The sequence below is a fragment of the uncultured Shewanella sp. genome (genome assembly GCF_947501665.1).
Taxonomy (GTDB): domain Bacteria; phylum Pseudomonadota; class Gammaproteobacteria; order Enterobacterales; family Shewanellaceae; genus Shewanella.
The window spans coordinates 57,672-144,385 of the sequence record NZ_CANMWS010000015.1 but is presented as its reverse complement, the minus strand read 5'-3'; the positions used below and the strand labels follow the sequence as shown (position 1 = coordinate 144,385).

Genomic DNA, 86,714 nt, shown 5'->3' with positions numbered 1-86,714 from the left:
GTAATACGACCTAATTTTTGTTTGCCGCCACTTGAATGCTCTCGTGGCACAAGACCTAAATTGGCAGCGAAATGACGACCATTGTGGTACTGCGCACCGTTACCAGCAAAGGAGACTGCGGCTGTTGCTGTTATCTCAGCGACCCCTTTTATGCTCATTAACCTGCTCACTTGTTCATTCGATTTAGCTTGGTTTTTAATGTTGTTCTCTAATTTTTTAATTGCTGAATCAATTTGTTGCCACTCTTCTAGAAGCGCTTGAAAGTATTGTCTAGCTAATGCTGTTAGACCGCTGTTAGGAGCTTCTAAAAGCTCAGGTATTGCGACTTTCAGTCGTGCTTTTCCTTGAGCAATAACAATGCCATATTCATTTAATAATCCTCTAATTTGATTAATTAAAGCAGTGCGTTGCTCTACATTTCTTTCGCGGATCCGATGAGCCAAGCTCATATCAGTTTGTTCAAGGGTTCTAGGTTGCACAAAAGTAAGATTAGGTCTTAATGCAGCTTCACAAATCGCAAAGGCATCATTTCGGTCATTTTTATTTCCTTTAACAAAGGGTTTTACATGTTGTGGCGGTATTAGTCGAACTTCAAACCCTTTTGATAATAACTCCCGGCCCCAATAGTTTGAACCACTACAAGCTTCCATAGCAATAATGGTATCTGGGTAGTTAAGTAAAAAAGCCATAAGTTGTGAACGTCTTAACGCACGATTAAAAATAGATTTCCCAACTTGGTTAATGCCACAAACTTGAAAAACATTTTTTGCTAAATCAATTCCGATTAGTGTAACGTTCATATTGGACACCTTTTGTTGATTATTGAACATGCAAACTCAATATGGCGCAAATGACGCCGGTTTAACAAGAGGTGTCCATCCCATCATCCCTGTTTTGGAAGCTCAAAATTGTATCTACACGGCGGTTTGAAAGCAAAAAGCAGTGTGTCTCTTCGCGTTGAATATTTGGTAGTTTTAACCTTATTAATATTAATCAGTTCCAGCGGGGTAACGTCATGAATACCCACTCCTTCTTGTCATTAAAGAGTGGAATTAGGAGGACTGCTCGTCCTTAATGATATCCCTATCTAAAGGCCAGTTCAGAGAGACCACTATCGTGGTCTTTACCCTCCTAATGACCTCCATAACGCCCCCCACGGAGTGAAATGCATTGGTTACACTTCTCGCTCTTATAAAATAAATAACTAACTTTTCCGATGCAACATCTGATGTAAATGGCCTTTGTTGTTCCAGACAACAATTATGGTATTTCCTATATCCATACAGGTCAGCTTACAAATGCCGTGCCCCTTGATGTGTTAAAAGAGGGATATCAAGAAACGGCCTTGTAGCACGAAAACTAATCTGACATCCATGTCAGCCTTACGTTATTTATTCCAACGAACATCGGACACTCCGAAGGGGGAATGAAAAACAAACCAGTGTATCTCTTCGAATAAGTCTCATGATCTGTCAGCAGGGATAAGATAGTGAGTCCCAAATTACCCAACTTCTCACTTCAAAAGTGGACTGTATACATTCGGTTGATGTAACTCCATAAATGTATCTGGCGATTTTAATGAATGAAAACCAAATTGCTTGTATAAACCGTGAGCATCACGCGTCGCTAAGGCCATGCGGCGTAACCCTTGCAGTTGAGGGTGGTCTAAAATATGTTGCATTAACCATTTACTTAATCCCTTGCCACGATGATTTTCTAAAATAAAAACATCCGCTAAGTATGCGAATGTGGCACGATCAGTCACCATTCTAGCAAAGCCTATTTGCTCTCCTAGCACAGTGAACACACCAAAACATAGTGAATTTTCCATTGCCTTTTGCATGGTTGCTTGAGGAATATTTTCAGCCCAATATGAACTTGCAATATATTCATGAATAACCGATAAATCCATTTCAGAAAACTGGGTACTTATTCTGTAACCTTCCACAACTCAACTCCTTTGATAAATCTTTTTCATATGCCTGACTCGCGTCAGAGCCAAACGCCATTAAACCAGTCTCTATTAAACCAGCGCCCTCGGTAAAATAAACGATAAACTTACATTAAACAAGTCAATAAGTTAGCTATCAAAGACTGCGTTATTTGTTATTAGCGCGTCTTGTGATACGCCGCCTCTGATACCCTCAATCTCTGGCTAACATATTAATTTAAAATACATGATTGATAATCGTCGGCTTACTTATCTAAGCAATCATGTAACTTTAGATCCATTTCATCGTAGTCATGGCTCAGTAATACCTTTGGCTCATCGGCAAAAAGCTCGGTTATTGTGTCGCTAAGATCCTCATGGTCAATTAACAGTGCAACAGTACCGCCTGCAGCATTTAAGCTAAGGCACTCACACAGGGCTGGAAGATTAAGCCCCGCTTAATGGAAGGTCGTGAATTCCCATTCACACAGGGGAAAGTTATAAGCTGGCGTTTGGCTTTATTGCTCATAATGATATTGTCTATTCTCCATCATTCATGTGTATTCATTGCTGCCGCAAGCTTTTGTATGAATACAGAAAACAACACGCCGTGAATATCTGACCTGCATGGATAGCAGGAAATGCCTTAAATTGTGGGAACAGTTTTGGCCTTGGGCGCTCTACGACTTCAAATAGCATCCTTGCCTAAGTGCCAGCCAAATGTCCTTATTTGTCGCTCATAGAAGCCATGTTATGACTTTCACCTTGAAGTCGAAGGCATACAGATGCATTCACACTTGTTTTAAAAGCGAGAATCAAGAGAAAAAAACAAACAGTAAGTAATGTCTAATGGTATTGAAATTAATTCTACTGCAGGCTTTGTGCATATACCTCTGTGACACACTGCAAGTACCTCTGTGTAAGTTCGACGATGGCCAATAACTTCCATATTTAACTGCCTTCTCGACGTCCATATCTCGAGCTCAAAGCGATGACTGCCGTAATCTTCGCCCTGCCATCAACGGTCACAGTTGCATCTACACGGGACTTTAAAAAGCCAAGAAAAGCAAGAGTAATGTTTCAATTTGATGCCACAGATATATATCATACCACTCAACCTTAGTCTTGATAACAAAACAGGTAAACTACTAAAAATAAATATATTTAACCAATAATTGACACTTTTTATAAAAATTTTTGAATTTGTACAATTAAGGAGAAGTTTCAACCTAATATGAAAACCTTAAATAGCATCTTTGTTTTCTGTATATTTTTCGTCGGAATGATGTTTATGTTATTTAGCATCAATATTTTACCCAACACTCAAAGTATTTATTACCTAGTCGGAATATCAATCACCATAGGCACAACATTGTCTCTTATTCTCTATCGAACAAAGAGTCTTCTCTTTTACTATATTCCTAAGAATGAAAAGTGGGCAGCAAAATCATTATCTTTTGTCGGCACGATTGCGTTCACTACAGCTCTATTAGGCTTTATCAATATAACTTACGCAAAAAATGAATCTCTCCATACCTATAAAATAGTGGACAAAAAATATCATAAAGGTGACACTAAATCGCCAAAATCTTGGCAATTTGTGGTTCAACGAAAGGATGAATTCATCAATATCAAAGTTAGTAATGATGAATATAACAAATACCATATCGCTGATGACTATATAGTGCGAGAAATTCAGGGGCTATTTAATTGGACAGTATTATTATCAAAATAATCAATACCCAATAAAAAGATAAAAAACCAAGAGTTGATTGCGGCGATACTCGATCTTACATTCGTTTTGCCGCAATTTTATAAACCTTATGACTCTCTCGCTTTCCAACCTTAACCACAGACACCACCACTTCGGTATATCTCACTTCATAAACCAATCGATAACCCACACTGCCTAACTTAATTTTATAGCAATCTTTCAATCAATACCGCCCATAACCTTGACATAGCTCAGTCAACAAAAAGTTGAATAAAACCCAATTACAGCCCCTAATCAATCCAAGTATCAAAGTGGTAAAATACGCTAACTATTGGCATACCACTTTTTCAGCTTTTTTGCTAAGATAACTACTCATTTCGAGGTATTTCAACCTCAATTTTTTCGAATCCCAAAGTCGCGTTACGTACTTTTATTATGGGAAATAGACGGTTTTGAAGGGAATTATCTACTCTGTTAATTGGCTCACTTAAGTAGAGATTGTTAAGTCAACTCATCTCAATTAGGCTAAAAGACGTTTTAATGATTTTTAGATTTTATTATGGGCTTGGATGATAGGGATGCCGAGGTAACTGAAATCATAGTGTATAAAAAGTATCACGAAACAACTGAATTGAACCCCTTTCTTCTTTCCTTTTTAGTCCAGTTTTTAGTCCAGTGCGGTATGAAGTCAAGATTTGCCCCCCTTTCGTTTATGGAGATACATTCTCATTGAACCGCTAAAGTGGCTATTGACCAATTAGGGTCAACATTTCCAGGGCTACTCATCCTGCCTCCCATCAGGATTTGTTCTCTTCCCTTTTTGGGTTTTTCTAATCCAATCAACTCCTGTTTATGGTCTAACAATTGTTCAAATTCCTTCGTTCCCAATGCCGCTCCAGTAGTCTCAGATATGGATGATTCGATAATCTTCCTTAAATGGAAAATAATTTCTGTCATTGGTCTTGCTGAGCTACCAGCGCCATGTGTCAAATTTTCTTCGATGCTTTGAGTATTCAAATAACCTTGGAAAAGAATTCCCCTATCACCATGTTGTAAAATAGTAAACCAATGACCTGCTAATTTATCTAAGTTTACTTTATAAATGAGTTTTATATCTGTCCCCATATTCCTCTCAAGTGTGTCCGTCAATGAGCGAACGCCCACATGATGTTTCTCATCACCTACTTTCAAAAAGTCATAAATTTCTTGAGCTGCCGTTGAACAAGTATTTGTCTCCAATTGTTCTCTACTCATACCATTTAATACCTTGGTTCGGGCATCATTCGCAAACTGATCGGGGTTTTGATCCATTCTAATGGCAGTATGAGGAGTAATTCGATTTCGAACACCTTCTAGCCTACCATCTTCCATATCGCCCAATTCACGTAAAGGTTGCTCATCTTCGTTTTTAGCTTTTTTCTTTCCAAATATTGCTGTCCATAAATTTTGAGCTCCTTGCGCAATTCCATTGAAACACTTACCAAAAAACATCTGTATAATATTTTCTCGCCTTTGTACGGTTTGTAAGGCGGATTTTCCTTGTTTTAGAGGTGATTCATTAAAACTAGAAGCTTTTGCTCCCATCATATCGGCTTCTTTCTCCAGTCCAGCATCATTATTTACATTGACTTTCCCCTTCATCTGCACTGTAGGTTTGACGCGTCCTTGTTTTTGCTGCACTACGTGCCAAGCCTCATGAGGGAGGTGTCTTTCTTGGCCTGATGCCAAATGAATATCGCTACCCTGTGCATATGCATGAGCTTGAAGTTGATCTGGTTTGTTTGAGTTGTAATGAACCTTTACATCATCCATTGAGTAGCCAGAGAGGTTTTCAATGCCAGTTTTCAAATTGTCAGGTAAACCCGTGTTATTTTCTTTCTTTTGGATAGGCTCCGATTGTTTAGCTTTTGAGATATTGTTCATGGCTGTTTGCAATTTTTTAATGGAAATATCATCTCGATCACCCACAAACTCAACACCCTGATTTAAATCACTTTTGTTCTTATTAACAAAATTGGCAACCGCTCTACTTTCATGCACTTTAGGTTGCATTTGCAGTGCTTTAGCACCTAATACATCGGCCTCCTTTTCCAGTCCGGCATTATCATTAATTGCTATACCGTTAACTGTGTTGGTGGGTTTGACTCGCCCCTGAGCTTGCTGCACAACATGAGCCAGTTCATGAGGTAAATTTGTATTTTTCGGCTTCATTTGTAAATTAGCAATATTGTGACTAGGTCCTTTAGAGACCTTTTGTCTTATCATTTTTGAAGATTTTTGTTTTGTTAATGGGTGTATGCCTGAGTCTTGGTAAACTTGTGTATCCTTAGCTTTCGCTTGATAGAATGGCATTACTTCTCCTTTCTTTTTATTTGTTATGTTCTTTTTTATTAAAATTAAGCATAGTTGTTTCAAATAAAAATAAAGAATAATTAATAGGTGAGTTTAAGTATTAATAGAAAATGATTAAGAATATCCTCATATCCATGAATTAATATCATTTTGAGTTTTATTTGATATCTAAGGGAGGGGCAGACCCTATCTGTGACAAGGCTCATTATCACTGGTTTATCGCAAGCATCATGCCGACATGGTCAACCCAATTCGGTTAACAGAATCTACTTCGGTTATCCAAGGAATTAAATACCCAAATAATGATCCCAGCTTGAAGAGTATATAGTCGTATAAACGCCCTTTTTCGTCATTTTCACAATCAGTCAGTAGAAAAGATACCTTTTTTGATACTGGTTTTACTGTAACTCCAGATTCTATTTCTTATCAAAAAGAAGATAGAAACTTCTCTATGACGTTAACGGGCAAAATAACGTACAATAAATACCTTATATGGGTTGTAGATGAAATTTTGAATGGGACTTATCGCTCATATTATCCAGCAATAGCCGAAATAAGCGATGACGATTATATTAACATAACGCCTTATTATAAAAGCGGATATTAAATACATTAAGATAAACTCCCTAGCAATGATAATTCCTGTTTATCACTGCTAGGGGATATTATCGGCCTAATTTTAAAGTGACAAAGATAAATATTGATGGTTAATGCCTTACTGGCATCTTAGCAATATAAAATCGATAATAACCAATTAAGTTACTGCTAAGAAATAGGGCTTCCATCAATACCGCTGTAGGAGACTGTGCTAATGCATTATGAGTGAGCCAAAAACTGGTACCTATTATCATCCATAGACGTAATGCTTTGTCTTGTCGACAGAAAGCCGCTTTAGTTTGTAAACAAGACCCGATGCAACTCAATATGCTTAATGGACCAGTAAAGGTGATACCAGAGACCAATACAGCCATTGCCATGAAAACATGCTGTAACTTTTTGGCTTGAGTAAAAATGCTGATCAGATAACGACTCACAGCCAACAGCATTAAGCAGGCCGCCGTCCATTGCGACAATAAAAAAAAAGTGCGCAGAGATAAATAATCCTGCGATCACTAAACAACTTAAAATATGCTTTCGTAATTTACATTGAAATGAAATCAGATCAAAGATAATAGCGACAGCAACTAGACTCTGTGACAGCATAAAAGTGGATATATCGAACATCTTTATCAACCCTCACTTCTTAAAGCACATAATTAATGTATCAAGCTGATTTATCTGCTTTTTTACTCTGTTTTTGAGCTTGGGTTTTATCGACGATACATCTGATCTTGGCGATTGCTATACCAGACACAATATCACTTGCCATGGTGTAATGATGTTCTTGTTCAAAAGCAAAATCATCACCAAACCAGTTTTTCACTATCTTATATTCATTAGGCGCGCATATTGTGACGGCTTTGCCTCTAACTTTATTTTTTAAACTGTCCAGATTATCAAATGGGCTGCCTTTCACTCTTATTCTGTATTCATTATCCGCAATCTTTTTTACCGATGTACAGCCTACACACAAGATCAATCCCGTTAACATTAAAACAACAATTCTCATCACTACCTTCCTTGTACTCGTCTATAAATAGACAAATTCCATCCTAAATAACACCGCTACACTTTTCACAAAAGCTATAAAGGCATCTTAATGAAGTCCTGCCCTTTAAACCAATCTTATAACAAACAACACCTTAACATATTGATACAATTTAAGGAAAGGGAGATCTTTGCGCTAACAGTTTTAAAAGCTCAGCTCAATGCCAGAAATGTGATCCGTGTTCTCATAACAGTATTTTTAGGCGCTAACAAACATGCATAAACACTCATAGGCTGGAGAACAAACGACTCTTTAATGACTCTGTAACAAAACACCTCAAATCGAAGAAACACCCTGCTTGTGTCTTTGTTCCCCATCGGAATGGCTGAAGTTCATTGAAATAAATAACGTAAAACAGATATGGATATCTGTTTAATTTTCGGGCTATAGGGATGTAGCATCGAAAAAGTTAGTTATTTACTTCATAAGAACAAGGCACTAACCAATGCATTTCACTCTGCTAGGGGCGGCACAGGGTTCCAAGGGGGATTGCTGTTGATCCCCTTTGGCCCAGTGTGGATGGGAATCCACGACCTTAGCCCGCTGCAAGCGATATATAATAATTGAAGACTCCACTCAATAAACACATTTAACCAATACATGCATGGCTAAACACATGATCATAACTCACTCTGAATAGTGGGCACTCACGATCTTAGCCTCACCGCAGGTGATAAATATAAAAACACTTTGGGCATAAGTGACTATTAAGCCATTCATAATTAATTTCTGCCGTATAACCCATGCTTAAAACAACACATCAACACTAAACTGGCTTTAAACACCCCAAATCGAAGACCCCCCCTGCTTTTGATTTGTCTTGTGCTTTTCATTCCCCCATCGGAGCAGTTTCTAAGATTCGACAAAAAATAGCGTGATTGAGACAGGCGGCTCCTTAACATCCATGTTCTTGCCGCATTTGTATATCCGTTTACATCAGCGTCGAAAATAGCCTTAGTTGAGCCACGGATGGCAAATATGAGGCGATAGCGATTTTTGTTAATCGAATATAGAAATGAATTGCTCCGTCGGGCGTTAGGGTGAAGACCACGCAAGTGGTCTCTATGAACGAGAAGCACTGACGCTGAACTGGCCTTTAGATAGGGATATCATTAAGGACGCGCAGTCCTCCTAACTCCATTCTTTAATGACAAGAAGGAGTGGGTAGTCATGACTTTCCTCCGCTAAAGCTGATTAAAGCAGAAACCATCGAAGGTAAAGATGCCTTCTTTGAGTCGATAAGGCCAAATATATTCTCGACATATTTTGGCATTTCCTGCTATCCATGCCGTTCAAATATTACGGAGCGTTATTTTTGTATTAACGCAAAGCTCGATTCTGTTTGTTAAATAATCAAAATGCTGTTAGGTTATGGGGGCATTTTGTCGTCAGTTTCCCCATACAATAATACAGCTTTAACCATTCAATTTTGGACAATGGCAGTGACTCCATTAAAGTTGAAAAGGAATACTGGAAACAAAATACTGGAAAAGGAAATCCCCTAATAGGGGATCATATTCAATCAGGAGGCCATTTGTCTAACGCACCTTTTCGCCTAACACAAGCCCCAGCACTGGATGCATTATTGGATGCCGATCATTACATCAGCTTTACTGAACTTATTCAGCAAGTGTCGCTTTTCAATAAGCCACTCTCTTTAGCCGCCATTCGCTTTATGCTAGAAAATGTGATGCTCGATGATAGAGAAGTGCAAGCTCTTTCTTCTTTTGAATGCAATAATTACTGCCGTAAGCGTTTGTTTCATAATAGTCATTGTGAAATTTTAATATTAAGTTGGCTCAATGGCCAACGAAGTAAAATTCATGATCACTTGCATAGCGCCTGTGGCGTCAAAGTGTTACTGGGTCAAGCAACCGAAACACAATTTGAGCAAGCTGAAAATGGGCACGTTTATGCGACTCAGTCCATTCTTTATGACACCGCACAGATCAGTGTCAGTCAGGATAATGACATTCATCAGATCTCTAATTTACAAGCACAGAATAAACCCCTTATCACGCTTCATCTTTACTCTCCTCCTTTACAACAGTTTCATCTTTACTCTCTTGAAGAAAGTAAACCGATATTATTTAATGCTCAACAAAACCCTTGGTATTACGAAATCTAGCTTTTTTAAGCGATTATACCAACGTAAAATAAAGATGAGAGCCAAGATTTATGTCACCTTATGTCAGTCAACATAACGTTCAACGTTAATTTGACTCTGTTGATCATTAAGGATGGATTAGAGCCAAGCACATATTGTTCTCAATCACACACCTTTTCACTCCTTTATTCATCATTCAAAACCCAGTAAACATGAGACAATCAATATAAATCCCAGAGTCCATGCCGTACCCATTTTCAATCCTTTTTTAAGCTGTTGTTTGCTAAAGCCTTTCTGTTTATTTCGCTCATCTAATGATAATAAATAAGCGCAATGAGGACATGTCTCATCTTTTACATACATGAGTAAGTGACAACGCGGGCAATAAGCTGCGCCATCAAATGCACTGTCCATAATGGTGGGCATATCAGGTTTTTTTAAGGTTATTCATACTGTCACTCAACAATCCCTGATTGCTTCAATCTGTCATTAGATTGACTGCGTGCATAATCCAATAATTTTTGAGCATTGTCCCCCCGCAGTTGTAGTGACATACAACGAACGCCGCCCCCCATATGACACACTTGTGATGATGACACTGGGATCACGGTTTTTGACGTAACATCGCGAACTTGTGCTAAGGCAAGCTTATCTTGAGGTATGCCAAATTGGGGCAAATAAATTCGATTTGGGGTAACTAGCATATTGGTATAAAGGCCACAAGCCGAACCAAAGCGTTTATCATAAATATCATTGCCGTCATAAGGGGTGGTGATTTCGACAATCTTGATCTTGGGCAGCTGCTGCTTTAAATCCATTATTAACTGCTTTGCATAATCAGGATCGTCAGGGTAACTGTTGACAAGCAATGTATTGGGCTCCACAAAGCTCACCACACCATCGGCATGCTCCAGCCCTCCTTGTTCATCGGCTTCTATAAAGGCAATATTTTGAATACGTAATAATTGACGTAATGTTTGACGTGCCTTTTGTTCGGTTAATTGATTATCGTGCAAAAATTTGGTACTGAGCACCACACTATCAGCATAGTCACTGACAAAATTTCCACCATCATCCAACCAATCTGAGCTGGTAAAATCAAGCCCTGCTTGTTTAACTAACTGATAAAAAACATCCTGTACCTCATCAGCTTGAACTTGCCCTTCCTTGCCACCGCCTTGCCCTACTGCCGTATAACGAAACATGACCGGTTTATTCGGATTAACAAGGGTAAAATCACGCATCCAAATATCCAGCATGGGGGCTATCATCACATTTTGTTTTCCAAGCGCCTCTACATATTCTTGATATAAAGATGGACTACTTAATACAAGCACTTGATCTCCATGTTTGATGATTTTCTTAGCGTAATCAATTTGAAAATCCATTATGCCATCTTGCATGTCAGCATAATAAGTATCCTGCTCTGATGGAGAAGCCAGTACGATTAACTCTGCAGCAACAGGACCCATCATCATCCCCATTATCCCCATTATCCCTTTCAAGCATCGTTTCATTTTAATATTGCTCCATTAATATAAAGCTGCCCCTCACTAGGTCATGTAAGCCCGCCAGCCAATGGTAAAACATTCCAGCTTTACACTACGAAGATGTATTATTAGCCAGCATACATGAATATCAATCCTCATCATGGCAGAAAAGTCGTCACTTGACACTGAAACTCAATGACACTCCAACTAAAAAAGAATATCGATAATAAAAGACAGCACAGAAAAAATACAAAAAAATAGCCGAAGCTATTTTTTATCTACCCTATTTTCTGACGTATATAGAAAAAGGTCGATTAATAATCAAAAAGGTCTCGGATGAGGCCCAAAACCCGGCCCTGGAAAGGGTAATATCACACAGGCACTGAGTGAAAATACTGTCACCAAGACCACTGAAATATAAAAAATTCGTTTCATAGAAATAGCCTCCTATTGATCTTCATCATTTCATCATTTCATCATTTCATCATTAAGCATGCTATTGTTCGAAATACTCACTTTCACCGATATTAGTGGAAATGGTGAGGTCCCCCCCAAGGTGCCATACATGCGCTCAATGAAACCGTTGTCACCATGGCCACTAAAATATTAACAATCGCTTTCATAGGACTTACCCCTTAATCTATTTTATACCTTAATACCATTCACTTTTGTTCGACCCTAGACTGCTTTTCTTATGTACCAGTAAAGCAGTAAAAAGCTGTATATTTGCTGAATATTAAAGGTAAGCATATGTAAAATAAGTACTCGTTATCTTTACATATCGCTAAATCAATCCGTGACTGAGAGGCACAATCACGGAACACATTAATGATGTGGGCGGGGCATATGAATAGGGACAATGCATGCTGTTAACATAACACAGGTGAATATGACGACTGCGGTATAAAAAATGCTTTTCATAACAATACTCTTTATTGATAAAACACGGCTTAATTTCAATTAAAGCTAAAGTAAAGCAACCTATACCTGTATTCTCGCTGAACTCTTAGTCTTTCTCCTTCATTTTTCCTCAAGCCCTTCACACATCAAATAAATTTACTCACTTGATTCCAACAAATAATAAAAAAGCCAACGATAACGTTACCCTTGGCTTTTTTATACTAATCGCTGCAACTAGTTTGATTGTGCTGGTCTAACATAAAATTCAAACCAGAGCGCATTGGTACCGGGGGCCACTGAACGCACTTGCTTGCTTTCCTTGCCATGAATTGTCAGTGGTTGCCAACCTCGTGTTTCATCGTCCACGGTAAAACCTGTTCCATCGTACCAAGTAAACTTATATTGTAAATGTTGATCGGTTGAAATTTTATTAACAACAGTCGCAACACCTTCCAAAGAGCCACCTTTGCCCCGCATCTTTAATTGATCAACTTTCACTTTTTGACCGAAAGCGGGACTATCGACCTTTAAATCCCCTGTTGAGCTTGCTAAAATTCCAGCTGTGTTAGTTGAACAACCTCCCAACATCAAGCCCACTAATAAAATAAAAAATAATTTTTTCATTTGTTTGCATTCCTTGTTATTGATGTGCTTTAACACTCACGACTCTTTTCAGGTTAGCCTACTTTTACTTTACCCTCCTGTTTTTTATCTAAATAAATAAAATTAAATGCCAGGATTTTATGTTGAAACGCTACTCTGCGACAGCAGATCTTAGTTTTGAAGGTGCCCATTGAGGATCGGACCAAGTGGTTCACCGCCAACAAGATGCATATGTATATGGTATACCTCTTGACCACCATGTTGATTGCAATTCATGATCAAGCGGTAGCCATTTTCAGCAATACCCGCCTCAGCGGCCAATTTGGCCGCGACCGTGATCATTCGACCTAAGGCTTTTTCGTCAGACGCTTTTACCTCATTACAAGTCGGGATCAGGTGATTTGGAATAATCAGTATATGCGTCGGTGCTTGAGGATGAATATCATTAAAAGCAGTGACTAAATCATCTTGATACAGAATATCTGTGGGGATTTCACGTCGAATTATTTTACTAAAAATGGTTTCTTCGGCCATCTCATCGTCCTCAAAATAAAAAATAAACGGGGTTTTTGGCTAGTATCCCATTTTTTACCAAAGATAAAAGTCATTTTTATTCATCAATCCATTTATCATCTAGAAACAAACATGGCTTGTTCATTTTTTGTGATTATTCATGTGACTAATTAATTTCAGAACGGGCCATAAAGATTAATGCTCTAATAAGCATCATGATAAACAATAGTGCAATTTCACTGATTCATTGTTTCACATCATGTAAGTTCGCTTGTGCCCAAGCGATCGCTTCTCCTCGGCTTGATACCCCTATTTTTCGAAAAGAATGATATAAATGTGTTTTCACCGTACTTTCACTTACAAATAGTTGCTCTGCAATATCAATATTTGTTAACCCTAAGCGTAATGCTTTTAATACTTCACGCTCTCTGATAGTTAATTCTTCAGATACATTAAATAAGGTTTTTATTGGCTTTTTCTGTTGTTCTAATTCCAAAGGCAAAATGGTTTTTCCTGCCACAATTTCATTTAACCCAGAACCTATTTTCTCTAAAGAAGCGTCGTTATAAAACACCCCAGCTGTAATGGATTTTTGAATAAGAAAACGGGCATCGACTTGTAATGGGAAATGAATAAAAACCACCCTGATGGATCGCTGAGAGCGGTCAATCTGCTGCTGTAATTTATAGGCATCTTGCACATCAATGCTCGACAAATCGATAACAACAATTGATAACTTACTGTCATCAAAATGATAATCCTTATTTTCAGGGGACAAAGACTCTAAGGTAATGATAAACTCTTGTGGCCAACGAGTTTTTAATAAATCAATCAATAATGTTGACCGTGATATTATCATCCAGTGTTTGACTTTAAACATGTTAATACTCCTTTTTTTAAATTAAGCTGGACTACTCAAAACTGTACCATTGCCATAAAGTCCTTCTCTAACACTTTCTTTAACAATAGACTTTAGATCCACTTTTACCACTGTGTCATCAATAGCGCACCTTGGGCCAACCCCATTTAATATGATTATTTTACACCTTGTATTAATATGTCGCCTAATCACTCTTTTTATTATTATTATCAATACAGAGAAAAATCATGATATAAATAAGCAATAAATAAACAGCTAAATAAACAGCTAAATAAACAGCTAAATAAAGTCTCTTTTATTAAGAATAACAATAGTCAACGACAACCCTAACACTGACTGAGTAAATCATGTTGTATCAATTAGATACCAATAAAACTTAATGATTATCAGCTAATAACCCGATAATAACATCAAACTCAAATATTAAAGGTGACCTATCCAAAGCAATATATATACAAAAATAATACTATCATACTATTTTATGTATTAAATTTAAGCTCTTAAAAAATACCTAATCAAGGAGGAAGTCACTCACTTTATATAAATATTAAGTCTATTTGACTCTCATTATTCTTATTTCAGTGTGAGTCAAGTTGATTAGCTGGCATGTAAGAAGATCACAGGTACTCAATAAAACCCAACAGGACATAGATTCACACTGTTCTTTTATTCGAATGAATATGAAGTGATAGTAACGAATTAATCACCAAAATAAATAAGGTTCACACTATGGTTCAGCGCCTTCCTCTTAATAAATAACAAACAATAAATAACGAATAAAAACAATAATTTAATCATATCACTTTGTCTACTGTGCTATCTAAAGTTTCAGTCAAAATACACTCCCTCACCTACACAGTGATCTCATTTTCCCCAATGTGTCGAGATTATTAAGCAATGGCCTATTTTAAACATCAATCTCAAGCATAAAGCCAAGTTAGATTAAAATCTATCATGTCGATTTAACTCACACTTTGATGCTATATAAACCATAAAAAAACACCGATAAACCGGTGTTTTTTTATCAAAGTGATACTGTCCAATAGTCAATTAAGAACGTGCTTTTAACGCTTCAATTCTTTTCTCTAAAGGCGGATGACTCATCAATAACTCAGAAATTGAACGCTTTCCATTAATACCAAAAGCGGCCATCTGAGCGGGCATCTCCCCAGTTTCAGGGCCTTGACGTAAGCGTTCTAATGCCGCGATCATTTTATGCTTACCTGCCAGCGCAGCTCCCCCTTCATCCGCTTTAAACTCACGGATCCGAGAGAAATAAGCCACAACAAAGGAAGCTAAAATACCAAATAACATATCAAGGACAAAAACCACGGCCATATAGGCAAACATACCGAGCCCTTCCCCTTCATCATTACTGACAAAGTTATTAATAATCCCAGCAACTACCCTCGCAGCAAAAATAACAAATGTATTCATGACGCCTTGGATCAAAGTTAGAGTCACCATATCACCATTGGCCACATGACTCACTTCGTGTGCTAATACCCCTTCAATTTCATCTTGAGTCATGCCATAAAGCAGCCCGCTACTCACAGCAACTAATGCATTATCTTTACTTGGCCCAGTGGCAAATGCATTTAATTCTTGAGATTGATAAATAGCGACTTCAGGCATTTTTATACCCACGGTTTGAGCTTGACGAGCAACGGTTTGTAATAACCAGCGTTCAGTCTCATCTCGAGGCTCAGTGATCACTTCACAGCCCATTGCACGTTTAGCCATCCATTTAGAAATGGCTAAACTAATGAACGCACCACCAAAACCAAAAATAGCAGCAAAAACTAATAGCCCTCCCATACTAGAGGTATTGACTCCTAATATTGACATCACAATTGATGCCACCAGTAAGATAGCCATATTGGTAGCTATCAGTAAAAATATGCGCTTCATACTTGCTCCTTAAAAAATCGCTCTATCGGCTTTATTAAGATTGCTTACAACATGACTTTTATTCCCTAAATTTTATTTTCTAAATTAGAGACATCATACTTTCTCACATTCCTATATGACATAATATGTCCTAATTATGAAAATTCAAGGGGAGAAGACATCAAAAGGCTAAATTGACAGCAAATCGCAAGCTATCATAATTGGAGTCTTATGTCTTAAACACATAAAGTATTTATTTATCAGGTAACTAAATACAGCATACTTAATGATAATAGCGGTATTAATATTGGTTAACACTAGGGCCTGTTGATCTTTGGTGAATATTTCTGCAGCAGTTTATCGCTTCTTTATACAAGGCAGAGCTTAAGCGGTGTAGTTGTTCTCCATAAATAAGCGATAACGCCGTAGAAAGGAGCGACAAGCGCTATCCGTAGGCTCCATTAAACGTGTTTTACTCTTTGTTGAGAGCCCCATCTGTTGAAAGAAAAGGGGCTTAGAATGACTCGGCATCACACCTCTCACCGTGATTAAAACACGTTTATCTAAACATAATTTAATCACCGAAGATCAACAGGCCCTAGGATAAAGGAGCCCACAGTGAATACAAAAACGGTGTCATTCAGGCAGATTGAGGTAAGGTCAGGTATGTGGCTGCTGTAACAGCTGTAGCCTCACTTAAATAAGGCAACACTCCTAAGCAAGTACCTAGCATCATATTAGAAAGTGTTTGTAAGTTTTCTTCTAAATGAGGCATATTAGGATCAATACAATTGGCCACCCATCCCGCAACTTGTACTCCCTGTTTAACTAATGCTTCTTGGGTTAATAAAGCATGATTTAAGCAGCCTAATTTTACCCCCACAACCAAAATAACTGAAAGCTTTGCTTCTTTAACCACATGGGATAATAAATGCTCCCCTCCCAAGGGCAAATGCCATCCACCAGCCCCTTCAATGAGGCAAAAATCAAGGGGCAAAGACGTCGCAAATGCAATATGTTTCAGTAATTTGGTCGGCTCGATTGTCATATCAATTTGCTGCGCAGCAATATGAGGAGCGATAGCAGGTTCAAATGCATAAGGATTAATATGCTGATATTCCAATTGCATCGGCTTACCATTATGCTTGAGTGTCTCTCCCAACTTCACACTTGAAGCTGCTAACAAAGACAAGGCATCTGAATTTCTTAACCCCAGTTCGCTTTTTTCACAGCCCGATGCAATAGGTTTAAAGCCTAAAGTACGTCCCTTAGCTTTGTATAATAAGGCACTGGATACTAACGTTTTCCCGCAATCTGTATCTGTACCAGTGACGAAATACATGTATTAACTCCTTTGTGAACCATCATTCTTATTATTGAAAAATACTTTATTGAAAAGTGCTTTACACTCTGCTTAGCTTTCGTTTCGCGCGGATCACCACCACATTATACGTTAAGGGGATCCCTTTACTCTGCTTCAATCTATTTGCTTTTTCATTCAATGATAGCCAATCTTGTCGCCCTCGAAGTCTAAGCGAAGGCTGCATCTGTTCATTGGTTGTAGCTGAGGCTCCAACACCTTTAATGGAATACAGTAACGCTTTTAAATCATCAAAATATACAGTCACAGGCTCTAATCTTGCTTCAATGAGCTGCCAATGTTGCTTATCAAAGCAAGACACTAATGTTTCAAAAGACTGAAAACGATTCACTTTAAATCCAAGAGAGGTCAATTCAGGCAAACTATTTTCTGCCACGACACTGATCTCACAGCTCCCCGATGGCATCAATACCCTCGCCGCTTCCAAAATAGCTTGTCTAATATCACGACACCATTGCAAAGCCAAATTAGAATAAATCGCGTTAACACTATTGCTCAGTAAAGGTAAAGACTCTGCATCACCTTGAATGGCCTTATATTCAGGAAAGTTCTCAGTTAACTTATTGAGCATACCGCCTGCAATATCTAAACTAATAACAGAATTTACCTTTGGAAAAAGCGAAAAATCCGTCCCCGGTCCAGCACCAATATCTAATAGTATTCCTTGAGCCGATAATTGATGGCATAACATAGAAGATGTATGTTTTTGCACAATATTGTGCTCATGGTAACCCGTTGCCGCTGCCGAAAAATCATTTGCAATCAACTGACTCCAATCAAACTTTTCCTTTCTAACGGTCGAAATTTGACTATTGGATTTCACCTTCACAGGCCGATATCCTGCTCGTGTAGGGGGATCTTGTATCATAGTCATATTCATTATTTTGCTCATTATTATATTGTTTTTCTATTTTTACTATTGATATACATCGTTGGCTGATATTGCAGAAGACAAGCTCTCCACTAAACGTTGAATAGCATCGGATTGATGACTAGCCGTTAGGGTTATTCGTAATCGTGCTTGTCCTTTTGGAACTGTGGGTGGCCGAATGGCCCCAACCCAAAAACCATCTTGTTTTAACGCTTCAGCCACTTCTAACATGCGTTGCTGGCAGCCAATAATCACAGGTTGTATTGCGGTTAAAGAATCCGTTAGTTCTATGCCTGCTTGCTGACACAAATCTCGAAACAATAAGATATTATGATGTAAATGTTGACGTTTATTATCTGCTAGCACTATGCATTCCAGCGATGCTAAAGCTGCTTGTGCATTAGCAGGAGACAGTGCCGTTGAATAAATATAGTGTCTTGAATTGGCTACAAGGAAATCAATAAACACTTGACTACCAAGGAGCGCAGCTCCTTGACATCCCATCGCTTTGCCAAATGTGATCACTTGTGCATCTATGGGTAATTTTGTCTCTAGTTTCACTTGAGTCGACCCGAGTCCTTGTTGACCCAGTAACCCAAAATGTTGACTCGCTGGCACATCTTCCTGAGGGTCTTGCACTTGGCTGGCGCCTAGACCACGGCGACCAATCACGCCAAAGCCATGTGCATCATCAACAATTAACCAGCTGCCATGTTCTCGACATAACTTGGATAATTCAATTAGTGGAGCCTGTGTCCCATCCATACTAAAAATACTTTCAGTCAATAATGCACTTGGGGAGAATTCTGTGAGGTGCGTTTTGACATGCTCAAGATCGTTATGATGAAACCGTTTAAATTGCACACCACTATCACGTAATCCATCGATTATCGATGCATGAATAAGCTTATCAGCAATAACGCGACTCGACTTATCAAATAACGTTTTCACCAGCGCATTATTCGCTGCAAATCCCGAACATAGTAATATTGCCGCTTCATGACCTGTTAACTCACATAGCCGTTGCTCAAGCCGAGAGTGAGCAGGGCTATAACCCGTCACTAAGGGGGAAGCGGTACTGCCAACACCATATTTTAACGCACCTTGGTATAACGCTTGAACAACCGCAGGCTCACGGGATAAACCAAGATAATCATTACTTGAAAAATTGACATAATGCTGTTTATTTTGAAGCAGTTTTGCCTGATCTTGCAAATGAACTGAGCTCCTTTTTCTCAACAAATCACTTTGTTGCAACTTTGCTTGTCGAGCAATGATTTTTTGGGTCAGTTCATTATCTTTCATTTTCTCAGCGCCTTTGATTACTATCAAAAAAAGAAATACGTCACGCCTATAATGCTGCTGCGTCATAAAAAGCAGATGACTTTTTATCTTGCTTAGCTGCCGCCTTCGCTAACATGGCTTCATCTAGTTCTTTGGTAGCCGCAATACCTTGTTCAGGGTGTAACCCTAAACGTTTAAACAAAGCCATATCATCATTTTCTTCTGGATTTGGGGTCGTCAATAATTTACATCCATAAAAAATAGAATTCGCCCCAGCAAAGAAGCACATTGATTGCAGCTCATCACTCATATTTTCACGACCCGCAGACAAGCGTATTCGAGATTTAGGCATAGTAATACGAGCAACAGCAATGGTACGGACAAATTCAAGTGGATCCAGATCATCGATATTTTCAAAAGGGGTACCAGATACTTTCACCAACATATTAATGGGAACAGAATCAGGATGCTGTTCTAAATTTGCCAGCTGCTGCAATAGTCCAGCCCTATCTTGTGCTTTCTCCCCCATTCCCACAATGCCACCTGAGCACACTTTCATACCCGATGCCCGCACGTTCGATAAGGTATCTAATCGATTTTGATAAGTCCGAGTCGTGATCACATCACCATAGTACTCAGGAGAAGTATCAAGATTATGGTTATAGTAATCCAATCCCGCCTCAGCTAATTCCCCTGCTTGATCAGCAGATAACATGCCTAAAGTCATGCAGGTTTCCATTCCTAGTGCTTTAACTTCTTCAACCATAGTTTTAAGGTAAGGCATATCACGCGCTTTAGGGTTTCTCCAGGCTGCTCCCATGCAAAAACGAGAAGCGCCAGCAGCTTTTGCACTGCGCGCCTCGGTTAATACCGTCTCCATTGCCAATAACCGCTCTTTTTCAAGCCCAGTATCATATCGAGCACTTTGAGGACAATACTTACAATCTTCAGGACAAGCACCGGTTTTGATTGACAATAAACGACTAATTTGAACTTCATTAGGATCAAATGTTTGACGATGAATACTGTGAGCTTGAAAAAGAAGATCGTTCATGGGTAAGGCAAACAATGCCTCTATTTCATTACGTGTCCAATCATTGCGCACATCTAACTTTGACATAAAACTCACCTTTCTCAAGCATTCATTTTGGCATTACACCGCTTTTATCTTGCCTATGATACCCACAGCCCTTAAGCTGTCAATGCTAACTCTTGCAACTGGTTTACTAATGGTTAATTTATGAGCACAAAAAACACACAACCTACACCGACAATCGATTATGACTTTGATGCGAAACACATCTGGCACCCTTATACGTCAATGACACATGCGCTGCCCACTTTTGGGGTTGTCGCCGCACAAGATAGGCAATTAACCTTAGAAGATGGACGCACTCTGATTGATGGTACCAGCTCTTGGTGGGCTTGTGTTCACGGCTACGGGCACCCCTACATTCTACAAGCTATGGAGAAACAATTACATCAACTCAGCCATGTCATGTTTGGTGGAATAACTCATTCACCTGCAATTGAGTTATCTAAAAAACTCATTAATATGACCAGTGATAGGCTCACAAAAGTATTTTTAGCCGACTCTGGCTCTATAGCGGTCGAAGTTGCATTAAAAATGGCATTACAATATTGGCAAGGCCAAGAGCAAGATCAAAAACAACAGATCCTCACCGTCAAAAATGGCTACCACGGAGACACATTTGCTGCCATGAGCGTATGTGACCCCCAAGGTGGTATGCATACAATGTTTGGTGATTCGGTCACTAAGCAGCTGTTTGCTCCCGCTCCTCAAACCCCTTTTAATGCCCCACTCATGGATAATGATCTCTCTCTTATCAGGCAAATAATTGAGCAAAAACATCACACCATTGCAGCATTGATTATTGAACCTATCATGCAAGGTGCTGGCGGAATGCGCTTTTACAGCGCCGAATATTTAAGTGGACTACGTGCTTTATGTGATGAATTTAATATTTTGCTCATCTTAGATGAAATTGCGACGGGTTTTGGACGTACCGGAAAGTTATTCGCCTACGAACATGCCAATATCGAAGCCGACATACTGTGTTTAGGCAAAGCCCTAACTGGCGGCTATGTCTCATTGGCAGCCACCCTTTGTTCTGATAAAGTTGCACAAGGGATCAGTGACTCTCCTGCTGGTGTATTTATGCACGGCCCAACCTTCATGGCTAATCCTCTCGCCTGCGCTGCAGCAAATGCAAGTTTAGACTTAATTGCAAATAATCAATGGCAAACACAAGTCAGTGCAATCGAAACGCAACTCAAATTAGAGCTCAGTGAAGCGATTCATTATCCTCACGTTCGAGATGTACGCATATTAGGCGCCGTTGGGGTACTGGAAATGGACTCAAGCCGCAATACGGCTCAATTACAACAAGAGTTTGTGGATTTAGGTGTCTGGATCCGCCCTTTTGCCAATGTTATTTATATTATGCCAGCCTATAACATTACCCCTGTTGAACTGACTCAATTAACCACAGCAATGAAACAAGTCGCAGCAAATATCAAGCTTTCAGCTAGTGAACAATCATTTATTAGTCACGGTTAATGTATCGCCGCAATGCTCACATATCGCTCACCCTCTCACACAAAAGGTGAGCAACACCTTTAAAACAATCAAGGCATCCAAAGTAATTTCTTGCGCTTTAACATGGGTATTCTAGTCATTTGCGATACGCTCACACCGAGCAGCGCTAACCCTCCCCCCACATAATGAAAAATGGTCAACTGCTCACCTAACCATTGACTCGCGGCCGTTGCCGTCATGACAGGCAATAAATTCATAAATATCGCAGTACGCTCTGCACCTAGTAAACCTATTCCTTTTATCCAAGCCCAAGGCGCAATGATTGAGGCCGCCACTGCCGCAAAACTCACTAACGGCAACGCTGAGGGACTTATTGCGATACTAGGTGCCAACAAGAATCCAGGTAATAACCAGATGATGGCCAATACACCTTGCATATAAAGCGATACCCACACGGATAAGCCCATATTCCAACGCTTTATCAGCACGTTGTATAAACCATAGGAAAAAGCAGCAATAAGTAACAATCCATCTCCTTGATTAATACCTTGTTGAATAAATTGATGGATATCGCCTTGACTCAACATAATAAACAAGCCAACTAAAGAGATACTGGCTCCACATAACGCCCATTTGGATAAACGCTTATTCAACACAAGAGGCGCGAGGAAAAGACTCATCAAAGGAACCAAAGAAGTAATAAGGCCGATATTGGTTGCTGTTGTCGTTGCCGCTGCAAAATACGCAAGTGACTGATATAACACCATACCGAGTAAAGACAAAAAAGCCAGTTTACCAAGATGCGCTTTAATTTTGATTCTTTGTTGCCATACAGGCTTCAATAAAAAAGGACTTAATATCAATATGGCAAAAAACCAACGATAAAATGCAATGGTCTCTGCTGGGATCACACCAAATGATAATTTATTCACTAAAGCATTTATTGACCAGACTAACACCGCCAACATAGGAAAAAAATAGTACATACCACCTCAAAAAATAATCAACTTCAGCTTGAAGATTTTATTTTCGCATGTCCTATTATTAGGTTATATTGCTATTCAGACAGTTAAACTTGCTGATCAGACAGTTTCTTTTTATCAATTTATTTAAGACATCATACATGGCCAATATCTACCCGACAAAATTTAGCCTTGACCCCATAAGTGATATCTTTTTCAGTTATGAGCATTTTCTGCCTGATGCCATTACACCTATGCACAGTCATCAATGGGGGCAACTTCAAATCGTGCATACAGGCGTCATTGAAATTTATACTCAAGAAAAACAATTCGTCGCACCATCTCAATATGGTATTTGGGTTCCCGATCATATTGCCCACGAAAGTTATATGCGCAAACAAATGCAATATTATTCTATTAATATTATGCCGCATGTCATGGACATGCCTAACCATGTCTGCTTACTTGAGTTGAGCCCTATTCTGCTCAGTATTATGGATAATTTGCATCTTCGTAAAATAGTCACCGCAACGTCAGCAATCGATAAACGTTTAGTGCAAGTGTTACTTGATCAACTCTCTCAAGCCAGTTGTACATCTGCTTTTTTACCCACCACAGACGATCGTTTGCTTTCTCCCATTTTAATGACACTAGAGCATCAACCTCATGACCTCACCTCTTTATCCCAATGGGCTAAAAAAATTCATACCACAGAACGTACACTCGCAAGACACTTTCAAGACAAATTAGGGCTCAGTTTCACTGAATGGCGACAAAGACGAAAATTTATTGAGGCCATTTATTTACTCAAAAAAGGGTTATCGATTAAAGATATTGCACTGACCTTAGGTTATAGCCAAACCACCCCCTTTATTATTTTATTTAAACAATATGCTGGCTGTACCCCTAAACAATACAGCCAACGGTTATCCATTAAGTAACCTGAACTTGGAATAAGTATAACTTTTTTATTCTACCCAAAACTCACTAGAATGACCTGAATAAGCCTTTATCTCACCAGTTATTGGCTTCTTTTCATCCCCAAAATGCACTAAACGATAATAACCTGTCGCGACACTCTTTGGCATATTCCACGTCAATGTTGCCTGAGAAGTGCCCCATAGACTGTCGACACGCTGCCATTCATATAAGGTTTCCCAATCATTATCTGTGGCGATAACTTGCCAATGATCTTGATCCCAAAACTGCACTTGCATAAACGTATTTTGAGTTCGCAAATTATTCTTAGGGTGCCCAGACCAAAAACGAGCGACGACTTGCTCCCCTTTGTGGTAAATTTGCCGAGTATCATCCACGATATCGCCAATCTGCTTAAAGATAGGCGCTTGATCATGCACAACTCCGGTTTGAAAATTAATGGTTTTACCTGTTAAATTTCGAGCTATAGGCATTTCATTTGGAAATGGAATCGGTCTCTTTACCTTTTTAGGCGTTTCTCCCAAAGGTAACATACGCTCTGCTAATTGATAAAATGACTGTTGGTATGCCGCCAATGTCCAAGGGCCAAAATGTGTCGATCCGCCCTCATAATGCTGAAGATCATATTCCTCTTTCGTCGCTACATAACCACTGTAAGCATTAGCAAGTCCAGCAATAACCGTATATTGCAAATGATCTGCTAACACATTTTCAACGGTTTTCATTAATCGTCTCCCCGCCATGACAGTCAATTCAGCAGGAACAGCAACGATGGCAAGTTGACCTAATTTTTGAAGCGATAAAGGCAATACTTCAGGAGACCATGGGTATGGCGTTGTTTTACCTACAGCCAGCAATAATGCTTTTTTGTCATGACAAGCAATATCTTCTTCAGTTGGCTCAACAATCATACTACTAATGAATTGAAAAAAAGGATTGGCTTCTGTGCTACCTTCCTCAAAAAAGCTCGGACCACGACCGTCTTCTGTACCCGCTGCAAAAGATTCACCTAAAGCGGCAATACAGGTTTGCTCTACATTCGTCCCCGTAAAATCTGCCGAAATCCATGTTTGAGATAAATCAACAAATTGTTGCTGAACATCAATAGAACCGATTAATTGTTCAGTGGCATTATTATATAGCATCAATGCCATTTGATATTGACGCTCCCCGATAATTTCAACATTTTTAAATCTATCTGTCGTCGGTCCTCTTCCTTCATCATCCGAATTAAGGTTAGGCGACATATCACCCGCATTATTGATTGCAAAAGCTGCCACATAACTTTCTTTACTTTGATAATCACTCTGTTTCAATTTTTTCTCAAACAAATAAGCTGCATAGCCTTTATTATCTGAACTCAACACAGTCAGCTCTCGCCCCATCGCATTAGGATGAGTTGCAAACCAGTTAATCATCCCTATTTCTTGCGGCTCTTTATTGGCATCTTGATGCATTAACTTCAACACCGTCATTTCAGGTTGAATTGGAGCAGCATAATATAATCGTTCAGACAAAGGGTTATTTTGATATGCTTCTATTGAGCGGTTATAACTCGCATTAGATAAGTTCCCTTTATTTATTAAAATGTATCCAGGCTTTAAGTCCTCATGTGCTTTTTCTATCGCTGCCACGATCCCTTCCACATGCGCCCAATGTGCTTGCTCAATAAAACCTAAAATTGTAATGTCATAAAGGCCGTAATGAGATTGCCCTCCTACTGCCGAATGAGTATGTGTTGCACTCAAAATCACATTCTTATCAGTATATAAATCGCCAAATTTAGTGCCTAATACTCTCATTACATCTTGTGTTACTGCCTGAAAAACAGCCCCAGCATCTACATTGACAAACACCATCCTCTGACCGTTATTTTCATCTACGACAATAAAAGCACGTGCCCATTGTCGATTGTGTATGCCACTGCTTTTTTGTTCAATATTCGCATAGCCCATTAATCCCACTTCAGCTGCTGGTCCTGTTATATCGTGGATCCCACGACCGATTAAATAATTACTTTCATAAGCCCAACTCAAAGGTTGAAATAACATAACAAAAAAATAAAAAAAGAATACGGTTCCAAGAGGTCTATATCTCACTTTATCTCTCCTTATGATGTCTATTGCAGATATCCATCTTTAAATAATACTTTCAGTCACATTCAAGCTATGATCGTGACATAAAGCAAAACAATAACATTAGGAAAAGCTAATATTTTATATAAACGTCTCTTAAACTCATAAAAAATTTAATATAATAAATTGATAAATAATAAAAATAAATTTTTTCGAGAAAATTGTATTCCTATCACCATTTCATTAGTATTTACTAATGAAATGGTCTAAGGATTGTTGATCTTTGACAGGTGATTTCTACAGCAGTTTAAAAAGAGATGAATAAAAAGTTACTCTCAAGTCATGTCGCTATTCTCAACTCAAATTTAAAGGTCATAATATTTTCTCTATCTGGTATTTAATTACGAACAAATATCATGTCTCTCAACAACCTAAACTCAGGATAAGCAGCGCCACTGAATAGCGCTATTTTTGTGAAATCAATACCAGGTACTAACCCCCACAGCATTTTTTAAATTTTTTGCCGCTGCCGCAAGGACAAGGTTGATTTCGTTCTGGCTTCTTTTCACAGACTGCTGGCAATGTTGTGTCTAAAAGGAATGTCAATGCACTCACATCCTCTGACGCATCAGCATCAATCAGGATCTCTGCCACTAATTGGTTATCTTTTAATTGCTGCTTGATTTCATTTTCTCTTTCTAGCGTATTCACCGTCAATTTCAATGGATTGGTTATCGTTCCCAATTTCGCCACTCGTTTTGTGTTATAACCAAAACTCTCATGTTTAGGTTTAGGGGTTTTACGCCCTTTAAAAAAAAATTTATCTGACATCAACAGTACTCACTAGACAATAATCACAGGGCTTATACATGATTCTCACCACTAAATACATATAAATCGTCATCATTTAAATAAAATACTGCAATATTCTCTGATATTCCCTTCTGTATTTTAATAATCAACTATACTGCAATTTTAACCAGTAGGTACCCATATAAGGACGCAGTCTACAGACACTATTGATTAATGGAATATGATGAATAAATTCAATACGACGCTAACACACTCATTATTTACGCTTTTCACTATCCTTCCAATACTATTTCTAAACGCCTGCACTCATAAAGATGATGATGACTATAATTATAAAACAGAAACATTTTCCAATATTGTTATCTTTGGAGACAGCCAAAGTGATACAGGAAATTATCCACAAAGCTTATATTATCAATATGATCCTTATTCTTCCTCATTAAATGAAATTGCCACAAACCTCTATAATGCTGTTACAGAGCCCATCGACAGTGATATTTTTACGCCACTGGATTTAGGCTCACTTCAATTTCCTGAAACGGGGAATGGCTATAATGTTATTACGCTAACAACCGACACTCAATCCATTTGTACAGGTAGATTCATTGAAACTGCGGTTTGTAGCACCAGGCAAAGTACTTCAACCGGGTGGGTCAATTATTTTGCTTATAATGGCGTAGTTAACACCACACTTTTTGATGAAGTACTTCTGTCATCATGGGTGGCCAATACTACTGAAGATATTATTAACACAGAAATGGTATCAGTTAATTATGCTTGGTATGGTGCCTTATCTCCCCAAACAGGCTGCTATAATGGCAATCAGGTCTTACTTAATCAAAATAGTGAGTGCCCTACCGATGATATTTATACCTTACAAGAGACCTACCGCACTTCCCAAATTCTTGAAAATGGTCAACCGCCTCTATCAGCCGAAGATGGTTATACTCTTGAAGGCTTAATGCCTGTACCGACTCTACATCAACAAGTCACTCAACTCTTTCTTCCTGATATTGAAAATACCGCTATAGAAGTGGATAAAGATAGCCTGTATATTTTTTACAGTGGCGCTAATGATCTCTCCGATATCTTTTTTGATTGGGTGGGAGGAAGCGTAAGTACTCAAGTGTTTATGGAGGCCATTTGGACCACTATCCCTGAATATATGATTGGTACTTCAAGCTCCAGTGTAGAGGCAATGATTAGCGATGTCGGTCAAAATAGAGGCAATATTTTTATGTTTCCTCAATATAATTTAGGCATTACGCCTGATATCAATTACTATTTAATGGAATCAGGTATTGATTTAAACCCAATAGAACTCCAAGCCTTTGCTATTGTATTAGGTGAACTAGTCAAGATTTATAACGAAAGATTAAAATTACTCACTTATAGCACGGCGTCAGCTTACGCATTGGTTGAACCCAATAATTATCCAAAATGGCATTTCTATTTCTTAGATAACCTATATGACAACATGAATGTTGTCGCTTACGGTGATGGCTATACTGAAACCTTTGGCAGCACTTGTAATGACAATGAGTATGTCTATGATGATGGTGGCGTCGCCACAGGTAATGTCACTCCTTGCTTAAGTCGACTTAGTTTTCCCTTTTTATTTTGGAATACAGTTCACCTAGCATCACCGGGTCAACAAGTGATTGCACAATCTGCTTTAGACTGGTTAGAGGCGGGAGAAACAATTTTAGATACTGGTGTTTCTCAAAATTATACATGGGCAGATCTTGTCAATGCAGTAGAAGCGGTTATCGCAGCACTAGGAGAAATGGGATACGAGACTGACGTCATCATTGATTAATTGACTTTAAGGCCATGCTAAACTTAAAACAATAGTAATGTTAATTGGCCACTGAACAAAACCTAAAAACGCTCACCTGACCGTGAGCGTTTACATAATACTGCCTTGTTTACAAACCTAATTAATCCACAGATCCATTCTGTGATTGTTTAAGTTGTACTTTTTTCTGCCTACGTTGCTCTATAACTTGCTTTACATCACTGCCAATATGGGCCTCACCACGTTGCTGAGCAAGTTGCATTTGACGCTCACGTTCGATAAAACGTTGACGCTGCTTGTCTGAAATCTGATCAATACAATGTGGGCAACTTACACCTTGCACAAAGTCAGGGGATGCTTTCTCTTCAGCTGTAACAGGCATACGACAAGCATTGCATTGATCATACTGACCTTTTTCTAGATCATGATTGACAGCAACGCGATTATCAAACACAAAGCATTCCCCTTCCCATAGACTCTCTTCTTGTTTGACTTCCTCAAGGTATTTTAAAATCCCGCCTTCAAGATGATAAACTTCATCAAAGCCTTGTTCTTTTAAGTAAGCAGTCGATTTTTCACAACGGATCCCACCGGTACAAAACATGGCAACTTTCTTGTGTTTTTCAGGGTCTAGATTTTCTTGAACATATTCAGGAAATTCCCTAAACGTGGTCGTTTTAGGATCAACTGCATGCTTAAACGTTCCAATTTGAACTTCATAATCATTGCGGGTATCCACTAAAAGCACATCAGGATCTGAAATCAATTGATTCCAATCTTTTGGTTTTACGTAAGTACCGACCACTTTATTGGGATCAATACCTTCAACCCCCATAGTGACAATTTCTTTTTTTAATTTTACTTTTGTACGATAAAAGGGCATTTCATCATCAAATGACAATTTATAGACAATATTATCAAGTCCAGGTTGAGTATTCAGCCAAGTCAGTAATGTATCAATAGCGGCTTGACTACCCGCAACCGTACCATTAATCCCTTCACTTGCTAATAATAATGTCCCTTTAATGTCAGCTTTTTCCATCACATCCAATAACGGTTTTTGAATAGCTTCAAAATTAGGTAATGCGACAAATTTATACATTGCACAAACAACAAACATATCAACCTCTTTAACAGCTCGCTGGAACTTCATTTCCAGTGCGTAAACTAAAATAACCACATAAAAAACACGGCGAATACTACCTCAATCACGTCGTAATAGACAGCCCAATTCCGTTAAAAGATATAGAAAATAACAGTAACTGAATACCCAATAGCGCCATTTAACAGTAAACTAGCACTTATCAAGTCTCAATAACCCTATTACTATGCCTTTACCCATTTTGTATTCTTTTAGACGTTGCCCTTATGCTATGCGTGCACGATTAGGGATATTATTAAGCGGACAGTCGGTTTATCTCAAAGAAATTATCCTTAAAAATAAACCCAAATCTATGCTTGAAGTATCGCCAAAGGGCACGGTTCCAGTGTTAGTTTTACCAAATGAAGAGGTCATTGATGAAAGCTTAGATATTATGCTCTGGGCATTAGACCAATCCGATCCTCATCACTTATTACCCATCACCCAACAAGATAAACAATTAACATTTGAACTTATCCAGCAAAACGATGCGCAATTTAAATCTTGGCTTGATAAATATAAATATGCCGATCGATATCCTGAACAATCAATGACCTATTATCGACAACAGGCTGAAACTTTTATTTTGAGATTGGAAGAAAACCTCAATCAAAATACTCAGTTGATAAGTGATACTCCTTCTCTTGCTGATTATGCTATTTTTCCTTTCATTCGCCAATTTGCTCATGTAGATATTAATTGGTTCAATCAAGCCCCATACCCAAATACTCGACATTGGTTGAACCAACATATAAAAAGTGAATTATTTCTTAGTATTATGCAAAAATACCCATTGTGGCTTGAATCAAAACAAATGTTTAAATTTGGGCTCCTCCCCTTGAAAGAATAAACGAAAAACTTGGTAAACAGAGTATTGCTGTCCATACTTTTTATAAAACACATTCATTGGGCAGTATCTCTATGCATATCGATGGCCACCAGCATTTTCTCGATTATCCTTCATTTCCTGATGATTACCCATGGATGGTTGATCAATATGTCGTTTTAAAAAATCAATACGGCCCTGAGCAACTTTATCCCGACTTATCTGCTTGTCACATTGACGGCACTATTGCTGTGCAAGCAAGACAAAATACTCAAGAAACAGATTGGCTATTATCCTTGGCTGAAAAATATCAATGGATTTTAGGCGTCATTGGTTGGGTCGATTTATGCAGCAAGCAACTTGATAAGCAACTTGCTTATTACAGTCAATACAATAAATTGAAAGGTTTTCGCCATTTACTACAAGATGAAAGTGATCCACATTTTATGTTGAGAGATAATTTTCAAAAAGGCATCGCTCAACTCCACCCTTTTCAATATACTTATGATTTACTTATTCAGCCTTATCATTTAGCGCCCACCATTGAGCTGGTTTCAAATTTCCCCAATCAAGCCTTCATCATTAATCACATGGCACAGCCCATGGTTAAAAATCAAACTCTTTCAGGCTGGAAAGAAGATATAGAGAAACTTGCTGAACATGACAATGTATACTGTAAAATGACCTTTATTACTTCTCAATTAGCAAAAGAATGGCATGAAACCGATTTCTATATTTATTTTGACACCATTTTAAAGGCATTTGGTCAAAATAGACTTGTTTACGGTTCCGATTGGCCTGTTAGCACAATAAAAGCCTCGTACCAAAGACAATATAATATCGTTAGTCGATACTTATTATCACAGCCTCAAAGTACACGGGATAATATTTTGGGACAAAATGCCAAGCACTTTTACCGCCTCTAACCTTTAACACTATTTTTTTCATATTCTATCATTGCTTTTAAATCAGGAATATCCGCTTGAAGACCTGACGTTAAGCTAGGTGAATAATGGAATAATATCTCTTCTCTATTAGCAAAAAAATCAACGCCCCCATCCCCAATTTGCACACCATCAGGAAAACGCTTAATCCAATCCGATACCACTCCATTAACCTGATTAAAATACTGTGTTTTTGCCTTCTCGGAGCGAAATTTAACCCCTCTAACTAAGGTGATATGAAAAGGATTACCATAATCGCCGCAGGGACAGGCCAACAATTGGCTAAGACAAGAAAATAACAACCCAATATGAGAGGTAGGATCATAGTTAAATAATAATTCTAATTCATTTGTATCCGTTAGGTTCACTCTTATTGGAGTTAACCTTATAGGTGCAAATTTAATCGCTGATATCACCTTATTAATTAATGAATAAGGTAGCCCTCCTTCTTGAAAATTATCAGGCCCAGTTCTCCATATCTCTGCATGAGCCGTATCTGCTCTTTGCAATTTAGTGCGATCTCCTCCTCCGACTAGCCAACCATCATCACTTGTTTCAGCAATAAATTCATACTGACGATCTGTTAATAAATTCAGGTCTAAAGGGTTTAGTCTATGTTTTCTAGCATCAATACCAATATTAGCAAGTCGATTACGTAAACACATCGGATGAAGGCTACCACTTGGGTGAGCATGATCGTATTGCTCCATGAAAGCGGCTGTTGGACTTAAAACACTCGGTAATTGATTTTTCATTTTATACTCTATGGTTTAGTGTAAATAGAGTATAGCTAGGAAAATACCATGAATTGACAAATTCGCTCACATATTATCAAAACACTAAAAAGGGATAGCTCAGGCTAATCAATTAAACCTATAGCACGAGCAACATCTTCAACAGGTTGATAATCGTGATTTTCAACAGGCACATAGAGTAACCTTGATTGAGGCTCACCACCGCGCATATTAAATAATGCCTGTTGCAATTTTTGCTTAAAGCCTTGACCAAATTGTTGGTCAATATCCGCTCTTACTGTCCACTGTGTATCAGGAAAAGAAGGGCTCTCCCATATCACCGATACTTTTTGAAAATCAACTAACCCCTCGGAGACTGCGCGTTCCCAAATTTTATAATCAACCGCCCCAACTTGAAAAAAACCGGATTGAACTTGTTCGATAGTTTCCAAATGATTTTGAGTAAAACCCACTTTACGAAAAACATCATGAGGTGCCTTACCTAAATTACGCTCAATAAAAAACTGCGGCATTAAGCGACCAGATGTTGAATCAGGCGAGCCAAAGGTAAAAGTATAGCCGTTCAAATTAGGGAAGCTTTTTGAAGGTAAAATATCTGCCGAAGCATTAGCAATAAAATAGCTGCGAAAAAATTGATCTTCAAAACCTTGGGCTATAGCCTCAGAATCTGGCACAGCGCGACGAGCCTGCACACCTGATAATCCACCAAACCATGCCAATTGCACTTGATTTTCTTTAAATAATGTAACGGCCTCAGCATAAGAACTGACTGGAATGTATCTCACATCCATTTCTAGCACTTGCGTCAAATAAGTCGCTACATTGTTAAACTTATGATCAACAATATTTTTTTCATCATTGGGGATTGCAGTCAGTAGTAATTCTGCTGCAATCACTTTTGGTATCATCAAAAACAATAACAAGATGTTGAATTTTTTAAAAAAAACCATCTAAAACTCAAAGTGGATACATTTTAATTTACTAGATTTTAACTAAAAAGTTACTATAAACCTAGTAATAAGTCATTTTTTCCTCTTTATGCCTTCAGCAATCTCACTTTACCAGCATTTTGTCTTTCTATATCGCTATAGGGTTTCGCATCTTTTTATGGCTTAGGTATAATAAAGCATTAACGATTCGTTTAAATTCAGCCACGGTTAAGTTTATACTCATAGAACTTGGTTTATACTGAGTGATAAACATGAATAAAAATCAAATCACAAATATGTAGAAACTTATTTTTACTTATTTGTTGATATCAAAGCCCTTAAGGACGCAAATTATGAGGATTTTGGTTGTTGAGGATGATCCTATCCTATCCCACCATTTACAAGTACAACTTAGTGAATTGGGAAATCAAGTACAAACCGCCCCCACAGCCAAAGAAGGCTTCTATCAAGCCACTAATTATCCCATTGATGTGGCTATCATAGATTTAGGCTTGCCCGATGAAGATGGGATCAGTTTAATCCAAAAATTGCGTGACAATGATTTAAAAGCACCAATTCTTATTTTAACCGCACGAGTAAATTGGCAAGATAAGGTTGAAGGATTAAATGCAGGTGCAGACGATTATTTAGTTAAGCCCTTTCAAAAAGAAGAACTTGTTGCAAGGTTAGATGCTCTCGTACGTCGCAGTGCAGGGTTTGTTAAACCCGTCATTAACAGTGGCCCTTTAGCATTAGACTTAGCCGCTAAGCAACTGAGTCTACATGACGTCCCAATGGAAGTGACTGCTTTTGAATATCAAATTCTAGAATATTTAATGCGACATTGCCATGAAGTTGTTGCCAAACAACGCCTTTTAGATGTGATCTATGCTGATAAAGAAGGGGATCCTAATACCATCGAAGTCATGGTCAGTCGATTACGAAAAAAACTCTCTAAAGAAGGAATTGAAAACCCCATTGCCACCATTCGAGGTCAAGGCTACAAATTTAACTTGCCATGCAGTTAAATACGCTTTTCAAGAAACGTCTGTTAACACGGATGTTTCTCACCTCATTGTCCATTATTGCTTTAGTTGGCTTTGCATTAGCTTGGCTTACCAATATTTTACATGCACAAAATAACTACAATGAAGAAACAGCCAAACTCATTTCAGAAATTCCAAAAGTGGCAGCAGAATTAAGAGAACATAACTTAATTCCAGATACCACCGAATGGCGAAATAATAACGCCACGCCTGAAAAATACATCATTGCCAGTTGCGATGATAATTTTAAACAAGTTTGGACCTCTTCACTTGCTGTCGATCGAGGCCTATTTGATACTTGCGAACGCTTTAATAGTATTCGATACGAGTCTCCTCCCTATTATCTGACATTGGCAGATTCAAAAGGCTACTTTGTTTATTTATTGACCTTTAATTTAGCCGGTGGGCATTATAACCTCCTTGTCATGAAAGATGCCCAAAAGTTGGAGCAAGAATATGACCAATTTAGTCGCCGCACTTATTTGCGTTTAGGCATGGTCCTCGCCCTCGCATTAGTCTTATTGATCAGTGCCGCGTATTGGGGAATGAGTCCCCTTGTAAGATTAAGGAATGAATTGCATTCCATCAATAGTGGTAAATCTAAATCTCTCTCTGATGGCTACCCTGTTGAGCTTGAAGGCGTCACTCAAGCACTTAACCAACTATTACAACAATCCAGTGCTCAGCAAGAAAGATACCAAAATGCTATGAATGATCTTGCCCATAGCCTTAAAACACGTTTAGCTGCGGTCCATGCTATTACCGATGATAAAACATTAGACCGAAATCATGTCGGTGAAAAAATCATGGAACAAGTCAGCCAAATGGATCAACTGGTCAAATACCAATTAAGACGCGCAATGCTTGGGCGCAAAGGACTCAAACAAGAACAGACACATATTGCGCCTCTGGTTGAACAATTGTCACAGATGCTATTTAAGGTTTACAAAGATAAACGAGTACAGTTTGAAGCAAGCATCAATAGCGATCATGTTTTTCCTGGTGACAAAGGTGATTTAATGGAATTATGCGGAAACTTAATGGAAAATGCGTTTAAATTATGTATTAGTCGAGTATCCGTATCCTCATATTTCAATGATGAAGGACAATTTGAACTCGTCGTCGAAGATGATGGTCCAGGTGTAGATGAAAATATCCGCAAAAAAATAATTCAACGTGGAGTCAGGGCCGACACACAGCAAGCAGGCCAAGGTATTGGACTTGCAGTGTGTCATGAAATTATCACCAGCTACGGCGGCAGCCTTTCTATTGAAACATCGACACTAGAAGGCGCTTGTTTTAGAATTTCTATTCCAGTATGAATAACCTATTCTAAAAAACCATAAAACAAGATGTTAAATAGTAATGGACTGAGCCCTGAACAATATCCACTTTACTTAATTTGAGCATATAACTGTTCAGCACGATTAAACATCACCCAAGAAGTCGCAATGTATTTATCATCACTAATCGGTGTGAGCCCGCGATGGCTATGTGTAAAAGCCGCAGGAGCAATAACCATAGTGCCTTTTTTCGGTTTGAGCTTTTTATTCTGATAAAAAAACTCAGTTTCTCCCCCCTCTTCAATATCATTTAAATACAGCATATAAAGTACCACACGATGTAAAGCTTCATTATGATTTAATTGAGGAAACTGTTCAGAATGCCAATGAGGGTAACCTCCTTTATTTTGTTGATATTTTTGAATATTAATCGAACCGCTACGGTAGAGGTATTTCACTAATGCTTGGGCTCTTGGTCTACCCAATTCATCATAATTATCAGGTGTTAGAGTAACAGGGTCTCCTTTTTCATCAGCGACATTCACTGAAACGGCTCCCATTAGAGCCAGCGAATATTTATCGAAATATTGTGTAATAGGCTTTAATGCATGAGTCAACAATGTATTTCTTAATTCATTCAAATCAGCAAAACTGTCTAATGTTAAATCTAAGCTGTCTTTTTTATCTAAGTCAACACCATGGCCGGTTCTCCCTCTTACCGTTCCTTTATGTTTATTCAAAGTCAGCATCAACTCATCGCACAAGCTTTCAGGGATAGCATTCTCATATACTTCAATAAAATCCATATACGTCCTACATCTAAACAATTGAAATTATCTCATTGTAAAAGGTATGTATTTATAAAGTAAATATAAAGCGCTCAGCTAGCTCGATAAAAATGAAAAAATAGACTAACGTTAACTGATTATAAGAATAAATAAGGAAAGAAAATGGAGCCATTACCCCCTTTTGATGAATTAAAATGGTTAGCCAAACACGATCCTGAAGCATTAGATAAACTTCAAGAACAATACACTCAAGCAATCATAACAGCGACTCACGAATGCCACCGACATCAACTCACCTGTATACAGCACAACCTGATGCTTCGATTGAGTCGTTGCCACAGTGCCAATGAAAGAAGCTATGTAGCAATGACCATTCTAACAGAAAAACTTAATCATTTATCTTCTGTGATAGAGCAAGCAGACACAGGGAACATACCGGCTTGCATACTCACATTTGAACCAGTGTAGTCTTGGTAAGCGAAATTAAAGCCAACCTTTACGTTTAAAGAAAAAGTACGTTCCAGCAGCACTGCCAATCATCATCATCACTGCCATTGGATAACCCAAATACCATTCCAATTCAGGCATATTGACAAAGTTCATTCCATAACTGCTCGCGATAACGGTTGGAGGAAGGAACACGACAGCTGCAACAGAGAAAATTTTAATAATTTTATTTTGTTGTAAACCACTAAAGCCCATTGCCGCATCTAATAAAAAGTTTAATTTATCAAAAATAAATTGGCTATGAGGCATTAGAGACTCAATATCAGACAACATTTCGCGTAAATCTTTTAGATCATGATCAGATAACTGACCTCGATAGTACCTCTGCATATACCGCAATGAACGTTGAGTATCTAACAAACTTAAACGGATTTTCCCATTAGAATCTTCTTGACGAGTAATCAGTTTAAACACATCATCCAATTCTTCATTTTTAAAGACTTCTTCACTGACGTTTTCTAATACTGTATAAACATCTTCGATTAAATCAGAAAGATAATCGACTTTTAAATTAAACAGCTCTAAAAAAAGCCCTTGAGGCGTCGCCACTTCAATCCGACCTAAGCGTAGATAGTTACGTAACAAGCGTATTAAACCAACTTCTTCCTCGCGTATGGTTAATAAAAAGTTATCTCTCAAATTAAATGATACGTTAACTCCTCTCACATCTTGCCCTGCTCTTTGTGGAAAAAGTGAGTTAATGTGTAGCCCATCTTTATTCTGATAGAAGCGTGCAGAAGCTTCAATTTCATTAATATCCTCTTCATCTGGTACCTCTTCAACCGAAAAGCCACTGAGCCAAATGCGCTCTTCCTCATCAGGTTTATAAAGATCTAACCAAATGGTACCAGGAGGAATAGTATCCAGTATGTTTAATTCACTGATCGTAAGGTGACGATCTTCATAGACATAGGCTGTTATCATATTTCCCCCCAAAGACACTTTTTTATAAAAATGCAAATACTAAAAAACTTCAGGCATTTTACCCTATTAGCAAGTCCCGCATAAGGCTAATATACTCAAATGAACAAATATTATGTCTATTGTAGTTTAATCATAGCGTCAAAGCCTTGTTTATCAGCACAACCATGACAACCTCAAGTCTATAATCCATTAAGCTCAATATAAATGAGCACCGTTTCATTCACACATCTTATTAGTAGCAAATTTTCAGCCCATAAATTCAACAAAAAAAACTTAAGGAAAACAAGTTACTAACCATTCTGGTACAATTGTGTTTTATCGTCTCTTTCCAAAGTAAAAAAGCAGGTAAAGTAGACATTTTTCCGTATTCAGGCTTGTTGACCGATGCTATGATAAATATTAACTTTTATTAAACTTTATAATCATCAATTGGATAAATTATGAAAAAAGTCCCTTTGTTTGCAGCTCTTATAACACTCAGTGTTGGTTTTCCAGTTTTAGCCAATATCTCTCTTAAAATGCCTTATAATTCAGATCTCATTTTAGTCAATGGAAAAGAAGCTTCAGGCAATGAAGAGTTAACATTACCCAATGGTGCCAATCAAATTGCTTTTCGATATCAAGGCAATTTTTATCAGCAAGATCAAGAAAGCTCATTTGACTCTGATATCATTATTATGAGCTTTAAAGGTTTCGATACCTCATATTCGCTTACCTTACCCAATTTACGCACCATGAATGCAGCGCAGCAATTTAATCATAAGCCTCAATTGACATTAACGGATAAAAAAGGCAATGCCGTTCCTTTTGAGCAAGGTAAGTTGATGAAAAAAGGCTTACAATTTGGCCGTGATTATGAAACTGAAATAGCCACTTATAATAACACTAATCAGCCTGCAGCACTGGGAGCACTCGCCATTGATACCCCGACAAACATGCCAGCTCAATCAAGGGGAACCAACGCTTCAACACCTACAAATAGCCAAGTCAATGTAGGACAAATGCTCGATTTTTGGTACAGTCAAGCCGATGAAGCGACTAAAGCCAGCTTTAAAAAGCGTATAGAAAACAAGTAAATACATCTACATCTTACCTAAAAGCCCCAGCTCCTCAACTGATTAGAAAACGCCCTTCTATAATGTTGAGGTCAAACAGTCGCGACCACCATGGATGGTACAAGTGTCTGTCAAAACTGAAGTCATTAACGATCTTGTTTACCGTATTTTTCATTCCCGCTAAATGATCACATATTGACTTAGGTTGATTTAAAACGACTGGAAAAATATGGCTGAATAAATTGCTCTTAGACGCGATGAAAATTGACATCATCTGCGATTAAAGAGAGTAATAGTATGAAAGAGGAAAAAACATAAAATGAGAAAAGAAAAAAGAGCCGTGTTAAACACAGCTCTTAGGAATCTTTGTCTACTTAGCTAAGAAAATTAGCTAGGTAAAATTTTCAAACTTAAACGACAGTAACGTTTTCAGCTTGAGGGCCTTTTTGGCCTTGAGTAACGGTGAAAGAAACTTTTTGACCTTCGTCAAGAGTTTTGAAACCGTCTGAGTTGATTGCACGGAAGTGTACAAAAACATCTGGGCCTGATTCTTGCTCGATGAATCCGAAACCTTTATCAGAGTTGAACCACTTAACGATACCAGTAGTTTGTGACATGGTATTAAATCCTGTATATATAAATTAAAGCCTTAACGGCGGTAACGCTGGAAAATGCCGGTTTACTTAATGTTGACAGGACGAACAGGTCGTATTGAAACACACATAAATAAGCCCAACTTTCAAGCTGAATTAACTATAACCTATTCACAGGATAAGTCAACAAACAATAAAACCATAAGAACAGATATTTTCACTTACATTTCGGTCAGTTGCTTCAAATTTCAACACAATTCTGTATAAAATAAAGTTCGCATACCGAGAGACTTATTAAAACAAAGAATACAAACAATGAGTTAAACTATTCAGTACCTATATGGATAGACTAGAATAAAATATTCAGTTTTTGATATAAAAAATAATACTACCTCAACCCCAGCAAAAAGTTCGCCTTTAACAGCGTTTAAATAGCTTTAAAAATCTCTATTTTAAAATCAAGTTGGCACATTAGCCCTTGATTGGCTAACCCCTGTTTTTGCTCATCCGTTAATTTCCACGCATAAGGTGTCATATTAAGGAAATGAGTAATATCCTGCTCATTATCCATTTCTAGTACCCACTCTAGTTGCTCATGATGAAGCAATTCAAAGCCTTGTATAGTACTTTTCTCCTGCGTGTGTAATGCTGGTTCATCGTATATTAATTGTTTAAGGGCGAAGTGATGCATAGGCCCGGCTGAAACCGTCAATAAAATCCCATCTTGCTTCATGGTTCGTCGTAACTCTTTATCGAGAGAAGGGGCATAGATCCGCAACATGAAATCAAAACTCTCATCAAAAAAAGGCATTTCAAAAGCACTTGCAACACAAAAATTAATATGAGAATAACGCTTTGAAGCAGATTTAAGTGCCGATTTAGAAATATCTAATCCATTTAATGAAAAAGGTGTATTTTTTGCTACTGATGTTTGCATCGCTTCAAACAAACGATGACTGTAATACCCCTCACCACAACCGATATCTAAACCCGATGTCTTATCAAGCGCAAACCTCTGTGCCAACTCGTTAACACGATCACTTAATCGTTGATAATAACCTTTATTGAGAAACTCTCTACGGGCAACAATCATAGGTTTATTATCCCCAGGATCTTTGGAGTTCTTTTTCTGTACAGGTAATAAGTTAACATAGCCCTCTTTCGCACAATCAAATACATGATTGTTTTGGCAGCGCCAACTCTTATCTTGCAGTACTAATGATTGACTGCATAAGGGACAACGGTATCTCATTTTGAGTCCTAGTTATTAGCAATAAGAAAATTCGCTGCATTTTATACTTAAGAAACCTGAGAATACAGCATCAATTCAAAATGGCGTTCTTTATACTCAGCCCCATAAAAACAAAGATAGCTATTTTCTATTAAGTCCATTTTTCCCATGCGATTCCCCTCCCTTAAAGCTGGCTTACCACAAAAACTAAGCCCGTTTACCAGCATCTAAACTCACATCGACTATTGTCTGCTGTCAATAGGAATTAATCTTGAGATTACCGCATCAATCTAATGTTTAATGTTATCATTACATTCATCAACTTATTACTGCAGCGACACATCCATGTCATCCACTATACAGCCCACTTTTTTCTGGCACGACTATGAAACTTTTGGTGCCAATCCCGCTAAAGATCGCCCTTCACAGTTTGCTGGTATTCGAACCGATATGGATTTGAATATTATCGGTGAACCCATTAATGTGTATTGCCAACAAGCCAAAGATTACCTTCCTTCACCCGAAGCCATCCTAATTACTGGGATCACACCTCAGCTTGCAAACTTAAAAGGTAAGCCTGAAGCAGAATTTATGGCACAAATTAATCAATTGTTTAGTCAATCACAGACTTGTGTCGTCGGGTATAACTCCTTGCGATTTGATGACGAAGTGACCCGTTATGGTTTATATCGCAATTTTTTTGATCCCTATGCACGAGAATGGCAGAACGGTAATTCGCGCTGGGATCTCATTGACTTAGTTCGTGCATGCTATGCATTCAGGCCCGAAGGGATTATTTGGCCTGAAAAAGAAGATGGCTCTCCCAGTTTTAAACTGGAAGCCCTGACACAAGCAAACAATTTAAGTCATGAGAAAGCACATGATGCCATGTCCGATGTGTACGCCACGATTGCCATCGCCAAATTAATCAAACAAGTCCAACCTAAACTCTTTGAATATTATTTTGGTCTAAGACGAAAACAAACAGTCAATCAATATATTGACGTACTAGAAATGAAACCACTTATTCATGTGAGTTCAAAAATTAGTGCTATTCATGGTTGCACCGCAATTATTGCTCCAGTTGCCTATCACAGCACCAATAAAAATGCCGTTATTTGTATTAACCTTAATATGGATATCAGTCCACTCATTGAGCTATCGATTGAAGAAATTAAAACCCGTATGTATACCAAACGGAGTGATTTAGCAGAAAATGAGCTACCGATAAGTGTCAAACAATTGCACATCAATAAATGCCCTTTTGTTGCGCCAGCAAAAACACTTACCGATGACAATGCGCAACGTTTGGCCATCGATAAAGCCTTTGCCAGAGAGCAATATAAGCGCCTGAAACAACATCCAGAGATCAGAGAGAAACTCGTTGCTTTATTTGAGTTACCCCATGAACACACCATCACAGATCCTGATCTTCAGCTATATAGTGGCGGTTTTTTCAGTAAAGCTGATAAAGAGAAAATGGATATCATCAGACATACTCAACCTAATAATCTTGCCGCATTAACATTAGATTTTGATGATGAAAGACTCGAAGAAATGCTATTTCGTTACCGTGGACGTAATTATCCAGAAACTCTTAGCCAAGACGAACAAGATAAGTGGCGCACATTTTGCCAAGATAGACTCAATGATCCTGCTTACATGATTAATTTAGAAAACCTCATTGAAGAAAGCACGAGTGATGAGCACAAACAAAAGCTACTCGCAGCCCTATGTCAATATCTTCAATCATTATGAAAGATGCTTAATATCGCCTAGAACCACTGCCCACTTTCTATTTTTCTGTGGTAGTATTAGCTGCCAATAAGAAAAATAGCAGTAGGAGTGGTTCATGCAAGATCGATTTATTGAACCCATTAACACATTACAACGTTCATTGGCTCAAGCTTTATCACCGTTATTAACCAATGATTTTTCAGGGCACATTAATGCTCAACAGCTGCAAGCGCTTGTTGATGCAACTCAATTAGATGAAGAAACATTACTCCTTCAATTGCTGCCTATTGCTGCAGCATTGTCAAAACCTACAATAAGTGAATTCTATGTTGGTGCCATTGCTAAAGGTGCCAGTGGTGATATTTATATGGGGGCCAATATTGAGCTTCAAGGTAAGGCTTTATTTCACTCTGTTCATGCAGAACAAAGTGCCATTAGTCATGCTTGGCTAAAAGGTGAAAAGCATATTACTGATATTATAGTCAATGCTTCCCCTTGTGGGCACTGCCGACAATTTATGAATGAACTGGTAAAAGGAGATGAAATCATCATTCACCTTCCCAAGCAAGCACCAAAGCCATTAACTCATTATTTGCCGTACGCATTTGGTCCCAGTGACCTCAATGTTAAACAGCCACTATTATCAGTACAAGAAAGCCCACATTCACTTGAGTCTGACGATCCCTTCGTACAAAGCGCACTTGAACATACCAATCAGAGCTACGCCCCGTATACTCATAATCATGCGGCCGTTATATTAGAAACCCTCGATGGCAAGCAATACAGCAGTCGATATGCTGAGAATGCAGCCTTTAATCCATCAATGCTGCCTATGCAAATGGCGCTGTCAGCAATGGTTCGTCACGGACAAGATTTCACTGATATCACACGGGCGATATTAGTTGAGTCATCCAAAGGTAAAGTGTCATTAATTGGCGCGACAACGGATGCCCTCAATGCAGTCAGCCATGTGCAATTGGAACATGTATTAGCCACACCCGCTTAAAAAGGCAGAATAGAAAAGGGTTATTATGCTAAATAATAACCCTTCTAATGATATCAATTAAAGCGCCGTATGTGATTCCATATGCTCCGTTAACTGCTTTCGTAATTCCATCAACTTTAATGCCGATTCTCTATCTCTGATTTCTTGTTTTGTTTTTGGCACCCATTCCGGTACGGGAGTCGGTAAACCAACATCATCAACAGCCACCATAATCAAAATACAATTCGTTGTTAAATGGCGCTCAGCACCTTTTGGATCGCCCGCTTGGACTTCAATGCTCAAATGCATAGATGTGCGTCCGGTATAACTTACCCTTGCACTGACTTCAACAATATTACCAACATAAATAGGCTTTAAAAAACGGATCCCCCCCGCGTAAGCAGTAATACAATATTTACCACTCCAACCCGCAGCGCAAGCATAACCCGCTAAATCAATCCATTTCATGACAGCCCCGCCATGCACTTTACCGCCAAAATTGACATCTGCAGGCTCAGCTAAAAACCGCAATGTTATCGCATTTTCTTGACCGGACATATTTCCCCTTTACAACCCTCACGTGGGTTTACTCAACCACATTCAACAAGTGTATGTCAAAACCTCCTGTTCCCCAAATTTAGCAGTGTTCCATTACATAAAAAAAGCGCTTCAAAGAGCGCTTTTAAAAACCATCAACTTCATTTCAATGGAAAAGGAAGGAAATGAATAACTAGATCTTTTTAAACAATAGTGAGCCATTGGTGCCACCAAAACCAAATGAATTACACAGGGCAAAATCAAACTGATGGTCCCTTGCTGTATGAGGCACAAAATCCAAATCACAGCCATCATCAGGATTGTCTAAATTGATTGTGGGTGGAATAACTTGATCTTTCAACGCTAATAGCGTCACAATCGCTTCTACTGCACCAGCCGCACCCAATAAATGCCCTGTCATTGATTTAGTCGAGCTCACCATCAAACGATAAGCATGATCCCCAAAAGTCGACTTCACCGCTGCCGCCTCGGCTTTATCACCTGCTGGAGTAGATGTACCATGAGCATTAATATAGCCAATTTGCTCTCGAGTCACTTTTGCATCATTCATGGCATTTACCATTGCAGCTGCCGCACCTTCACCGTCACTTGGGGGGGATGTCATATGAAACGCATCACCACTCATACCAAAACCGACAAGCTCACCATAAATGGTCGCCCCTCTTGCTTTAGCATGCTCATATTCTTCCATGACCATCACACCTGCGCCATCACCTATCACAAACCCATCTCTGTCTTTATCCCAGGGACGACTCGCTGCTTGTGGATCATCATTACGGGTTGATAATGCTTTTGCTGAGCCAAATCCACCGACGCCCAATGGGCAGGTGACATCTTCAGCTCCGCCCGCAAGCATAATATCAGCATCACCATAAGCAATGGTTCGCGCTGCAAAACCAATGTTATGTACGCCTGTAGTACAAGCAGTCGTAACAGCAAAGTTAGGGCCTTTCATACCATATTTGATCGATAAATGCCCTGCTATCATATTGATAATGGTACTAGGAACAAAAAAGGGAGAAATTTTTCTCGGACCACCTTTAGATAAAGCGGCAAAGTTTTGCTCTATTAATGGCATTCCCCCCATACCGGCACCAATAGCAGTGCCAACACGGCGAGGATCGAGTTTATCCATTTCAAGACCGGCATCCGTTACCGCTTGTATACCTGCGGCCATACCGTATTGAATAAATAAATCCATCTTACGTGCGTCTTTACGCGATAGATATTCCTCAACATCAAAGTCTTTTACAGAGCCACTAAAACGGGTTGAGTATTCACTCGCATCAAATTTAGTGATTGGCGCAATTCCACTTTTACCTGAAACTAACGCTTTCCAAGAAGAATCTACAGTATTACCTACAGGGCTAACTAAGCCTAAGCCAGTTATGACTACACGACGTTTAGACACGCTGTCACCTTCATCATTTTGTGGGAAAATTACAATAGTATAACGAATACATACTATTAATCTATATTGCCTAGAATGGCGGAAGCATTAAGAAATGGAAATGAGAATAAAATTGACTTGATGACCCATCACCATCATAGACAGAAACAAAAACAGGCGGCAAAAATGCCGCCTGTTTCCTAAGAATTCTAATTACTGATTCTTAGAAACATAGTCGATCGCTGCTTGTACAGTAGTGATCTTTTCAGCTTCCTCATCAGGGATCTCGGTATCAAACTCTTCTTCTAGCGCCATAACCAACTCAACAGTGTCTAGAGAATCTGCGCCCAAATCGTCAACGAAAGATGCTGCTGATTTAACTTCTTCTTCTTTAACGCCTAGTTGCTCAATGATGATTTTCTTTACACGTTCTTCGATGTTGCTCATTAGTTTTCTTTCCTATTCAAATTACGCTCGTGCGTAAGATTATGAGTATTTTATTGAAATTCGCTGACAATGCAAGCTTAACTTGTGTGGTCTAACCACAAATTTAGCCTAAAATGGATATAAAATACCACCAAAATTTTCAATAATTGTCTACTACTTGTTTTTATACCATGTACATGCCGCCATTCACATGGAGTGTTTCCCCTGTAATATAGGCTGCCGAATCCGACGCTAAAAAGAGAACAGCATCAGCAATTTCCTGTGGCTTTCCTAACCTCTCCATTGGCACTTGTGACATAATAGCTTGTTGTTGCTCTTCCGTCAGCTCATCCGTCATGTCAGTCTGAATAAAGCCAGGCGCAATAGCATTCACTGTTATGTGACGAGATGCAACCTCTCTTGCAAGTGATTTAGTAAATCCAATTAATCCAGCTTTAGCAGCCGCATAATTGGTTTGACCTGCATTCCCCATTGTACCAACAACAGAACCAATATTGATAATACGACCCGAACGTTTTTTCATCATCGGACGCATAACGGCTTTAGATGTTCTAAATAAAGACGTTAAGTTAGTATCAACAATATCTTGCCACTCATCATCCTTCATTCTCATTAACAAATTATCACGAGTGATACCCGCATTATTAACAAGAATATTAACTTCACCCACTTTGTCTTTGATAGTAGCAAAAAGTTCCGTGACAGACTGTGCATCCGTCACATTTAAGACTAAACCATGGCCTTTATCGCCTAAATACGCTTGAATAGCCTCAGCACCTCGTTCACTTGTGGCGGTGCCTATCACAACAGCGCCTGCTGAAACCAATGTTTCAGCTACTGCACGTCCAATACCACGACTGGCGCCTGTCACTAATGCAACTTGCCCCGATAAATCAAAATGAATACTCATTTAAATTCCTTATTCAGTCAATGCTGAGAAAGAAGCGACATCATTTATCGCTTGTGCTGAAATCGAACGATCAATACGTTTTGTTAATCCCGTAAGCACCTTGCCTGGTCCTATTTCAAACAAACGCTCAATCCCATCTTTTGCAAAGTGCTCAACAGTTTCAGTCCAACGAACAGGACAATAAAGCTGACGTACTAAGGCATCTTTGATCTCATCACTGTTACTCGATACCGTCACATCAACATTATTAATCACATCAATTGACGGCGTTTTAAACTCAATACTTGCTAATGCTTGTGCTAACTTATCAGCAGCTGGCTTCATTAATGCGCAATGCGAAGGTACACTGACAGCTAGCGGCATGGCTTTTTTAGCGCCTTTTTCTTTACATAATAATGCAGCGCGATCAACGGCGTCTTTTTCGCCAGCGATCACGACTTGCCCAGGACTATTAAAATTAACCGGACTGACAATTGCACCTTGTGAAGCTTCATCACATGCCTCACTGATCTTGTCATTATCTAACCCGATAATGGCATACATCGCGCCAGCACCCGCAGGCACCGCTTCTAACATTAATTGACCTCTAAGCTGTACTAACTTCACCGCATCGATAAAATCAATCACACCAGCACAAACTAAAGCAGAATACTCGCCCAAACTGTGTCCAGCTAAAATAGTGGGTCGCGAAATCTGAGCATGTGTATAAGCACGCCAAATAGCCACACTTGCTGTTAATAATGCAGGTTGCGTTTTATCTGTTTCATTCAAGGTTTCACTCGGACCTTGCTGAACAAGTGCCCATAAGTCATAACCTAAAACATCACTTGCTTCGCTGAAGGTTTGTTCAATAATCTGATGCTCTGTTGCCAGCTCAGCTAACATACCTACAGATTGAGAACCTTGGCCAGGAAACACAAAAGCCGTCTTTTCCATTATCTCTTCCTATATTAATTTGTGCTTTTTGGTTAAAAGCGGATTAACGCACTGCCCCAGGCAAAACCGCCACCAAATGCCTCAAGTAATAACATTTGACCACGTTGAATGCGTCCATCCCTGACCGCTTCATCTAATGCAATAGGCACTGAAGCCGCCGAAGTATTACCGTGTTTAGCTAACGTTAACACCACTTTATCAAGACTCATATCTAATTTTTTTGCTGTCGCCTTGATAATACGAAAGTTGGCCTGATGAGGCACAAGCCAATCAATATCCGACTTTTCAATATTATTTTGCTTCAGTGCTTCAATCACCACATGAGACAATTTTGTCACAGCCACTTTAAAGACATCATTGCCTTTCATTTGCATGTAATCACTGACATCATCAACAGACTGACCACGGGTTGGAATGGTCGACTTCAATAAATCACCTTGACGTCCATCCGCATAAATACTGGTCGATAAAATACCTGGGGTTTCTGATGCGCCTACAACTACAGCGCCTGCACCATCACCAAACAAAATAATGGTCGAACGATCATCGGGATCACACAAACGCGATAATACATCCGCACCAATGACTAATACTTTTTTTGCAGCACCAGATTTGACATATTGATCCGCCACAGAAAGTGCGTAAACAAAACCAGAACAGGCAGCGGCAATGTCAAAAGCAGGGATCGTATGCAAGCCTAATTTAGCTTGGATCTCACAGGCTGCAGCAGGAAATGCATGAGTCGCACTGGTTGTACCGCAAACGATCATGTCTAATTCGCTCGCCTCTATACCCGCCATTTCAATAGCTTTTAATGCGGCTTGATAACCCATCGTCGTCACTGATTCATCGACTGCGGCAATTCTTCTTTCAGAAATGCCAGTACGCTCAACAATCCACTGATCTGAAGTTTCAACCATATTTTCAAGATCTTGATTACTGCGTACTTGTACGGGCAAATAACTACCGGTACCGAGAATTTTTGTATGCATAAGGATTTTTTCAGCTTTTAGTGTCTAAAAGGATCGACTCGAGACGTTGTTCTATCATCTGAGGGAGTCGGCGTTGTGCTTCTGTCACAGCTAAATTAATCGCTCTAAGATGAGCTGCTTCATCTGCACTTCCATGACTTTTTATTACAATTGCGCGCAATCCTAACAGAGTTGCCCCATTATAGTGGTCGGGGTTCATTTTATTTAACACAGAACGGATCCGTGGTGCGATGAGTTTGGCGAGTAAGCGAACAAAAAAGCCTTGGGTTAATCCTTTTTTAAGCTGTTGAACTAATAAACGGGCAATACCTTCGGATGTTTTAAGGGTAATGTTGCCCACAAAACCATCACAAACAATCACATCCACGTCACCAGAATATAAATCATTACCTTCGATAAAGCCCACATAATTAATATGGGGTATTTTTTGTAGTAACTGAGCAGCCTTTTGTACTTGCTCATTTCCCTTTATTTCTTCAACCCCGACATTTAATAATGCCACTTTTGGCGATGATGTCTCATCAACCACTTCACTCAATACTGTGCCCATTAATGCAAACTGAACAAGCCCTTGTGCATCACAAGTCACATTGGCGCCCAAGTCTAATAGATACACGGGAGTTTGATTCACTGCGGGTAAACAGCTAACCAGTGCAGGCCTATGAATACCGGATAGGGTTTTCAATAACACTTTGGACATAGCCATTAACGCGCCAGTGTTTCCCGCACTTACGCAAGCGTCTGCCTCCCCTTCTCTAACCGCCTCCAACGCTAAACGCATGGAACTTTGTTTACGATGCCTTAAAGCAAACACAGGTTGATCAGACATAGCAACCGTTTCGGTAGTATGGCGAACAATAATCCGATTTAAAATGGAAGACGATATGTCTTGTAGCAGAGGGGTAATTTGCGCTTTATCACCGACGAGGATGACATTAAGAAAGGGATGAAGACGAAGTGCCTGCAAAGTAGCAGGCACTGTAATGCGAGGACCAAAATCGCCTCCCATTGCATCTAACGCAAGCGTCAGACTCGTCATAGGTTAATCAACAAATTACTTATTGATAACCTTTTGACCGCGGTAAAAACCATCCGCAGTCACGTTGTGACGACGGTGAAGTTCACCGCTGGTCGCATCGACTGATAATTGAGCTGTGCTCAAAGAATCATGTGAACGACGCATTCCACGCTTTGAACGTGACTTTTTATTCTGTTGTACTGCCATTGGCCCTGTCTCCTAGATTACTTGCTCTTCAGTTTTTCTAACACTGCAAACGGATTTGGACGCTCCTCTTGAGCGGGTTCTATCTCGCCTACCACAATATCTTTGCCACCAAGATGACAATTTTCATCATCATGCATTGCAATGAGGGGCATAGATACTATCAATTCATCTTCTATCAATTGATGCAGACGAACTTCGCCAATTTCATTGCACTCAATAGGCTCATACGCATCCGGGAGCTCATCGATTTCAGTTTCAGTCTTACAAAGGCCAAAACTAAATTCGACCGTAACCTCTGTAGTAAAAGGTGTCATGCAACGTTGACAATGCAGAGTGAGCTCCGTCACAGCCTTCCCTTTCAGGTAGACTATCCCCTGTATATCTTCACCACATTCAATCGACACTGCTACATCGGAACAGTCGCCGGCACATAATTCATTTAATCGCTTTAACTGCTTACCAGAAACAATGCCTTCATATGAAAGCTGGCTTGTGGCAGCGCGAACGGGATCAATTGAAACCGGTATCTTTACTGTTTGCATAAGGCGCGCATATTATAGTTTGAAATCCATAGAGTCAAAAGAAAAATAACATTCACTCATTAATTGAGTGCTTTTTACCTTTCATTCCACCCTAAAATTAAAATTGACTGATTATAAATTTTACCCAAGACTCCCCCTTTACTCAAGCTATTACGCTTAAAATAACTGCGGTTGGCGCTTTTTTCATTAAATTAAAGCAAAATTTAGTCTTTATTTGTATTCCACATCCATTAGGCACAATACAATGCCATTAAATATTGCCCTACTTCCCCCTTAAAGTAGTCTGATCAAAAAAGATAAAGTACATCTTACTTTATTAGCTTCTTCGATCCCTTGCACCATGAGTCATTTTTTAGCGACAATAGTCCACAATATTATTTTTGATGAGCGCTTATCATGCAACCGCCTTTAATTCTCGCTTCTACCTCTCAATATCGGCAGTCCTTATTGAATAAACTCAACCTGCCTTTCACCACTTTTCATCCCAATATTGATGAAAGTGCTTTACCAAGTGAAACAGCCGAGCAACTTGTCAGGCGATTAGCCGAGCAAAAAGCACGCAGCGCAAAAGATGACTATCAAGAAGGAATTGTTATCGGCTCAGATCAAGTGGCAGTCATTAATGGCAAAATTATCGGTAAGCCACTCAATGCCAATAATGCCATTGAACAACTCAAACAAGCATCGGGGAAAATCATCACATTTTACACAGGGCTAGCCGTATATAACATTGCAACACAAACCAGTCATTCGCTCGTTGAACCCTTTAACGTGCATTTTCGCTCGCTCAGTCAACAACAAATAGAGCATTATGTAGAGCAAGAACGACCACTAAATTGTGCCGGTAGTTTTAAAAGTGAAGGATTAGGTATTGCGTTATTTAAGCGCTTGGAAGGTAAAGATCCCAATACACTTGTGGGTTTACCTTTGATTAGTTTGATTGATTTACTGGCAAAGCAAGGGGTTCACTGCCTGTAAAATATATCGAGTGAGTGTATTCCACTCACTCAATCACACTGACTTACACTTTCTTCAATTTCTTTAATGTACTCTCTAACACCGCATCAAGTGGCGCCTTAACTTCCATTACCTCTGCACTATCAGGATGAGTAAACTTCAGTTTGGCTGCATGCAAAAATAAACGGTTAAGCCCTTGCTCACGCATAGAATCATCAAATTTTTGTTCGCTGTATTTATCATCACATGCAATTGGATGTCCTGTGTATTGACAATGCACGCGTATTTGATGAGTGCGCCCAGTCACAGGGCTTGCTTGCACTAATGTGCTATCACTGTAGCGCTGCATGATCTTAAACCGGGTTTCCGATGCTTTACCTTCTTTATTCACTCTAACAATGCGTTCACCTGATTTTAGGGTTAATTTCAATAAAGGCGCTTTAACGGCTTTATCGTGCACTTGCCAAGCACCACGGACTAAAGCAAGATAATCTTTTTGCATCTTTTTATAGCGCAATTGATCGTGCAAATGCTTTAATGCACTACGTTTTTTTGCAATCAACAGCACACCGGACGTATCTTTATCTAAACGATGCACTAATTCTAAAAATTTCTGCTGTGGACGCAAAGAGCGCATGGCTTCAATCACGCCAAAATCCACACCGCTCCCCCCGTGCACCGCAATACCGGCAGGCTTATTGAGCACAATAATAAATTTATCTTCGTAAATAATACGTGATTCTAATTGTGACACTTTGGTCAATTTAGCACTGGGGCCTGGGCGGGTATCCGTTTTAGACACTCTCACTGGGGGAACTCTTACAATATCTCCGTCTTGAAGTTTATACTCAGGCTTAATACGCTTTTTATTGACACGCACTTCACCTTTACGGACGATACGATAAATCATACTTTTGGGGACACCCTTTAAGTGAGTTAACAAAAAGTTATCAATTCTTTGCCCTGCATGATCTTCATCTATTGTTATTAACTTTACCGTTACTTTTGGAGCGGGATCGGATACTGAATGAGGAGTTGAATTAGTCATGATACGCCATAGTGTCTATCTATGGGGCCTATTGTACAACATCCACAAAAGAATTTGTCTTTCCATTTGATGAATTTCTCTAATATTGCTATATTTACCCCACAAATATGGAAGAAAGTTTGATAAAAACTTACCCTTTCTTCCATATTGCTAGCCTAGGTAAAGAGACTAAAACACTTTTTACACCTGTAGCAAACCATTGATTTGCAAGTCGTTGTATCAATACAAAGCCATTTAAGTGCGCTTTCACGACTAAACGGGGTAAAAAACCACTGTTTATATGTGGTTTTTCTTTATTCTAGCTCCAAATTCGAACATTAATTTTAAACTTGTTATTAAGCGCAAGTACGTCGATTTGGCATTACCGGACAGATATTAAAGAATTTATGGGGTTGGTTGACGTTTTACAACGAATTCCTTGTTTTTGTAACCATTGAAAATGAGCCATAAATAGGATGCGACACGCAGAGATTGCGTCTAACGGTATGCGCACCTTTGCCTAGTACCTTGCCGTGAGGCACGAGAAACATAAACTAGGCCCGTAATGCAGTAAATGTACTTGCGTTTCATGACCTTAATATAGAAGAATTACGTCATCATGAAACGGATGTTAATCAATGCAACTCAATCTGAAGAGTTGCGCGTCGCCCTCGTTGATGGGCAACAGCTTTACGATCTTGATATTGAAAGCCCTGGCCATGAACAAAAAAAGGCCAATATATACAAAGGTACCATCACTCGAGTTGAACCCTCCTTAGAGGCTGCTTTTGTTGATTATGGTGCAGAGCGTCATGGCTTCCTTCCCCTTAAAGAAATTGCACGGGAATATTTCCCCAAAGGGTACTCCTTTCAAGGCCGTCCCAATATTAAAGAGGTGGTGAAAGAAGGCCAAGAAGTCATTATTCAAATTGATAAAGAAGAGCGAGGAAATAAAGGCGCAGCCCTGACCACTTTTATTAGTTTAGCCGGTTCTTATCTCGTCTTAATGCCCAATAATCCCCGTGCAGGCGGTATTTCTCGTCGAATCGAAGGGGATGAGCGCACAGAATTAAAAGCCGCCCTGGCTGAACTGGATGTCCCTCAAGGTATGGGACTCATTGTCCGCACAGCTGGTGTAGGAAAAGACCCATCAGAATTAAAATGGGACTTAAAAGTGCTATTGGATTTTTGGGGCGCTATCAAAGATGAAGCCGACAATGCCAAAGCACCGGTATTAATTCATCAAGAAAGTAATGTGATTGTTCGAGCGATTCGAGACTATTTACGTCGGGATGTTGGTGAAATTCTTATCGATCACCCTCGTATTTTTGAACAGGCGAAAGAACATGTCGCCCTGGTTCGTCCTGACTTTGTCGAGCGCATTAAACGTTATGAAGCCGAAGTCCCTTTATTCACACATTTTCAAATTGAAACACAAATTGAATCTGCCTTTCAACGTGAAGTGAGACTGCCTTCTGGCGGGTCAATCGTTATCGATCCAACCGAAGCTCTCACCTCTATTGATATCAACTCTGCACGTGCAACAAAAGGGGGAGATATTGAAGAAACGGCACTCAATACAAACTTAGAGGCTGCTGATGAAGTCGCTCGACAACTTCGCTTACGTGATTTAGGTGGATTGGTTGTCATTGACTTTATTGATATGACTCCAGTACGTCATCAACGTGAAGTTGAAAAACGTATGCAAGATGCCGTACATCACGATAGAGCAAGAGTGCAATTAGGCCGTATTTCACGTTTTGGTTTAATGGAAATGTCACGTCAGCGTCTGCGCCCTTCTCTTGAAGAATCTGCGGCACATTTATGCCCACGTTGTCATGGTCAAGGCACTATACGCGGAACTGAATCGCTGGCTTTATCCATTTTACGCTTAATGGAAGAAGAGGCCATCAAAGAAAACACCTCTCAAATTGAAGCTGTTGTCCCCGTCGATGTGGCCGCCTTTTTATTGAATGAAAAAAGAAAAGCCATTCGCATTACTGAACAACGCCATAATGTCGAAGTGTATGTGATCCCCGATCCTAATATGACAACACCCGATTATCGTGTATCACGTCACCGTAAAGACGACCAAATCAGCGAGTCAAGTTATAAATTGCTTGAAAAGCCTGAGGCAGCACTGTACGAACCACGCAAACTTGAGCGAGCTGCGCCTCAAGAGCCCGCTTTAAAAGGCTTCTCTTCTCAGAAGAAGACGAATAACACCACTCAAAAAACGAAAGTCAAAGCGACGAAAAAAGCCAGTCAACCAGGTTTAATTGCACGCATGCTATCGGCATTAAGTGGATTATTTAGCAGTGAAACGCCTAAAGAAAGCCAAACTGACAATAATAAAAAACGTCAAGGCCAAAACAAAACGCAACGTAATAACCAAAACAGAAATAGTCGTCGCAATGAAAACCGTCGTGCAGATAGCAAAGACAAAGATAAGTCAGCTAATCGCCAAAGTGACAATCGCAATAATAAAGATAAAAGCGAACTTAACAAAACCGCCCGCGGCAACAATAAAAACCGTAAGCAACGTAATGAGGACACAAACACACCTCAAGAGGCGAATGCTCAGCAGCCTAAGCAAGAAGTCGCTAGAGAACGTCGCCAACGCCGCAATATGCGACGTAAAGTGCGCGTCAATAATGAACAACCATCAATCAATGACAATACCAAGGCTGAAACACAAATTGCAGCTGTTGCTAATACATCTCAAGAGGATAAAAATTCTAAGCCAAAACGCCAAACACGTAAAGCAAAACCAAAAGCACAACAAAATACAGCCACTGACACTCAGTCTGTTATTGCAGATGGCAACGTTGAAAAAGCAGTGAGCAAAGCCACTAAACAAGACCGTACGCCAGTTAAGCAACCAGTGACTCAAGACGCAACGCAAAATAAGCGCAAAATTACTGACACTCCTGAAAAGGCAGCACCGGCTGTGAAATCCCCAGCTGTTCAAGCATCATCAGCTGATAGCACACTAGTACCTGTTGATGTCAATACAACGACGGAGTCAAAGGTTTCAGAAGCACCGATGAGCACTGACACCAATACACAAGTAGTGAAAGAAGTAAAAGAAGGCCAACGGAGAAGTCGCCGCAGTCCTCGTCATTTAAGAGCTGCAGGACAACGCCGCCGTCGTGATGAGAGCGCAACGCCAACGGAGTCAACTCACCAATCCCATGATGAAGCACCTGTCACACATTTTATTGACACAACAGCGCCTCAACAAGAGCCAGTCGCGACGGGGATTTCCAGTTCTGGCGCGTTTTCACCACAAGTGACCTTTCCGACTCAGCGCCCTGAGCAGACAGCAAGGCACCACTCGTCAACAGAGAAACACAACGCTTCTCCACAACAAGTGGTTAATAAGGAAGTTCAGGCGCAAGAAACGATTGCTTCTAGCGATATTGACATATCAAGCGCCTCTGAAAACATGATTGAACCATCAACATCAAGCATTGTTAATGCAGAGCAGGTGCCATTAAGCACAAACAGCCAACAAACGACAAAAGCGCCCAGTCGCCGTCGAGGCAATAGTGCAAGTACCAGTGCGGCTGTCGCCACATCGCCTAGCACATTAGCAGCAACAATGACAAAAGCACCTGAAGCTAAGTCAACGCCACAGTCCAAAAGCCAGCAAGGCTCGTCTGCTGTTAACGTCACGAAGCCGAAAAAAGTAACTCGAACTTCAAAAGTGAGCAGTCATTCCGCGCCTGTTTCGCCGACAAAGGCAATGTCAACGTCTGCGACTATTAGCCCTACTGAACAGCTGGTTAAAGAGACTGAAACGGTCTCAACGCTTGACAAAGCCATTGAAGTTTCAGAAAGCTTATTACCCGATGCTCAAACTGACTTAAGCATAAATGTAGTAACAAGTCATGATACGCCTGTCGTATCAACAGTGGCTACAGAAACTAATGACGTTTTGATGCAAACAGAAACTGCAGTGGCAGACACACCTGTCCCTTCACAGAGTGACACTGTCACCATCAAACCTGAGATGATACCCAACCTGCCTGAGCAAAAAGAAAGCAAAAAGGTTGAAGAGGCCAAAGCCGCTCAAGCACAGCCTGCTTATGATGCTCATATAAGCCCAGCGGCAAGCCAGCACAGTGCCATGCAACCCAAAATTGAAACTGCAACCACTGATAACACAACGAGCAGCATTGATGCCAATGCCTCTGTGGCAGTTGAAAACCAGCAAGGTTCACATGCTACTGAAGCACCAATGGCAAAACCTGCAATACCAATGGCGGCGGAAGTCAATCTCACTGACAGTGTTATCATGGCTGAAAGTAAAGTGATTATTAATGCGGAACGCACAGATAATCAAGCGCAAACCAAGCCTGAAAACACTGTTAAAGTAAAACCAAGTCGCTTTGGCACTATGGTGTCATCTGATACCACAAAACCGATAGTCGAAACGAGAGAGCATGTTGCCACTCCAGAAGGAAAGCAATATGCTAACAGTGAAACAAATACTGTCGCTCCACAAGCCAAAACGGCCAACAGTATCACTGCAGGTATTGCCAAACCTTAATCCATCAACACGATAAAATAGAAAAGCCATGCAAACCTGCATGGCTTTTTCATATCCTTATTGATTATTATTTGTTAATATTCGCGACCAAAATAATTCATCCAACAAATTTACAACAGAGGTTAAATGTTCGAACTCATTCGTCACAAAACGACCAGCCATAAAGCCGATATTCTGTCAGGATTAACCGTTGCACTTGCATTGGTACCTGAAGCCGTCGCTTTTGCATTTGTTGCTGGCGTGGAACCTATGGTTGGCTTATATGCCGCTTTTATCATGGGACTGATCACTGCCCTTATCGGTGGACGACCAGGTATGATCTCGGGAGCAACAGGTGCTATGGCTGTCGTCATGGTTGCATTGGTTGCCGAACACGGGATCCAATATTTATTTGCCGCCGTCGTATTAGCCGGCTTAATACAAGTTTGCGCAGGGTTATTCAAACTCGGTAAATTTATTCGTATAGTCCCCTATCCCGTTATGATGGGGTTTGTGAATGGATTGGCCATTGTCATTTTTCTTGCTCAATTGGGTCAATTTAAAATCCCAGATGCCAATGGCATCATGACTTGGCTTCCCCAAAATCAATTAATGATCATGTTAGCCCTTGTTGCGCTCACCATGTTTATCATTCATTTTCTTCCCAAGTTAACAACGGCCATCCCATCATCACTGGCCGCTATATTAACAGTTACGCTGATCGTTGTTTGGATGGATTTAGACACACGTAATGTACTGGACTTTCTTCGCTCAATGAGCGGAGATATCAATGCTACCATTGCAGGTAACTTACCCACATTCTCAATCCCATCTGTGCCTTTTAATATAGAAACCTTCTCCATTATTTTGCCGTATTCAATCATACTCGCTGCCGTAGGCTTAATTGAGTCTTTGCTAACATTGACTGTGATTGATGAGATGACAGGCACCCGTGGACAAGGTAATAAAGAGTGTATGGGTCAAGGTGTCGCCAATATCACCAGTGGTTTTTTTGGTGCAATGGGCGGCTGCGCAATGATTGGGCAGTCTATGATCAATATTAATTCTGGAGGACGCGGTCGTTTATCGGGAATAACAGCAGCCCTAGCACTTTTAGCCTTCATTTTATTTGGTTCAGCCTTCATCGAAATGATCCCACTGGCCGCCTTAGTCGGTGTTATGTTCATGGTTGTATTAGGCACATTTGAATGGGCAAGCTTTAAAACAATGCGTAAGGTCCCTAAACATGATGCCTTTGTCATTGTTCTTGTCACCGTTGTGACTGTCTTTACTGATCTAGCCGTCGCGGTCTTTGTGGGCGTCATTGTCTCTGCACTGGTTTTTGCTTGGGAACATGCTAAGCATATCAGCATTAAAGTAAAAGAAGATCAAAATGGTTGGAAAGTCTATCAACTTAATGGTCCTCTCTTTTTCGGTTCTGCGGCTGAATTTTTAGAATTCTTTGATGCCCAGTCTGATCCTGAAGATGTCATCGTAGACTTTCAACAATCTAGAGTCTGCGATCATTCAGCACTTGATGCTATTGACACCTTAGCTGAACGTTATGGTAATGCAGGTAAGCGTTTACACTTACGTCACTTAAGCAACGACTGTAAAAAATTACTGGCTAAAGCGGGTGATTTAGTGGAAGTCAATTCCATTGAAGATCCCAACTATAAAGTCGCCGTTGACAAAGTCGCACCTTAACTTATCTTAATTCAATGATCTAAAAATAAAATAAAAAAATAGCGAGTCAATGACTCGCTATTTTTTATTGGCAAGTCATCTCGCTCAATTCGTTTTTAAATGTTCTGCAAATGCCTTTTGCATTTTCTCAACTTTTGGTTTAATCACCATAGCACAATACGGCGCTTCACCATGGCGAGCAAAATAATCATTATGGTAATCTTCTGCTGGGTAGAAATCTGTGACCTTCTCAACTTGAGTGACAATCGGCTCTGACCAAACGCCTTGCTGAGTTAACGCAGTAATCGCAGATAAGGCAGCAGTCTCTTGAGCTTGACTATGAGTAAAAATAACAGAACGATATTGTGTCCCTACATCATTTCCCTGACGATTCAATGTCGTTGGATTATGACTATGAAAAAAAATACCCAACAACTCATCATAACGGATCAGCGTTTTATCAAAGGTTATTTGCAGCACTTCTACATGTTCTGTCTCGCCAGAGCATACCTTTTGGTAGTTAGCGTCTTCCTTTTTACCACCACAATATCCTGATTGTACCGTTATCACCCCCTTAATGGATGAAAAAATCGCTTCTACACACCAAAAACAACCTGCACCTAAAGTGGCAACTTCCAAGTTCACATCACTATTATCAGTGATTATTTCATCATTCATTTAATCCGTACCTTTAAATACCATCGAGATAGAATTGACACAATGACGAGTATTTTTGCTCGTCAAGCCTTCTCCTTCAAACACATGCCCTAAATGCCCACTACAGTGCTGACATAAAATCTCAATACGTTGACCATCAAGATCAGGCATACGCTTTATCGCTCCAGCAATTTCATCATCAAATGCGGGCCAGCCACAATGGGCATTAAATTTATCCGTTGAGCGGAATAAGGGACTATCACATTTTTTGCAGCTATAAATACCGGGTGCATCATGTAAATAATACTCCCCACTGAAAGGCGCCTCAGTGCCTTTCAGTTCAATGACATTCTTTTCAGCATTCGTTAACTCTCTCATGCTTTCATTCTCCAATAATGCCTCATTTTGTCACAACATGATTGACAAAAAATGAGTATTAGCTGCTTTAACAAAAGACCCTTAACATCAATATATTCTTTCATATTTACTCAAAAATAATAAAAGATCTTAGAATGTTTAACAAGCGTATACGCTTCAGGGACTACCCATCAATTCATAAACAGCGTAATATAGTGAAGACCTTGCTTAATTTAAGGTTATATTCAAATTAATCTGACAATATTGCACAGATAAATAAGCAAAGTTAAACTATACCTGTATTACAATAAAATAAGAACGCGGCATTATGAAACTAGAAACAATAGACTACCGTGCGCCCGATAGCGCTGAGCAATTTGTCAAATCATTACGAGAAACGGGGTTTGGAGTACTTTCTAACCACCCAATAAGCCAAGAGCTTGTTGAAACTATCTACAAAGAATGGCAAGTATTTTTCGATAGTGATGAAAAGAACGACTTTTTATTTAAACCCGAAACCCAAGATGGTTTTTTCCCAGCCAGTGTCTCTGAAACGGCTAAAGGTCATAAGGTTAAAGACATAAAAGAATACTACCATGTTTATCCAAATGGCAGGATCCCTGAGTCGTTAAGAAATAATATCACGACATACTACCAACATGCCAATGCATTAGCCTCAGAGTTATTGACCTGGGTCGAGAAATACTCACCTGAATTTGTGTCTGAAAAATACTCAATGGCACTAGAAAAAATGATTGAAAATAGTCATCAAACGCTTCTTCGAATATTACATTATCCTCCCATGTCTGGTGATGAGGAAGTCGGTGCTATTCGTGCTGCCGCCCATGAAGACATCAACTTATTAACCGTATTACCTGCAGCGAATGAGCCAGGGTTACAAGTACAAACACAAGACGGTAATTGGTTAGATGTTCCCAGTGATTTTGGTAATATCATCATCAACATTGGTGATATGCTACAAGAAGCATCCGGTGGATACTTTCCGTCCACGACCCATAGGGTAATCAATCCAGAAGGCAGCGATATGAGCAAGTCTCGTATTTCACTTCCTCTATTTTTACACCCGAACCCTGAAGTTGTCCTTTCAGACAAATACACAGCCGACGAGTATTTAAAAGAGCGATTACGAGAATTAGGCGTAATCTAACGCTATTGAAAACGTAAAAAGCGCCTAAGGGCGCTTTTTATTTGTGTTCACTCACTTGAACAAGGTAAAATCCCGCCATAAGTTTATAACAAACAGAGCAACTCACAATGGCAATTCAGTGGTATCCAGGACATATGCACAAAGCGCGCAAAGAAATCGAAGAGGTTATGCCTCAGGTCGATTTAGTGATTGAAGTGCTCGATGCGCGTATCCCTTATAGCAGTGAAAATCCAATGGTACAAACACTTCGTGGCGATCGCCCTTGTATAAAATTACTCAACAAATCAGATTTAGCCGATCCTGAAGTCACTCAAGCATGGATTGAATATTTGGAGCAAGAACAAGGTGTCAAAGCGATGGCCATTACCACCTTGCAAGCAAGCCAAGTCAAGAAGATCCCTGATCTGTGTCGTAAATTTGTGCCAAGCCGAGATAAACTAGAAAAAGACATTCGCACTATGATTATGGGGATCCCCAATGTTGGGAAGTCCACCATCATAAATACCCTTGCCGGAAGAACCATTGCTAAAACAGGTAATGAACCCGCTGTCACCAAAACCCAGCAACGTATTAATCTGAGAAACGGTATTGTGTTATCTGATACACCTGGGATCCTATGGCCTAAGGTCGACAATGAATCCAGCAGTTATCGACTCGCTGTCACAGGTGCCATTAAAGATACCGCGATGGAATATGAAGACGTTGCGATGTTTGCAGCTGAATATTTCCTAGAGGCCTATCCAAAAGCAATCAGTGAACGTTATAAGTTAGTAACTCTCCCCAATACCGACATAGAACTGCTTGAAGCTATCGGCCGTAAACGAGGTGCGTTAAGACCTGGTGGGCGAATAGATTTACATAAAGTATCAGAATTACTGTTACATGAATTCCGCTCTGGAAAAATTGGCTTATTATCCCTTGAAACACCTGATATGGCAGAAAAAGAAAAAGCCGAAGTCGCCAGAATTCAAGCCGAAAAAGCAGAAAAAGAAGCCTTAAAACGAGAACAAGAAAAACTCAAACGCTCAGGTAAGCGCCACAATTCCTAATAACCTATCCCACTTTAACAAACCAGCGGCAGACTTTATCTCGCTCAATATGCTCTGCTGCTGACTTATCAAGAACGATTTTGCTCGGCAACAATATAAGCAAGCCATTGCTCTGCGCTTTGCTCAAGTAAGCCAATAACAATTTCAAAGCCATCTCCAGGTCCGTAATAAGGATCCGGTACGTTTTTATCATCATATGAAGATAATGCCATCATCAGCTGTAATTTACTTTGGTACTCTGCTGGGCATATTGCCTGTAAATCAATGAGATTATTCTCATCAGCTGCCAATATTAAATCAAATTGATGAAAATCTTGTGCCGTAACCTGCCTGGCAATCATATTATCAAATTGATAACCATGACGATTACCCGCTATCACACTGCGATGATCTGGCATGGAGCCTTGGTGATAGGCCAATGTTCCAGCAGAGTCAATGGTTACATTTAAGTCAGCCGCAGCAATTTTGGTTTTAAAAATCGCTTCAGCTGTCGGCGAGCGGCAAATATTGCCCATACAAACCAACAAAATGGATTGGATCATTTTTTTTCCTTTATATTCATTTCAGCCCTTTCTGATTGAACAAAAGTGGCAAAACGAGGAATACCTTTATGTGTTAGGCCTCTGTATTCATAAATGACTTGAGTCCCTATCTTCGGAGGATAGCTTCTTTGTTTATCATTAAACCCACTGCCTAATTTAAATGTTTGACCATCGGGCATTTGTACCACTAATGCCCCCATCATACCTTGAAAGCGGCCTTTGCCTTCCTGATAACCAATCACCTTTGCGCTGGCGGTATAAAGCGGTTTAAGTTTTAATATTTGCGAACTTCTGCCTACTTTATATAACGCTTTTTTATGATGCAACATCAAGCCTTCTCCCCCCTTATTGAGGGTATCTTCTAATAATGCATTTAACTCAGCTTGAGAATTGACATTTATCTGGGGGATCACATCTAAATAAATAGAGCGCCCCTTCAGCGATGAGCGCATTAACTCGTAGCGCGCCTCAAAAGTAACCTCCGATGCAGGTAAATCAAATACCATAAAACGAACTGACTGCCATTGTTGGGGCTCAGCTTGGGTCTGCTTGATCACACTCAATATTTTATGAAACCGTCCCCGCCCTAGCCAAAATTCACCATCTAACGGGTAACGAGGGAAACCTTGAGTAAACCAAGTCGGAACCGAAATGGGTTTACCTGAACGGGTATAAAAGTCAGTTCCACTCCAATAACCCCGGATCCCATCTAGCTTTTCACTCACAAGATAATCGGTAACAATAAGATCGTCTTTTAACTCTGTAGCCAATTGGATCGGTGGGCGCCAAGCCAGTTCATCTGCAAAAAGAGCGCCTAGATAAAGTAATCCTATCGACAAACATAATATTTTAAACATATTTGCATCTCTTTCCTTGATCCAGCGATATAGCCCAGTCCAATTAACAAGAATAGTACGCACATCAAGATTATTCTGACTATCTGTTAATGACTCCACTCAAAAAATGTAAAGTTCAACAATATCCTCCCGCGCCAAGTCGATTAAATTAGCATTATTACGGCCTTTAGGTTTATACTCTGGCCGCTTCAATGCAGATGATGGCGTTAACCGCATTTATTATTCTTTCTATCGAGTATAAAATATTCGTATTCTTAATATTATTAAAGGGCGTTATGAAACCAGAAAATAATCACGGTATAAAACGTGTCATTAAAGCAACGGGGTTTTCTATGAAAGGGCTGGCTGCAGCTTGGAAACATGAAGCCGCCTTTAGACAAGAGTTAATCTTAGCCATTATTCTGTTACCTACGGCATTACTCATTAATGTTTCACTCGTCGAAAAACTCATTCTTGTTATGACACTTTTCATTGTACTTATCACAGAATTACTTAATTCGGCCGTCGAAGCCGTTGTTGATAGAGTCGGTAGTGAACACCACGCCTTAAGTGGCCAAGCCAAAGATATTGCCTCTGCCGCTGTTTTTGTCAGCTTAGTCTTATGTGGGCTCACATGGCTAATGGTGTTAGGTGCTTGGCTGCTTTAATATTAGTCGCTAAATCAGATAAAAATATTAGCGACCATCTTGCGCGCGGCGCTTTTTAAAATCAGACTCTTCTAGCCACTTAGGCCAATCATTATTATTGGCTAGCTTAGCCAAAATATCGCCAATTAAGCCTAAATCTTGCTTCACTCCACCTAAGGACCAACTTGGCGAATAATCATCTTTATCGGTATGGTATTTATGAGCAATATAGTCTGGATCAGTATCCCCTAAACTCATAAATAATAATCCTGGAATACCTTGCTGAGCGAGAGCAAAATGATCTGAGCGGTATAATAATCCATTTTCAGGGCGAGGATCCCCTTTCACCTTTCGTCCCTGCGCTTTGGCGGCCGCAGCTAAATCCGTTTCTAATGTCGATACTCCCTCACCATAACGTAAAATATAACTGACTTCATCGTTCACATTCATGCCATCAATATTAAGAAACGCCACCAACTCTTTTGAAGGTACAGGGGAATTTAACGAAAAGTGTTGCGCTCCAATCAAGCCTGTCTCTTCGGCAGTAAAAGAGGCAAATAAAATAGAGCGCTCAAAAGGTTTATCATTAGACTGAGTTTTAAAAATCTGCGCTAGCTCTAATACTCCCGCAACACCACTGGCGTTATCAACAGCCCCGTTATAAATATGCTGTTTACCGTTATCATCAATCACTGTCCCTAAATGATCCCAATGTGCTTGCAATACCACCATTTCATTGGCACGTTGACTGCCGGGTAATAAAGCCAATACGTTATAAGATTGGGCTTTTTCAATGGTGTTATTTAAGGTCAAACTGGCTGACATTTTTAATGGCACCGGCCGGAAATCTTTTTTCTCTGCTCGCTGTTTTTGGTTATTATAATCAAATCCCGCCTTAGCAAAAATTTGTATTGCCACATTTTTTTGTATCCAGCCCATAATGGCTAATTTATCTTGATTATTGTTATCATCCACCAAAGTAAATTTACTGCCAGTATTAGAGTTTTCTACTACTCCCCAGCCGTAAGCAGCAGGCTTTGTTTCATGAACAATAAGCGCCGCTTTCGCCCCTTGACGAGCCGCTTCCTCATACTTATAGGTCCAGCGTCCATAATAGGTCATGGCATTACCTTTAAATAATCTTGGATTTTGGGTCGCAAAACCAGGATCATTAACAAGAATAATTACTGTTTTTCCTTTAACGTCAAGTCCTTGATAATCATTCCAGCCATATTCAGGTGCATTAATCCCATAACCCACAAAAACCAGTTCACTTTTTTCCAGATTAATCTGTTTATCCATACGCTCAGAGCGTACAGTAAAATCAGTTCCATTCTTAAAATCAAGCGCTCCCACCTTTAGCAATATGCCTTTTTCTGGGGTAATTTTAGCCAGTGGCACCGGCTGTAAATAGCTGTCACCCCACCCAGGTTTTAATCCCATTTCCTTAAACCGCTTGACTAAGTAATTGAGCGTTAACGTTTCCCCTTCTGATAAGGGTCCTCTACCGCCAAATTGATCGCTTGCCAGTCGACTCACATCTTGCTTATATCGGGTCAAATTAACTTGTTTTTCAATTGCATTCTCCGACGCAAATGCCCCATTCGCTAACAAACCGATACCACTTAATAGGATCGTCACCATTTTTCGATTCACGCTCACCTCTACACCTTAAATAACAATTCCAATACGGTAACACATAAATAACGACACAATTAAATCCTATTTATTGACATTTAAAAAATAAACTGAAAAACACCCCCTCTATAAAAATCAAATACTTCCCCAAATAATACCCATTTAACAACACCAAATGTTCGAAAAAGTTCGAAAAAGATTGAAAGAATCACTTTTAAACGCTAAATTGTCAAAATAAGACACACAAACGAACATACAGTATTATACTTATGGCAATAAGTAATTTGTTATAGCTGTAACCTAAAACGTTTATGTCGACATTTTTATTTCAATACACTGATTTAAAGCTACTCATTTAAACACACTGAACGACATCGCCATTTAAGGGGCCATAAATGACCAAGAAACAAGAGGTAGTTGATTTATTCATCGTTGGCGGCGGGATCAACGGTGTGGGTATCGCTGCCGATGCTGCAGGACGCGGTTTATCAGTCTTTCTGTGTGAACAAAGTGATTTAGCACAAGCGACTTCTTCTGCAAGCAGTAAGCTTATTCATGGAGGATTACGTTATTTAGAACATTATGAATTTCGTTTAGTGCGAGAAGCCTTAGAAGAAAGAGAAGTCATGCTAAAAAAAGCGCCCCATATTGTCTCTCCTTTACGTTTTCGCCTTCCGCACCAGCCACATCTTCGTCCAGCATGGATGATTCGAGCGGGATTATTTCTTTATGACTTTTTAGGAAAAAGAGAAACTCTAAAAGGTTCAAAGAGCATTAAATTTAATAACCAAAGTCCCTTAAGAGCAAATATTAAAAAAGGATTTGAATACGCAGATTGTTACGTTGATGATGCTCGACTTGTCGTCCTTAATGCGATTGCCGCTAGAAATAATGGCGCCAACATTGTCACTCAAACCCGCTGTGTCAGTGCGAAACGAAAAAATGGCTTATGGGAGATCCACCTCGAAAATCAACTCACTCATAAAAAACAATGTGTCTATGCCAAAGGATTAGTCAATGCAGCTGGCCCATGGGTCGCCTCGTTCATTGAAGAAGGACTCAAGCTTGACGCAGCTCATGGTATACGCCTTATCAAAGGCAGTCATATTATTGTGCCTAAAATCCATGATGAAAAAGAAGCCTATATTTTACAAAATGAAGATCAACGTATTGTCTTTGTGATCCCCTATCATGATGATTTTTCACTCATCGGAACAACGGATGTCGAATACCAAGGCGATCCCAGTAAGGTCAGCATTTCAAATGAAGAGAAAAACTACTTAATCACCTTGGTCAATCTGCATTTTAAAAAGCAAATAAGCACAAATGACATCGTTTCAAGCTTCGCTGGAGTGAGACCTTTATGTGATGATGAGTCGGATAAAGCCTCCACCATCACTCGAGATTACACCGTTGAAATTGAAGATGACAACGCAATCGCCCCGTTGCTTTCTGTCTTTGGTGGCAAAATCACCACCTATCGAAAATTAGCCGAAACGGCAATGAAAAAGCTCAAACCATACTATGACAAAATGGGTGAGCAATGGACTGCTGAGACACCTTTACCCGGCGCCGAACATGTCACGATTAATCATCATCCAGATAAGAGTTCGAGTCACGATAGTCTTAGTACCAGTCCTCAAGATTTTAAGTCAATGTTTGAAGCGCAGCTTCTCAGTCACTTCCCTTGGTTAACACCATCGATGGCCGCACGCTTCGCTCGCAGCTACGGCACTCTTTGTCTTGAGTTTTTAGTTGAAGCCACAGCACTTGAGGATCTCGGTAAACACTTTGGCGCCGATCTCTACGCGGCAGAAATTGATTATTTGACAGACAATGAATGGGCAATACATGCAGAAGACATTCTTTGGCGCCGCAGTAAACTAGGCTTATACCTCAATGAGGCACAACAACAGCAACTTGAAGATTACTTAGCAAAAAAGTCACAGACAATTGTGCCTGAAGCAGTGTTGAAATTTGGCTAAATAAAGCGATACACATACCCTAGATACACACTCACATTTTGCTTAAGCAAAGTAGTCTCTCTTGAAATGGCTTGAAGGTGCGGTTCTTCAAGCCGATTTACATATAAGACATATAGTTATTAAGAAAAAATGCATGTCAACTTTGAAGGCTGTGAGTTGGAAATAAGATAAATCGCCACAAAGAAAATATTTGCGCTATCCTCAGTTATCCCTGTTTCAAAAACTCAGCATAAATTTCTAATTCAACCTCATCCCCAACAATCGGAATATAACTGTCCATACCAAAGTCAGACCGTTTGATTTGACCGACAGCACTAAATCCAATGGTGTATTTCCCTGTCAGCCAATTATCTGCTCCACCATGAAAAGTCGCTGTAAATATCACAGGTTTAGTCACTCCCCTCAGAGTGAGATCGCCGGAGAAATTAAAACGGTTATTCGATTGTAATGTAGACAGTGGTGTCACAGTATGGCACATAAATGTGGCTTGTGGAAAGCGTTCACTATCAAACCAAGTGGTATCTTGTAAGGTCCCAGCCAAATCAGCATTATTAATATCAATAGAGCGAATATTCACTGTCGCTTTTAGTGATGCAGACGCCATGTTATTGGGATCAAAATTAAGCTCTGCATCAAATTGATTAAAACGCCCAACATACGTTGATAACCCTAAGTGCTGAATTTTGAACAATAATGCCGCATGTGACTTATCGAGTGTATATTCACCTGCTTGTAACGAGATTAATTCCTTTTCCACATTCGGCGCGAACCAACTCACGCAACTGGATAACGATAACACCACCATCATGACGAACAGCCATTGATTAATCATTCGTTTTGTCATTATTAAAACCTAAGTCCTTTAGGCATTGAGCCGTACTGGCGAGCCTGTTAATTATCATGTTGAATAGTATAATGAAATAAAAATAAACCACGAGAAAAGTGTAGAAAGTAGCACTAGTTATGTATGTTGTCGTTAAATTTCTTAAAATAATGACCCTATAATAGCATCCGTTGACAATGTATTTTCATTTTAAATACCAGCACTCATGGCCTTATTAATCTCAATGAAGACATTATAAAAGTCATTAAAGCTCAATTCTCCATGTTCAGTATAAAATTGATGTATATTTTTAACAACATGATGCTATCAATAACTGACAAACTCACCTATTCCTCATTTGTATTAACATACTGCGCTAGTTCACAATTTTGATTGCCTCTTTCTTCTAATTATTCACTGTTTATTTAAATAAAGCTCGCTACGCTAAGTAACCTAAATTGAAAAACAAGCTACTTTTGCTTTTTAAGTCCCTATCGGAATAACTTTAACATTCCAATAAAAAATATCCTGAATGAAACAGGGTAAAGAAAACTGAAGTAATTTGATTTGATTTGATTTGATTTGATTTGATTTGATTTGATTTGATTTGCTTTGCTTTGCTTTGCTTTGCTTAGGGTAGCAAGGCATTCGAGCGGAGACAAAGATGGCATAATCACCTCTTTAAGCGAAAAATAGGGAGCCATAACTTTTAATTATTTGCTGTTTATTCAACAGTGTGAATGCATCTGTATGCCTTCGACTTCAAAGTGAAAGTCATAACATGGCTTCTATGAGTGACAAATAGGGAGATTTGGCTGGCACTTAAGCAAGGATGCCATTTGAAGTCGTAGAACGCCCAAGACCAAAATTGTTCTCAATAATTTAAGGCATTTCCCACTATCCATGCAGTCCAGATAGGTTGACAGCGTGCTACAGAGGCTCTCACACACAAAACCACTACAAGCGATATATCACCATTGGAGGCTGGATTCAATAAACACTCTTATCCGTATATAAATGGCTAACAACCCGATTATGGGCTACTTTGAATAATTCAAGAACGAATGGAACAAAACATTTAAAGATGCTCCCTCACTTCTAAAGTAAGTAGATACGCACTTCCTTTTATTGATATGCTTCTTTAAAATAAGGTAACGTAGATTCAACTTGGAAAAACTTTTTCAAGTTCGCCACACTTTTAAAATTTGTAATATCATAAGCTGCATATGTTTTTTGCTGCTGTTGCCAGCTCAGCCCTTCATCACTGTAGTCAATCTCATGCCACTGCCGGCCAATAATATGAGACGTATTTTCATCAAAAAAAGCAATATTGTGAATGGAATAGAGCTCAGGCACATTCACTAAGTACTTAGCCATATCTTCCGCATCACTTAAAGACACACCTCTTAACTCAACACTGCGTAATAACTCTAAAGTGGTTTTAGGTAATACCTTACTCAAAGCAAACAGTTCAGGTACTGGAATGTCGACACTCCATAAAAACCCCACAAAATGATTCACTTGGTTTTTTGTTAATTTCATTTTTTGTTGAGGTTGAGTCAGTCTTGTGCATAAAATCGGGTCAAACTGTATCCACTGTGCAGGGAGCTGTATTGCCAAGCTATGATAACAAACAGAATCAACACCATACTGCTTACTCTGCCAATACTGTGTACAACCCTGATTAAAGAGGCTGATTAATAATAATCCACTCAATAAGCCTATCTTGTCACGGCTTTCCTTTAATGCCCTCAGCAATCACTGCTCCTTATCTATTTAGCATGACATTCGTAATAAAAATAGCATAAAAAAACATCCATTTTAACGAATGTTTTCAAGAAAAAGAGAATGAGCAATCGCTAATGTCAGCTTTATATTTTCAGTTATAGGCTTTAACGAGTCTCCTAGCAGTAAAGCAAAGCTGAATAGCAACAACACTTAGCAGAAAGCCTGATTACTCAGATGCAATCACTAACTTAATATCATGTTGATTCAATAACGTTTGAATAGGCCTTGGAGGTTCTTGATCGGTAAACAACACATTGGCTTGATCAATATTGCCGAGTCTGACCATGGCATTGCGGCCAAACTTAGAATGATCAGCCGCTAACAATACCGTACGAGAGTTTTTAATAATCGCTTGTGCGATACGCACTTCTTGATAATCAAAATCCAATAATGAGCCGTCATTATCGATACCACTGATCCCTATTATTCCAAAATCCATTTTAAACTGATCAATAATATCTTGAGTGGCCTCTCCAATTACCCCACCATCACGGCTTCTGACTATTCCACCAGCAATAATCACATTAAAATCTTCCTTCACTCGTAATATCGAGGCGACATTAATATTATTAGTCACAACCTGTAACCCTTTATGATTTAGTAAGGCTTTTGCAATGGTTTCGGTGGTGGTGCCAATATTAATAAATAATGATGCATTATCGGGAATTTGCTCAGCAACAGCATCTGCAATTCTCTGTTTTTCAGATAATTGTAAAATTTTTCGTGTACTGTAGGCAGTATTTTCTGTACTAGACTCAGAGCCTGCGCCACCGTGATGGCGCCTAATAAGTTGTTGTTCCGCCAGTTGATTTAAATCTCGTCTGATCGTTTGTGGTGTCACTTCAAAATAGGCGACTAAATCTTCTATTGTAATAAAACCTTGGGCCTTTACTAGCTCTATGATTTTCATTTGCCGTAGCTTTTGACTCATGATTTTACTCTCTCCACATCCCATCATTCAACGCGTTCATCAATGTTAGGGCTAAATGCTAACATATCCCTAAAGTACTTTAAAACCTCACCAGTAACCCTTTCCTTACTTTGCCCTGTAAGCTTACCAAAACCATGGAACTAACCTCTGCAAGGCTGAGGTGTAACTTTACAAAACAGTGAATAATATACCTATATACGGCTCAAATGAATCATAAATGTATACAGCTTGTTACAATTAGACGACTTTGGTACTATCGGACAACTCGTTATAAAGCGTATATAAAATTAGCAAATCGAAAAATAAACAACATTTAGCTTCACTTTTGTTCTTTTATTTTGCTTTTTTTATGTTTAGTATCGAGCATTCTGGCTCAATGGACAACTTAAACCTTAAAAACAACATTAATAAGAACAAGAGGCCCTCATGTCAACCTACATCCTCACTATCGATCAAGGTACCACCAGCTCTCGTGCCATTATTTTTAATGAAAAAGGGCTTGCTGTAAGTTCAGCTCAAAAAGAATTCAAACAAATTTATCCTAGTAATGGTTGGGTTGAACACGATCCAGAAGAAATTTGGAGTACAACCCTATCGACCTGTCATCAAGCATTAGCAAATAAAGGATTAAGTGGCGCTGATATTGCCTGTATCGGTATAACCAATCAAAGAGAAACCACCATCATTTGGGATAAAAAAACCGGTAAGCCCATTTATAACGCCATTGTCTGGCAAGATAGACGGACCGCCGATTACTGCCAAGACTTGATTGATAATGGCTTTGAAGACATTGTCATGGATAAAACTGGACTATTAGTCGATCCCTATTTTTCTGGTACCAAAATAAAATGGATTTTAGATAATGTCCCAGGCGCTCGAACTCGCGCCGAAAAAGGGGAACTGGCATTTGGAACTGTGGATACATTCTTATTATGGCGCTTAACTGCTGGAAAAAGCCACATGACAGATGCAACCAATGCATCTCGCACACTCTTATTTAATATCCATCAACAAGAATGGGATCAAGAGTTGATGGATAGACTTGAAATTCCAGCTAAAATCTTACCTGAAGTCAAAGATTGTAGCGCAAATTTTGGACAAACCGAAAAAAGCATTTTTGGAGAAGAGGTCTTGATTTCAGCCATGGCAGGCGATCAACATGCCGCTCTCATCGGTCAAGCTTGTTTTGAGAAAGGCATGGTCAAAAGCACCTATGGAACAGGATGCTTCATGATGCTCAATACGGGTGATGAAGCCCTACGCTCAAAAAATCGTTTATTAACCACAGTTGGCTATCGATTAAATGGTAAGGTAACTTATGCGATAGAAGGCAGTATTTTTGTGGCCGGCGCTGCAGTACAGTGGTTAAGAGATGGTATACAGCTTATTGAACATGCACATGAAACCGAATCTCTTGCTGAAAAAACACCCCTTGATCATGGTGTATATATGGTGCCTGCGTTTACAGGACTGGGGGCCCCTTATTGGGATCCGCAAGCAAGAGGCGCTATTTTAGGCATCACTCGCGATACAGGTATTGGTGAAATAGTCAGCGCAGGTCTGCAATCTGTTTGCTATCAAACGAAAGATCTTAAGCGCGCCATGGAAAGCGATGGCGCCGTCCGCCCCAATACTCTTCGGGTCGATGGTGGCATGGTCGCCAATAATTGGGTTGTTCAATTTCTATCAGATATACTCGGCGCAACCGTTGATCGCCCTGTCGTTCAAGAAACAACGGCTTTAGGCGCAGCATACCTTGCAGGACTTTATACAGGCACCTTCAAGTCTCTAGAACAAATAAGCCAACTTTGGCATTGTGAACAAAGCTTCACACCCACAATGGAGAAAGCGCTTCAAACGACACTTTATGATGGCTGGTTAGATGCCGTATCTCGAATACGCTCTAAGTAAGATGAATATGCCTTTATTGATTAATCCAATAGAGGCTAACAATATCAATTATAAGGGAGATAATAGTTGTGGAATATTTACTGGGTGAATTTTTAGGCAGTTTATTTTTAATTTTATTTGGCGGCGGCGTCGTCGCCAATGTTGTACTGTCAAAATCAAAAGGAAATAACGGTGGCTGGATAACCATCACAGCGGGTTGGGCATTTGCAGTTATGATTGGTGTCTTCGTGGCAAGCTCAAGTGGCTCACCGCAAGCGGATATTAATCCAGCGGTGACGTTAGCAAAATACTTTCTTGGAGTATATGACTCGCTCTATTATGTCATCACCGCCAGCCTCGCTCAAATAGCAGGCTGCTTTATCGGTGCCAGTTTAGTTTGGCTGACTTATTTACCTCACTGGAAAGAAACCGAAGACAAAGAGGCTAAACTGGCCGTTTTTTGTACCTCTCCAGCCATCGCACATTCACCCAGTAACCTGATCACTGAGGTTATCGGGACTGTCGCGCTGATTTTTGGCATTGGCGCCATTGTTTCCTCGGGGGAAATAGCCGCAGCCGCCGTCCCTTATTTGGTGGCTATGCTCGTTTGGGGAATAGGCCTCTCTTTAGGCGGACCAACAGGTTATGCAATCAATCCCGCTCGAGATTTAGGTCCCCGTATTGCCCATGCCATTTTACCTATCGCTAATAAAGGCACGTCACAATGGCATTATGCTTGGGTACCCGTTATCGGTCCGCTCCTTGGGGCAATTTTAGCGGCATCATTATGGAATAACATTCTATAATTGTATCCTTTCTTGATCAATAATAAGAGTTATTGAAGCCTCAATATCAATAACTCTTATTTCATCAATTGTTTACTAATATAGACTCCAGTTGTAACGTCACTCTTCTATCAAAAAAATTATTTTCCAATGACGCTTTTTCTGCAACAGGAAAACGATCGCCAAGTGCAACGGCCACTAACCGATTATCTTCTACACCTTGTCGTTTTAAATATTGCATAACTTCAGCCACCCTTTGCTGCGATAATGCCTGATTAAAATCATTGTGACCTTGACGATCAGCATAACCCGTTAAAGTGATCACCCATTGAGGAGATAACTGCATCACAGTGGCAACATCTTGCAGTTGCTTTTTAAAGTGTGCTTCAATCTCTGATGATCCCGTTTTAAATTGAATGGTTAAGCCTAACGACAAAGCCGTTAACACTTGCTCCATTTTTTCATATTCCGCTTGTTTTTCTATCGACACTTGTTGCCATTGTTTAAGCCTGTTGATCTCAGTTTGACTCTGAGTTAATTGCCGCTGATTCTTCTCTAATGCTATTTGTTTATCTGTTGATTTACCAATCAGCCCACCGGTAAATGCACCAATAATTGCCCCTAATGGCCCACCAACAGCCGCCCCAATCACAATTCCAGAGCCTAACCCAATCCAAGTGCCATCTTGACTTATTTCTGTTACTGGCGCCTGATGCTCCCATTTTTCCTGCGCCATACTCATATTGATTTGGGAAAAATTAATTACCCCCACTAAAAACCACGTTATGACATTTTTTTTCATTTCACTCTCTCATGTCTCGATACCTTGTGACTGTTACATCAACAAACACATAAAAAAGACTGTTATCACAGCCCCAAGCATCCTAACTTGCTGTCGGTATATCAAAACAAAAATAAATAACATTAAAGAGTAAAGCTTGTGTTCAATTAAAGATGAAATATGTCATAAAAGTGTCATTTTCTTTCTATATTTCTCTTTATTCTCTTTATTCAATGAAAAAAGTGTCCAGTAGATATTAATTCATAAACGAATATATTCACTTTTTATGATTATTTTGTTATTAACATTGAGGTAAATATTATTACGTTTTAATTTTAATATTAAAACACTAAAAACTTTAAGGGCATAGTTCCGTCTTTTACCTTGTAGCCAATCACTATCCATAAAAAAATAATATGCAAAAACATTATAAAACAACAACTAAAAACCAAGTAAAACAATATTGCTTTTTATAAAAAACTTAGACTTTAAGTTTTATCTTTCCTAAGCTTTATAAATTAATTTATTAATAATTTCGTTATACACCTTAAATCAATATTTCTTACCCCGTTTATATAACAAGGAGTCTGTTATGTCGGTTAAATTGGGTTTTAGATCAACAGTAATTCATTTATTTCTATTAGGTTTAATGTTTATTTTATTATTTTTATATCAGAGCATGAGTTATGCCAATATAAAAATAGAAACTGATGTCAATCAATGGCAAGCAATGAATATCGGCAATGCCAATCACCCTGGTTCACACGTCATTGACAGTGAACAACTTATCACCATTCAAGGCTCAGGTAATGATATTTGGGGAGACCAAGATAATTTTTATTTTCTATATAAAAACATCACAGGTAATGCCACAATTATCACCAAAGTCCACAGTATTGAACATACCCATCCATGGGCTAAAGCCGCGGTCATGTTTAGAGAAACGCTCTCCACTGGTTCTAAAAATGTGGCACTTGATTATTCAGCCCATCAACACGTCGCTTTGCAGTGGCGAGCCAATACCGATACCTATTCGAATTATTGGGGCAAAAATGTTGGTCAAGGCCCTGTCTGGTTAAAACTACAAAGAGAGGGAGACTTATTCACAGGCTACTATTCGCTTGATGGTGAAAACTGGCAACTCACCACCAGTAAAACCATCTCTATGGGAGAAAATTACTATGTAGGGTTAGCCGCCAGCCCCCATGTCACCACGAGCACTGCTGAAGCTGTCTTCTCAAACCTTGATGTTATTCAAGATTATAATGATAAAGCTAAAGTCTACCTCATGGCAGGACAGTCCAATATGGAAGGATACGGCTCCAACAGTGGTTTAGCTGCAACATCAGGCGCTGACCTAACAGGTACACGAGACGATGTATTGATTAAAAATATCATTTCAAATACTCGAGGATTAAGTGGACTTCAACCTGGTTTTGGCTCCCGTAGCAGTCATTTCGGCGTCGAGTTAAAAATGGGGCATATTCTTGGTAGTGTATTGCCTGAAAATATCTACTTATTTAAAGGTGCAAAAGGGGGGACAACCTTAGATAATACCGCCCACTGGCGTCCGCAAGCCTTTGGTGGAGACGATGGCAATTTATATGATCAGCTTATCACTGGTTTTAATGATTTCCTTCAAAATGAACTTATTGCTAACAATATTGATTATGAATTAGCGGGCTTTATTTGGTTCCAAGGCTACAATGACACCTTTGGTAGCGAACTGCTTTATGAAACACACCTAACCAACCTCATCACCTCAGTCAGACAAGATCTTAATCAAGCAGATTTACCCGTAATTATTACGCAAATCAACGACAACCGTGGTCAAGCTGGCGATATTGTCATGGCCGCACAAGCCAATGTCGCCAACAACGATCCTTTAGCTGCATTAGTTTACACAGGCGATCAACGTCCATATTATCATTATGGTAGTGACAGCTATATCGTCATTGGCGAGCGAATTGCTCAGGCTTGCTTGCCTTTTCTCAATTATGCAACCGCAATTAACGATCACTATACCCTTCCCCCGAATACCGTTCTCAATGTGAGTGCTCTACAAGGCGTATTGACTAACGATACCCATGCCAGCATAGCAACATTAACACAGGATGTTGAAAATGGGAGCTTAACCCTTAACCTCGATGGTAGCTTTGAATATACTCCTAATGTAAATTTTGTTGGCCGAGAGCGTTTCAGCTATGCCACTACACACAATGGCCGTTTAGGGAACAGTGTCAATGTTGACCTATGGGTGAGGGAGTCAAGCGATCCACTCGTGCTGCATTACTCATTTGATAATGATAACAATAGCCCTATTATTGACAGTGCCTCAGGCATTCCAGCCTATATTGCCAAAACGGGGATCACCTTTGAACATGCTGGAGCGATTAATACCGCAGCCTATTTTGATGGCAATACTGTTCTGCATTATTTGAGCGAATACCCTGTGTATGACTTTTTAGATCTAAATACTGATAATGATTTTAGTCTCTCCGCTTGGGTGAAACCCGATCCTGGGGTCAGCAGTGAACAGATTATTATCAGTAATAAGTATTATTACAATAGTCGCTCAGGTTTTGCACTCACCTTAGCCAATAACGGCACAGGGATCAAAGCCTATGTGGGCAGCTATGATCACACCAGCCACAGCAATAAAAATAAAAACTTTATTGCCGGTAATACCAACCTCACCGATGGACAATGGCATCATATTGCCGCCACATTTGGCTTCGCCAATAACGAACTCAATCTTTATATTGATGGCCTACTGGTTGGACAAACAAACTTAACCGGATTATTAGGAGATATTAATAAATATGAGTCCGCCATTGGTGATGGCTCTGGCGGAGGAGATGGGAACTCCAACGCTTTTAAAGGCTATATGGATGATCTACGTCTCTATCAAAAAGCCCTATCGGATGCTGAAGTTGCCTTGATTTATGCCAGATAACATTACTTATCTTATGTCATCGCATCCAAGGTGCGATGACATAATTCAGTCACATTGCTCTATTGTAAGGCGCATTATCTCATGCTTCAGATAAAGCCATCACATTGCAGCATTTAAATGGAAAACCGTGCAAGGAGGCTTATTACTCCCTCTAAAACATAACAACACAATACTAATATGAAATCAGATAGTGTTAGGACACTCTATTTGCATTCACGTTAGGAATACGATCAATAATGAAAGATTAAGGAAAATAAAATGAACACTTATCATTGTCGTTTTATTAAGCGGGCCTATGTCTTTGTTAGTATTATGATCTTAATACTTTATAGTAGCATAAGCTTTGCTTCTAGTATTGCATCTTGGCAACAAAAGGATATAGGACAAGTCAATTACCCCGGTAATGCCGTAGAATTATTAGATGTCATTACGTTAACTGGCTCAGGTAATGATATTTGGGGAGAGCAAGATGATTTTTATTATGTTTATATCCCCGTCACAGGAAATGCCAGTATTACCGTTCGCGTGTTAAGCGTGGAAAATACCCATCCATGGGCTAAAGGCGCGGTCATGTTTAGAGAAACGCTCGCCACTGGTGCTAAAAATGTGGCGCTGGATTATTCTGCCCATGAATATGTTGCCCTTCAATGGAGAGCTGACACGAATGCCCGCTCTAATTATTGGGGCAAAAATGTTGGTCAAGGCCCTGTATGGCTAAAATTAACCCGTGATGGCGATATCTTCACAGGTCATTACTCTTTTGACGGAACAAACTGGCAACTCACCACTCAAAAAACAATCCCCATGACAGAAGACATTTATTTAGGCTTAGCTGCCAGTCCTCATGTCACCACGCAAAACAACATTGTACAATTTGATGGACTGTTAGTTGAGTCTTCAAATGCAACGAATGCTTGTCAAATTCAGGGCGCCCAATGTGGTGCTATAAGCGATGGTAATGGCGGCACACTTGAATGTGGGGTTTGTTCAACCAATGAGGCTTGCGATCTCAACCTTTGTCAGCCCATTGATAATACACAAATCGTTGCTGCTTGTAATGCTTTTGGGGCTCAGTGTGGGGTCATTCGTGATGGTTTAGGCAACACACTTGGTTGTGGTACCTGCGACACAGGCTCAACCTGTTCCAGTAATCGATGTGAAGCTAGCTGCGCTTTGACTCAAATTGATAATGGAACATTTGATCATTTATTTAGCTACACTCCCTTGCAATTTACTTACACCGACCTTTCTGACAATCAACACCCTGTCACCACTAGTTTAAGGGAGCATAACAGTGAAGGCCTCTTTCCCTTTGAGAGTCGTGTAGACATGAATGATAAAAGTGTCACTATCGATTTTACCGATAAATCGGTCTCGACGCCCATGACACTGTCTTTTAAACTCACGCCGACCACCGATAATCAAAGTGGCACAGTGTTAAGCAGTGATAGTCTCGTGATTGAAGAAGTATTAGGTAAGATAAACAGTACACTATCGACTCAAACCAATCCGATTACAGTCAATAATGATAATGGTATGCTGAAACATCGAAGCTGCAATCATTATGCTCTTCAACTCAGTAATGACAAAATCACCACCTTTTTAAATGGTCATCAACAAGAAACCTTAGTTGATACCTCACAATTACACGCTCTGGCTGGGCAAGTCACCGTTGGCCCTTATGCGGGTAAAGTGTGGGATTTAAGGGTCTTTAATGACAGTTTAAGTTCAGATCAAATTCAAGCATTAGGAGAAGAGTGCAGTGATACAACGGTTATGAATCCCCCAGATCCAGAATATCCTCTGTATCTCTGTGGCGCCTATTATTGTATCTTCTGGCCTGAAGGCATAACAGATACGACTCAAGAAAGCTTTGAGTATCAACTGAGTGGTCATGATATGACCTGGGAACATAATGTCATGACAACGGGTATGTATAAACACGAAGCCTTTTGTGCCGAGTTTGCAAAACCCAGACAGTTACTCTTAACTGAGGGGTATCGCAAATCTTGGGTGAGTAAATTCAATTTCGACAGTCCATGGAATCAATATGTGTTACATGAAAACTTCCATGCTTATCAATCTAGAACGGGTGGCTCAACCAAATTCTTAGCAGAATCGAGTGCTTCATGGGGAGCATTTTCTCAAAAGCCAACGGCAAAGGATACCTTACTTGGTTATTATACCCTTCAGCCTCAGCTCTCACTTTGGACAACTCAAAGTTCAGTGTTTGAAGACGGGATCATTGATTACTACAAAGGGGGACATCAATACGGTGCCAGTATCTTTGAACATTATGTGACCCATAATATTCTCAGTGATAACTTTATTGGTTATGTATTTAATCGAAATGTCCATAATCTCGCCCCTTTAAGCGGAAAACCAACCGAAGCCATGTATACCATACTTGAAAATTCCGGGTTTGACATGAGAGAAGTTTTCTCAGATTTTACAGCCCGAATTATGACATGGGATATGCCTTTTGGAGACACCTTTCTTGCTTCTGAGATTGCTTCTTATAATCGCATGGTTAGCGTGAACAATCGGCAAGAAGAGCCTTACCCTGAAGAAGAGATCGATAATAAAGTCACTGAATTTTACGATGTGAACGGTACAGGTGATGCATGGCATACTGTTCCCAGTCGCTACAAAATCGCTTCTTGGGCCTATAATGCGTATGAAGTTGATGTTACAGAAGATACTTTATATGAAATAGGTATTAATCCAGCAATAACCAATCCTAATTATGCAGAATTTAGAGTGCAAATTGTTGTTTATAACCCTGTCACAGGAGAACGTATTTACCATAAATTACCCGAAACCAGTGCCGGTAACCCTGAAGTTATGGATGTAAATGCATCTGCAGGAGATATATTATATTTAGTCGTGGCCAGCACACCTTCAACGCGGTTCATTAATTTTGAAAGTTATAATTATGATTATATAATCCGCCCTAAATAAAACCCATTACATTATTCACTATGGGTACTTAATCGGTATTGATGCGACTCCCCTTATTTGAGGCATAGCATCAATACCTTCATGAACTTAAAAATTCCACGAATATAAAGCCAACTTAATGATCAATTGTGGCTACAATATGGCAATCGTATTTGAGGGCTACTCATTCCGGTAATTTACTGTATAGTCTGGCGCTACATACTAACTGCTGTCGATGAGTCTGTTACCCTAAATGAAACGAATTGCCATCGTTGAAGATGAACCCGCGATCAGAGAAAATTACACCGAAGTATTAGAACAGCAAGGCTATCAAGTACAGGCTTATGCTAACCGTCTCAGTGCCATGCAAGCTTTTCAAATCAGATTACCCGATTTGGCAATTATTGATATTGGTTTAGAAAATGAAATTGATGGTGGCTTTACGTTATGTCAGGCCCTTAGAAGTTTATCGACCCGCTTACCGATTATCTTTCTCACCGCCAGAGACAGTGATTTTGATACCGTTTGTGGCTTGCGTCTCGGTGCCGATGATTATTTAAGCAAAGACGTCAGCTTTCCGCATTTATTAGCGAGGCTAGCAGCGCTCTTTAGGCGTTCCGCTTTACAAGATAGCCAACCCCCCCAAGAAGATTTAATAGAACATGGTCATTTACGTATCGATCTCAATAGGATGTTAGTTCACTGGAAAACCCTCGCAATTGAACTCACCGTCACTGAGTTTTGGATGGTCCATGCATTAGCAAAACGTCCAGGCCATGTTCGTCATCGCCAAGCCCTGATGACTGACGCGAAGATTTTTGTCGATGACAGTACTATCACTTCACATATTAAACGGATCCGTAAGAAATTCTTAGAACAAGACACACATTTTAATTGTATTGATACGGTTTATGGCATGGGATATCGCTGGGATCCACAATCTTAAAACATGTTTAATCTTCCCATGGGGTTACGCTCAAAAGTGGCCATTTTATCCCTGTTTTTACTTTGCCTTCCTTGGCTTGGGTATCAGTATGTCTGGGAAATGGAAAAGTATTTACGCCATGGTCAAGAAAAAACGTTAGAAGGCACCACCCAAGCCTTAGCAACAGCTTTACATGAAAGACCTAAACTGTTTAATAGCCAAGCCAGCTTTTTAACACAAGTCAAAAAAGGACGAGATTTATACGCCTATCCTTTTTCGAGCCCCATACAGCTGGACGGCAAACGAAACGACTGGCAAGCTTATTGGCATAAAGCCATTGACTATGGTGACAATAATATCATTTATCAACGTGATACGAATCAAACCTTGGGGATCCATTTTACTCATATGGTCGGTAAATATGCCGGTTACTTATATGCATTTTTTGAAGTTTTCGACCCCCATGTGGTTTATCGTGGGGAAAACTCACTGAGCATAGATAAAAATGATCATTTAGCCATTGCAACCTTGGCTCCTGATGGACACTTTAAGCGTTACATTGTCTCCACGATAAAAGATGGCTGGATCAGTGCGTTCCAGCTGCCAATGGATCCAACTCAATCAACCCCAGTCACACCCGAAATTAAAATTCAAGGGCAATGGCGTAAAACACAGCAAGGCTATAATATTGAACTGAGAATGCCGTTAAACATGCTCGGCAGTAAATTAGGCTTTGCATTATATGATGTTAACGATAGCAATACACGTCAGTTAGACGCCATTGTCGGCACTTCCGCCATTGATGATGTCAATAAACTGGGAACAGTACTGGTGCCTTCACCAGAAATAGAACAAATCATTAAAGGAATGGGGCATAATCACTCTCGCATTTGGGTACTGGATAATCATGGTAGAGTATTAGCCCGCTCCGGCGATTTACATGACAATCAAAACAACTGGGCTGGAACATTCAAGGAGTCTCAATCTAAAAGTATCTGGCAAACAATTAAACAAAGGTATTTACATCCTCTGTATGCAAAGGTCTTAACCACACCACCTAAAGATTTTGTTGATACACTTGAAGATTCCACTTTATTAGAAGGCAGCTACATCAGTGCAGCCTTATGTGGCCAACAAGGTTCAGGTTGGCGCTTAACACCCGACAAAAAAGCCGTTGTCCTCGCAGCTGCAAGCCCCATCTGGATTGATGATAATGTCATGGGCGTAGTGGTGGCGGAAGAAACAACCCACGGGATAAGAACCCTGCGCAACAAAGCCCTTGAAAAACTGTTTGATATGATTATTACTGTCATGGGTATGGGAACCTTAGCTCTTTTTTTCTTTGCATCTAATATCTCGAACCGGATCAGGCGATTAAGAGATGATGCAGAGCAAGCAATTGATGCCCAAGGGCGAATAACACAGCCTATCATTCCCTCCACGAATAGGGATGAGATCGGTGATTTATCGCGTAGTTTCGCCAATATTGTCACTCGATTAAGCCAATATAATCACTATCTAGAGAATATGTCTTCTCGATTATCTCACGAGTTACGTACCCCAGTTGCCGTCGTTCGCTCATCACTTGAACACTTAAGTTTACAATTATTGCCCCCTAACGCCGATAAATACGTCATTCGTGCACAAGAAGGGATTAATCGACTGAGTATGATTTTAAACTACATGAGTGAAGCCACTCGATTAGAACAAAGTATCACGCAAGCCGACACAGAGGTTTTTCCTCTGACAGATGTGATAAACGGCTGTATTCAAGGCTATCAACTAACCTACCCTGATCAAAAATTTACCTTAAGCTTACCCTCACAGTCCATTTTTATCAGCGGTGTGCCTGAATATATTGCTCAACTCATGGACAAACTTATTGCTAATGCACTTGAATTTAATGAAGCAAGTCACCCCATTGATATTGCATTAAACTTACTTCCATACCGTAGATCAGACAATACGGACAAAACAAAAGCCAGTAAGCATCAGCAAATACAAATAAGAGTATTTAATCAAGGTCCACTTTTACCCGACGATATGTCAGAACATATTTTTGAGTCTATGATCTCTATTCGTCCCCCCTTGCAAACAACAAAATCGCTCAAAGGACACCATGAAAAACCCCACCTGGGTCTGGGGCTTTATATTGCAAGACTGATCGCCCAATTTCATCAAGGTCATATTCAAGCTAACAATTATATTGATGAAAAAGTGCAACAACAAGGTGTTGAAATCATCATTACGCTTCCCATCGCTGAGCTTCCTGCATAGATCTCACCGTACAAAATGCAATAAAGACTGAAAGCGGTCCACAGCAAGTTGAGTATTGGGATCATTTGCCTCTTTATTTTAGCCGTATAGATGTTAAGATGGCTAAAATACCGTTATTCACCTCGTATTCAATGGAACAGCGCTATGAAAAAAGAAACGCAAATTGTGAGCTTAGGTCGACAAAAAAAATGGACCCAAGGCGTGATCAATCCGCCAGTGGTTAGAGCTTCTACCATGACATTCGACACTATGGATGATATGGCCTTTGCCATTAAAAATAGAACCAATGGTGAAATGTTTTACGGTCGACGTGGCGGCCCCACTCACTTTGCTTTTCAATCGGCTATTGCTGAACTTGAAGGCGGCGCTGGTACTGCATTATACCCTTCAGGTTCAGCTGCAATTACAGGCGCGTTATTGTCTTTTTTAAAAGCAGGCGATCATTTGCTCATGGTTGACAGTGTCTATGAACCTACTCGGGATCTTTGTAATAAACTACTGGCAGGCTTTGGCATTGAAACAACTTATTATGATCCACTCATTGGTAAAGACATCGCGACACTCATTCAGCCCAATACTAAGGTGCTCTTTTTAGAGTCTCCGGGCTCCATTACCATGGAAATTCAAGATGTACCAACCTTAAGTCAAATTGCACATGAGCATGATCTAGTGGTTATGTTAGACAATACTTGGGCTTCACCTATTAATTCACGCCCTTTTGAATTAGGCGTTGATATTTCTATTCAAGCGGCCACTAAGTACATTGTAGGCCATTCCGATGTCATGATGGGCACAGCTACAGCGAATCAACAACATTGGGATCAATTAAGGGAACACAGTTATTTATTAGGCCAATGTACCTCTCCTGATGATGTTTACTTAGCCAGTCGAGGTCTTCGTACACTGGGAGTGCGTATGGCGCAACATGAACAAAATGCACTGAAAGTCGCCAACTGGTTAGCCACACGTCCTGAAGTTGATCACATAAGGCACCCAGCTTTTGAAACTTGCCCAGGGCATGCCTTTTTCAAACGTGATTTCAGCGCGGCTAATGGTTTATTTTCTTTTGTATTAAAAGAAGGTGATCGGGCTTCAATTACCGCCTTTGTCGAGAACATGCAACATTTTAAAATGGGCTTTTCATGGGGAGGGTTTGAAAGCCTTATTTTAGGCGTATTTGGTATTGATAAATTACGCACTGCAACACAATGGGATAGTTCAAAGCCACTCATCCGCTTGCATATTGGACTTGAAAATGTAGACGATCTTATCAACGATCTCGACTCCGCTTTTTCTCGTTATCATGCCGTATTGAATAAAAATAACTAATTGATAATACAGCCCCCTTAATATTGCTGTGTTAATAAAAGAATCACGCTGTTAAACAAACAGCGTGATTCTTAATATTCCTCTCCCAACGTATTCAAAAATAAAAAGGAAAAAAATAGATAATGCATCATATATTTGTGTAAATAGTCTACATATAATGAAACAATTAAATACTACCCCTCAAATAACGTATTCAAGTAACATAACCCTCGTTTTCAATAAAGAAGCAATGTCTAATTTAAACCGATTAAACAACAAAAGGTCTTGATATGTATATCAATAATTACTTAGTTAGTCGACCAGTATTATATGATGATAAACGAGGTGTCTTTTCTTACTATAACTTACCCCAAAAAGGCCCTCACCGTATGAATATTAAGACCCTTAATATTGTCGGTTATATCCTTTTTTTCCTATTTTTATTTACGGGTTAAAAAACAAATCAACATTAATAATCTAATTAGAATTATTATGATACAAACAGATAAATATACTCATTTATCACCATCGGAAAGGGTTTATTAATTAGATATTGAATTCTTCATACTAAAAATGAATAAACTAGTTGATATTGAATATATAATTAATATTCTCATAATAAGTAAATGGGTAAAATCATTAAATAATAGGTCTACCCTTAAAAAAGTTAACCGTTCTGAGTCCATTTATTTTTGGTGTGAACATACCACCATCATAAACATTATCTAAAAGAGCATTAACTAAATCGTCATTAAAAATGATAATGTTATTCGTGCTATACTTAATATTCACTATTATCATTATTTATAAATAACCTCGAAATATTAGTGTTACGGTTTCAAGGAGCTAGATTATGTTTAACGCGGTTCTGTTATCCACTATCTTTCGTTACAATAAGGGTTCTCACCTAACCACTAGATTATGTTCGTTTAGCATTATTATCACTCTATTGGCGCTGAACATAGTTAAAGCGTCAGCCAATGAAGACACCTCAACTCAATCGGCCTCTTCAGCGAATGTTGAACTTATCCCTGATTATGAAAAACATGAGCCCGCTCCAAAAGTGAACAGTATCACTCACCAAGAACATAACGATCCTAGAAACTTAGAAGTTTGGCCAGCCCCCAATAACCAAGTGCCTTTTAGTCATAAAGTCCTTTATCAAGCGTGGAAAACCCCCGATTCAGATGAAGATAAAGTGATTGATTCACAAACCAAACAACAAAATAATCAAGCTTTTTTAAAGTGGTTAAAACAGCTAAATCAAGAAAAAGAATAGTCATTTAATGCATAACATCACACCCCCTCTCAATCACACCGCAGAATTAGCTAAGAATGACTAGACAGCATAAGCTCTGCCTTGTATAAATTCCCCACAAACTGCTACACAAATAATCACCAAAGATCGACAGCCCCTAGTGCGCATATGAAAATATGAGGTATAATGGTCGATTATTTTTATGTTAGGGGTATCCCTCTTTGCTATTTACTGATTTTCAACTTGATAACCGTCTTTTACAAAGCTTAAAACACATGGGGATCGATACCCCAACCGATATCCAAGAACAAGCCATTCCAGTGGCGCTTGCCGGTAAAGATTTAATGGCTTCTTCAAAGACAGGATCAGGTAAAACACTGGCTTTTCTATTACCTGCCATGCAAAGAATGATCTCCACTCGCGCACTCAGTAAACGCGATCCAAGAGTGGTCATTTTACTGCCGACGCGAGAATTAGCCACACAAGTCTATAGCCAGTTACGTTTACTCGTCGCA

General features: G+C 39.6%; 72 protein-coding genes and 2 pseudogenes (1 of these 74 only partly in view). 29 read left to right on the top strand and 45 right to left on the bottom strand.

Going from position 1 to position 86,714, the window contains the following annotated elements; genetic code table 11:
* Positions 1-800, bottom strand: an 800-nt coding sequence (locus Q0976_RS13300) for an IS110 family transposase (protein WP_299494312.1), incomplete at its 3' end; no start/stop codon positions are given.
* A gap of 713 nt (positions 801-1,513) precedes the next feature.
* The gene (locus Q0976_RS13295; RefSeq protein WP_299494311.1) at positions 1,514-1,948 is read right to left on the bottom strand and encodes a GNAT family N-acetyltransferase; all 435 of its coding nucleotides are present in this window, start codon (positions 1,946-1,948) and stop codon (positions 1,514-1,516) included.
* 1,273 nt (positions 1,949-3,221) lie between these two features.
* Here Q0976_RS13295 and Q0976_RS13290 point away from each other — a divergent pair.
* A complete protein-coding gene (locus Q0976_RS13290) occupies positions 3,222-3,665 on the top strand; it encodes a hypothetical protein (RefSeq protein WP_299494310.1) in 444 nt (147 codons plus the stop codon).
* A 55-nt stretch (positions 3,666-3,720) separates the two neighbouring features.
* Here Q0976_RS13290 and Q0976_RS13285 read toward each other — a convergent pair whose 3' ends face one another.
* From Q0976_RS13285 to Q0976_RS13270, 5 genes and pseudogenes are all read right to left on the bottom strand, one after another.
* Entirely contained in the window at positions 3,721-3,867 is a 147-nt protein-coding gene (locus Q0976_RS13285; protein ID WP_299494309.1) for a type II toxin-antitoxin system RelE/ParE family toxin, read from the bottom strand.
* A 503-nt stretch (positions 3,868-4,370) separates the two neighbouring features.
* Positions 4,371-5,996 carry a DUF4157 domain-containing protein gene (locus tag Q0976_RS13280; RefSeq protein ID WP_299494308.1) on the bottom strand — a complete coding sequence of 542 codons (1,626 nt, stop codon included), beginning with the start codon at positions 5,994-5,996 and terminating at the stop codon, positions 4,371-4,373.
* Between the two features lie 707 nt (positions 5,997-6,703).
* On the bottom strand, positions 6,704-7,042 hold the full coding sequence (locus Q0976_RS13275; protein WP_366525076.1) for a YgjV family protein: 339 nt from the start codon (positions 7,040-7,042) through the stop codon (positions 6,704-6,706).
* 94 nt (positions 7,043-7,136) lie between these two features.
* A pseudogene (locus Q0976_RS24190) lies at positions 7,137-7,199 on the bottom strand (hypothetical protein); the annotation flags it as partial.
* A gap of 61 nt (positions 7,200-7,260) precedes the next feature.
* Positions 7,261-7,605, bottom strand: coding sequence for a hypothetical protein (locus Q0976_RS13270; protein WP_299494307.1), 345 nt, complete (start codon positions 7,603-7,605; stop codon positions 7,261-7,263).
* Positions 7,606-9,178: 1,573 nt separating this feature from the next.
* On the opposite strand from Q0976_RS13270, the gene Q0976_RS13265 reads away from it, so the two are divergent.
* Positions 9,179-9,772: a cysteine dioxygenase family protein gene (locus tag Q0976_RS13265; protein ID WP_299494306.1), complete on the top strand. Its 594-nt coding sequence runs from the start codon at positions 9,179-9,181 to the stop codon at positions 9,770-9,772.
* Between the two features lie 171 nt (positions 9,773-9,943).
* On the opposite strand, the gene Q0976_RS13260 is transcribed toward Q0976_RS13265, so the two are convergent.
* The 10 genes from Q0976_RS13260 to bioB all read right to left on the bottom strand — a co-directional run bounded on the left by Q0976_RS13260 (position 9,944) and on the right by bioB (position 20,683).
* Positions 9,944-10,177: a hypothetical protein gene (locus Q0976_RS13260; protein WP_299494305.1), complete on the bottom strand. Its 234-nt coding sequence runs from the start codon at positions 10,175-10,177 to the stop codon at positions 9,944-9,946.
* Positions 10,178-10,206: 29 nt separating this feature from the next.
* Entirely contained in the window at positions 10,207-11,268 is a 1,062-nt protein-coding gene (locus tag Q0976_RS13255) for an agmatine deiminase family protein (RefSeq protein ID WP_299494304.1), read from the bottom strand.
* A 1,107-nt stretch (positions 11,269-12,375) separates the two neighbouring features.
* Positions 12,376-12,765 (bottom strand): YcfL family protein, encoded by a 390-nt coding sequence (locus tag Q0976_RS13250; RefSeq protein WP_299494303.1) that lies wholly within the window; start codon positions 12,763-12,765, stop codon positions 12,376-12,378.
* A 150-nt stretch (positions 12,766-12,915) separates the two neighbouring features.
* Positions 12,916-13,278, bottom strand: a complete 363-nt coding sequence (gene hinT / locus Q0976_RS13245) for a purine nucleoside phosphoramidase (RefSeq protein ID WP_299494302.1) — start codon at positions 13,276-13,278, stop codon at positions 12,916-12,918.
* Between the two features lie 223 nt (positions 13,279-13,501).
* The gene (locus Q0976_RS13240) at positions 13,502-14,137 is read right to left on the bottom strand and encodes a response regulator transcription factor (protein ID WP_299494301.1); all 636 of its coding nucleotides are present in this window, start codon (positions 14,135-14,137) and stop codon (positions 13,502-13,504) included.
* Between the two features lie 1,050 nt (positions 14,138-15,187).
* The gene (gene htpX / locus Q0976_RS13235; protein WP_299494300.1) at positions 15,188-16,048 is read right to left on the bottom strand and encodes a protease HtpX; all 861 of its coding nucleotides are present in this window, start codon (positions 16,046-16,048) and stop codon (positions 15,188-15,190) included.
* Positions 16,049-16,667: 619 nt separating this feature from the next.
* Entirely contained in the window at positions 16,668-17,369 is a 702-nt protein-coding gene (gene bioD / locus Q0976_RS13230; RefSeq protein WP_299494299.1) for a dethiobiotin synthase, read from the bottom strand.
* Positions 17,370-17,430: 61 nt separating this feature from the next.
* Positions 17,431-18,288 carry a methyltransferase domain-containing protein gene (locus Q0976_RS13225; RefSeq protein ID WP_299494298.1) on the bottom strand — a complete coding sequence of 286 codons (858 nt, stop codon included), beginning with the start codon at positions 18,286-18,288 and terminating at the stop codon, positions 17,431-17,433.
* A gap of 36 nt (positions 18,289-18,324) precedes the next feature.
* Complete coding sequence (locus tag Q0976_RS13220) at positions 18,325-19,584, bottom strand: 8-amino-7-oxononanoate synthase (RefSeq protein WP_299494297.1); 1,260 nt, start codon at positions 19,582-19,584, stop codon at positions 18,325-18,327.
* A gap of 46 nt (positions 19,585-19,630) precedes the next feature.
* Positions 19,631-20,683 (bottom strand): biotin synthase BioB, encoded by a 1,053-nt coding sequence (gene bioB, locus Q0976_RS13215; RefSeq protein WP_299494296.1) that lies wholly within the window; start codon positions 20,681-20,683, stop codon positions 19,631-19,633.
* A gap of 120 nt (positions 20,684-20,803) precedes the next feature.
* On the opposite strand from bioB, the gene bioA reads away from it, so the two are divergent.
* The gene (gene bioA, locus Q0976_RS13210) at positions 20,804-22,144 is read left to right on the top strand and encodes an adenosylmethionine--8-amino-7-oxononanoate transaminase (protein WP_299494295.1); all 1,341 of its coding nucleotides are present in this window, start codon (positions 20,804-20,806) and stop codon (positions 22,142-22,144) included.
* A gap of 68 nt (positions 22,145-22,212) precedes the next feature.
* Here bioA and Q0976_RS13205 read toward each other — a convergent pair whose 3' ends face one another.
* Entirely contained in the window at positions 22,213-23,109 is an 897-nt protein-coding gene (locus Q0976_RS13205; RefSeq protein ID WP_299494294.1) for a DMT family transporter, read from the bottom strand.
* 137 nt (positions 23,110-23,246) lie between these two features.
* On the opposite strand from Q0976_RS13205, the gene Q0976_RS13200 reads away from it, so the two are divergent.
* A complete protein-coding gene (locus Q0976_RS13200; protein ID WP_299494293.1) occupies positions 23,247-24,026 on the top strand; it encodes a helix-turn-helix transcriptional regulator in 780 nt (259 codons plus the stop codon).
* Positions 24,027-24,053: 27 nt separating this feature from the next.
* On the opposite strand, the gene Q0976_RS13195 is transcribed toward Q0976_RS13200, so the two are convergent.
* On the bottom strand, positions 24,054-26,123 hold the full coding sequence (locus Q0976_RS13195; protein ID WP_299494292.1) for a neutral/alkaline ceramidase: 2,070 nt from the start codon (positions 26,121-26,123) through the stop codon (positions 24,054-24,056).
* 468 nt (positions 26,124-26,591) lie between these two features.
* On the bottom strand, positions 26,592-26,930 hold the full coding sequence (locus Q0976_RS13190) for a PBPRA1643 family SWIM/SEC-C metal-binding motif protein (RefSeq protein ID WP_299494290.1): 339 nt from the start codon (positions 26,928-26,930) through the stop codon (positions 26,592-26,594).
* Positions 26,931-27,132: 202 nt separating this feature from the next.
* Between Q0976_RS13190 and Q0976_RS13185 the strand changes: the two genes are divergently transcribed.
* Positions 27,133-28,731, top strand: coding sequence for an SGNH/GDSL hydrolase family protein (locus Q0976_RS13185; protein ID WP_299494289.1), 1,599 nt, complete (start codon positions 27,133-27,135; stop codon positions 28,729-28,731).
* A gap of 121 nt (positions 28,732-28,852) precedes the next feature.
* Here the strand turns inward: Q0976_RS13185 and Q0976_RS13180 are convergent, their stop codons facing one another.
* Complete coding sequence (locus Q0976_RS13180; protein ID WP_299494288.1) at positions 28,853-29,863, bottom strand: rhodanese-related sulfurtransferase; 1,011 nt, start codon at positions 29,861-29,863, stop codon at positions 28,853-28,855.
* Between the two features lie 175 nt (positions 29,864-30,038).
* Between Q0976_RS13180 and Q0976_RS13175 the strand changes: the two genes are divergently transcribed.
* Positions 30,039-30,701, top strand: a complete 663-nt coding sequence (locus tag Q0976_RS13175; protein ID WP_299494287.1) for a glutathione S-transferase — start codon at positions 30,039-30,041, stop codon at positions 30,699-30,701.
* A gap of 71 nt (positions 30,702-30,772) precedes the next feature.
* The gene (locus tag Q0976_RS13170) at positions 30,773-31,603 is read left to right on the top strand and encodes an amidohydrolase family protein (RefSeq protein ID WP_299494286.1); all 831 of its coding nucleotides are present in this window, start codon (positions 30,773-30,775) and stop codon (positions 31,601-31,603) included.
* Here Q0976_RS13170 and Q0976_RS13165 read toward each other — a convergent pair.
* Both Q0976_RS13165 and Q0976_RS13160 read right to left on the bottom strand, forming a co-directional pair.
* Positions 31,600-32,376 carry a hypothetical protein gene (locus Q0976_RS13165; protein WP_299494285.1) on the bottom strand — a complete coding sequence of 259 codons (777 nt, stop codon included), beginning with the start codon at positions 32,374-32,376 and terminating at the stop codon, positions 31,600-31,602. The genes Q0976_RS13170 and Q0976_RS13165 overlap by 4 nt on opposite strands.
* Positions 32,377-32,480: 104 nt before the next feature.
* Entirely contained in the window at positions 32,481-33,284 is an 804-nt protein-coding gene (locus tag Q0976_RS13160) for a putative selenate ABC transporter substrate-binding protein (protein ID WP_299494284.1), read from the bottom strand.
* Positions 33,285-33,658: 374 nt separating this feature from the next.
* Here Q0976_RS13160 and Q0976_RS13155 point away from each other — a divergent pair, with 374 nt between their 5' ends.
* Entirely contained in the window at positions 33,659-34,333 is a 675-nt protein-coding gene (locus Q0976_RS13155; protein ID WP_299494283.1) for a response regulator, read from the top strand.
* A complete protein-coding gene (locus tag Q0976_RS13150; RefSeq protein ID WP_299494282.1) occupies positions 34,324-35,673 on the top strand; it encodes a sensor histidine kinase in 1,350 nt (449 codons plus the stop codon). Before Q0976_RS13155 ends, Q0976_RS13150 begins: the two co-directional genes overlap by 10 nt.
* 71 nt (positions 35,674-35,744) lie before the next feature.
* On the opposite strand, the gene Q0976_RS13145 is transcribed toward Q0976_RS13150, so the two are convergent.
* Positions 35,745-36,440, bottom strand: coding sequence for a 2OG-Fe(II) oxygenase (locus Q0976_RS13145; RefSeq protein ID WP_299494281.1), 696 nt, complete (start codon positions 36,438-36,440; stop codon positions 35,745-35,747).
* A gap of 144 nt (positions 36,441-36,584) precedes the next feature.
* On the opposite strand from Q0976_RS13145, the gene Q0976_RS13140 reads away from it, so the two are divergent.
* Complete coding sequence (locus tag Q0976_RS13140) at positions 36,585-36,890, top strand: DUF3135 domain-containing protein (protein ID WP_299494280.1); 306 nt, start codon at positions 36,585-36,587, stop codon at positions 36,888-36,890.
* A 15-nt stretch (positions 36,891-36,905) separates the two neighbouring features.
* Here the strand turns inward: Q0976_RS13140 and corA are convergent, their stop codons facing one another.
* Entirely contained in the window at positions 36,906-37,853 is a 948-nt protein-coding gene (gene corA / locus Q0976_RS13135) for a magnesium/cobalt transporter CorA (protein ID WP_299494279.1), read from the bottom strand.
* Positions 37,854-38,293: 440 nt separating this feature from the next.
* Here corA and Q0976_RS13130 point away from each other — a divergent pair, with 440 nt between their 5' ends.
* Complete coding sequence (locus Q0976_RS13130; protein WP_299494278.1) at positions 38,294-38,929, top strand: DUF2057 domain-containing protein; 636 nt, start codon at positions 38,294-38,296, stop codon at positions 38,927-38,929.
* A gap of 389 nt (positions 38,930-39,318) precedes the next feature.
* Here the strand turns inward: Q0976_RS13130 and Q0976_RS13125 are convergent, their stop codons facing one another.
* Complete coding sequence (locus tag Q0976_RS13125; protein WP_299494277.1) at positions 39,319-39,525, bottom strand: cold-shock protein; 207 nt, start codon at positions 39,523-39,525, stop codon at positions 39,319-39,321.
* 403 nt (positions 39,526-39,928) lie between these two features.
* Positions 39,929-40,753, bottom strand: a complete 825-nt coding sequence (gene rlmA / locus Q0976_RS13120; RefSeq protein WP_299494275.1) for a 23S rRNA (guanine(745)-N(1))-methyltransferase — start codon at positions 40,751-40,753, stop codon at positions 39,929-39,931.
* A 324-nt stretch (positions 40,754-41,077) separates the two neighbouring features.
* Between rlmA and sbcB the strand changes: the two genes are divergently transcribed.
* Together sbcB and cdd are read left to right on the top strand one after the other, a co-directional pair.
* Complete coding sequence (gene sbcB / locus Q0976_RS13115; RefSeq protein ID WP_299494273.1) at positions 41,078-42,490, top strand: exodeoxyribonuclease I; 1,413 nt, start codon at positions 41,078-41,080, stop codon at positions 42,488-42,490.
* Between the two features lie 94 nt (positions 42,491-42,584).
* Positions 42,585-43,475, top strand: a complete 891-nt coding sequence (cdd, locus tag Q0976_RS13110) for a cytidine deaminase (RefSeq protein ID WP_299494272.1) — start codon at positions 42,585-42,587, stop codon at positions 43,473-43,475.
* A 57-nt stretch (positions 43,476-43,532) separates the two neighbouring features.
* Here the strand turns inward: cdd and Q0976_RS13105 are convergent, their stop codons facing one another.
* From Q0976_RS13105 to yceD, 9 genes are all read right to left on the bottom strand, one after another.
* Complete coding sequence (locus Q0976_RS13105) at positions 43,533-44,012, bottom strand: acyl-CoA thioesterase (protein WP_299494270.1); 480 nt, start codon at positions 44,010-44,012, stop codon at positions 43,533-43,535.
* 172 nt (positions 44,013-44,184) lie between these two features.
* The gene (gene fabF / locus Q0976_RS13100) at positions 44,185-45,423 is read right to left on the bottom strand and encodes a beta-ketoacyl-ACP synthase II (protein ID WP_299494269.1); all 1,239 of its coding nucleotides are present in this window, start codon (positions 45,421-45,423) and stop codon (positions 44,185-44,187) included.
* Positions 45,424-45,615: 192 nt separating this feature from the next.
* The gene (gene acpP / locus Q0976_RS13095) at positions 45,616-45,849 is read right to left on the bottom strand and encodes an acyl carrier protein (RefSeq protein ID WP_298769490.1); all 234 of its coding nucleotides are present in this window, start codon (positions 45,847-45,849) and stop codon (positions 45,616-45,618) included.
* Positions 45,850-46,012: 163 nt separating this feature from the next.
* Entirely contained in the window at positions 46,013-46,759 is a 747-nt protein-coding gene (gene fabG / locus Q0976_RS13090) for a 3-oxoacyl-ACP reductase FabG (protein ID WP_299494268.1), read from the bottom strand.
* 9 nt (positions 46,760-46,768) lie between these two features.
* Positions 46,769-47,695 carry an ACP S-malonyltransferase gene (gene fabD / locus Q0976_RS13085; RefSeq protein ID WP_299494267.1) on the bottom strand — a complete coding sequence of 309 codons (927 nt, stop codon included), beginning with the start codon at positions 47,693-47,695 and terminating at the stop codon, positions 46,769-46,771.
* A gap of 32 nt (positions 47,696-47,727) precedes the next feature.
* On the bottom strand, positions 47,728-48,687 hold the full coding sequence (locus tag Q0976_RS13080; RefSeq protein WP_299494266.1) for a beta-ketoacyl-ACP synthase III: 960 nt from the start codon (positions 48,685-48,687) through the stop codon (positions 47,728-47,730).
* A 10-nt stretch (positions 48,688-48,697) separates the two neighbouring features.
* Positions 48,698-49,726, bottom strand: a complete 1,029-nt coding sequence (gene plsX / locus Q0976_RS13075) for a phosphate acyltransferase PlsX (RefSeq protein WP_299494265.1) — start codon at positions 49,724-49,726, stop codon at positions 48,698-48,700.
* A 15-nt stretch (positions 49,727-49,741) separates the two neighbouring features.
* Positions 49,742-49,912 carry a 50S ribosomal protein L32 gene (rpmF, locus tag Q0976_RS13070; protein ID WP_020913118.1) on the bottom strand — a complete coding sequence of 57 codons (171 nt, stop codon included), beginning with the start codon at positions 49,910-49,912 and terminating at the stop codon, positions 49,742-49,744.
* Between the two features lie 17 nt (positions 49,913-49,929).
* Positions 49,930-50,454 (bottom strand): 23S rRNA accumulation protein YceD, encoded by a 525-nt coding sequence (gene yceD, locus Q0976_RS13065; protein ID WP_299494264.1) that lies wholly within the window; start codon positions 50,452-50,454, stop codon positions 49,930-49,932.
* A gap of 396 nt (positions 50,455-50,850) precedes the next feature.
* Between yceD and Q0976_RS13060 the strand changes: the two genes are divergently transcribed.
* The gene (locus Q0976_RS13060; RefSeq protein WP_299494263.1) at positions 50,851-51,432 is read left to right on the top strand and encodes a Maf family protein; all 582 of its coding nucleotides are present in this window, start codon (positions 50,851-50,853) and stop codon (positions 51,430-51,432) included.
* Positions 51,433-51,475: 43 nt separating this feature from the next.
* On the opposite strand, the gene rluC is transcribed toward Q0976_RS13060, so the two are convergent.
* Entirely contained in the window at positions 51,476-52,459 is a 984-nt protein-coding gene (gene rluC / locus Q0976_RS13055) for a 23S rRNA pseudouridine(955/2504/2580) synthase RluC (protein WP_299494262.1), read from the bottom strand.
* A gap of 598 nt (positions 52,460-53,057) precedes the next feature.
* Between rluC and rne the strand changes: the two genes are divergently transcribed.
* Positions 53,058-56,993, top strand: a complete 3,936-nt coding sequence (gene rne / locus Q0976_RS13050; RefSeq protein ID WP_299494261.1) for a ribonuclease E — start codon at positions 53,058-53,060, stop codon at positions 56,991-56,993.
* 126 nt (positions 56,994-57,119) lie between these two features.
* A complete protein-coding gene (locus tag Q0976_RS13045; protein ID WP_299494260.1) occupies positions 57,120-58,679 on the top strand; it encodes a SulP family inorganic anion transporter in 1,560 nt (519 codons plus the stop codon).
* Between the two features lie 84 nt (positions 58,680-58,763).
* Here the strand turns inward: Q0976_RS13045 and Q0976_RS13040 are convergent.
* Positions 58,764-59,693: pseudogene (locus Q0976_RS13040) on the bottom strand (bifunctional methionine sulfoxide reductase B/A protein).
* A gap of 307 nt (positions 59,694-60,000) precedes the next feature.
* On the opposite strand from Q0976_RS13040, the gene Q0976_RS13035 reads away from it, so the two are divergent.
* Positions 60,001-60,840 carry a 2OG-Fe(II) oxygenase family protein gene (locus Q0976_RS13035; RefSeq protein WP_299494259.1) on the top strand — a complete coding sequence of 280 codons (840 nt, stop codon included), beginning with the start codon at positions 60,001-60,003 and terminating at the stop codon, positions 60,838-60,840.
* Between the two features lie 107 nt (positions 60,841-60,947).
* The gene (ylqF, locus tag Q0976_RS13030) at positions 60,948-61,889 is read left to right on the top strand and encodes a ribosome biogenesis GTPase YlqF (RefSeq protein ID WP_299494258.1); all 942 of its coding nucleotides are present in this window, start codon (positions 60,948-60,950) and stop codon (positions 61,887-61,889) included.
* 68 nt (positions 61,890-61,957) lie between these two features.
* Here ylqF and Q0976_RS13025 read toward each other — a convergent pair whose 3' ends face one another.
* Complete coding sequence (locus tag Q0976_RS13025) at positions 61,958-62,431, bottom strand: low molecular weight protein-tyrosine-phosphatase (protein WP_299494257.1); 474 nt, start codon at positions 62,429-62,431, stop codon at positions 61,958-61,960.
* A complete protein-coding gene (locus Q0976_RS13020) occupies positions 62,428-63,288 on the bottom strand; it encodes a DNA ligase (RefSeq protein ID WP_299494256.1) in 861 nt (286 codons plus the stop codon). The genes Q0976_RS13025 and Q0976_RS13020 overlap by 4 nt, the downstream gene beginning before the upstream one ends.
* Positions 63,289-63,563: 275 nt before the next feature.
* Here Q0976_RS13020 and Q0976_RS13015 point away from each other — a divergent pair, with 275 nt between their 5' ends.
* The gene (locus Q0976_RS13015; RefSeq protein ID WP_299494255.1) at positions 63,564-63,935 is read left to right on the top strand and encodes a diacylglycerol kinase; all 372 of its coding nucleotides are present in this window, start codon (positions 63,564-63,566) and stop codon (positions 63,933-63,935) included.
* Between the two features lie 27 nt (positions 63,936-63,962).
* Here the strand turns inward: Q0976_RS13015 and Q0976_RS13010 are convergent, their stop codons facing one another.
* The gene (locus tag Q0976_RS13010; RefSeq protein WP_299494315.1) at positions 63,963-65,558 is read right to left on the bottom strand and encodes a M28 family metallopeptidase; all 1,596 of its coding nucleotides are present in this window, start codon (positions 65,556-65,558) and stop codon (positions 63,963-63,965) included.
* A gap of 389 nt (positions 65,559-65,947) precedes the next feature.
* On the opposite strand from Q0976_RS13010, the gene glpD reads away from it, so the two are divergent.
* The gene (gene glpD, locus Q0976_RS13005) at positions 65,948-67,537 is read left to right on the top strand and encodes a glycerol-3-phosphate dehydrogenase (protein WP_299494254.1); all 1,590 of its coding nucleotides are present in this window, start codon (positions 65,948-65,950) and stop codon (positions 67,535-67,537) included.
* A 205-nt stretch (positions 67,538-67,742) separates the two neighbouring features.
* On the opposite strand, the gene Q0976_RS13000 is transcribed toward glpD, so the two are convergent.
* From Q0976_RS13000 to Q0976_RS12990, 3 genes are all read right to left on the bottom strand, one after another.
* Positions 67,743-68,381 carry a YceI family protein gene (locus Q0976_RS13000; RefSeq protein ID WP_299494253.1) on the bottom strand — a complete coding sequence of 213 codons (639 nt, stop codon included), beginning with the start codon at positions 68,379-68,381 and terminating at the stop codon, positions 67,743-67,745.
* Between the two features lie 1,104 nt (positions 68,382-69,485).
* Entirely contained in the window at positions 69,486-70,118 is a 633-nt protein-coding gene (locus Q0976_RS12995) for a hypothetical protein (protein WP_299494252.1), read from the bottom strand.
* A gap of 196 nt (positions 70,119-70,314) precedes the next feature.
* Positions 70,315-71,079 carry a DeoR/GlpR family transcriptional regulator gene (locus Q0976_RS12990; RefSeq protein WP_299494251.1) on the bottom strand — a complete coding sequence of 255 codons (765 nt, stop codon included), beginning with the start codon at positions 71,077-71,079 and terminating at the stop codon, positions 70,315-70,317.
* 426 nt (positions 71,080-71,505) lie between these two features.
* Between Q0976_RS12990 and glpK the strand changes: the two genes are divergently transcribed.
* Positions 71,506-72,990 (top strand): glycerol kinase GlpK, encoded by a 1,485-nt coding sequence (glpK, locus tag Q0976_RS12985; RefSeq protein ID WP_299494250.1) that lies wholly within the window; start codon positions 71,506-71,508, stop codon positions 72,988-72,990.
* Between the two features lie 68 nt (positions 72,991-73,058).
* The gene (locus tag Q0976_RS12980; RefSeq protein ID WP_299494249.1) at positions 73,059-73,775 is read left to right on the top strand and encodes an MIP/aquaporin family protein; all 717 of its coding nucleotides are present in this window, start codon (positions 73,059-73,061) and stop codon (positions 73,773-73,775) included.
* A gap of 64 nt (positions 73,776-73,839) precedes the next feature.
* Here the strand turns inward: Q0976_RS12980 and pdsO are convergent, their stop codons facing one another.
* The gene (gene pdsO, locus Q0976_RS12975; protein WP_299494247.1) at positions 73,840-74,556 is read right to left on the bottom strand and encodes a sortase-associated OmpA-like protein PdsO; all 717 of its coding nucleotides are present in this window, start codon (positions 74,554-74,556) and stop codon (positions 73,840-73,842) included.
* Positions 74,557-75,127: 571 nt separating this feature from the next.
* Between pdsO and Q0976_RS12970 the strand changes: the two genes are divergently transcribed.
* From Q0976_RS12970 to Q0976_RS12940, 7 genes are all read left to right on the top strand, one after another.
* Positions 75,128-77,491 carry a LamG-like jellyroll fold domain-containing protein gene (locus tag Q0976_RS12970; protein WP_299494245.1) on the top strand — a complete coding sequence of 788 codons (2,364 nt, stop codon included), beginning with the start codon at positions 75,128-75,130 and terminating at the stop codon, positions 77,489-77,491.
* A 258-nt stretch (positions 77,492-77,749) separates the two neighbouring features.
* Positions 77,750-80,452 carry a hypothetical protein gene (locus Q0976_RS12965; protein WP_299494244.1) on the top strand — a complete coding sequence of 901 codons (2,703 nt, stop codon included), beginning with the start codon at positions 77,750-77,752 and terminating at the stop codon, positions 80,450-80,452.
* A 232-nt stretch (positions 80,453-80,684) separates the two neighbouring features.
* Positions 80,685-81,377 carry a proteobacterial dedicated sortase system response regulator gene (pdsR, locus tag Q0976_RS12960; protein ID WP_299494243.1) on the top strand — a complete coding sequence of 231 codons (693 nt, stop codon included), beginning with the start codon at positions 80,685-80,687 and terminating at the stop codon, positions 81,375-81,377.
* A 3-nt stretch (positions 81,378-81,380) separates the two neighbouring features.
* Positions 81,381-83,633 (top strand): proteobacterial dedicated sortase system histidine kinase, encoded by a 2,253-nt coding sequence (pdsS, locus tag Q0976_RS12955; RefSeq protein ID WP_299494242.1) that lies wholly within the window; start codon positions 81,381-81,383, stop codon positions 83,631-83,633.
* A gap of 144 nt (positions 83,634-83,777) precedes the next feature.
* On the top strand, positions 83,778-84,962 hold the full coding sequence (locus tag Q0976_RS12950) for a cystathionine beta-lyase (protein WP_299494241.1): 1,185 nt from the start codon (positions 83,778-83,780) through the stop codon (positions 84,960-84,962).
* An 832-nt stretch (positions 84,963-85,794) separates the two neighbouring features.
* Entirely contained in the window at positions 85,795-86,220 is a 426-nt protein-coding gene (locus Q0976_RS12945) for a hypothetical protein (protein ID WP_299494240.1), read from the top strand.
* Between the two features lie 200 nt (positions 86,221-86,420).
* Positions 86,421-86,714 carry the 5' end (the start) of a DEAD/DEAH box helicase gene (locus tag Q0976_RS12940; RefSeq protein ID WP_299494239.1) on the top strand. It continues 1,041 nt past the right edge of the window, so the window shows 294 of its 1,335 coding nt (coding positions 1-294); its start codon is at positions 86,421-86,423; its stop codon lies off the right edge, out of view.

Bases quoted from the DNA above. Each gene is read 5' to 3' on its own strand.
- Q0976_RS13290 (WP_299494310.1), top strand. From the start codon at position 3,222: ATGTTATTTAGCATCAATATTTTACCCAACACTCAAAGTATTTATTAC.
- Q0976_RS13280 (WP_299494308.1), bottom strand. From the start codon at position 5,996: ATGCCATTCTATCAAGCGAAAGCTAAGGATACACAAGTTTACCAAGAC.
- Q0976_RS13275 (WP_366525076.1), bottom strand. From the start codon at position 7,042: ATGCTGTTGGCTGTGAGTCGTTATCTGATCAGCATTTTTACTCAAGCC.
- Q0976_RS13270 (WP_299494307.1), bottom strand. From the start codon at position 7,605: ATGAGAATTGTTGTTTTAATGTTAACGGGATTGATCTTGTGTGTAGGC.
- Q0976_RS13260 (WP_299494305.1), bottom strand. From the start codon at position 10,177: ATGCCCACCATTATGGACAGTGCATTTGATGGCGCAGCTTATTGCCCG.
- Q0976_RS13255 (WP_299494304.1), bottom strand. From the start codon at position 11,268: ATGAAACGATGCTTGAAAGGGATAATGGGGATAATGGGGATGATGATG.
- Q0976_RS13250 (WP_299494303.1), bottom strand. From the start codon at position 12,765: ATGAAAAAATTATTTTTTATTTTATTAGTGGGCTTGATGTTGGGAGGT.
- hinT (WP_299494302.1), bottom strand. From the start codon at position 13,278: ATGGCCGAAGAAACCATTTTTAGTAAAATAATTCGACGTGAAATCCCC.
- Q0976_RS13240 (WP_299494301.1), bottom strand. From the start codon at position 14,137: ATGTTTAAAGTCAAACACTGGATGATAATATCACGGTCAACATTATTG.
- htpX (WP_299494300.1), bottom strand. From the start codon at position 16,048: ATGAAGCGCATATTTTTACTGATAGCTACCAATATGGCTATCTTACTG.
- bioD (WP_299494299.1), bottom strand. From the start codon at position 17,369: ATGTATTTCGTCACTGGTACAGATACAGATTGCGGGAAAACGTTAGTA.
- Q0976_RS13225 (WP_299494298.1), bottom strand. From the start codon at position 18,288: ATGAATATGACTATGATACAAGATCCCCCTACACGAGCAGGATATCGG.
- Q0976_RS13220 (WP_299494297.1), bottom strand. From the start codon at position 19,584: ATGAAAGATAATGAACTGACCCAAAAAATCATTGCTCGACAAGCAAAG.
- bioB (WP_299494296.1), bottom strand. From the start codon at position 20,683: ATGTCAAAGTTAGATGTGCGCAATGATTGGACACGTAATGAAATAGAG.
- bioA (WP_299494295.1), top strand. From the start codon at position 20,804: ATGAGCACAAAAAACACACAACCTACACCGACAATCGATTATGACTTT.
- Q0976_RS13205 (WP_299494294.1), bottom strand. From the start codon at position 23,109: ATGTACTATTTTTTTCCTATGTTGGCGGTGTTAGTCTGGTCAATAAAT.
- Q0976_RS13200 (WP_299494293.1), top strand. From the start codon at position 23,247: ATGGCCAATATCTACCCGACAAAATTTAGCCTTGACCCCATAAGTGAT.
- Q0976_RS13190 (WP_299494290.1), bottom strand. From the start codon at position 26,930: ATGTCAGATAAATTTTTTTTTAAAGGGCGTAAAACCCCTAAACCTAAA.
- Q0976_RS13185 (WP_299494289.1), top strand. From the start codon at position 27,133: ATGATGAATAAATTCAATACGACGCTAACACACTCATTATTTACGCTT.
- Q0976_RS13180 (WP_299494288.1), bottom strand. From the start codon at position 29,863: ATGAAGTTCCAGCGAGCTGTTAAAGAGGTTGATATGTTTGTTGTTTGT.
- Q0976_RS13175 (WP_299494287.1), top strand. From the start codon at position 30,039: ATGCCTTTACCCATTTTGTATTCTTTTAGACGTTGCCCTTATGCTATG.
- Q0976_RS13170 (WP_299494286.1), top strand. From the start codon at position 30,773: ATGCATATCGATGGCCACCAGCATTTTCTCGATTATCCTTCATTTCCT.
- Q0976_RS13165 (WP_299494285.1), bottom strand. From the start codon at position 32,376: ATGAAAAATCAATTACCGAGTGTTTTAAGTCCAACAGCCGCTTTCATG.
- Q0976_RS13160 (WP_299494284.1), bottom strand. From the start codon at position 33,284: ATGATACCAAAAGTGATTGCAGCAGAATTACTACTGACTGCAATCCCC.
- Q0976_RS13155 (WP_299494283.1), top strand. From the start codon at position 33,659: ATGAGGATTTTGGTTGTTGAGGATGATCCTATCCTATCCCACCATTTA.
- Q0976_RS13150 (WP_299494282.1), top strand. From the start codon at position 34,324: ATGCAGTTAAATACGCTTTTCAAGAAACGTCTGTTAACACGGATGTTT.
- Q0976_RS13145 (WP_299494281.1), bottom strand. From the start codon at position 36,440: ATGGATTTTATTGAAGTATATGAGAATGCTATCCCTGAAAGCTTGTGC.
- Q0976_RS13140 (WP_299494280.1), top strand. From the start codon at position 36,585: ATGGAGCCATTACCCCCTTTTGATGAATTAAAATGGTTAGCCAAACAC.
- corA (WP_299494279.1), bottom strand. From the start codon at position 37,853: ATGATAACAGCCTATGTCTATGAAGATCGTCACCTTACGATCAGTGAA.
- Q0976_RS13130 (WP_299494278.1), top strand. From the start codon at position 38,294: ATGAAAAAAGTCCCTTTGTTTGCAGCTCTTATAACACTCAGTGTTGGT.
- Q0976_RS13125 (WP_299494277.1), bottom strand. From the start codon at position 39,525: ATGTCACAAACTACTGGTATCGTTAAGTGGTTCAACTCTGATAAAGGT.
- rlmA (WP_299494275.1), bottom strand. From the start codon at position 40,753: ATGAGATACCGTTGTCCCTTATGCAGTCAATCATTAGTACTGCAAGAT.
- sbcB (WP_299494273.1), top strand. From the start codon at position 41,078: ATGTCATCCACTATACAGCCCACTTTTTTCTGGCACGACTATGAAACT.
- cdd (WP_299494272.1), top strand. From the start codon at position 42,585: ATGCAAGATCGATTTATTGAACCCATTAACACATTACAACGTTCATTG.
- Q0976_RS13105 (WP_299494270.1), bottom strand. From the start codon at position 44,012: ATGTCCGGTCAAGAAAATGCGATAACATTGCGGTTTTTAGCTGAGCCT.
- acpP (WP_298769490.1), bottom strand. From the start codon at position 45,849: ATGAGCAACATCGAAGAACGTGTAAAGAAAATCATCATTGAGCAACTA.
- fabG (WP_299494268.1), bottom strand. From the start codon at position 46,759: ATGAGTATTCATTTTGATTTATCGGGGCAAGTTGCATTAGTGACAGGC.
- fabD (WP_299494267.1), bottom strand. From the start codon at position 47,695: ATGGAAAAGACGGCTTTTGTGTTTCCTGGCCAAGGTTCTCAATCTGTA.
- Q0976_RS13080 (WP_299494266.1), bottom strand. From the start codon at position 48,687: ATGCATACAAAAATTCTCGGTACCGGTAGTTATTTGCCCGTACAAGTA.
- plsX (WP_299494265.1), bottom strand. From the start codon at position 49,726: ATGACGAGTCTGACGCTTGCGTTAGATGCAATGGGAGGCGATTTTGGT.
- rpmF (WP_020913118.1), bottom strand. From the start codon at position 49,912: ATGGCAGTACAACAGAATAAAAAGTCACGTTCAAAGCGTGGAATGCGT.
- yceD (WP_299494264.1), bottom strand. From the start codon at position 50,454: ATGCAAACAGTAAAGATACCGGTTTCAATTGATCCCGTTCGCGCTGCC.
- Q0976_RS13060 (WP_299494263.1), top strand. From the start codon at position 50,851: ATGCAACCGCCTTTAATTCTCGCTTCTACCTCTCAATATCGGCAGTCC.
- rluC (WP_299494262.1), bottom strand. From the start codon at position 52,459: ATGACTAATTCAACTCCTCATTCAGTATCCGATCCCGCTCCAAAAGTA.
- rne (WP_299494261.1), top strand. From the start codon at position 53,058: ATGAAACGGATGTTAATCAATGCAACTCAATCTGAAGAGTTGCGCGTC.
- Q0976_RS13045 (WP_299494260.1), top strand. From the start codon at position 57,120: ATGTTCGAACTCATTCGTCACAAAACGACCAGCCATAAAGCCGATATT.
- Q0976_RS13035 (WP_299494259.1), top strand. From the start codon at position 60,001: ATGAAACTAGAAACAATAGACTACCGTGCGCCCGATAGCGCTGAGCAA.
- ylqF (WP_299494258.1), top strand. From the start codon at position 60,948: ATGGCAATTCAGTGGTATCCAGGACATATGCACAAAGCGCGCAAAGAA.
- Q0976_RS13025 (WP_299494257.1), bottom strand. From the start codon at position 62,431: ATGATCCAATCCATTTTGTTGGTTTGTATGGGCAATATTTGCCGCTCG.
- Q0976_RS13020 (WP_299494256.1), bottom strand. From the start codon at position 63,288: ATGTTTAAAATATTATGTTTGTCGATAGGATTACTTTATCTAGGCGCT.
- Q0976_RS13015 (WP_299494255.1), top strand. From the start codon at position 63,564: ATGAAACCAGAAAATAATCACGGTATAAAACGTGTCATTAAAGCAACG.
- Q0976_RS13010 (WP_299494315.1), bottom strand. From the start codon at position 65,558: ATGGTGACGATCCTATTAAGTGGTATCGGTTTGTTAGCGAATGGGGCA.
- glpD (WP_299494254.1), top strand. From the start codon at position 65,948: ATGACCAAGAAACAAGAGGTAGTTGATTTATTCATCGTTGGCGGCGGG.
- Q0976_RS13000 (WP_299494253.1), bottom strand. From the start codon at position 68,381: ATGACAAAACGAATGATTAATCAATGGCTGTTCGTCATGATGGTGGTG.
- Q0976_RS12990 (WP_299494251.1), bottom strand. From the start codon at position 71,079: ATGAGTCAAAAGCTACGGCAAATGAAAATCATAGAGCTAGTAAAGGCC.
- glpK (WP_299494250.1), top strand. From the start codon at position 71,506: ATGTCAACCTACATCCTCACTATCGATCAAGGTACCACCAGCTCTCGT.
- pdsO (WP_299494247.1), bottom strand. From the start codon at position 74,556: ATGAAAAAAAATGTCATAACGTGGTTTTTAGTGGGGGTAATTAATTTT.
- Q0976_RS12970 (WP_299494245.1), top strand. From the start codon at position 75,128: ATGTCGGTTAAATTGGGTTTTAGATCAACAGTAATTCATTTATTTCTA.
- Q0976_RS12965 (WP_299494244.1), top strand. From the start codon at position 77,750: ATGAACACTTATCATTGTCGTTTTATTAAGCGGGCCTATGTCTTTGTT.
- pdsR (WP_299494243.1), top strand. From the start codon at position 80,685: ATGAAACGAATTGCCATCGTTGAAGATGAACCCGCGATCAGAGAAAAT.
- pdsS (WP_299494242.1), top strand. From the start codon at position 81,381: ATGTTTAATCTTCCCATGGGGTTACGCTCAAAAGTGGCCATTTTATCC.
- Q0976_RS12950 (WP_299494241.1), top strand. From the start codon at position 83,778: ATGAAAAAAGAAACGCAAATTGTGAGCTTAGGTCGACAAAAAAAATGG.
- Q0976_RS12945 (WP_299494240.1), top strand. From the start codon at position 85,795: ATGTTTAACGCGGTTCTGTTATCCACTATCTTTCGTTACAATAAGGGT.